The organism is Kitasatospora sp. NPDC089509, from assembly GCF_044749365.1.
GTDB lineage: Bacteria > Actinomycetota > Actinomycetes > Streptomycetales > Streptomycetaceae > Kitasatospora.
On the sequence record NZ_JBIVHS010000002.1, the window covers coordinates 228,985 to 333,851 of the forward strand.

Sequence of the window (104,867 nt, forward strand, 5' to 3'; positions counted from 1 at the left end):
ACCAGCAGCAGGGCGGCGCCCAGTCCGAACACGGCCGAGCCGAGCATGACGGTCCTGCGCGGGCCGATCCGGCCGATCAGCACCCCGCCCAGCACCGAGCCGCCCAGTGCCCCGACCGCCTCCACCGTCTCCAGTACGCCGAGGAACTGCGGAGAGCGGTGCAGCCCGTGCTGGATGAGCGAGAACAGCACCGGCTGCAGGAAGCTCAGCACGGTCGCGGTGAGGGTGGTGGCGATCAGCAGCGGCAGCAGCGAGGCCGTGGTGCGCAGGTGCTGGAAGCCCGCCAGCACCTCGGTGCGCCAGTGCCGGCCGGAGGGCTCCGGCTTGGGCTCGGGCACCCGCAGCGCCAGGAAGGCGAGCGCCGCCGCGACCAGGATGCCGATGTCGACCAGGGCGACGGCCCGGCCGCCGAGCCACCCGTACAGGCCGGAACCGATCAGCGGGGCGACGAGCGTGGTGCCCGCGCGCATGGTCTGGGTGAACCCGACGGCCGCGCCGAAGTCCTGACGCTCCGTCAGGATGCTGCGCAGCATGGCGCTCTGGGCCGGGGCCAGGACGGCCCCGGCCAGCCCGTAGAGCACCGCCGTGACGTAGATGATCCACAGGTGGCCGCGGCCGTCGACCAGCAGCAGCGGTGAAACCGCCAGCGCCAGCACCAGGTTGACCGCGACCAGCAGCGGCCGTCGGCGGACCCGGTCGGCGACCAGGCCGCCGAGCGGCAGCAGCAGCATCGGGACGGCGTAGCAGAACATCACCAGACCGGCCGCCGAACTGCTCCCCGTCAGCACCTTGGCCCAGATGCCGAGGGCGATGAAGAGGGCGCTGTCCCCGAGGACGGACAGCGTCTGTCCCGCGATGTAGAGCCGGAACTCCGGCCGCGCCAGAAGTGGGTGCATGTCCTGTCCTTCAGTTGCTGCGGTGTGGTGGATGGTGCGGACTAGCGGGGTGCGGTGACGGTTCCGGCGGCCCGGGTGAAGGCCTCGATCACGGCGTCGTTGGCGTCCTTTTCGCCGACGGCGATCCGGATGCCCCGGCCCGGGTAGAAGCGGACGGCCACCCCGAGCCGCTCCAGTTCCGCCCTGACCGGGCCCTCGTCACCGGGGGCCTCGACCCAGAGGAAGTTGGTCAGGCTCGGCGGCACCGATCGTCCCAGGGTGAGGAGTTCGGCCCGCACCCGGTCCCGCTCGGCGGCGATCTCGGCGATCCGCCGGGCCACCTCCTCGCGGGCCTCGACCGCGGCCCGCAGGCCCGCCTCCTGGAGCCGGTTGACCGCGTACGGGACCTGGACGGCCCGGACGCGCCGGGCCACCGACTCCTCGGCGATCGCGTAGCCGATCCGCAGCGCGGCCAGCCCGTGCGACTTGGAGAGGGTGCGCAGCACCACCAGGTTGGGCCACTCGGCGATCCGGGCCGACGGCTCCGGAGCCTCCCAGCCCTGCGCGAAGTCGACGTAGGCCTCGTCCAGCAGCACCAGCGCGGTGGCCGGGACCTGCCGGAGGAAGGCGGTCAGCTCCGCCCAGGAGTACACCGTGCCGGTCGGGTTGTGCGGGTTGCACAGCACGACGATCCGGGTGCGGCCGTCCAACTGCCGCGCCATCGCGGCCAGGTCGTGCCGGGCGTCCGGGCCCAGCGGGACGGCCCGGGCCTCGGCGCCGGCGATCCCGCAGAACAGCGGGTACGCGTCGAAGCAGGGGTCCGAGTGCACCACGTTGTCGCCGGGGCGCACGACCGAGTGGAAGAGGTCCAGGGCCACGCCCGCCGAGCCGTGGCCGACCACGACCTGCCCGGCCGGGACGCCCTGCCAGTCGGCGACGATCCCGGCGAACCGCTCCGGACGGAAGTCCGGGTAGCGGTTCAGGTCCGAGACCGCCCCGGCCAGGGCGGCCAGCACGGACGGCAGCGGCGGGTACGGGTGCTCGTTCTGGGCCAGCAGGTGTCCGGCCGCGGCGGCGCCCGCCATCAGTCGGCCTGCAGCACGTAGAGCCAGGAGTGCGGGGTGGCCAGCGCCTCGACCCGGTCGATCCGCAGCCCGGCGTCGGCGAACAGCTGCTCGTAGGTCTCCTTGGTGTGCAGCGGCACGCCCATCATCGCGTGGGCCAGTTCGAAGCCGACCGAGAAGACCGGCATCGCGCTCTGGGACTCGCCCGGGCCGCGCAGCATGGTGTCGCCGAGCACGAAGGTGCGGGCCTTCGGGAAGGCCTCGCGCATCCGGGTGAAGATCGAGGAGCGGGTGGTCGGGTCGGCCAGCAGGTCGTGCAGCAGGAAGAAGCTCATCACGGTGTCGACCTCGGCCACCTCGGCGGCCTCGGCGTCGTTGTCGATCTGGGTGCCCAGCAGGCCCAGCACGTCGGCCCGGACGGCGGTGACCCGGTCCTGCATCCCGGCCGCGGCGATGTCGGCGCGGGCGATGTCGGTGGCCGGACGGCTGATGTCGATGCCCAGACCGCGGCTGCCCTCGCGCTGGGAGACCACCCGGCGGACCCGGGCGGAGGTGCCGCTGCCCAGGTCGGCGATGGTGCGGAAGTCGATGGCGGAGAGCACGTCGGTGAGTTGCGCGGCGAACAGCGACTGGTCGCACTGGGCGGAGCCGAGGGCGACCATCGCCTCGTCGCGGAAGACGTCGCCGTTGTAGTGGTGCGAGCCGGTGCTCAGGTGGCCGGCCCGGCCGAACACGTCGTGGTAGCCGCCGACGGCCCAGGTGAAGTAGCCGCGGGCGGCGGCGATCTCGATGCCCGCCTCGGTGGGCAGGTAGCCGGCGCCGTCGGCCTTGAGGTAGCCGTAGTCGGTGGCGGCGCGCAGCACGGCCTCGGTGCGGGCGGTGTCACCGGACTCGGCGGTGATCTCGGTGGCGGAGAGCGCCTCGCCGCGGCCGAGCCGCTCCAGGACGCCGATCCGGTCGAGCGCGAAGATCACGTTGGCGGCGATGAAACCGTTGTAGGCGTCGGTCGACGAGATCGGCGCCGGGGTGATGCCGCGCCAGGTGTCGGGGATGACGGCAGACTGCATCGGTGGTGTCCATTCCTCGGGGTGGGCCGGGTCGCGGCCGCTGGGCGTGGTGGTGCGGGGGTGTCGCGGTGGTGCGGTCTCGCGGTGGTGCGGGGGGTCCGTGCGGCGGGGGGTCTCAGGGGTGGGGCGTGGGGTCCGGCGCCCGGCCGCGCAGCCGGTCGGCGAGCACCGGGCCGATGACCGCGAGCGCCTCCGCGCCGGTCATCGCGCCGTGGGTGCTCGGCACTTCGTGGATCTCCAGCCGGCCGCCCACGTGGGGCCGCCAGCTCTCCGGGTCGGGGGCGTCGGCCGGGCGGTCCTTGGCGGCGACGAAGACCAGCGCGTCGCCGTCGTAGCCGGCCGGTTGGGCGTCACCGGTCAGGGCCAGGTTGGCGAGGAAGACCTCGACCACCCGGGCCACCCCGGCGCCGCTCAGCCCGGCCAGCGGGCCGTCGCCGTGCCGGACCAGCTCGGCGAAGCCCGCCTCGTCGGCCGGCCAGGCGGTGATCTCGCCGGCCTGCTGGCCGAGCGAGGCGAGGATCGCGGCGAGCAGCGCCGGGTCCCGGTCGGGCCCGTCCCCGGCGTCCCCGGCGTACTCGTCCAGCTCCGGGTAGCCGTCCAGCACGGCGAGCAGTTCGACCCGCTCGCCCTGCTCGCGCAGCAGCGCCGCCATCGCGTGGGCGACCGGGCCGCCGAAGGACCAGCCGAGCAGGGCGTACGGGCCCTCGGGGCGCACCGAGCGCAGTTCCGCGAGGTAGCGGTGGGCCAGCTCCGCCAGGCCGGTCGGGTGGCGGTCCAGGTCGGCCAGCCCGGGGGCCTGGAGGCCGTAGACCGGCTGCTCGGCGTCCAGGTGGCGCAGCAGCCCGGTGTACACCCAGCTGATCCCGGCCGCCGGGTGCACGCAGAACAGCGGCGGGCGCGAGCCCCGGGTGCGCAGCGGCAGCAGCACCGGGAAGTCCTCCTCGGCGGCGGTGCCGCCCCGGGCCCCGGTCAGCAGGTCGGCCAGCCCGGCGACGGTCGGGGCCTGGAACAGCGCCCGGACGCCGAGCCGGTCCGTGCCGGTCAGCTCGCGCATCCCGGCGACCAGCCGCCCGGCCAGCAGCGAGTGGCCGCCCAGTTCGAAGAAGTTGTCGTCGATGCCGACCCGCTCCAGGCCGAGCAGATCGGCGAACAGCCCGCAGAGCACCTCCTCCAGCGGGGTGCGCGGCCCCCGGCCGCCGCCGGCCCGGCCCGGCTCGGGGGCGGGCAGCGCCCGCTCGTCGAGCTTGCCGTTGGGCGTCAGCGGCAGCCGCTCCAGCGGTACCAGGGCGGCGGGCAGCATGTAGTCCGGCAGTTCGGCGGCCAGCCGGGTGCGCAGCGCGTCCAGGTCCAGCGGGCCGGCGTCCGGGGCCGGGACGAGGTAGCCGACCAGGCGCTTGTCGCCCGGGGCGTCCTCGCGCACCACCACGGCGGCCGAGGCCACCTCCGGGCGGCGGCTGAGCACCGAGCCGATCTCGCCGAGCTCGATCCGGAAGCCGCGGATCTTCACCTGGGCGTCGATCCGGCCCAGGTACTCCAGTTCGCCGTCGGCCGTCCAGCGGGCCAGGTCGCCGGTGCGGTACATCCGGGTGCCGGGGGCGCCGTACGGGTCGGCGACGAAGCGCTCGGCGGTCAGCGCCGGGCGGCCCAGGTAGCCGCGGGCGAGCCCGGCGCCGGCCACGTACAGTTCGCCGGGCACCCCGGCGGGCACCGGGCGCAGTCGGGGGTCCAGCAGGTAGAGCCGCAGGTCCGGGATGCCCGCGCCGATCAGCGAGCGGGACTGCCCGGCGGCGGTGGCCCGCTCCAGCGGGCGGTAGGAGACGTGCACCGTGGTCTCGGTGATGCCGTACATGTTGACCAGGACCGGCGCGTCCTCGGCGTGCAGGGCGTACCAGGGGGCCAGCCGGGCCAGGTCGAGCGCCTCGCCGCCGAACACCACCCGGCGCAGCGCGAGTCGCCCGCCGAGCTCGGGGTCCTCCTGGTCGGCCTGCATCAACTGGTAGAAGGCGGACGGGGTCTGGTTGAGGAAGGTGACCCGCTCGCGGACCAGCAGCTCCAGGAACTCCCGGGGCGAGCGGCTGGTCTCGAAGGGCACCACGACCAGGCTGCCGCCGTGCAGCAGCGCGCCCCACAGCTCCCAGACCGAGAAGTCGAAGGCGTAGGAGTGGAACAGCGTCCAGACGTCCTGCGGGCCCGGGGCGAACCAGTGGTCGGTGGCGGCGAACAGCCGGGCGACGTTGGCGTGCGGGACCACCACGCCCTTCGGGCGGCCGGTCGAGCCCGAGGTGTAGATGACGTACGCCGGGTGGTCCGGGCCGAGGGCGGGAGAGGGGGCCTCGGCGGACGCGCGGTCCAGCCCGGCGGCCGTCTCCGGGGTGTCGAGCAGCAGCAACGGGAGCCCCGCGTCCGGCAGTCGGGCGGCGGTCGCGGTGGTGGTGAGCAGCAGCTCGGGGGCCGAGTCGCGCAGGGTGTAGGCGATCCGGTCGGCCGGGTAGTCCGGGTCGATCGGCAGGTAGGCGCCGCCGGCCTTGAGGACGGCGAGCACCGCGACCACCAGCTCCACCGAGCGCGGCAGCGCCAGCGCCACCAGCCGCTCGGGGCCGACGCCGTGGGCGGTGAGCAGGTGGGCCAGCCGGTTCGCCCGGGCGTCGAGCTCGGCGTAGCTGACCCGCTCGTCCCGGTGGACCACCGCGACGGCCTGCGGGGTGCGGGCCGCCTGGGCGGCGAACAGGGCGGGGACGGTGCGGAGTTCGGGGTGCCGGTCGGGGTTCCGGTCGGGTAGGTCCGGGAGCTGTTCGGGGCGGCTCCAGCGGTCCAGGATCAGGCTCCGCTCGGCCGGGTCGAGGATCTCCGCCTCGCCGACCGGGCGGGCCGGGTCGGCCACCAGGGCGGCGAGCAGCCGGGCGAAGCGCCCGCCGATCGCCGTCACCGTGCCGGGGTCGAACAGCTCCTCGGCGAACTCCACCACCACGCCGATCCCGGCCGGTGTGCCGTCCACGGCCAGCTGCTCGCTGAAGCCGAAGGCCAGGTCGAACTTGGCGAGTTCGGCGACCGCCGGCTCCACCCGGGCGGGCAGTCCGGCGAAGGTGAGGGCGGTCGCGGGGGTGGTCGCCGGTGCGGCTGTCGGGGCGGTCTCCGGCCCGGTCGGCGGTCCGGTCGGCGCCTCGGCGGCGCCGAAGGTCAGCAGCACCTGGAACAGCGGGTGCCGGGCCGTCGAGCGGGCCGGGTTGAGCACCTCGACCAGGCGCTCGAAGGGCACGTCCTGGTGCTCGAAGGCGTCCAGATTGGTCCGCCGCACCCGCTCCAGCAGCTCGTGGAAGCTCGGGTCGCCGGAGAGGTCGGCGCGCAGGACGAGGGTGTTGACGAAGAAGCCGATCAGGTCGTCCAGCGCCTCGTCGGTGCGGCCCGCGATCGGGGTGCCGAGCGGGATGTCGGTGCCCGCGCCCAGCCGGTTCAGGGTGGCGGCCAGTGCGGCCTGCACCACCATGAACACGCTGGACCGGCTGGCCCGGGCCAACTCGGCGACGGCGGCGTGCAGTTCGGCCGGGATCCGGAGCTCGACGGTGTCCCCGCGGTGGTTCGGCAGCAGCGGCCGCTTGCGGTCGTGGGGGAGCGTCAGCTCCTCCGGGAGCCCGGCCAGGGCCGTCCGCCAGTAGGAGAGTTGGGCGTGCTCGATGCCGTCGGGGTCGTCCTCGGCGCCGAGCAGTTCGCGCTGCCAGAGCGCGTAGTCGGCGTACTGGACGGGCAGCGGCTGCCACTGCGGTGCGCCGCCGGCGAGGCGGGCCCGGTAGGCGGTGTCCAGGTCGCGCAGCAGCGGTCCGACGGACCAGCCGTCGCTGACGATGTGGTGCATCAGCACCAGCAGCACGTGCTCGTCCGCGGGCAGGGAGAACAGCCGGGCGCGGATCGGCAGGTCCTCGGCCAGGTCGAAGGACTCCCGGCCCGCCTCCGCCAGGGCGGCCCGCAGGGCCTCCTCGTCGGCGACCTGGTGGGCGCGCAGCTCGATCCGGGCGCGGTCCGCGATCAGCTGGTGGGGACGGCCGTCGGCGACGGGGAAGGTGGTGCGCAGCACCTCGTGCCGGTCGACCAGGTCGGTCAGCGCCGCGGCCAGCGCGGCGGGGTCGACGGCGCCGGTCAGCCGGAGTGCGAAGGGGGTGTTGTAGAGCGCGCTCGGGCCCTCGAACTGGTCGATGAACCACAGCCGTTGCTGGGCGGCGGAGAGCGGGACCAGCGCCGGGCGCTCCCGGGGCAGCAGCCGGGCCCGCACCGGCCCGGCCTGCTCGCCGAGGTGCTCGGCCAGGGCGGCGACGGTGGGGTGGTCGAAGAGGGTGCGGATCGGGACCTCGGTGTCGAGGACGGTGCGGATCCGGCTGATCAGCTTGGTGGCGAGCAGCGAGTGGCCGCCGAGGTCGAAGAAGCCGTCGTCGATGCCGACGGCGGGCAGCCCGAGGGTCTCGGCGAAGAGCCCGCAGAGCGCCCGCTCGGTGCCGGTGCGGGGCGCCCGGCCCTCCGCCGCCCCGGAGTAGTCGGGGGCGGGCAGCGCGCGGCGGTCGACCTTGCCGTTGGCGGTGACCGGCAGCGCGTCCAGGGTGACGATCGCGGCCGGGAGCATGTAGGCCGGCAGCCGGTCGGTGAGGAAGGTGCGCAGCTCACCGGGGGTGGTGCCGTCGGTGAGGGTGACGTAGGCGACCAGGCGCTTGTCCCCGGGCCGGTCCTCGCGGACCAGGGCCACCGCGTGGCCCACCGTCGGGTGGGCGGCGAGCGCGGCCTCCACCTCGGCGGGCTCGATCCGGAAGCCGCGGATCTTGACCTGGTCGTCGGTGCGGCCGAGGAACTCCAGGACGCCGTCGGCGGTGCGGCGGACGATGTCGCCGGTGCGGTACATCCTTTCGCCCTTGCCGCCGAACGGGCAGGCCGTGAAGCGCTCGGCGGTCAGCGCCGGGCGGCCGACGTAGCCGCGGGCCAGGCCGTTGCCCGCGAGGTACAGCTCGCCGGGCACCCCCACCGGGACGGGCTGGAGCACGTCGTCCAGCACGTACGCCCGGGTGTTCGCCAGCGGGCGGCCGAGCGGCACCACGGCCGGGACCTCCCCGCCGGGCGACATGGTGAAGGTGGTCTTGATGGCGGTGGTCTCGGTCGGCGCGTAGACCGCGACCACGTCCGTCTCCGGGCAGGCCCGGAACAGCTGCCGGACCGCCTCCGGGGGCACCACGTCACCGCCGGTCCACACCTGCCGCACCGCGCGGAACGCCTCCGGGGCCTCCTCGGCCAGCAGCCGCAGCAGCCCGGAGGGCGCCTGCACCAGGGTGACGCCGTGCCGGGTGACGGTCGCGGCCAGCGCGGTCAGGTCGAGCTGCCCGGGCGCGGCCAGCACGATCCGTCCGCCGGTCACCAGCGGCGCCCACACCTCGGTGGTGGAGGCGTCGAAGGCGGTGGGCGAGTGCAGCAGCACGGCCTCGTGGTGGCCCTGGTGGAAGTGCCGGTTGGCCAGCAGGTCGACCACGTTGCGGTGGGTCACCGCGACGCCCTTGGGGATGCCGGTCGAGCCCGAGGTGTACATCACGTACAGCAGCTGGCCGGGGTGGGCGCGCCGGCCGGCCGGGGCCTCGGTGACGGCGCGGAGCCCGGTGGCCCCGCGGGCCTCGGTGACGTCCAGGGCGAGCAGGTCGGCGTCGTCGAGCGCCGGGTGCCCGCGGTGCGCCGGGTCGACCAGCACCAGCCGGGCCCGGGTGTCGGCGAGGATGTGCCGCATCCGGTCCAGCGGGTAGCGGGTGTCCAGCGGGACGTAGGTGCCGCCCGCCTTGGTGACCGCGAGGATCGCCGTCACCAGGTCGGCCGAGCGGTCCATCAGGATCGCGACCGGCTCCTCCATCGCCAGCCCGCGGGCCAGCAGGACGGCCGCCAGGGTGCCGGCCCGGGCGTCGAGTTCGGCGTAGCTGAGCCGTTCGGTGTCGGAGACCACGGCGACGGCCGCCGGGGTGGCCGCGGCCTGGGCCTCGAACAGCTCGGCCAGGGTGGTGTCGGCGACCGGGGCGGCGGTGTCGTTCCAGCCGGTGAGCAGCCGGGACCGCTCGGCCGGGTCGAGGATGTCGATCGCGCCGATGGGTGCGTCGGGGGCGGCGGCGGCCGCCACCAGGACGCGCAGCAGCCGCTCGGTGAGGGTGGTGACGGTGGCGTGGTCGAAGAGGTCCGCGGCGTACTCGACGGCCGCTGCCACGCCGAGCGGCGTGCCGTCCTCGCCGTGGCGTTCGGTGAAGTTGAAGTTCAGGTCGAAGTGCGCCTGGGACTCGCCGCCGCCCTCCAACACTCCGCTCGCCCCACTCTCCCCTCCGAGGGAGAGCACCGGCGCGGGGCCGCTGTTGACGGTGAGGACGGTCTGGAAGAGCGGGTGGCGGGCCGGGGTGCGGGTGGGGTTGAGCTGCTCGACCAGCCGCTCGAAGGGGACGCCCTGGTGCTCGAAGGCGTCCAGGTCGTGCCGGCGGACGCGGTCGAGGAGTTCGCGGAAGCCGGGGTTGCCGCTGGTGTCGGTGCGCAGGACCAGGGTGTTGACGAAGAAGCCGACCAGGTCGTCGAGGGCGCCGTCGGTGCGTCCGGCGACCGGGGTGCCGAGCGGCAGGTCGGTGCCGGCGCCGAGCCGGGTGTAGAGGGTGGCGACGGCGGCCTGCAGCACCATGAACAGGCTGGCCCGGTTGGTGGTGGCCAACTCGGTGAGCCGCTGGTGCAGTTGAGGATCCAGTCGGTACTCGACCGTACCGGCACGGTGGCTCGGGGTGGCCGGGCGCGGGCGGTCGTAGGGGAGCTCCAGCTCCTCCGGCGCTCCGGCCAAGGACTGCTGCCAGTGGGCGAGTTGCTCGGTCAGCAGCGCGCTGGGCCGGTCCTCGGCGCCGAGCAGCTCGCGCTGCCAGAGGGTGTAGTCGGCGTACTGGACGGGCAGCGGCTCCCACTGCGGCGCGCCGCCGTCGAGGCGGGCCCGGTAGGCGGTGGTGAGGTCGCGCAGCAGCGGGCCGACGGACCAGCCGTCGCTGGCGATGTGGTGCAGCAGCAGGACCAGGGCGTGCCGGTCGGCGCCGAGCGAGAACAGCGACACCCGGATCGGCAGGTCCTCGGCGAGCCGGAACACCTCGCCGGTGGCGGCGGCCACGGCGGCGGCCAACTCCTCCTCGTCGGCGACCTGGTGGGTGCGGAGCTCGACCCGGGCGCGGTCCGCGACCAGCTGGTGGGGGCGGCCGTCGGCGACGGGGAAGGTGGTGCGCAGCACCTCGTGCCGGTCGACCAGGTCGGTCAGGGCCGCGCTGAGTGCGGCGGGGTCGACGGAACCGGTGAGGTGGGCCACGAAGGGGGTGTTGTAGAGCGCGCTCGGGCCCTCGAACTGGTCGATGAACCACAGGCGTTGCTGGGCGGGGGAGAGCGGGACGCGCTCGGGCCGCTCGGCCGGGCGCAGGGCCGGGCGGGCCGGGCCGGGGGTGGGCAGGGCGGCGGCGAGGGCGGCGATGGTGGGGTGGTCGAAGAGGGTGCGGATCGGCAGTTCGGCGCCGAGGACGGTGCGGATCCGACTGGTCAGTTTGATGGCGAGCAGCGAGTGGCCGCCGAGGTCGAAGAAGTCGTCGTCGATGCCGACGGCGGGCAGGCCGAGGATCTCGGCGAAGAGTGCGCAGAGGGCCTGTTCGGTGTCGGTGCGGGGGGTGCGGCCCTCGGGGGCGCCGGTGTGGTCGGGGGCGGGGAGGGCGCGGCGGTCGATCTTGCCGTTGGGGGTGACGGGCAGGGCGTCGAGGATCACCACGGCGGCGGGGAGCATGTAGGCGGGGAGCCGGTCGGTGGCGAAGGTGCGCAGTTCGCCGGGGGTGGTGTCGTCGGCGGTGGTGAGGTAGGCGACGAGGCGCTTGTCGCCGGGTCGGTCCTCGCGGACCAGGGCGAGGGCCTGGCGGACGGCGGGGTGGGCGGTGAACGCGGCTTCGACTTCGCCGAGTTCGATCCGGAAGCCGCGGATCTTGACCTGGTCGTCGGCGCGGCCGAGGAACTCCAGGACGCCGTCGGTGGTGCGGCGGACGATGTCGCCGGTGCGGTACATCCTTTCGCCCTTGCCGCCGAAGGGGCAGGCTGTGAAGCGCTCGGCGGTGAGGGCCGGGCGGGCGAGGTAGCCGCGGGCGAGTCCGGCGCCGGCGATGTAGAGCTCGCCGGGCACCCCGGTCGGGACGGGTTGTAGCCCGTCGTCCAGGACGTAGGCCCGGGTGTTCGCCATCGGGCGGCCGATCGGGACGGCGTCCGGAACGGACTCGGCGTCGGGGAGGGGGAGTTGGGTGGCGCAGAGGGTGATCTCGGTGGGGCCGTAGAGCACCCGGACGGCGAGCTCCGGGACGGCCGACAGCACCCGTCGAACGGCCGGTGCGGAGACCAGGTCCCCGCCGGTCAGCACCTCGTGCAGGCCGGTGAAGACGGCGGGGTCCTCCTCGGCGATGACCCGGAACAGTCCGGCGGTGACGTGCACATGGGTGAGATGGTGGGCCCGGACCAGCGTGCCGATGGCGGCCGCGTCCAGGTCGCCCTGGGGTGCGACGACGACCTGGCCGCCGGAGAGCAGCGGGGCCCACAGTTCGTAGGTGGAGGCGTCGAAGGCGTGCGGGGCGTGCAGGAGGACGCGGAGCCCGTCGGGGTGGTGCCAGCTGGGGTCGGAGGCGAGTTGGACCACGTCCCGGTGGGTGATGGCGATGCCCTTGGGTTCTCCGGTGGAGCCGGAGGTGAACATCAGGTAGGCGAGCTGTTCCGGGTGGATCGTCGGCCGGTGGGTCTGTTGCCTGCGTGGTCCGTCGAAGGTCTCGGCGGTGATCGTCAGGACGGGGCAGGGGGCGTCGGTGGCCAGCGGGTGGTCCCGGTGGGCGGTGTCGGTCAGGACGAGGGCGGCCCCGGTGTCGGTGGTGATGTGGTGCAGTCGTTCGGCCGGGTGCCGGTCGTCCAGCGGGACGTAGGTGCCGCCTGCCTTGAGGACGGCCAGCAGGGCGACCACCAGTTCGGCGGAGCGGCTCATCAGCAGCACCACCGGGGTGTCGGTGCCGACCCCGGCGTCGGTGAGCTGGGCGGCCAGGTGTTCGGCGCGGTCGTCGAGTTCGGCGTAGCTCAGCGTTCCGGTCTCGGAGACCACGGCGACGGCGTCGGGGGTGGCGGCCGCCCGGGTCTCGAAGAGCTCGGGCACCGAGCCGGTCGGCAGCTCGGTGACCGGGCCGTGCCAGCTGGTCAGCAGCCGTTCGCGCTCCGCCGGGGCGAGGATCTCGATCGCGCCGATCGGTGCGTCGGGGTCGGCGGCGACGGCGGTCAGGACGCGCAGCAGTCGCTCGGCCAGGGTGGCGACGGTGGTGTGGTCGAAGAGGTCCGCCGCGTACTCGATCGCGCCGGACAGTCCGCCGGGCTCGCCGGTTCCGTTGGGCTCGTCGGTTCCGCCGGGTACACCGGTTCCGCCGGGCTCGGTGAACCCGAAGGACAGGTCGAACTTGGCGACGTTGAGCTCGAACTCCAGCTCATTGCAGTTCAGTTCGCCGAAGGTGCGCGGCGCCGTCGCCTGGTTCTGCAGGGCGATGAGGGTCTGGAAGAGCGGGTGGCGGGCCTGGGTGCGGGTGGGGTTGAGCTGCTCGACCAGGCGCTCGAAGGGGACGTCCTGGTGGTCGAAGGCGTCCAGGTCGGTGCGGCGGACCCGGTCGAGGAGGCGGCGGAAGCTGGGGTTGCCGCTGGTGTCGGTGCGCAGCAGCAGGGTGTTGACGAAGAAGCCGACCAGGTCGTCCAGCGCTTCGTCGGTGCGTCCGGCGACCGGGGTGCCGAGCGGCAGGTCGGTGCCGGCGCCGAGCCGGGTGTAGAGGACGGCGACGGCGGCCTGCAGCACCATGAACAGGCTGGCCTGCTGGGCGGTGGCCAACTCGGTGAGCCGCTGGTGCAGTTCGGCGTCCACGGTGAACTCGACCAGCTCGCCCCGGTGGCTGGGCGTGGCCGGTCGCGGGCGGTCGTACGGGAGCGCCAGCTCCTCCGGGGCGTCGCCCAAGGAGGCCTGCCAGAAGGCGAGTTGCCGCCCGATCAGGCTCGCCGGGTCGTCCTCGGCGCCGAGCAGCTCGCGCTGCCAGAGGGTGTAGTCGGCGTACTGGACGGGCAGTGGCTCCCACTGCGGCGCGGCTCCGGAGCAGCGGGCCCGGTAGGCCTCGCCCAGGTCGCGGAAGAGCGGGGCGACGGACCAGCCGTCGCTGGCGATGTGGTGCAGCAGTACCAGCAGCACGTGCTGCTCGTCGTCCAGCGAGAACAGCTCGGCCCGGAGCGGCAGTTCGGCGGACAGGTCGAAGGCGTGGGCGTTCGCCGAGGCCAGCAGGGCGGCGAGTTCGGTCTCGTCGGCGGCCCGGGTGACCGTCAGGGTGGGTACGACGGTGTCGGTGACCAGCTGGTGGGGCTGTCCGTCGCCGGTCGGGAACAGGGTGCGCAGCACCTCGTGCCGGTCGACCAGGTCGGCCAGGGCGGCGGTGAGTGCGGCGGGGTCGACGGCGCCGGTCAGCCGGAGCGCGAAGGGGGTGTTGTAGAGCGCGCTCGGGCCCTCGAACTGGTCGATGAACCACAGGCGTTGCTGGGCGTAGGAGAGCGGCACCGACGCCGGGCGCCCGCGCCGCGTCAGCCCGGCCCGGACCGGGGTGGTGTCGGAGCCGAAGTGTTGGGCCAGCGCGGCGATGGTGGGGGTGTCGAACAGGGTGCGGATGGGGAGCTCGGTGCCGAGGGCGGTGCGGATCCGGCTGACGAGTCTGGTGGCGAGCAGGGAGTGCCCGCCGAGGTCGAAGAAGTTGTCGTCGATGCTCACCGTCGCCAACCCGAGGACTTCGGCGAAGAGTTGGCACAGGCTGTGCTCGACGGCGGTGCGGGGCGCCCGGCCGGTGGCGGCGGTGTGGCCGGGGGCGGGCAGGGCGCGGCGGTCGACCTTGCCGTTGGAGGTGACCGGCAGGGCGTCGAGGGTGACGATCGCGGCGGGCACCATGTAGCCGGGCAGTCGTTCGGCGACGAAGGCGCGCAGTTCGTCCAGCGGGGCCGGGCCGGTGACGTAGGCGACCAGGCGCTTGTCACCGGCCTGGTCCTGGCGGACGGTCGCGAAGGCCTGGCGGACGGCCGGGTGGGCGGCGAACGCGGCCTCCACCTCGCCGAGTTCGATCCGGAAGCCGCGCAGCTTGACCTGGTCGTCCGTTCGACCGACGAACTCCAGTTCGCCCGTGGTGGTCCAGCGGACGAGGTCGCCGGTGCGGTACATCCGGCCGCCGGGCTCGCCGTAGGGGCAGGCCACGAAGCGTTCGGCGGTCAGGGTCGGGCGGCCGACGTAGCCGCGGGCCAGGCCGGGACCGGCGAGGTAGAGCTCGCCGCGGACGCCCGCCGGAACGGGGCGCAGGGCGCCGTCCAGCACGTACACCCGGCTGTTGGGCAGCGGACGGCCGATCGGCACCACGGCGGCCGGCACCTGCTCGGGGGAGCTCATCGGGCGGCGGGTGGCGAAGGTGGTGGCCTCCGTCGGCCCGTAGCCGTTGACCACCCGGAGGCCCGGGCAGGCCTGCAGCACCCGGCGGACGGCGGCCGGCGAGACGATGTCCCCGCCCGTCCACAGCTCCCGCATCCCGGCGAAGGACTCCGGGGCCTCGGAGGCCAGCACGTTGAAGAGCCCGGCGGTCATCCAGGCGGCGGTCACCCCGCCGGGTCCGATGGTCGCGGTGAGCTCGCCGATGCCCAGGCGTCCGGCGGGGGCCAGCACCAGGCGGCGGCCGGAGAGCAGCGGCGCCCACAGCTCGTAGGTGGAGGCGTCGAAGGCGGTCGGGGAGTGGACCAGCACGCGGTCGTGGCCGCCGGTGTCGAAGGCCCCGGCGAGGGCGAGGTCGACGATCGAGCGGTGGGTGATGCCGATGCCCTTGGGTACTCCGGTGGAGCCGGAGGTGTGCATCACATAGGCCAACTGGTCGACGGAGAAGCGGAGTCCGAGGTTGTCGGCGGTCTGCTCGCCGACCGCGAGCGTGGTCAGCCCGGCCAGGGCCGGGTGGTCCCGGTCGGTGACGGCGAGGCGCGCGCCGGCGTCGGCGAGGACGGCCCGCAGGCGCTCCTCGGGCTGGGCGTCGTCGAGCGGGACATAGGTTCCGCCGGCCTTGAGGACGGCCAGGACGGCCACCACCAGGGCGGGGGAGCGCTCCAGCAGCACCGCCACCGGGGTCTCGGTGCCGACGCCCGCCGCGACCAGGCGCAGCGCCAACCCGTTGGCCAAGGCGTTGAGTTCGGCGTAGCTCAGTGCGGTGTCGCCCGCGACCAGGGCGACGGCCTCGGGGGTGGCGGCCGCCCGGGCCTCGAACAGCTCGGGCACCGAGCCGGTCGGCAGGTCGGCGACCGGGCCGTTCCAGCCGGTCAGCAGCTGCTCGCGCTCGGCCGGGGCGAGGATCTCGATCGCGCCGATCGGTGCGTGGGGGTCGGCCGCGACCGACCGCAGCACCCGGGCGAGGCGCTCGCCGAGGGTGACGGCGGTGGTGTGGTCGAACAGGTCCGCCGCGTAATCCACCGAGCCGGTCAGGCCGTTGGCCGTGCCGTGGGCGTCGTGCTGCTCGACGAAGGCGAAGGAGAGGTCGAACTTGGCCAGGTGCTGTTCGAGGACGTACTCCCGGGCGGTGAGTCCGGCGAAGTCGGTGGGGAGGTCCTCGTCGCTGTCCAGGGTCAGCATGGTCTGGAACAGCGGGTGCCGGGCCGGGAGACGGGCCGGGTTGAGCTGTTCGACCAGGCGCTCGAAGGGGACGTCCTGGTGGTCGAAGGCGTCCAGGTCGGTGCGGCGGACCCGGGCCAGCAGCTCGCGGAAGCTCGGGTCGCCGGAGGTGTCGGTGCGCAGCACCAGGGTGTTGACGAAGAAGCCGACCAGCTCGTCCAGCGCCTCGTCGGTCCGCCCGGCCACGGCGGTGCCCAGCGGCAGGTCGGTGCCCGCCCCGAGCCGGGTGTACAGCGTGGCCACGGCGGCCTGCAGCACCATGAACAGGCTGGCGCGCTCCTGTGCGGCCAACTCGGCAAGAGCGGTGTGGAGTTCGGCGTCCAGGGTGAGGACGGCGGAGCCGCCGCGGTGGCCGGGCACGGCCGGGCGCGGGCGGTCGGCGGGGAGGTCGAGCTCCTCCGGGCAGTCGGCCAGGACGCCCTGCCAGTAACCGAGTTGGCCGGTCAGGACGCTCTCCGGGTCGTCCTCCTCGCCGAGCAGCTCGCGCTGCCAGAGGGTGTAGTCGGCGTACTGGACGGGCAGCGGCTCCCACTGCGGCGCCGCGGCGGTGAGGCGGGCCCGGTAGGCGGTGGCCAGGTCGCGGAAGAGCGGGGGGACGGACCAGGCGTCGCTGGCGATGTGGTGCATCAGCACCAGCAGCACGTGCTCCCCGGCGGAGAGCGAGAACAGCGTGCAGCGGACGGGCAGTTCGGCCGCCAAGTCGAAGACGTGCCGGATCGCGTCGTCCAGCCGGACGGCGAGTTCGGCCTCGTCGGCGACCGGGACGGCGGTGACCTCGACGGAGGTGACGGCGGGGCCGTCCGGCGCGGTGATCGACTGCTCCGGCCGGCCGTCGGTGCTGGGGAAGGTGGTGCGCAGCACCTCGTGCCGGCCGAGCACGTCGCGCAGGGCGAGGGAGAGCGCGGCCCGGTCGATCTCACCGGTCAGCCGAACGGCGAACGGGGTGTTGTAGAGCGCGCTCGGGCCCTCAAGCTGTTCGATGAACCACAGCCGCTGCTGCGCGAACGACAACGGGATCACGGTCTGCCTCCGACGGATGACGTGCTGAGTGGGGACGTGGCGGTCGGGCCACCGGGGACGGCCGGTGGCGTACCGCCTAGGAGGCGCTGCCGGGCCGGCGCATCGGCCTGAGGGCGGGCCGGGCCTTGCGGGCCGCGGGCAGCGCGGCGGAGAGTTCGCCGACCGTGGGGTGGTCGAAGAGGGTGCGGATCGACAGCTCGACGTTCAGGGCGGCGCGGATCCGGCTGACCAGCTTGGTGGCGAGCAGCGAGTGTCCGCCGAGGTCGAAGAAGCCGTCGTCGATGCTGACCGTAGCCAGCCCGAGCACCTGGGCGAACAGCTCGCACAGGCTCTGCTCCTGCGCCGTCCGGGGGGCGCGGCCCTCGGGGGCGCCGGTGTAGTCGGGGGCGGGCAGGGCGCGGCGGTCGACCTTGCCGTTGGGGGTGACGGGCAGCGCGTCCAGGGTGACGATCGCGGCCGGGAGCATGTAGGCGGGCAGCCGGTCGGTGGCGAAGGTGCGCAGTTCGCCGGGGGTGGTGTCACCGGTGAGGGTGAGGTAGGTGACCAGCCGCTTGTCGCCGGGTCGGTCCTCGCGGACCAGGGCGAGGGCCTGGCGGACGGCGGGGTGGGCGGTGAACGCGGCCTCGACCTCGCCGAGTTCGATCCGGAAGCCGCGGATCTTGACCTGGTCGTCGGCGCGGCCGAGGAACTCCAGGACGCCGTCGGTGGTGCGGCGGACGATGTCGCCGGTGCGGTACATCCTTTCGCCCTTGCCGCCGAAGGGGCAGGCCGTGAAGCGCTCGGCGGTGAGGGCCGGGCGGGCGAGGTAGCCGCGGGCGAGTCCGGCGCCGGCGATGTAGAGCTCCCCGGGCACCCCGGTCGGGACGGGTTGGAGCCCGTCGTCCAGGACGTAGGCCCGGGTGTTCGCCATCGGGCGGCCGATCGGGACGCTGTCCGGCACCGACTCGGCGGTGGCAAACGGCAGTTGGGTGGCGCAGAGGGTGATCTCGGTGGGGCCGTAGAGCACCCGCACCCCGAGCTCCGGGACGGCCGACAGCACCCGTCGCACGGCCGGCGCGGAGACCACGTCCCCGCCGGTCAGCACCTCGCGCACCCCGGCGAAGACACCGGGATCCTCCTCCGCGATGACCCGGAACAGCCCGGCGGTGACGTGCACATGGGTGAGCCGGTGGGCCCGGACCAGCGCGCCGATGGCGGCCGCGTCCAGGTCCCCCTGGGGCGCGACGACCACCCGGCCGCCGGACAGCAGCGGGGCCCACAGCTCGTAGGTCGAGGCGTCGAAGGCGTGCGGGGCGTGGAAGAGCACCCGCAGCCCGTCGGGGTGCTGCCAGCACGGGTCGGAGGCGAGCTGCACCACGTCCCGGTGGGTGATGGCGATGCCCTTGGGCTCCCCGGTGGAGCCGGAGGTGAACATCACATAGGCGAGCTGTTCCGGATGGATCGCGGGCCGCTGGGCGCGCCGCTCGCGCGGGCCCTCGAAGCGGTCCGGGGTGACCGTCAGCACGGGGCAGGGGGCGTCGGTGGCCAGCGGGTGGTCCCGGTGGGCGGCGTCCGTCAGGACGAGCGCCGCCCCGGTGTCGGCGGTGATCCGCCGTAGCCGCTCGGCCGGGTGCCGGTCGTCCAGCGGGACGTAGGTGCCGCCCGCCTTGAGGACGGCCAGCAGGGCGACCAGCAGCTCGGCGGAGCGGGCCATCAGCAGCACCACCGGGGTGTCGGCGCCGACCCCGGCGTCGGCGAGCCCGGCGGCCAGGTGCTCGGCCCGGGAGTCCAGTTCGGCGTAGCTCAGCGCCCCGGTCTCGGAGACCACCGCGACGGCGTCGGGGGTGGCGGCCGCCCGGGCCTCGAACAGTTCGGGCAGCGACGCGTCCGGGACGGGCACGGCGGTGTCGTTCCAGCCGGTGAGCAGCTGTGCGCGCTCGGCCGGGGCGAGGATCTCGATCGCGCCGATCGGGGCGTCGGGCTCGGCCGTGACGGCCCGCAGCACCCGCAGCAGCCGCTCGGCGAGAGCGGTCGCGGTGCCGTGGTCGAACAGGTCGGTGGCGTACTCGATCGCCACCGTCAGGCCGGCCCGGGGGCCCTGCTCGGTGAAGCGGAAGGACAGGTCGAACTTGGCCACGTCCAGGACGAAGGGGTGCTCGGCGCAGGCCAGTTCACCGAGGGCGGTGGGCACCGCCGCCGGGCTCTCCAGGGCCACCAGGGTCTGGAACAGCGGGTGGCGGGCCGGGGTGCGGGTCGGGTTGAGCTGCTCGACCAGCCGCTCGAAGGGCACATCCTGGTGGTCGAAGGCGTCCAGGTCGGCGCGGCGGACCCGGTCCAGCAGCTCGCGGAAGCCGGGGTTGCCGCTGGTGTCGGTGCGCAGCAGCAGGGTGTTGACGAAGAAGCCGACCAGGTCGTCCAGCGCTTCGTCGGTGCGTCCGGCGACCGGGGTGCCCAGCGGCAGGTCGGTGCCGGCGCCGAGCCGGGTGTAGAGGACGGCGACCGCGGCCTGCAGCACCATGAACAGGCTGGCCTGCTGGGCTGCGGCCAACTCGGCCAGTTCGGCGTGCAGTTCGGCGTCCACCACGGCCTCGGCCAGGCCGCCGCGGTGGCTCGGCGCGGCCGGTCGCGGCCGGTCGTACGGAAGCGCCAGCTCCTCCGGGGCGTCGGCCAGGGTCTGCTGCCAGTAGGCGAGTTGCCCGGTCAGCAGGGCGGTGGGCCGCTCCTGGTCGCCGAGCAGCTCGCGCTGCCAGAGCGCGTAGTCGGCGTACTGGACGGGCAGCGGCTCCCACTGCGGTGCGGCACCGGTCAGGCGGGCCCGGTAGGCGGTGGCCAGGTCGCGGAAGAGCGGGGCGACGGACCAGCCGTCGCCGGCGATGTGGTGCAGCAGCACCAGCAGCACGTGCTCGTCCTGCGGCAGGGAGAACAGCGAGCAGCGGAGCGGGAGTTCGGTCGCGAGGTCGAAGACCTCCCGGCCGGCCCCGGCCAGGGCGGCACGCAGTTCCGCCTCGTCGGCCACCGGGACGACCCGCAGCGGGAGTTCGGGGACCTCGGTGACCAACTGGTACGGCTGGCCGTCGGCGGTGGGGACCAGGGTGCGCAGCACCTCGTGCCGGGCCGCCACGTCCCGCAGGGCCCGTTCCAGGGCGGGGTGGTCGACGGCGCCGGTCAGCCGGAGCGCGAAGGGGGTGTTGTAGAGCGGGCTCGGGCCCTCGAACTGCTCGATGAACCAGAGGCGTTGCTGAGCGGGGGAGAGCGGGACGCGCTCGGGCCGCTCGGCCGGGCGCAGGGCCGGGCGGGCCGGGCCGGAGGCAGGGAGGGCGGTGGCCAGCGCGGCCACGGTGGGGTGGTCGAACAGGGTGCGGATGGGGAGTTCCGCGCCGAGGGCGGCGCGGATCCGGCTGACCAGTTTGGTGGCGAGCAGGGAGTGCCCGCCGAGGTCGAAGAAGTTGTCGTCGATGCTGACCGTCGCCAACCCGAGGACGTCGGCGAAGAGTTCGCCCAGGGACCGCTCGGCGTCGGTGCGCGGGGCCCGGCCCTCGATGCCGCGGTAGTCGGGGGCGGGCAGGGCGCGGCGGTCGACCTTGCCGTTGGAGTTGACCGGCAGGGTGTCGAGGGTGACGATCGCGGCGGGCACCATGTAGCCGGGCAGTCGTTCGGCGACGAAGGTGCGCAGCTCCTGCGGGGTGACCGGGCCGGTGACGTACGCGACCAGGCGCCGGTCGCCCGGCCGGTCCTCGCGGACCAGGGCGATGACCTGCCGGACGGCCGGGTGGGCGGCGAACGCGCTCTCCACCTCGCCGAGTTCGATCCGGAAGCCACGCAGCTTGATCTGGTCGTCCGCTCGACCGACGAACTCCAGTTCGCCTGTGCGGCTCCAGCGGGCGAGGTCGCCGGTGCGGTACATCCGGGCGCCGGGGGCGCCGTAGGGGTCGGCCACGAAGCGTTCGGCGGTCAGGGCCGGGCGGCCGACGTAGCCGCGGGCCAGGCCCGGTCCGGCGAGGTAGAGCTCGCCCTGGACACCCGCCGGCACCGGCCGGAGTCCGGCGTCCAGCACGTACGCCCGGGTGTTGGGCAGCGGGCGGCCGATCGGGACGCCGTCCGGCACCTCGGCCGCGGTGGCCATCGGGTAGCGGGCGGCGAAGGTGGTGGTCTCGGTGGGCCCGTAGACGTTGAGCACCCGGAGGCCCGGGCAGGCCTCCAGGACCCGGCGCATGGCGGTCGGCGAGGCGATGTCCCCGCCCGTCCACACCTCGCGCATCCCGGCGAAGGACTCCGGGGCCTCGGTGGCCAGCACGTTGAAGAGTCCGACCGTGATGAAGGCGCCGGAGACCCGCTGCCCGCCGAACAGCCGGGCGAGCTCGGCGATCCCGAGCCGGCCGGGCGGGGCGATCACCAGGCGGCCGCCGGAGAGCAGCGGGGCCCAGACCTCGTAGGTGGAGGCGTCGAAGGCGGTCGGGGAGTGGACCAGCACGCGGTCGTGGGCGTCCCGGTCGAAGGCTCCGCCGAGGGCGAGGTCGACGATCGAGCGGTGGGTGATGCCGATGCCCTTGGGTACTCCGGTGGAGCCGGAGGTGTGCATCACATAGGCCAACTGGGCTGCGGGGATGCGGAGTCCGAGGTTGTCGGCGGTCTCCTCGCCGACCGTGAGGGTGGTCAGCCCGGTCAGCGCGGGGTGGTCCCGGTCGGTGACGGCGAGGCGCGCGCCGGCGTCGGCGAGGACGGCCCGCAGGCGCTCCTCGGGCTGGGCGTCGTCGAGCGGGACGTAGGTTCCGCCGGCCTTGAGGACGGCCAGGACGGCCACCAGCAGGGCGGGGGAGCGCTCCAGCAGCAGGGCGACGGGGGTCTCGGTGCCGATGCCCGCCGCGACCAGGCGCAGTGCCAATCCATTGGCCCGGGCGTTGAGTTCGGCGTAGCTCAGCTCTCCGCTCTCGGAGACCAGGGCGACGGCGTCGGGGGTGGCGGCCGCCCGGGCCTCGAACAGCTCGGGCACCGACCCCTGCGGCAGCTCGGCGACCGGGCCGCGCCCGCCGGTCAGCAGCCGGTCGCGCTCCTCCGGGGTCAACACCTCGACCGTGCCCAGGAGTTCGGCCGGGTCGGCGACGATCCGGTCCAGCAGGGCGAGGAAGCGGTCCAGCAGGGTGCGCGCCTCGGCCGGGGTGAAGGCGTCCGGCTGGTGGTCAAGCCGCAGGTGGAGGCCGTCGCCGGGGGTGAGGGCGAGCACCAGCGGGTAGTGGGCGCTGTCCACGTCCTCGACCAGGGTGACCCGGGTGGCGCCGCTCGGGTCGGCCGCGTCCAGGGCGGACGGGTCCGGGTAGTTGCCGTACACCGTGACGGTGTCGAACAGGCTGCCCAGTCCGGCGAGTTGCTGGATCTCGGTGAGGCTGAGGTGCTGGTGGTCGAGCAGCGCGGACTGCTCGCGCTGGAGGCGCAGCAGCAGCTGCCCCCAGCTCTCGGCCGGGTCGAGGGCGACCCGCACCGGCACGGTGTTGATCAGCAGGCCCATCATCCGCTCGACGCCGGGCAGGTCGTGCGGTCGGCCGGACACGGTGGTGCCGAACAGCACGTCCTCCCGCCCGGTGAGCCGGGCCAGCAGCACGCCCCAGGCGGCCTGCACCAGGGTGTTGAGCGTCACGCCGTAGCGGCGGGCGGTGCGGCCGAGCGCCTCGGTGGCCTTCGGGGTGAGGCCGGTGTGCAGGCGCAGCGGCAGTCGGGGGACGGCGGCGGAGCGGCCGGGGGCGAGCAGGGTGGGCTCGTCGGTGCCGTCGAGGGCCCGGGCCCAGGCGGCGCGGGCGGCGGCGTCGTCGCGCCGGGTGATCCAGCGCAGGTACTCGCGGTACGGCGCGGCCGGGGGCAGCGGCTGCCCGAAGTACAGGGCCCAGAGTTCCTCGGCGAACAGCGGGGTGGACCAGCCGTCCAGCAGGATGTGGTGGGCGGAGGCGATCAGCCGGTGCCGGCCGGGGGCCAGGGTGAGCAGGGTGTAGCGCAGCAGGGGCGGCCGGGCGAGGTCGAAGCGGCGGCCGTACTCGGCGGCGGCGATCCGGTCGGCCTCGGCCTCCGGGTCGGCGTGGCCGGTCAGGTCGACGACGGTGAAGGGCAGGTCGACCCGGTCCGGGACGGCCTGCACGGGCGGGCCGTCGGGGCGTTGGTGGAAGCCGGCCTTGAGGTTGGGCTGGCGCCGCAGCAGGTCCTCGGCGGCGGTGCGCAGGCGGTCGGCGTCGACCGGGCCGGTGAGGTCGAAGGTGCAGACGGAGGTGTAGACGTCGGCGCCGTCGGTGTCGTAGGCGGCGTGGAAGGCCATGCCCTGCTGCAGCGGCGAGGTGGGCCAGACGTCCACCAGGGCGGCGGGGGCGTGGAGTTCGGCGAGCCGGTCCACCTCCGCCTGGTCCAGCGCGACCAGCGGGAAGTCGGAGGGGGTGTGGCCGCCGGCGTCGGGGCGCTCGGCGTGCCGGGCGAGTGCGTCCAGCGCGGTGAACCAGGCCTCGGCGAGCGCCCGGACCCGTTCCTCGGTGAGCAGTTCGCCGGCCCAGGACCACTGGGCGACCAGCAGCGGACCCTGCGGGGTGTCCACGGTGGTGGCGTCCAGACCGAGGACCCGGCCGAGCGCGAGCTCCGGGGCCGCGCCCTCGGTCATCGCCTCGGCCCCGGCGAGCACGTCCTCGGCGGTGACGCCCTCGGGCTGGAAGCGACCCAGGTAGTTGAACTCGACCTGCGGCTCGGCGTATCCGGCCAGCACCGGGGCGGTGGCCGGGTTGAGGTGGCGCAGCAGGCCGTAGCCGATGCCGTTGTCCGGGACGGCGCGCAGCTGCTCCTTCACCCGGCCGAGGGCGCGGCCGAGCAGGGGCCCGGCGGCGGTGACCTCGGACCAGCCGAGCGGCCCGGGGGCGAGCCGGACGGGGTAGACCGAGGTGAACCAGCCGGCCGTGCGGTGCAGGTCGACGCCCTCGACGACCTCCTCCCGGCCGTGGCCCTCGACGCTCAGCAGCACCGCGCCGTCCGGCCCGGCCGGTGCGTCGCCGCGCCAGTGGGCGAGGGCGAGCGCCAGCGCGGTCAGCAGCACGTCGTTGACCTGGGCGTGGTAGGCGGCCGTGACCCGGGTGAGCAGGGCCCGGGTGGTGTCGGCGGGGAGCACCAGGCGCAGGGTGCCCTCGGTGGCGTAGGTGTCCCGGGCGGGGTCCAGCGGCCGGGTGCCGAGCAGCGGGTCCGGGGTGGCCAGCGCGGCCTGCCAGAGCGGGAGTTCGGCGGCCCGGCGGTCGGTGCGGGCCTCGGCGGTGAGCCGCTGGGCCCAGCGGCGGAAGGAGGTGGGCACCGGGGGCAGTGCGGGCTCCTGGCCCGCGCGGACGGCGGCCAGCGCGGCGAGCAGGTCCTCCTCGACGATGCGCCAGGTGACGCCGTCCACCACCAGGTGGTGGATCACCAGCAGCAGCTGCCCGGGCAGCTCGGGGCCGGTCCCGAAGCGGACGGCCTGGACCATCCGGCCGTCCTCGGGGGAGAGCCGGTCGCGGGCGGTCCCGGTGGCGGCGCGCAGGCTCTCCGTGGTGGCCGGGCCGGGGACGACGCGCAGCACGGTGGCGGCCGGGACGGCGCCGGGCGCGGGGACGTGCAGCGTCCAGGGGCGCTCGGCGAGCGGGGAGGTGCGGGCGCGCAGCAGGTCGTGGTGGTCGAGCAGCGCCTGCAGGGCGGTCACCAGGTCGGGATCCGAGGTCCCGGCGGGCAGGGTGAGCAGGGTGGCCTGGTGGAAGCTCCGTACGGCGCCGTGCTGTTCGGAGAGCCAGTGCACGATCGGGGTCGGCGCCACCTCACCGAGGCCGGCCCCGGGGGGCTCGACCGCGACCGGTCCCTCCAGCGGGCGGGCGAGCGGGGCCAGCGCTTCGACGCTCGGCGCGTCGAAGACCGCGCGGGGGGTGAGCCGGAGCCCGGCCTGCCGGGCCCGGGAGACCAGTTGGATGGCCACGATGGAGTCGCCACCGAGCTCGAAGAAGGACTCGGTGACCCCGACCCGGGGGAGGCCGAGCACCTCGGCGAAGAGCCGGGCCAGGGTGTGCTCCACCTCCCCGGCGGGTGCCCGGCCGCCCTGCTCGGCGGCGCCGAGCACGGGGGCGGGCAGGGCGCGCTTGTCCACCTTGCCGTTGGGGGTGAGCGGCATCCGGTCGAGCACCACGACGACCGGCACCATGTGGTCGGGCAGCCGCTCGGCGCAGTGGGCGCGCAGCTCGGCCGGGTCGGCGCCGCCGACGGTGTAGCCGACGAGGCGGCGCTCGCCCGGGCGGTCCTCGCGGACCAGCACCGCGGCCTGGCGGACGTCGGGGTGGGCGGAGAGGGTCTGCTCGATCTCACCGAGCTCCACCCGGAAGCCGCGGATCTTCACCTGGTCGTCGGCCCGGCCGAGGAAGTCCAGCTGGCCGTCCGGCCGTCGGCGGCCGAGGTCGCCGGTGCGGTACATCCGGTCGCCGGGCCCGCCGAACGGGCAGGCCACGAAGCGGTCCGCGGTCAGGGCGGGGCGGCCCAGGTAGCCGCGGGCCAGGTGCGGGCCGGAGACGTACAGTTCGCCGACCGTGCCGGGCTCCACCGGGCGCAGCCGCTCGTCCAGCAGGTGGATCCGCACGTCCTGGCAGGGGTGGCCGATCGGGGGCTGCTCGGTGCCGGTGAGCGGCTCGCTCATGGTGACGATGACGGTGGTCTCGGTCGGCCCGTAGCTGTTCAGCATCAGCCGGTCGCGGCCGAGCCGGGCGGCCAGTTCGCGCGGGATGGCCTCGCCGCCGCCGATCAGGGTGCGCAGCGTGGGCAGCGGGACGTCCGGCAGGGTGGCGGCCATCGCGGTGGCGACGTCGGCGTGGGTGACGCCGTGCCGGTCGATCAGCGCGGCCAGCGACTCGCCGACTAACTCGCTCTGCTCGCGCGGGAGGACGAGCGCGGCGCCGGTGCTGAGCGCCACCGCCAGGTCGGAGACGGACACGTCGAAGCTGAGCGAGGCGGCCTGGAGCACCCGGCTGCCGGGGCCGACGCCGGTGGCCGCGACCTGGGTTCCGATCATGCTGGGCAGCCCGGAGTGGGTGACGGCCACGCCCTTGGGCAGGCCGGTGGAGCCGGAGGTGTAGATGACGTACGCGGTGTGGTCGGCGGTCAGCGGCCGGACCCGCTCGGCGGCGGTGAACGGGGTGCCGGTCCGCTCGGCCAGCTCGGCGAGGTGCCCGGGGGAGTCGAGCAGCAGCCGGGACGCGCCGGTGTCCGGCAGCCGCCCGGCGGTGTCGGCGGTGGTGAGCACCAGCGCGGCCCGGGAGTCGGTGAGCAGGTGGCGCAGCCGGTCGGCCGGGTAGGCCGGGTCGGCGGGCAGCCAGGCGGCGCCGGTCTTGGCCACGGCCAGGATCGCGGCGATCGCCTCGGGGGACTTGGGCAGGGCGAGCGCGACGACGTCCTCGGTGCCCAGCCCGCGGGCGGCCAGCACCCGGGCCAGCCGGTTGGCCCGGGCGTCCAGTTCGGCGTACGTGAGGACGGCGTCCCCGGCGTACAGCGCGGGGGCGTCCGGGGTGCGGGCGACCTGGGCGTCCACCAGCGCGCCGAGGGTCGGGCGCGGGTCGGCGTCCGGGTCGACGGCCGGGGCGGCGAGCCGGGTGGCCAGGGCGGCCGGGGTGGGGGCGTCCAGCAGCAGCGGCAGCGGCACCCGGAAGCCGAGCTCGGCGCGCACCCGGGCCGACAGCCGGACGGCGGCGGGCCGGTCGCCGCCCAACTCGAAGAAGCCCGCCGCGGGGTCGACCGACTCCCGGCCGAGCACCTCCGCGAACAGTCGACACAGCACCTCGGCCGCTGCCGGCCGTGGGTGGGCTCTGTGCGTCTGCTGGTCCCCGGACATGTGGCTCTCTCCCTCGTTGCTGCGCGACCGGTGGAGCGTGCGGTGGTGCGGTGCCGTGGTGCTGTGCCGTGGTGCGGTTTCCGTGCGGTGGGGTGCGGCGGGGTGGTGCGGTGCCGTCAGTGGCCGGACAGGTGGGCGACCAGGCTCTTCGGCCGCAGGTCCTGCCAGTGCTGCTCGACGTAGTCGACGCAGTCCTGCCGCCCGGCGGCGCCGAAGACCTGCTGCCAGCCGTCGGGCACCGGGCTGAAGACCGGCCACAGCGAGTGCTGGCCCTCGTCGTTGACCAGCACGAGGTACTGGGCGTCCGGGTCCTCGAACGGGTTCGCCATCGTCGGTTTCCTCTCTGTTCCGGGAATTACGGGGAGGGGGGAATTTCGTCGGCGTTCGGTGAACGGTCCGGGTCGACTTCGCGTGGTGCACGGAGTGCGTCGGCACACCCGGCCGGTGACTTCACCGTGGTGCGGTCACGGACCCCAGCCGGAGTCGTCCCCGTGCACCGTGTGGACCTTGGTGGGCCCGGCGGAGGCCACGGAGAGGTGCGCTCCGGAGTGGCCCTGGAGGACGACGAAGGAGATCAGCAGAAGGGCGAGAATCCCGAGCATCTCGTGAATGCGACCGGCATGATTCGTCATGGCGAATTCCTCTTCCTGAGGCGGGCGGTGTGTGCGCTCCTCGCTGTGAAAGAATCCTGCCGAGGCTCAAACTGAGGTGGAAGCTCTGGTCGTTGTCGGGATCACGCAATGCGGGAACCGGAAGCGTGAACAAAGTGTGTCAAAAACGGGCAGAACTGATGCAATGAGCACCTGGCACTGTCAGATCAGTGGTGGGGGCCGCGCTCAGTGCCGGGAACCCCGGCGCAGTTCCTCCCGGACGGCCGGCCAGTCCCCGCACCACGGCCGCCCGGCCCCGGACGGCGAGTCCAGCGCCAGCGTCGCCAGGTAGACCCGCTTGAGCGCGGCCCGTTCGTCCCGCACCCGCCCCGCGACCTGTTCGATCCGGCGCAGCCGGGCGTGCAGCCGCTCCAGCGCGCCCCCGCCGGCCAGCAGCCGGCGCGCCTCCGGGCCGAACCGGAAGCCGGGGGCGAGCAGCGGCCAGGCCGCCCGCCAGACCCGGAACACCTCGCGGTGGCTCGGCCCCCACTCCCGCTCGGCCCGGCCCAGCCGTTCCAGCGCCACGGCCTCGGTGGGCGCCGTGCAGATCTCGTGCAGGGTCCGGGCCAGCCCGCCCCAGTCCTCGCCCGGCGCGTGCCGCAGCGCGGCGTGCAGCAGCTGGGCCACCGAGGTGTGCACCACGGTGCGCGGCCAGCGCTCGGCCGCCGCCTCGGCCAGGCCCGGCGCGGCGTCGCCGACCAGCACCCAGACCTCCCGCACCCCGCGCTCGGCCAGCCCGGCCAGCACCTGCGGCCAGTTCTCCCCGTCCGCGGTCGGCCACAGGCCCAGCACCTGCCGCAGTCCGTCGGCCGAGATCCCCAGCGCCAGGTGCACCAGCGGGCCGCCCGAGCGGCCGCTGCGCACCGAGTCGAGGAAGACCACCGGATAGACCGGGTCCAGCGGGCAGCCGCGCCGCTCGGCCAACTCGTCCAGCACCTGGTCGGTGATCGTCGAGACGGTCTCCCGGCTGAGTTCCACCCCGTACACCTCGGCCAGATGGGCCACCAGCTCGCCGGAGCTGAGGCCGCGCGCGGTGAGCGAGACCACCAGCCGGTCCAGGCCGGGCAGTCGGCGGGCCCGGGGGCGGACCGTCCGGGGGGCGAAGCTGCCGTCGCGGTCGCGCGGCACCCGCACCTCGACCGGGCCGATCTCGGTGAGCAGCCGTCTGGCCCGGGCGCCGTTGGGGCCGTTGGTGCCACCGGGGCCGGCCGGGGCGTCGGCGCCGCCGGGACCGGCGGGGTCGGCGCCGGCGCCCGGCCCGTGCAGGTGCTCCTGGAGCTCCAGCTCCAGAGCGCGCTCGATCAACTGCTTGGCGAGCGCCTGCAGCAGCCCGCCGTCGCCGAGCAGCCGCACCGCGCCGGAACCGACCTGCGCGGCCGCCGCCTCCGCGAGCTGGCGCACCAGCCGCTGGTCCACCAACCCGGTCGGGTCCCCGGAGGCGGGAGGGGGGTCGGGATCAGTGCGCAACAATGGGGGTGCCTTCCGTCCGTCGGCCGGACCGTCCACCGGCCGTTCGCTCCGGCCGCCCTGACGGGGCGACACGTGCAATGCGACGGTCATCCGCCCGTCACCGCAGCCGGGTACGGTCGTGCTCGCGTCACCACCGTCGGACGCCGTTGCCGGGCAGGCCCGATAGCGCCGAGAACCGCTGATTTCCGCGCCTTCAGGGCGTACACTCGCGGCTGTCGTGGCCCGGGGGGGATGCGTCCGAACGGCAGGCTGTTCCATCCTGCCCCTTCGGATGCCTGGCTCCAGCCGGTGCGGGCATTCGTGAAAGCGCAATGCCGAAGCCGGAAGGACGCCCAGATGTGCGTATCCCAGGACAGCTGCACGGAAAAGGGGACACCCCAACTCTGTGACCGGGGGGTCGAGTTCTACCGCCTCGCGGTCGCCGAAGGCGGCGCCGACGCCGGACAGGCCCCCGAATGCCTGCTCGTCATGGGCCTGCTACGGGCCCTGCCCGGCGACGGACAGCGGCTGGCCGCCGTCCCGCCGGACCTCGCGGTCACCGGCCTGACCCGGCCGCTCGAACTCGCCGTACTCGCCCACCAGGAGCGGCTCGCCGAACTGCGCACCGCCTTCGCCGTCGCCGAACACGCCTACCGGGACGTGATGAGACAGGCCCAGCTCCCGATCCGCCTGCTGGCCGGCGAGGAGATCAACCCCGCGCTGGACAAGGCCGTCGCCGCCTGCGCCGAGGAACTGCGCACCGCCCAGCCCGGCGGCGGCCGCGGCGCCGACCACCTGGCCGACGCGCTCCCGCGCGACCTCGCCCTCGCTGAACGCGGCGTCCGCCAACGCACGCTGTACCAGCACACCGTGCGCTCGCACGGACCCACCCTCGCCTACATCGAGCAGGTCACCGCCCGGGGCGCCCAGGTGCGCACCCTGAACGAGGTCTTCGACCGGGTCATCATCTGCGACCGCTCCACCGCCTTCATCCCGGCCGGCGCCCAGCGCGAGGCCGCCGCGGTGCTCATCCAGTTCCCGCCGCTGGTGGAGTACCTGCTCAAGATCTACGAACTGATGTGGGAACGCGCCGAACCCGTCACCTACCAGGACGGCCACCACCGCCCCCGGCTGCTCACCGACCGCACCCGGCAGAACGTGCTGCGGCTGATGGTCAACGGCTACACCGACGAGGCCATCGCCTCCCGCCTCGGGATGAGCACCCGCACCGTCTCCAGCCACATCCAGAAGGCCAGCGAACTCCTCGGCAGCCGCAGCCGCGGGCACCTGGGCTACATCATCGCCAGCGAAGGCGTGTTGGCCGAAGCGCTCGACGAACTCTGACCGCACTTCCGGCACTTCCGGCAGTCCCGGCACTCCCGGCGCGAGGCTTCGGGCAGCGCAGCCTCACCAGGGAAGCCCTCGGAGAAAGAAGACCCCGTGCTCGACCCCGCGCTCCGGAGCGCACTCCGGGACCTTCGAACCGTGCGGTCCCGCAAGCCCGTTGACGACCACCGGGACGGCCTCGCCGACTGGCACGGGGCGATGGCCGACGCCCTGGAGGCGCTGGCCGCGCTGCTCCTCTTCGCCTCGGACCGACGGCAGGCCCGGACGGCGGCCGACCGGGCCCGGAGGACGGCGGCCGAAATCCGCTCGCGTCCGGCGGCCGGCGTGGGCGAGGCTGAGCGGATGCAGCGAGCGAACAGTCGGACCGTGACCGTCGATCTCACCCACGGGGACGCGTACTTCGGGCAGCTGGGCCCGTTCGAGACGGACCTCGGCTGGTGGTCCTCGGTGGACGGCGTGGTCGCCCGGGCGAGCGAACTCGCGGGAGTGCCGGTGCTGGTGACCCGCCTGCTCGACGGGCGGAGCGCGGACCCCGGCCACGGCGGCCGGGTGCGCTACCACGCCGAGGCGCTCCGGCGGCCGACCGGCCTCGACCCGCGCCCGCCGGACGCCGGGACGGCCGCCCTGCTGGCCCCCGCCGCCGGGCGCGCCGCCTGGGCCACCCCGGAGGGCCTGCGCGCGGCCCTGGCCTGGGCCGGGACGCGGCTCGCCGACCTCGGCCGCCCGGCCACCGGCGCCGCCCGGCAGATCCGGACCTGGAACCTGTCCGGCCTCTTCCGCGTCCCCACCGCCACCGGCACCGACGCCTGGCTGAAGACCACCAGCCCGCGGTTCAACGCCCCGGAGGGCCGGGTGATCGCCCTGCTCGGTGGCATCGACCCCGCCCTCGTCCCGACGGTGCTCGCCGACGACCCGGCCGACGGGCGGCTGCTGCTCGACCACGTCCCCGGTGAGGACTGCTGGCGCCCGACCCCCGGGACCGTCGCCGACGTCGTCCCCCGCTTCGTCGCCGCCCAGGCCGCCCTGGCCGAGCGCCCGACCGCCCTGGCGGGGCTGCGCGACCGCACGCCCGCCGCACTGCACGCCCGGTTCACGGACCTGCTGGAGCGGCTGCCCGCCGAGACCGACCTGACGGCCGAAGAACGCGACCGGCTGGGGCGGTTCGCCGCCGAACTGCCCGCACTGCTGCGCGAACTGGCGGCCTGCGGCCTCCCGGAGACCCTGCTGCACGGCGACTTCCACCCCGGCAACTGGCGTACCGGCGAGGCCGGTTCGGTGGTGGTCGACTACGCGGACGCCTGCCTCGGCCACCCCGCCGTGGACGGCCTGCGCCCCCGCGGCTACCTCGGCCCGGCGGCCTGGCGGCACCACGCCGGGGTCTGGGCGGAGGCCTGGCGCCGGCACCTCCCCGGCTCCGACCCCGAGCGCGCCCTCGAACTCGCCGAGCCGCTGCAGCACCTCTTCTACGCGCTGCGCTACCAGGAGTTCCTGGACCACATCGAGCCCAGCGAACGCCCGTACCACGAGGGCGACCCGGCCGCCGAACTGCGCGCCGTCCTGGCCTGCCCGCCCCTCCGGCCGGGGCGCGCCGATGCTTCCTGACCCGCCGGTGCCGCGTCAGGTCAAGGTCCTCGACACGGCCGCGCTGCTCCGGCTGGAGGAGCGCGCCCGGGAACTGCGCCTCAATCAGCGGCTGGACCCCGCCTGGGTGCGGGAGCACGCGGCGCCCGACGGGGCCCACCACCTGTGGCCGATCCTCTGGAACACCGTGTTCCATCGCCCGGAGCTGCCGCGCCAGCTGCGCTGCGAGCTCGTGCTCTCGCTCCGTACCGGCGGGACGGTGACCGGCCTGTTGGACGTGCTGCCCGAGGAGTTCGCCCCGCTGCCGAGGGTGACCTCGCGGGAGGAGGGACTGCGGGTGCGGCAGCTGCTCGACGCCGGTCCGACGGTCAGGGAGTGGCTGCTCCGGGAGGGCGACGGGAGTTCGGGGACGGGCCCCGGACCGGACCTTGCCTAGACTGCGAGGGTGGACCGTACGCCCTCGAACCCCGTGCCCGTGGCGCCGCCTGGGCACGTGCTGCCCGAACTGCCGCTGCAGGAGCTGGAGTGCTTCTCCGTCCTCGTGCACCAGCTGCACTTCGGGCGGACGGCCGGGCTGCTCGGCGTGTCCCAGGGGCGGGTCTCCCAGCTGATCAAGCGGCTGGAGAGCCGGGTCGGTGCGCCGGTGTTCGAACGGACCAGCCGGCGGGTGGAGTTGACCGAGCTGGGCCGCGGCCTGGCCGAGCAGGTGGTGCCCGCCTTCGCCCGGCTGCGGGCGGGCTACGACGAGGCCCGGGCCCGGGCCTCGGCCGCCGACGCGCCGCTGCGCCTGGGGTTCCAGTGCGCGGTGTACGAGCCGGTGGCGCGGGCCGTCTCCCGGCTGCCGGAGGGCGCCGCGGACCTGGTTGAACTGCCCTGGGGGGACCCGTTCTCGCAGCTCGACCGGGGTGAGGTCGACCTGGCGATCGCGCTCGCCCCGTGCCGGGAGCCGGGGTTGGAGGTGCTGCTGGAGTTCTCCCGGCGGCCGGTGTACGTGGCGGTGGCCGCCGCGCGCCGCCCGGCGGGCCCGGCCGTCGTGTCCGCCGAGGAGCTGGCGGCGCTTCCGCTGATCGAGCCGCGCGGCGCGGCGCCCGAGTACTGGCGGCTGGCCAACGCCCCGCGCCGGACGACGGACGGGCGGGAGCTGACCTATCCGACGGGCGCCGCCACCGTCCAGGAGGGGTTGTCGATGGTGGCCAGCACCGGGCGGGGCCTGCTGCTGTGCGAGGACAGCACGCGCTACGTCCCGCGGCCGGACATCCGCTACCTGCCGGTGCCGGAGCTGGAGCCGAGCGCGCTGCAGGTGGTGCAGAGCGTACGGCGGCCGCACCGCCTGGCCGGTCGTTTCGTGGACTTGCTGCTGGCCGAGGTCAGTTGACGGTGTCGGTGCCGCCGGTACGGGCGTCGGCGGCGCGCGGCCGGGTGACGGCGGCGAGCAGCAGCCCGGCGGCGGTCAGCCCGGCCGCGGTGTACAGCACGGCGTGGTTCCCGGACCGGTCGACGACCATCCCGCCGGCCAGCGAACCGAGCGCGATGCTCGCGTTGAACACGCCCGCCCAGACGGCCGCCGAGGCCTCGATCCGGCCAGGGTCGGCGGTGCGGATCCAGGTCTGGGTGGAGACCGACACCCCGCCGTACGCGGCGCCCCAGAGGATCAGGGCGAGCAGCACGGTGACCACGCCGCCGGTGGCGGAGGGCAGCAGGGCGGCGGCCAGGGTGACGCCGGAGAGGGCGAGGACGACGGCGAGCTTGGGGCGGCGGCCGGACAGCGGGCCGAGCGAGAAGTTCCCGGCGACGCCCGCCAGTCCGTACACCAGCAGGCAGGTCGCGATGGTGCCGCTGCTCAGACCCGCGTCGGTTTCGAGGACCGGGCGGACGTAGGTGTAGCCCGCGAAGTGCCCGAGTACGACGAACGCGGTGACGGCGGCGCCGGCCGCGACGCCCCGGTTGCGCAGCGCGTCGGTGAGGCCGCCGAGGCGCCCGCGCCCGGTGACTGGCAGGGCGGGCAGGGCGGGCAGGGTGGCGGCCAGTGCGGCGGCGGAGCCGGCCCCGAGCAGGGCGAGCGCCCAGAAGGCGGCGCGCCAGTCGAGCAGTGCGGCGAGGTAGGTGCCGAGCGGGACGCCGAGCACCGAGGCGATCGAGACCCCGGAGAAGATCAGGGTCATGGTCAGCGCGATCCGCGGACCGTCGGCCAGCCGGGGGCCGAGGCCGGCGGCGAGGCCCCAGACGATCCCCATCGCGCCGCCGAGCAGGATCCGGCCGAGCGCCAGCACCGGGAAGTTCGGCGCGAGCGCGCTGACCGCGTCGGCGAGGGCGAGCAGCAGCATGAAGGCGATCAGCACGGTCCTGCGGTCGCGCCGTCCGACCAGGACCGGGGTGAGCGGGGAGAGCAGGGCGGCGATCAGGCCGGTGATGGTGAGGGTGAGTCCGGTGGTGCCGTCGGAGACGCCGAGGCTGTCGGACATCGGGGTGAGCAGGCCGACCGGCATCATCTCGGAGGACACCACGGTGAAGGTGGCCAGGGCCACGGCGAGCACCGGGGACCAGCGGTGGCCGGCGGCCGGGGCCGGGGCTGTGGCCGGGGCAGTCGAAGGGGCGGGGGTGGTTTCCGCTTGCGTCATGCGGTCAGCTCACCAGCGGCCCCGACGGCCGAACAAGATCGAATACCTCATCGACCGATGAGCCCGGCTCATCGATCGGGACAAGATCACCGCCGGACCACCGGGACCCGGAACCGCAGGTGACAGCGCGACGGTCGGTGTGCGACCCTGCAGGTCGCGCGCCGTCGCGCGCAGGGGACCGGGGGGTTTCGGATGAGCGGTGGGTCGCCGTCGGGCGGGCACGGGCGGTGGGGTCGCCCGGCGGGCGTGCTGCTGGTCGTCCTCGGACTGATCGCGGCCGCTGCGGCGCTGCGCCCCGAGGGCGGGCTGCTCGGGACCCCGACGACCGGGCCGGTGGCGAACCTCGGCTACGTGGTACTGCTCGGGCTGGCCTTCGCCGGCCTGGTCGGCAGGTTCGCGGCGCGCTACCGCGAGGAGGTCCGCCATCTCGACGGGCCGACGCCCCGGGCCGAGCGCCTGCGGGCGGTGGCGATCCGCCTGCTCCCGCTGGCCGCCGGCGCGGTGCCGGTCCTGCTGCTGGTCCTGCACACCCGGGCCGGCAAGCCGTCCGTACGGTTCGAGCCGCCGGTGGTGACCCCCATGAGCGTCCCGCCCGGCCTCCCGCAGGCCCCGCCGGTCACCGTCCCGGAGGGCGGCGGGGTGGGGGTCGGCGCGGTGGTCGTCGGCCTGCTCGCGGTGGTGGCGGTGGTCGCCCTGCTGATCGGGCTCGTCCTCCTGTTCCGGAAACGCCGTGGGCGGGTGCCGCTGCTGCCCGCGGCGCCGCCCCTCGCCGTCGTGCCGGCGCGCCCCGAGGAGGCGCTCGCGGACGCCGTCGCCTCCGGCCGTCGGGCGCTGACGGGTGACGACGCCCGGGCCGCGGTGATCGCCTGCTACGCGGCGATGGAGGGCTCGCTGGCCGAGTCCGGCCTGCCCCGGCAGGCCTGGGAGAGTCCGACGGAACTGCTCCACCGGGTGCTGTCCGACGGGCGGGTCGACGCCGCCGCGGCACGGGAGCTCACCGCGCTGTTCCGCGAGGCCCGGTACTCCACCCACCCGATGGACGACGAGCAGGTGCGCCGGGCCCGTGCGGCACTGGACGCCATCGCCGCCCGGCTCGCGGAGGCCGGACCTCCGGCGGAGGACGGGCTTCCGGCGCAGGCCGGGGCGCGGGCCGAGGCGCGGGCCGGGGGAGGAGCGCGATGAGCGGCACCACGCGAGCGGACCGGGAATCGGACCGGGAACCGGACCGTGAACTCGCCCGCCCGGGCTCGGTGCGCCACAGCCTGATCGAACTCGCCGTGCCCGCCGTCCTCGCCGAGGTGCTGTTCGCCCTGGTCGGCGGCTGGCCCGGGGCGGGGTTCGGCGCGGCCCTGCTGGCCGTCACCGGCCTGTTGGTCGGCCGCCGGGTGGCCGGAGCGGGAGCCGACGCCTTCGCCCTGCGCAGCCGGCCGCGGCAGCAGGAGCTGTACGAACCGGGCCTCGGCGACTGGCGCTGGACGGTCCGCCAGGGCCTCGACCCCAAGGGCGACCCCGGACCGCTGCGCACCCGGATCCGCCGGCTGTACGCGGTACGGCTCGCCGAGGAGCACGGCCTGGACCTGTCGGCCGACCGCGACCGGGCCGCCGAACTCCTCGGGCCGCGGCTGTGGCCGTGGATCGACCCGCTGGCACCCCCGCCGGCCGCGGTCTTCCCGGCGGAGGTCGTGCGCGAGCTGGTCGACCGGCTCGACTCGCTGTGACCTCCCGCCACCGACCCGACCCCGGCACCGACCCCGGTACAGACCTTGGCACCGACTTCGGTACCGATCCCGGCACCGACCTCGGCACCGAGCCCAGAACCCAGCGACCGAATCGTTTCCGCAGGAGCGTCATGCCCGACCTTTCCAGCACCCTCCAGGACTCCGTCCGCCCCGTCGCCCCGCTGACCCCGCAGCAGGCCGGAGAGCGGGCCCGCGCGGTGATCGCGGAGATCGAACGGGCCGTGGTCGGCAAGCCCGAGGCGCTGCGCCTGGTCATGCTCGGAGCGCTGGCCGGCGGGCACGTCCTGGTCGAGGACCTCCCCGGCCTCGGGAAGACCCTGCTGGCCCGCTCGTTCGCGACCACCCTCGGCCTGGACTTCCGCCGGATCCAGTTCACCCCCGACCTGCTGCCCTCCGACGTCACCGGCGCCCCCTTCTACGAGCGCAGGACCGGCGAGATGGTGTTCCGGCCGGGGCCGCTGTTCACCCAGCTGCTGCTGGCCGACGAGATCAACCGGACCCCGCCCAAGACCCAGGCCGCCCTGCTGGAGGCGATGGCCGAGGGCCAGGTCTCCGTCGACGGCGCCACCCGCCGCCTGCCGGACCCCTTCCTGGTCATCGCCACCGCCAACCCGATCGAGTACGAGGGCACCTACTCCCTGCCCGAGGCCCAGCTCGACCGCTTCCTGCTGCGGGTGCGGATGGGCTACCTCCCCACCGCCACCGAGGCGGCGATGCTGCGCGCCCGGATCGACCGGGCGGCCCCCGAACCGGTACTGGAGACCGTCGCCGGCCCGGCGGAACTGCTCGCCATGCGGGCCGCGGTGGAGCGGGTCGAGGTCGACGACGACCTGGTCGACTACGTCATCGCCCTGGTCGACGCCACCCGCAACGACCAGCAGATCCAGGTGGGCGCCTCGCCCCGCGGCGGTCTGGCGCTGATCCAACTCGCCCGCGCCAACGCCATGGTGGAGGGCCGCGACTACCTCACCCCCGAGGACGTCAAGGCGCTGGCCGGCCCCGCCCTGGCCCACCGGATCACGCTCAAGCCGGAACTGTGGGTGCGGCAGATCGAGGCGGACGACGTGGTGGCACGGCTGGTCGCCTCCGTCCCGGTGCCGCAGACGCTGCCGCGGGCGGTGACGCCGTGAACCCCGGCCCGGCCGCCGAGCGGGACGGGACCGGCGAGGAGGCCGCCGACGACGACCGCCTCGCCCACCGGGCCCGGGCGCTGGCCGTCGCCCGCAGCGTCCGGGCCAGCGCCGCCGGCCTGCCCGACAGCCCGCCCGCACCGCACTGGCGGCCCGGCGAGCAGACCCTGCGCCTGCTCACGGTGGCCACCGTCGCGGCCGTCACCGCCGTGGTCACCGGCCAGGCCTGGCTGCTCGCCCCGGGCGCCTTCGCGGCCGTGCTGCTCGCGTTCGCCGCCCCCGGAACCGGCCGGCCCACTCGGCTGTCCGCCGAGAGCGCCGTCGGGCCGCGCCGCTGCTTCGAGGGCGAGCCCGTCACCGTCCGGGTCACCGTGGCGCACGACGGCCGGATCGGCCGCCCCGAGCCCGTGGTCTCGCTCGGCCCCGGCCTCGCCCTGGACGCCCTGACCGTCACCCCGACCGGCGTCGACCTCGTCCTGCACGCCGACAGCTGGGGCCGCCGGCACCTGGGCGTGGTCGACCTAGACGTGCCCGACGCCCACGGCCTGACCCTCCGCACCGTCCGCACCGACCTCGGCACCGTCGACGTCTTCCCCGTCCCCGACTCCGCCCGACTCACCCCGATCCCGGTCCGGCTGCCGGAGCGGATCGGCGAGCACACCACCGCCCACGAGGGCACCGGCGTCGAGGTGGTCGGCGTCCGCCCGCACGTGCCCGGTGAACGGCAGCGCCGGATCCACTGGCCGTCCACCACCCGCCGCGACGCCGTCCAGATCAACCAGTTCGCCGCCGAACGCGCCGCCGACGCGGTCGTCCTGCTCGACACCCTCGCCGACTACATCGACACCGCCACCGGCCGCCGCAGCCTGGACGAGACCCTGCGCGCCGCGGCCGGCCTGGCCCGCGCCTACCTGCGCCGACACGACCGGATCGGTCTGATCGCGGTCGGCGGACAGCTGCGCCAGCTCACCGCCGGCAGCGGCGACCGGCAGTTCTACCGGCTGGTGGAGAGCGTGCTGGAGGCCCGTCAGGACCGCCCCCGGCGCGGCCCGCTGCCGCCGCTGCCGCTCGCCGCCCTGCCCGGGCACGCCCTGGTCTACGCCTTCACCCCGCTCGCCGACCAGCGCATCCTGGACGTCCTCGGCCAGATCCGCGAGCGCGGCAACCCTCTCGTCGTGGTGGAGATCCCGGCCGGTGAGCCGACGCCCCGCCCCGGCGAGGAGATCGACGCCCTCGCCCTGCGCCTGTGGCGCGCCGAACGTGAGGCGATGCGCGCCACCCTGCGCGGCCGGGGGATCCCGGTGGTGGGTCACACGCCGGGCGAGACCCTGGACCTGGCCCTCGGGCCGCTGCTGCGCCGCCGCATCATGGGAGCCGCCCGATGACCGCCCCCTCGACATCCGGTACGTCCGGTACGTCTGGTACGACCGGCACGACGGGTTCCGCGCGGGCCACCGGGGCGGCCGGGGCCGCCGACCGGTCCGCGGGGCTCGAACGCGCCGCCCTGCGCGCGGTCGGCACCGCGCTCGCCCTGGCCGCCGCGGGCGTCGGGAGCGGCACGCTCACCGACCGGGTCGGGCCGTTGTTGCTGCTGCCGGTGGCCGCCTTCGCCCTGTGGGCGGCCGTCCCCGCTGCGGACGGGCCGACCCCGGCGCGCTGGCCGGCGCGGCTGTCCGCGGCCCGCACCACCCTGCTCGCCGCCGGAGCCGTGCCGCTCGCCGCCGTCGGTGCGCCGACCTGGTGGCGGGCGCTCGCCGTGACCGTCCTGCTGGCCGGTTACCTGGTGCTGCTCGACGCGTTCGGCCCCCGCCATCCGACCGTCCGCCCCGGTGCCGCGGCCGCCGCCCTCGGCGCCGCGCTGCTGGTCCTGCCGGCGGCGTTCGCCGCCGGCGCGGCGGGGGAGTGGTCCCGCCCGCTCGCCGTGCTCGGTCTGGCCGCGGCCGCCGTCGGCGTGGGCCTGGCCCTGCGGCCTACGGGCCGACCGGCGGAGGAGGACGGCCCGGGCCGCCCCTGAGCCCCCGTGGGGGCTGAGGACGGCCCGGGCCGGGACGCGGTCACTCCGGCGGGTCGATCCGGTGCCCGCCGAGGGCCGAGTGCAGGGTGAGCGCCTCGACCGGACAGTACTCCACGGCCTCGGCCAGCCCGTCCGTCAACTCCCCACCGCCGTCGGCGAATCCGGCCACCGGCAGGGCCTGGCCGTCGGGGCCGAGGGCCAGCGCCTCGGGCGCGCTGAGCACGCACATCCCGGAGCCGATGCAGCGGTCCCGGTCGACCCGGACCAGCACCGCCTCCTCCTCCGCTGCCGCCGCCCCCGCCACCGGATCGGCCTCCGTCGCCCCACCGGACCCCGTCACCAGCTGACCTGCAGGGTGCTGGGGCTGCGGGTGAGCAGACCGCGCCGCCAGTCGATGGCGTCGACCGGGTCGGCCAACCGCAGCGAGGGCAGTCGGCGGGCCAGTCGGTGCAGGGCGAGTTCGAGTTCCATCCGGGCCAGCCAAGCGCCCAGGCAGTGGTGCGGTCCGGCGCCGAAGGTGAGCATCGGCGCGGCCAGCGGGAAGAACAGCTCGGTGCCGAGGTCCCTGGTGAAGACCTCCGGGTCCTGGTTGGCGGTGGTGGTGTCGGCGGCGACCACGCTGCCGGCCGGGATCACCACCCCACCGATCTCCACGTCCTCGACCGTGCGGCGCAGCAGCCCGGGCAGGTGCTCCGAGGAGTCGCCGAGCGGTACGGCGCGCAGCAGTTGCTCGGTCGCGGCCGCCGCGCTGGCCTCGTCGGAGGCGAGCCGCTGCCAGGCGTCCCGGCCGTCCTGCAGCAGGTACACCAGGGCGTTGCCGAGGCTGGTCATGGTGGTCTCGTGCCCGGCCACCACCAGGCCGATCACCAGGGCGATCAGCTGCCCTTCGGTGATCGAGCCGTCCTCGGCGGCGGCCGCGAGCAGGCTGCTGACCAGGTCGTCGCCGGGGGCGGCGCGGCGGTCGGCGATCACCCCGGCGCCGAAGACGGCGAAGTCGCCCATCGCGGTGGCGACCGCCTCGGCGCTGTAGGCGGTGGTGGAGAGCGCGTGGTCGCTCCAGTGCTCCAGCCGCTTGGTGTCCAGGTTGTCCAGCCCCATCAGGCGGCTGATCACCGAGACCGGCAGCGGCCGGGTGTAGGAGGCGACGATGTCGGCGGGGGAGCCGTGGTCGATCAGTTCGTCGATCAGCGACTCGACCACCGAGGCCACCCAGGGCTTCCAGCGGGCGATCGCGCGCGGGGTGAACGCCCGCTGCACGGTGCGGCGCAGCCGCTGGTGCTCGGTGCCGTCGATGTTCAGCATGCTCTGCGGGTCGTCCAGGATGTTCGGCGTGACCGTGGTCGGCGGCGCGTCCGGCGCGTAGAGCGGGGCACGGCCCAGCCGGGGGTCGGTCAGCACCTGGCGGACGTCGGCGTGTCGGCTGACCAGCCAGACCGGGGTCCCGGTGGGCAGCGCGGCGAGTCGGGGCGGACCGGGTTCCAGGTGCCGCAGGCAGTGCAGCGGGGGGAGCGGGGCGGTGCCGGTGCCGGCACCGGTCGCACTGTTCTCGGTGGACATCCGTACTCCAGACTCCAGGGCAGGGACCGCGCGAGGGCGGCCCGACGGGGGGATGGATCCGGGGTTCGTGCGGGACGGGCGGTTCGGCCGGGGCGGCTCGACTCAGGGCCGGCGGTGCGGTGGTTCCGAGCTGTGACGGTTCCGAGGTGTGACGGTTCCGAGCTGTGATGGGTTCCCAGCTGCGGGGGATCCCGGGCTGTGGCGGTGCGCAGCGACGGGGTCGTTCCGGGGAGGCTGCCCGCGCGGGGGCGCGGGCCCGGGCGCGGGATGGCGCGAAACGTGCGGGGGCGTACGGTCGGTACGCCCCTGGCACGGGCGGCGCGGGGTGGCGTGCCGTCAGGTGGGGCGGGTGTGCTGAGCGTGGTCGCGTGGACCGTCTCTGCTACGACCGTACGTGGACGGCGGGGTGCCCGTCAGCGGCACTTCCAGCCAACGGTGGCGCTTTCCGGGCAGTCCGTAGCACGTTGACGGGCGCTCAGCGCCGCCCGCGCGCCCCTCGTGTCCGGCGGGCTCCGCCGACCCGCCGGGTCGGCGGTCGAACGGGTGGGCGCTACCCTTCGTAGGCGGTCTTTCGGCAGTGCTCCTAGAGTTCTCCCGCAGACCCTCTGCAGTCGTTTGTCGCAGGTCACGCCGGGGCAGAGCCGCACCGGCCGACGGAGGTGGAATCGGATGGCCCAGCAGGTCAAGGCAGTCATCGCGCGCGCCAAGGGCGCGCCCGTGGAGGTGACCACGATCGTGGTGCCGGACCCGGGCCCGGGCGAGGCGGTGGTGCGGATCCAGGCTTGCGGCGTCTGCCACACCGACCTCCACTACCGGGAGGGCGGTATCAACGACGAGTTCCCGTTCCTGCTCGGCCACGAGGCCGCGGGCATCGTGGAGTCGGTGGGCGAGGGCGTGACCGAGGTCGAGCCCGGTGACTTCGTCGTCCTCAACTGGCGCGCGGTGTGCGGCCAGTGCCGCGCCTGCAAGCGCGGCCGCGCGCAGTACTGCTTCAACACCCACAACGCCAAGCAGAAGATGACGCTGCTGGACGGCACCGAGCTGTCCCCGGCGCTGGGGATCGGCGCCTTCGCCGAGAAGACCCTGGTCGCGGCCGGGCAGTGCACCAAGGTCGACCCGGCCGCCGAGCCGGCCGTGGCTGGCCTGCTGGGCTGCGGCGTGATGGCGGGCCTGGGCGCCGCGATCAACACCGGCAACGTCGGCCGCGGCGACACCGTCGCGGTGATCGGCTGCGGCGGCGTCGGCGGGGCGGCCGTGATGGGCTCCCGGCTGGCGGGCGCGTCGAGGATCATCGCGGTGGACATCGACGACCGCAAGCTGGAGACGGCCCGCACCCTCGGCGCCACCCACACCGTCAACTCCCGCACCACCGACCCGGTCGAGGCGATCCGCGAGCTGACTGGCGGCAACGGCGCCGACGTCGTGGTGGAGGCCGTCGGCCGTCCGGAGACCTACAAGCAGGCCTTCTACGCCCGCGACCTCGCCGGCACCGTCGTCCTGGTCGGTGTGCCCACTCCGGAGATGACCCTCGAACTGCCGCTGCTGGACGTGTTCGGCCGCGGTGGTGCGCTGAAGTCCTCCTGGTACGGCGACTGCCTGCCGTCGCGGGACTTCCCGATGCTGATCGACCTCTACCTCCAGGGCCGCCTGGACCTCGGCGCCTTCGTCACCGAGACCATCGAACTGGACGCCGTCGAGCAGGCCTTCGAGCGCATGCACCACGGCGACGTGCTCCGCTCGGTGGTGGTCCTGTGACCGGCCGCGCCCGCATCGACCGGCTGGTGACCGCCGGGACCTTCGAACTCGACGGCGGCAGCTGGGAGGTGGAGAACAACGTCTGGATCGTCGGCGACGACGAGGAGGCGGTGGTGATCGACGCCGCCCACGACGCCGAGGCCATCGAGGCCGCGCTCGGCGGGCGCCGGCTGCTGGCGATCGTCTCCACCCACGCCCACAACGACCACATCGACGCCGCCCCGGCGCTGGCCGGGCGCACGGGTGCGCCGATCCTGCTGCACCCGGACGACCTCCCGCTGTGGAAGCTCACCCACCCCGAGCGGCTCCCGGACGGCGAGCTCGCCGACGGGCAGCGGATCGAGGTGGCCGGCACCGAGCTGACCGTGCTGCACACCCCCGGCCACGCGCCGGGCGCGGTCTGCCTGTACGCGCCCGAACTGGGCACCGTGTTCACCGGCGACACCCTGTTCCAGGGTGGCCCCGGCGCGACCGGCCGCTCGTTCTCGCACTTCCCGACCATCGTCGAGTCCATCCGCGAGCGGCTGCTGTCGCTCCCGGCGGACACGGTGGTGCGCACCGGCCACGGCGACCCGACCACCATCGGCGCCGAGGCCCCGGCCCTGCCGGAGTGGATCGCCCGCGGCCACTGAGGTCATCCGGCCGTACGGCCCCCGGGAGGTCGGTGACTCCCCGGGGGCCGTACGATCGCGATCATGGCCCACGACCCGCGCGACCTCGACGAAGCCTTCCTCGCCTTCTGGCGCGAGCGGCACATCGCCACCCTCACCACCACCCGGCCGGACGGCACGCCGCACGTGGTGCCGGTCGGCGTGACCTTCGAGCCGGCCACGGCCACCGCCCGGGTGATCACCAGCCGCACCAGCCGCAAGGCGCGCAACGTGGCGGCGGCCGGAGCCGACGGCCTGCGGGTCGCGGTGTGCCAGGTGGACCGGGCCCGCTGGTCCACCCTGGAGGGCGTCGCGGTGCTGCGCGAGCTGCCCGAGCAGGTCGCCGACGCGGAGCGGCGCTACGCCGAGCGCTACCGCCCGCCGCGGGAGAACCCGGACCGGGTGGTCATCGAGATCGCCGTCGAGCGGGTCCTCGGCCGGGCCTGAGCCCGGTCCCGTATTCCGCCGGCCCGGTCCTCACTCCGCCAGCGCGGGCGCGATCCGGCGCAGCACCGACGGCCAGCCCTGCGCCATGCCGTGGTGGGCCTGCCGTCCCATCGGGGTGTCCAGGTCGAACCCGGCGTGCTCCAGCAGCAGCCGGGTCCCGTGCCCCTCGGGCACCAGCCGCCAGGTGACGGTGGTGTCCAGCGTGCCGGCGGCGAAGCTGTACCGCAGCAGCTGCTCCACCTCCACCTCGACCACTTCGCAGGGCTGCTGCCCGAACGGCCCCATGTCCAGGGTGAACCGGTGTCCCACCACTGCCTTGACGTCCCCGGCGGCCCACCAGCGGGCGTGCAGCTCCGGGTCGGTCAGCGCCTCCCACACCCGCGCGGGCGGGTACGGCAGGAACTCGTCGCAGTGGATCGTGGCCTTCTCGGTCATGAACTCTCCTCGTCCAGGAGCTCGCGCAGCGTGCGCATCCGCGCCCGCCAGTAGTGCTCGAAGGGGTGCAGCCACTGCCCGACCTCGGCCAGTGGCGCGGCTTCCAGGTGGTAGTAGCGGTGGCGGCCGCGGGGCTCCTCGCGCACCAGCCGGGCGTTGCGCAGCACCGCGAGGTGCTCGGAGACGGCCGGTCGGCTGAGCTCGAACTCCCCGGCCAGCTCCCCGGCCGCCCGGGGTCCGGCCCGGAGGCTCTCCAGCAGTTTCCGTCGCACGGGGTTGGCCAGCGCGCTGAATACGTCGACATCCGCCATGCCTCAACCATGCGTCGGAGACTCCCGACATGTCAACTTCTTCCGACGCATCGCCCTGCGACGCCCGGCAGTGCCGCGCACGCCCGGCTCCCCTGACGGCCGGTCGCGCACGACGCCGCGCTCGCGGCCGGCGGCCGCGTCACAGGGCGATGCGGGGCTGTCCGCTGGAGGCGCCGAGGCCGCCGTCGACGGGGAGTTGGACGCCGGTCACGTACCGCGCGTCCGGGCCGGCCAGGAAGGCGACCACGGAGGCGATCTCTTCGGGAAGGGCGACCCGGCCGAGCGGGATGCGTTCGGCGAAGGCCCTGACCACGGGGGAGTCGGCGGTCAGGCCGGCCGTGATGCCGGTGTCCCGGGTGAAGCCCGGGTGGACGGCGTTGACGCGCACGTCCGGGGCGTGGTCCAGGGCCATGGCGCGGGTCAGGTTGACGACCGCGCCCTTGGCCGCGTTGTAGGCGGCCATGCCGTAGTCGCCGCCGAGTCCGCCCGTGGAGCCCACGTTGACGATGGAGCCGCGCGCGGCCCGCAGCAGTCCGAGCGCGGCCCGGCTGGTGAGGAAGACCGCGTCCAGGTTGAGCGCCATCGCGTCGCGCCAGGCCTTGGGGGTCATCGCGTCGACGGCTCCGAAGGCCGGCGCGCCCGCGTTGTTGACCAGCACGTCCAGCCGCCCGAGTTCGGCCTCGACGGCGGCGAACAGCGCGTCGACCTGCTCGGGTACGGTGAGGTCGGCGGTCATGACGAGGACCTTCGCGCCCGCGGGTGCCCCGGCGGCCGTGCGCTCCAGTTTCTCCCGCGTCCGCCCGACCACGACGACCGTCGCGCCCTCGGCGGCGAAGCGGTGGGCGATCGCCGCGCCGATCCCCGATCCGGCGCCGGTCACCACCACGACTCGTCCGGTGTCCGTGCTCACGAAGTCCTCCTCGGCTCGTCCTGCTTGCTGCACCCCGGTGCGGGGGAGGGCGGGAACCCGGCCTCCCCCGGCACCACCCACCCTAGGAAGGGCCAGGTTCCGTACGCTTGGACATGAGTGCCACATCGACGGGACTTCAGCGCCAGCCCTGGGAGGCAACGGGTGTCGGGGACGAGCGGACCGGGAAACGGCGGGAGCTTCTCGGCCGATGTGACCGCCCCGGGCGCTCCGGAGCACGGGTTCGACCGGTTCCGGCAGGGCTGGGAGGAACAGGTCGGCGAGGCCTACCCCGCGCCCGCCTTCACCCCCGGGGCGACAGGAGAGTTCAGGATCAGCGCCCGCGCCGTCCTGGTCCACGAGGCCGTGCTCGCCGACGTACACAGCCGATCGCTGGCCGGTACCAACAGCAGCGCCGTGGACCAGGGCGACGACACGGTGCTGTTCCACGCGGTGACCCGCAACGCCTGGGACTTCGCCCGGCACGGGGAGGGCCGGCTCACCGTGCCCGCCGGGGACTTCATGCTCCAGCGCAGCGGACCGCCGACCGTCGAGGCCGCCCGGCAGGCCAGGGCGACGGTACTGATCCTGCCCGCCCGAGGCCTCGGCCCGCTCATCGGCGACCGGCTGGTCACCGGCTCCGCGGCCACGGCCGAGGCGCGGTTGCTGCTGGGCCACGCAGAGCTCCTGTCCCGCAGCGCACCGGACCTCTCCCCGAGCGGGGCCGAGGCCGCCCAGCTGGCCCTGATCGAGTTGGTCCGGGGCGTGCTGCGGCAGCAGCCCGACGCCACCGAGCCCGCCCACGCTCCCGCCCTGGCCCAGGCCGCCCGGGAGCTCGCGGAGGCCCGCCTCGCGGATCCGCAGCTCTCACCCGCCCTGCTGGCCGGGGAACTCGCCGTCTCCGTCCGCACCCTGCACCGGGCCTTCGCCGGTGCGGAGGAGACCGTCGCCGGATACATCCGCCGTCGTAGGCTCGAACGGGCCAGGGCGGCGCTCCTGTCGGCGACCGGTCGGCCGAGCATCTCGGAACTCGCCGCCTACTGGCAGTTCGCCGACAGCAGCCACTTCGGCCGGGCGTTCAGGCGCCAGTACGGCCAGAGCCCGGCCGAGTTCGTCCGCGCGGCGACGAACCGCCGTAGTGGGAACGTCGGCTCAGGTGCGCGGCTCCCAGCGGAAGCGGCGGGCCGCGATCCAGGCGAAGAGGGCGGTCCAGGCCAGTGACAGCGCGATCCGGGCGAGGGTGTCGAGGGCCGTCAGTTCGGCGGACCATCCGGAGCGGACGAGGTCGACGGTGGCCGACAGCGGGGCGAGGAGCAGGAGGTCGCCGAGCGGGGCGGGCAGCACCTCGCGCGGCAGGTAGACCCCGGAGATCATCGGCAGCACGAACAGGGCGGGCAGGGTGGCCACCATCACGGACTCGGCGGTGCGGCAGAGCGCGGCGGTGGTCGCCGCCATGGCGGCCATCAGGGCGCAGCCGGTGAGCAGGCCCGCCAGCGCGGTGAGCGGTTGCCGGACGCCGGTGCCGGACATGACCGACACGGCGGCCGCCACGGCGGCGATCTGGGCGACGGTGACGACCACGTACATGGAGGCGCCGCCGGTCAGGATGGCGAGGTCGGAGACCTGCCCGGTCCTCAGCCGCTTGAGGACGAGTTCCTCCCGGCGGGCCACGTAGAGGCCGGTGACGGAGGAGTAGAGGGAGAAGATCAGCAGGATGCCGGTGGCCGTCGCCGCCATCACGGGTGCGGCGTTCAGGCCGTGCGCGGCGAGGTCGAGCTGGTCGTGGACGAACCGCATCGCGACGATGATCATGAGCGGCGCGAACACGACGAAGACGTAGTTCCCCTTGATGCGCCGGAACAGCTTCCACTCGATGCGGAAGAGGGTCTTCATGTGCGCGAGGTCGACGCTCTTCACGTCAGGTCAGCTCCCGGTCGTCGTCATCGTTCCCGTGGGCGGCGGCGATGCGGATGAAGGCCTCTTCGAGGGAGGCCGGCCGCGCGGTGAAGCGCTCCAGGGTCACCCGGCGGCTCTCGGCCCAGGTCAGCAGCCGGGTGGCGTCCCGTTGCAGGTGTCCGGTGGCGAGGGTGATCCTGCCGTCCGCCGTCCCGGTCGGCGCGGGGGCGGACAGGTCGGGCGGAAGTTCCTCCCGCAGCCCGGCCGGCAGGCCGAAGGAGAGGGTCGCCGGGTGGTCGGCGACGATCTGCCCGACGGTGCCCGCGGTGGCGATGCGGCCCCGGTGCATGATCGCGAGCCGGTCCGCGAGGGTCTCGGCCTCGTCCAGGTGGTGGGTGGTGAGCACGACGGTGGATCCCCGGTCCCGTAGCCGCCGGATCAGTCGCCAGGTGCCCTGCCGGCCCTCCGCGTCCATGCCGGTGGTCGGTTCGTCGAGGAAGAGCAGGTCCGGCTGGGCGAGGGTGGCGACGGCCAGGTCGAGGCGGCGGCGCTCGCCGCCGGAGAGGTTCTGCACCAGCACCTCCGCGCGTCGGCTGAGTCCGGTCAGCTCCATGGCTTCGGGGACGGCCCGGGAGCCGGCGGTGAGGTCGGCCCACATGCCGACGGTCTCGGCCACCGTCAGGTGGGAGATGAAGCCGCCCTGTTGCAGCATGGCCCCGGTGCGCGGACGGATGGCGGAGCGGTCGGCGACCGGGTCGAGTCCGCCGAACAGCCGGATAGCCCCCCGGTGCGGGCGGGCGAGCCCTTCGAGCAGTTCGACCGTCGAGGTCTTGCCCGCGCCGTTCGTGCCGAGCAGGGCGAACAGCTCGCCGCGCCGCACGGTGAAGCTGACGCCCCGCACGGCGTCGAACGCCCGTTTCCCGTGCCCGTAGCGACGCCACACGTCCTGGACCCGAATGCAGTCCTCCGGCTCGTTCCGGGTCATCGGGCCCCTCCTCTGGATCGGCCTCCGGCGGCGTACCCGTCGAAACTATTGCCTCCTCTTGGATTTGCCAACCCTTGGTAATGCAGTAGTAAAATGTTGCGCAGGTCACATTCCTTCAGGTCCATTTCCATGGGAAAGGGGCCTGCAATGTTCTTGCAGAAGATGAATTCCGCCCGCCGGGGTCAGTCGACGGTCGACAGGTGGATCCCCTCGTAGGCGAGCCACTGGGCGAAGGAGTGCAGCCCGTAGTCGAGGTCCACCTCGGGGCGCCAGTCCGCGGGGCCCTCCGGGGGGACCTCGGCGCGGCCGGGGGAGGCCGGGGGATCGGCGGGCGCCTCGACCGGCACCGGTCGGACGACCCGGTGGACGGTGTCGGCGAGCTCCCGGACGGTGATCGACTGCTTGTCGACGAGTGTCAACGGCCCGGTCTCGGCCGGGGACCGGAGCGCGGCGGAGAGCGCCCGCACCAGGTCCTTGACGTGCAGCGGGTGCAGCGGGGCGGTGGGGTCGCCGTCGAGCACGATCGGTTGGCTGCGCAGGGCGTCCCACACCATCCGCCCGATCGGGGAGGTCCGGGTGCAGCCGGGGCCGTAGAGGTCGCCCACCCGTACGGTGCGGACGCCGGGGGCGGGTTGCGGCTCGGGCCGGTCGAGGGGGGACAGCCGGAGGACGAGCGGCGGGCCGGTGAGGTCGACGCGGCGGTCGTCCGACTCGGGCAGGAGTCGGCCGAGGTCGACCAGCGCGCTCGGCCCGGCGAACCCGGCCTCCGCGTCGACGACGTGGTGTCCGTGGTCGCGCAGGCCGCGGACGATGTGCTCGCCCAGCGGTGAGGAGGCGCCGAGCACGCCGACCGGGGCGAGCGGCGGGCGGGGGGCGGCGGGGCCGCGCCGGGGTGCGCGGGCGTCCTCCTGGCCGGCCCGGAGGCCGTGCCGGGTGAGTGCGGCGAGGTCGGCCCGCAGGGCGTCGATCACCGCCGCGGTGCCGGTCTGGGAGACCCCGCCGGGGCCGAGGGTGTCCAGGGCCTCGGCGAGTACGGCCGGGTCGACGTCGACGTCGACAACTGTGGTGGAGGCGCCGAGGCCGTCCCGCTGCTGCACCAGTCCCATGGTGTAGGCCGTGAGCCAGGTGCCCCAGGCCACCTGGGGGTCGACCCCGGGGCCGGTCGCCGGGAGCCGGGACCGCAGTCGCCCGACCGGGACGCCCTCCCCCTCCAGGTACTGCTCGCACTCCAGGTGCAGCCAGCGCGGCCGGCCGGGGCCGGGCAGCCGGACGTCGCAGCGGGCGATGCCGTACTTGAAGAACGGGATCACCGACAGTCCGGTCAACTGCCGCCGTTCGTCGCCCGGTCGGTCCGAGGGCGGGAAGCACACGGACCGGCGGGGGCCGCGGAAGGCGTTGCCGGAGATGCTGCCCTGGTCGTCGTGCTCGGCGAGGTTGGGCACGGCGACGAAGCGCGGGACGTCGGTGGCCCGCAGGTAGCGGTCCATCAGGATGTCGTCGGGCCAGGCGAACAGGTGTCGGCTCGCGAACTCGACGTACCCGGCGGCGACTTCGCGCGGCAGGATGATGGCCACGCACGGGAAGTACTCGCCCACCGCGCCCACCCAGCGGGCGCCGGCCAGGGCGCCGAAGCGGACGGCCGCGCCGTTGCGGGAGTCCCAGAGCGCGAACAGCGCCAGGGCGGCGTCCGGCATCGCCTCGACGGCGCGGCGGGCGCGCTCGAAGAACGACTCGGACAGGATCATGTCGTCCTGGACGACCAGGTGGTGGGTGGCGCCCTCCTCGATCGCCGACCAGGCGGCCAGCGCGGTGCGCAGCACGGAGGGCTTTCCGGTCGGGTCCGGGTCGACGACCACGGAGAGGGCACCGGCCGGAGCGCCGGCGGCGAGCCTGCGCGCCGCGTCGAGCCGCTTCGGGTGGGTCATCACCGAGCCGCTCATCCGGTACGGCGTCCTGCTGGTCCCTGGCATCCCGGTGTCCCGTCCCTCCGCGGAGTCCCGGCTTCCGGGTGGTCGACGCGGAGGGTCCGGGTCCGCGCCGACCGCTGCGGAGGGTCCGGCTCCGATGCGTGCGTGCTCGGCCTCGCGGACGGTACCGGCGCTTCCGGGCGTGCGGCAAGTGCGCATTGACGGTCCGTCAGATGCGCCCCAATGCCACCTTGCCGTGTCCTGAGCCCGCCTGCATGCTTTCCGGGCCACCACTCCAACGCAGAACCGGAGGGGAACAGATGACCGCGTACAGCGTTCAGGCACCACACCCGGAGGCGGGAGCCCCGGGCACCGGATCCGCCGGTTCCGCCGGTTCCGCCGGTTTCGCCGGAACCGAGGAAGCCGCCGCATCCGAAGAATCGATTCTGCTCCGCCTGGCCGACCTGCGGGGCGCCCGGGTCGCGGTGACCGGCGGGGGAGGCCTGGTCGGCAGCCGCGTCGTGGCGCTGGCCCGCCGGGCGGGCGCCGCCGTCACGGTGCTCGACCGCTTCGACGCCTACCCGGAGGACGTCCGGGGGCTGTTCGGCCTCGACCGGCACGACGTCGACCTGGTGGTCGGGGACGTCGCCGACCGGGAGACCGTCCGGCGGCTGGTCAAGGGCGCGGACTACGTGATCCACGCCGCCGCCTACGCCGACGTCGCCGCCTGCACTCGGCACCCCGACGTGGCCTTCGAGGCGAACGTGCGCGGCACCCAGACCGTGCTGGAGGAGGTCGCGGCCGCCCCGGTGCGCCGGCTGGTGTTCATCTCCTCGGCCGCGGTCTACGGCAACGGCCGCCCGGGCGTCACCGGCCCCCAGGTGTTCCAGGAGGACCAACTCCTGGTCCCGGTCTCCGTCTACGCCAACACCAAGCTGTGGGCCGAGCACCAGGCCCGGCTGATGCTGGGCGGCCCGGGCCGGGCCGAGTGCACCGTGCTGCGGTACTTCTCGGTCTACGGCGACCCGCAGGTCCCCAAGCCCGGCAGCCACTCCTGGATGGTGGCCTGGATGGCCATGCACGCCCACCTCGGGCTGCCGATCCGGCTCAACGGCGGCGGCGTGCAGGTCAGGGACCTGGTCCACGTCGACGACATCGCCGCCGCGACCGTGCTGGCGCTGGTGGCCGAGCGCGCCGCCGGGCAGGTCGTCAACGTCGCTACGGGGAAACCGACTTCGGTGCGCGAGGTGGCCGACCGGATCGCCCCGCACTACCCGGGCTCGCGGCGGATCGTCACCCCGATGCCCGAGGGCGACCCGCTGGGCGGCTACGCGTCGACGGAACGGATGCGCGAGGTACTGGAGTTCACGCCGCGGATCGGTGTTCCCGAAGGCGTCGCCCGGTACGTACGCTGGCTCTCCGCCAACCCGCAGGCCGTCCCCGGCTGGCTGGCCGCCGAGGCCGCGGCAGCGCTGGACGGCCGGGCCGGGTGACCGCAGCGGGTCGAACGACGAGGGAGGGCACGTGAGTTACGTCGGGTCGTACGTGTGGAAGCTGCGGCAGAAGGTGGGCAGCCAACTGCTCCTGCTGCCCGGCGCCCAGGTGCTGGTGGTGGACGCCGCCGGGCGGGTCCTGCTCCAGCAGCGGCGGGAGAACGGTCTCTGGGAGCTGCCCGCCGGAGCGTGCGAGGAGGGCGGCACCTTCGCGGGGACGGCGGTGCGGGAACTGGCGGAGGAGACCGGCCTGCGGGTCGACGAGGCCGACCTGATCCCCTTCGCCTCGCTCTCCGACCCGGACGTCCACACCCTCACCTACCCCGGCGGCGACGTGGCCCAGTGCTTCGCGCTCTGCTTCGCCGCCCACCGCTGGTCCGGCGAGCTCTCGCCCGGGCCCGACGAGGTGCTCCGGGCCGGGTTCTTCGACCCGGGGAGCCTGCCCGAGCCGTTGTACCGGGCCACCGCCGTGGTGCTGGAGTTGTACGGGCACTTCCGCGCCACCGGAAGGTTCCAGGCCCGGTGAGCGCGGACGCCGAGGTGAGCGCGGACGCCGGGACACGCGCCGACGCCGGGACGCGCGCGGTGGTGCCCTGCCGGGCCTGCCTGTCCGGTGAGGACCTGGACTGGCTGGGCGGCCGCTCGGTGAGCGTGGCGCTCGACCTGCCGACGACGGTGGAGGTGCTCCCGGCGACCGCCGGCGGTACGGACCGTACGGACGCGGGCAGTTGGGCGGCCGAGGTGTGGGCCTTCCTGCGGGACCGGCTCCCCGCGCTGCCGGACGGGCCGCCGCCGGCCGTCCGGGTCGGCAGCGACGCCCCGGCCGCCAGCGGACTCTCCTCCTCCACCGCGTTGATCGTCGCGCTCTTCGAGGCCTACCTCGCCGCCCACCGGGCGGCCGGTGACGTCCCCGTCGGGACGGTCACCCGGTGGGCGTACGAGTTCGAGTTCGCGGTCTTCAACGGCGGCGGGATGGACCAGGTCGCCGTGGTCGAGGGGGGCGCGCTGCTGCTGGAGGGCCGGACCACCGGGCTGCCCGCGATCCTGGAGCGGACGGCCTTCCCGGCGGACTGGACGCTGCTGGTGGTGGACTCCGCCACGGCCAAGTCCACCGGCGACCACATCCGCACCGTGCGCGCCCAGGTCGCGGCCGACGACCCGGCGTTGGCGGAGTACATGGCCGGCACCGACGCGACCTCGGAGGAGGTCTGGAAGGCCCTGGTCGGGCGCGACCTCACCGGACTCGGGAACGCGATGAGCCTCGCCCACGTGGCGATGCGGGACCTCCAGCGGATGTCGACGCCGCTGCTGGAGGACCTCCGGGAGCTCGCCCTGACCCGGGTCGGCCTGCCGCTGAAACTCAGCGGGGCCGGTGGTGGCGGCGCCCTGGTCGGCGTCTGCCCGGCCGAGGAGGCCGAGGCGACCGCCGCTCGCTTGCGCGCGGCGCTGCACGGGCGCCACCCGGACGCGCGGGTGCTGCCGGCCCGGGCCGCGGGGCGTCGGACGCCGGGCGCGTGACGGATTCGGTCGGATGACAGCGGGCGGCGCCTCCGGAACCGGAGGCGCCGCCCGCTGCCGCCGCCGCCCCGCACGCGGGGGAGCGGCGGCGGCCGACGATCAGGCCATCAGATGAACGGGTCGTAGTCGGCGTCCAGGACCGGGGCCCCGTCGCCCTCGCCGATCCGCTCCAGCTCCAGATTGGAGGCGTGGCGCGCGCAGTGGAACCGGCAGTCCGAACTCGGGTTCACCAGCCCGCGGTCCGAGTCCCGCCAGATCTCGGCCAGGCTCTGGGTGACCGCGTCCCCGATCCGCGCCTTCTCGTTGCCGCGGTGGTAGGCACAGGTGTAGACCCCCGAGGGGGTCACCAGCGTCCGCAATTCGGCGATCCGGCAGCGTTCGTACTGCTTCGGCTGGACCGGTCCGCGGTGGTTCCGGAGCGAATGCAGCGTGGAGGAGTTGACGATCTGGAAGGTGTCGCACTCCAGCCGGGCGGCCCGGGCCAACTGTTCCTCGACGGAGGAGAGCAGGGAATCGGCGACCGGGATGATGTGGTGGTCGTCGTCGAACATGGCCTTTACCTCGAAGTAATCGCAACCGATGTCATATGCCAATTCGGCTGCGGTGTGCACTTCGTGATGGTTGCTCACGGATTTTCCATCGGCCTGCGGGCGGGACATCAACAGGAATGAGTAGCCGAGGGCTCCGCTTTTCGCCTTCGCCAGCAACCGCATGTTGGCGATCACCCGGTCGAAGACGCTGGCGCCCTTGCGGTCGGGCCGGAACACCCCGTAGGTGGCGCTGGTCCCGGCGTCCACCGAGACCCGGACCCAGGAGGCGTACGCGGCCAGCTCGTCCAGGTTCTGCCTGATCAGCGTCCCGTTGGTGACCACCCCGACGGCGAGGCCGGCCTCGCCGAGGACGCGCAGCACCCGCTTGGTGCCGGGGTGGGCGAGCGGTTCCCCGCCACCGATCAGGATCACCGCCCGGACGGACATCTCCACCAGTTCCCGGGCGAGTTCGGACAGTCGTTCCGCGGAGAAACGGCCCTGATTCAACAGTTTCCCGCTGATGCACTCGGGGCAGGCCAGGTCGCAGAAGGTGGTGGGGTCGAGATCGACCACGAGCGGGGCGGTGGAACGGGATCCGGCGGCCACCTCCAATATCCTCGGCCAGCCTGACGGCTGGTAAAGCTTGGAGACCAGGTCGAGACGATCGGCAGCCATGGTTCTCCTTCGTGGGGCACGGCGAATTGGCCTCTCCTACCCTGCCCCTAAAGGCCGGGATCAGTCGTCGAGTTCCGGACACCTTGGGCGCATTGACGATTCGGACGGCCAATTTCCGGTCGTTTTCCCCGGTTGTCCGCGAGCGGTCCGAGCGGCGTCTGCCACCATCGGTCCGCGCGCCCCGCCGCGCCCCGCCGTGCGACGTCACCGCGCCCCGACAGGCGACGCCGGACACGCCCCGCCACCCGACGAAGGAGCCCCCGAGATGACCGCCGCGCCCCGCATCAGCGCCTCCGTGATGACCCACCCGGTGCGCCGGGTCCAGGCCGAGGAACTGGCGGCCCACCTCGGCGTCGGCAACCTGGCCGTCGATCCCCGACCGGACGAAGGACCGTCGGCGCTGCGCACCGCGCTGGTGGCCTGGGGGCAGGCGGAGCCCGGCGCCACCCACCACCTGATGGTGCAGGACGACGTGGCCGCCCCCGCCGCGCTGCTCGACCTGGTGGCGGGGGCGGTGCGGCGCTTCCCGGAGGACGCCCTGGTCTTCTACACCAACTGGCACGCGCGCAACGGCGCGTTGTCCCGGCTGGCGGCGCTCGCCGGTGCGGGGTGGGTGCGCGGGGTGCCGCAGGAGTTCACCCCCACCCTGGCCGTCTGCCTCCCGGTCGACCTGGTGACGGGGTACCGCCGGTTCGCCGGCCGGAGCGGGGAGCGCCACGACGACGAGGTGCTCTCCGCCTTCCTCCGGCCGCGCGGGCGGATGGCGCTGCTGGCCGTCCCCGGCGTGGTCGAGCACATCGGCACCAGCAGCATCAACGGGCACGCCGCGCAGGGCGTCCGCCGGGCCGCCTGCCCGCTCGACGAGGCGGACGCCCGTCCGCTGCTCGCCGAGGGCTGGGTGCTGGAACGGCCGGACTGGCTGCCCTACATGCGCAACGGCGAGGGCTACCTCCAGGTCTCCTGGGAGCCCGAGCCGACCGGCCACCTCCCCTGGCGCGAGGCCCTGCCGCACACCGGCCTCACCGAGGCGGAGCTGGACGGGCTGGTCCGCGCCCACCGACCGGCCGAGGACGCGGCCCGGATCGGCCGCGCCTTCGGCCCCCGGTACGCCGACGAGCTGTGGCTGCACGCCCTGCTGCTCGGCGCCCAGGCGGAGGCCGCGGCCCGGCGGCGGGGCGGTGGCACGGCCGGACCGGAGCACGAGCGGCTGCGGTCCCGCGCCGTGTCCACCCTCGGCATGGCCAGCCTCCCGGCGGAGCGGCGCCCGGAGGTGACGCCGGAGCAGGCCGCGCTGCTCACCGGGTACGCCTGGAGCGCGATCCGGTGCGGGAGCCGGCTGCTCAGCGACCCCGGGCGTCGTGGGTGACCCAGACGCCGGGCTCCCAGTAGGTGCCGAGGTCGCGCTCCCGGTCGATGCGCACCGGGGCCAGGCCGGCGGGGAAGACGTAGTCGCCGTCCTCGGGGAACGCCAGGCCGGTCCAGGACTCCCACTCCGCGACCGTCCCGGTGATCCGCGAGGACCGCGGCACGCCGTGCGCGAGGACCCCGCCGACCCCGACCTGGGTGCGCACCCAGGGGTCGAAGGGGGCGCCGTCCGCGCGCGTCCACCGGGCGTAGCGCTCGATCGGGACCAGCGGGTAGCGGTCCTTGTGGGTGGGCCGGACGGGGACGACGACGGTGGCCAGGCCGGCCGTCCGGGCGAGCCCGGTCAGCTCCCGCAGCAGCACCTTGGACAGGCCCCGGCCCTGGTGGGCGGGGGAGACCTCGACGCCGAGGGCGCAGAGTGCGGTCGGCTCCGTCCCGGCGTCGCGGTCGCGGAAGGCCGCCGCGATGGAGTCGTCCAGTCCGGGGCCGAGCCCCTCGGCCGAGCCGTCCCAGCCCCGGGGGAGCGAGCGCCCGGTGCCCAGCACGGTGTCGGCCGCCTCGTCGTACAGCAGGAACTGGTACTCGGGGAACTCCGCGAACAGCCGGTCCCAGTAGTCGTCGGCGATGTCGCCGTGCAGGTTGTACTCCGGCACCACGCCGGCGAAGTCCGCCGGGATGCGGTCCCACAGTTCCGGCCGTTCGCTGTAGCGGGCCACCACCCAGGACGGCGCGGTCACTCCGGCACCACCGCCTCCCAGATCACCATCAGCGGCAGGCCGTCCCAGGCGGCGCGGGCCGCGTCGGCGACGAACTCCTCGTAGCCGCCGGGGGCGAGGCTGCCGTTGAACACCGGTTCGTGGCAGCTGCGGACCTGGAGCCCGGTGGCGGTGAAGGCGTTCAGGTAGGCGCTGGGCAGGTGGAGGTGGTTGCGGACGAAGCCGAGCCGGCCCGGGCCGCGGACGAAGATGCACTGGCCCTGCAGCGCGATCACGAAGGGGTGCAGGTCGGAGATCAGCACCCGCCCGCCCGGGCGCACCACCCGGGCCAACTCGGCCACCGCGCCGTCCACTTCGGGCTGGTGGGTGAGGGCCATGGTGCAGACGGCGAGGTCGACGGAGTCGTCGTCGAGCGGCAGCGCCTCCAGCCGGCCGGTGCGGAACTCGGCCTGCGGGGCGCGCTCGCGGGCCCGGGCGATCATCTCCGGCGACTGGTCCACCCCGATGGTGCGGTGGCCGCGGGCCAGTAGCGCGGCGGTCTGCCGGCCGGTGCCGCAGGCCGCGTCCAGCGCGACCCCGGCCGGGAGGCCGTCGAGCAGGCCGTGCAGCACCGGTTCCTCGACCTGGATGAAGGAGCTGGGCAGCGAGTCGTAGCGCTGGGCCCACTCGGCGTAGCCGCCCGCGAGTTCGAGCTCGTGGATCTCGGCCTCGGCGTCCGGCATGGGTTCGTCGTCCTGGGTGGCGAACCTGCGGATCTCCTCGACCCGGGCCTTGAGGAAGGCCTCGTCGCCCCCGACCGCGTTGCGCAGCAGGGCCATTCCCTCGATGCCCAGGATCAGTTCACGGACGCGGAGTCTGTTGTCCATTCGTTTTCCCCTCGACTTCCGTACGACAGGAGACATGGTGCCGCAACCCGTTCCCGGCTACCCCGTCCGACGGGACGGCAGACGTGCCCGGATCCGCATGTCCGGAAAGGCGTGCCGACTGGCCGAAGCACGGCCCGTGGAAAGGGCGGTGGCGGGCGCGCTAGCGTGACCGTCCGATCATTCGAGGAATGCTGGGGGCAGCATGATCGAGGGGTATTTCGGCCGGGAAAGCGTCGTCGCGGGAGACACCCTGGTGTGCCACGTCTCCACCGACGCGGCGGCCTTCCGGCTCTGTTTCTACCGGCTGGGGGAGCGGGTGGAGTTCATCGCCCGGACGGGGTGGCACCCGGGCGTCCACCGTCCGCCGCCGCCGCACCCGGACGGCGTGGCCGGCCACGCCTCCCCGGCCGAGGACTGGGGCTGGCCCCCGTACGCCTTCGCCGTCCCGGCGGACTGGGCGCCGGGGATCTACGTGGCACTGTTCGTCGAGCGCGGCACCGGCGCCGAACCGGCCGACCCGGTGCTGGACGGCGCGACCCTGGAGGGCCCCGAGCGGGAGTTCTTCGTGGTCAGGCCGGTGCACCCGGGCCGGCACTCCCGCATCCTGTACAAGAAGTCCAGCTACACCCGGCACGCCTACAACCGGGCCGACCACCCGGCGGCCGAGCGCGCCGCCAGCCTCTACGACAACCCGGTGTACCAGGACGGCGCCGACGGCCGGCCGCGCGGCCACAAGCTGAGCCTGCACCGGCCCGGCGGCATCATCGACCTGGCGTACTGGGACGCACCGTTCATCGCTTGGCTGGCACGCAACGGCTACCCCGTCGAATACTGCACCGACCTGGACCTGCACGAGAATTCCGCCCTGCTGGCCGACTACGACCTGCTGCTCAGCGTCGGGCACGACGAATACTGGAGCGCGGCGATGCGCGCCCGGGTGGAATCCTTCGTCGCGGGCGGCGGAAACGTGGCTTTCCTGAGTGCCAACACCTGCTGGTGGCGAATCCATCCGACCGACCGGAACACCGCTTTCGTCTCGGACACCGACCACCGGGTCGGTGACGCCTACCCCCACCTCCCGGCGACCGATCTGTGGTGGGCGGAAAAACCGGACGGCGTGGGCGAACCGGAGAATTCCCTGACCGGCGTGAGTTTCCGCAACGGCGGCATGTGGCCGGGCGAGTGGCCGGGCGACCGGCCGCTGGACGGCTACACCGTGCAGCACGCCGACCACTGGATCTACCGGGGGACCGGACTGCGCGACGGCTCGGACGGCGGCCCGGCCGACGCGCTGGGCGCCGGCACCCCGCTGGTCGGCTACGAGTGCGACGGCGCCGCGATCGCCTACGGCCCGGACGGCGTGGCCCGGGCGACCGGCGCGGACGGCACCCCCGCCTCCTTCCTGGTGCTCGGCGTCCACCTGCTGCGGCCGGTCCACGAGGACTTCCACACCCTGAAGTGGGGCCACTGGAACTGCCCCGAGCGCGAGCCGGGCGCCACCGGGCCGCGGGCCGCCACGATGGGGCTGTACACCCGGGGCGGCACGGTCTTCACGGCCGGCACCACCGACTGGCCGGCGGTGGTCGGCCGCGGGCAGGACGCGGCCGTCGAGCAGGTCACCCGCAACCTGCTCGACCGGCTGCGCCACCGCCTCGGCGTGGACCGGGCGGTGGAGGGGGCTGCGGACGGTCCGGTGGACCGGGCGGCGGATCCGTCACCAGCTCCGCCACCGCCGCCAGACCGGTGATCCGGACGGCCCCGCCGTGCACCGGCGGGGCCTCGCCGTCCACCGCGCGGTCCGGCCGCCACAGGTGGGCCGCCCGCATGCCCATGGCCAGCGGGCCCTCGACGTCCGGACCCCAGGCGTCCCCGACGAACAGGGCCTCCTCCGGCCGCAGGCCGCACCCGTCCAGCACCGTCCGGAAGATCCGGGGGTGCGGTTTGCGGGCGCCTGCCCGGGCGGAGGTGACCACCACGTCCAGCAGGTCGGCGAGCCCGACCCGGGCGACGGCCCGGTCCAGGTCCCAGTACCAGTTGGAGCAGAGCGCGACCACCAGCCCGCGCCGGCGCAGCCCGGCCAGGGTCTCCTGGACGTCGTCGAACAGCTCCAGGTGGATGGCCTTGATGGCGGTGTCCAACTCGGCGGCGAGTCCGTCCAGTTCCCCGGCGGGCACCCCGCAGGCCCGGGCCCTGGTCCTGAGTCGCTCCAACTCCCAGGCCAGATAGGACTGTTCGCTGACCGAGTGGGCCACGTGCTGCTCGCCGTCGGCCGGGCCGACCGACCACTGGTCGCCCCAGCGGGCCCCCGCCGCGCCCAGCCCGCGCCGCTCGAACACCGAGGCGTGGCTGGGCGGCAGCGGGTCGACCATCCGGACCAGGGTCCCGTAGAAGTCGAAGATCACGCCCCGGATGCGGGTCATCGGGGTCAGTACCTCCCGTACCGCCGGGGGAAGTAGTCCTCCAGCCCGCCCTCGCGCTCGATGTCCACGGTCGAGCAGTGCAGCCCGCCGCCGAACGGGCCGACCGCGCGGAACGGGACGGGGACGATCTCGAAGCCGTACCCGGAGAGCTGGTCGGCCAGTCGGACCTCGTTCTCCTCGATGCACAGCGTGTTGTGGTCCAGGTTCAGCATGTTGGCCGCCAGCCAGGGGCTGCAGAAGGACAGCTTCGGCGGGTGGTCCCAGCTGGCCGGCTGCACGGCCTCGACGATCTCCCAGTCGTTGAGCTTGAAGAACTCCATCAGCTCGGGGTCGGCGAGCCGCTCCCCGCAGTGCAGCACCAGGCCCGGGCGCAGCGGGACCCAGGTGGAGTCGATGTGCAGCGGGTGGGTGTTGGTGGACGTCACGGCGTGCACCCGGTGGTCGGGGAAGTGCCGCTTGAGCCAGTCGTAGCCGCTGCGGTTGGTGACGAAGGACAGCTGGACGAACAGGTCCTTGCCGAACCGGGCCACGTCGGCGGCGTCGAACAGCGGCTCGGCCTCGGTGAGCACCAGGTCGTAGTCGCGCACCCGGGCCAACTGCTCCTCGGTGGTCTGGGTGTTGAAGGTGTCCCAGAACCCGGCGTGGTAGGAGTCGTCGGTCAGCCGGGGCTTGGGCGCGGCCTCCCAGCGCATCCGCGGGTCGCCGTCGAACAGGCTCTGCAGCACCGGCCGGTAGCACAGGTACTCGAACCAGCGGCTGCGGTAGGACATGGTCGCTTCCAGCACCTCGTTGCCCACGGTGAGCAGCAGGTCCCGGGGCGGCATGCAGCCGAACATGGAGGGCTGGGTCCACTCGGGGGTGGTGACCGGCGCGCTGAAGTCGAGCGGGGTGGGGCGGTCCACCCGGATGCCGCGGCGGCGCAGCAGCTCGGCGAAGGCGTCAAGTTCCTCGTTGGCCGCGGCGGTCATGTCCTCGGGCATCGGCCCGTAGGTGCCCAGCGGGAAGCCGTCGTCCGGGTAGTCCCGGCGGACCGCGAGCTCCGGGGCCTGGACCATGGTGCCGTCGGCGCGGCCGACGATGACGTGCCGCAGGGGGTCCCAGCCGTTCCAGGCGTTGACGCGGAGGGGGCGGGTGTTCGGGTCCGTGGTCTGCGCGCCGAGCTCGGTCACGTGCGCATCCTTCGGTAGGGGGTGTGTGTGCTGCCAAGGTGCAACCGGGGGCCGTCACCGTCAAGAGTTGCCCGATTGCCGATGGTGACCTTTGCGTCATTGTTCGCGTTGACGGGACGGGGTGACCGTTTGTGCCTCCGGAGGGATCGCCCCATGTGTCGATAGCATCGATCTGACGTCGGGTCAGTTGATCGTCAGCACCGTGATGGCCGAAAGTCGGTTCCCCCGGCGTGAGTTGAGGCTCAGCGGGTAACTGCGCCCAGCAAGTCGGCGGAGGAGGAGGGGTCATGACAAGAACGGTGCGCGGGGTGGTCGCGACCGCGTCGGCCGTCGCGTTGCTGGCGGGCGCGGCGGCCTGCGAGAGCGGCGGAGGCGGATCGGCGAAGGGCTCCCAACGGCTCACCGTCTGGCTGACCGTCGACGCCCAGGAGAGCTGGCCGGACCTCGTGGCGGCCACCAACACCCGCTTCGCGCAGCAGCATCCGGGTGTGGACGTCGCCGTCGAATACCAGCAGTGGACCACCAAGAACCTCAAGCTGGACGCCGCCCTGGCCGGCCGCGACGTGCCGGACGTGGTGGAGATGGGCAACAGCGAGGTGGTGAACTACCTCGTCAACGACGCCTTCGCGGCCGTCGACCCGGCGAACTACGACCACTCGGCCGAGTGGCTCCCCGCGCTCAAGGAACCCTGCGAACTCAACGGCCGCACCTACTGCGTCCCCTACTACGTCGGCGCCCGGGTCGGCATCTACCGCACCGACCTGTTCCAGCAGGCCGGACTGACGAAGGCCCCCGACACCTACCCCGAGCTGATCACGGACCTCGACGCGCTGAAGGCCAGGTTCGGTGCCCAGGACCACGCCTTCTCCGCGCTCTACATGCCCGGCCGCTACTGGTACGCCGCGCTGGCGTTCCTGAAGGACGCCGGCGGCGACATCGCGGTGAAGACCGGCGACCAGTGGAAGAGCGCGCTGTCCACACCCAAGTCGGTGGCCGGGCTGAAGGCCTGGAAGGACCTGCTGGACGCCTACTACGTCGGGGACCGCTCCAAGGACAACGGGGACGAACCCGCCGTGGTCGGCCAGGGCAAGGTCGCGATGTTCTACGGCAACACCTGGGAGGCCGAGGCCGCCGCCGACCCGCAGTCCGGCGGGGACCCGGCACTGAAGGGCAAGTTCGCGACCTTCCCCTTCCCCGGCCCCTCCGGCGGACCGCTGCCGCCCTTCCTGGGCGGCTCCGAACTGGCCGTCCCGACCAAGTCGAAGAACCAGCAGCTCGCCCAGGACTGGATCAAGCTGTTCACCGACCGGACCTCCCAGCAGCGCCTGATCAAGGCCAACACCCTGCCCAACAACACCGCCCAGCTCGCCGACGTGGACCCGGCCGGCGTCAACGGCTCCGCGGCCAAGGCCGCCGCCCGCGGCTGGGTGACCCCGCCGGCCCCGGGCTGGGTGGCGGTCGAGAAGGCCAACATCCTCCAGGAGATGCTGGAGGACATCGCCACCGGCAAGCACACGGTCGAGGACGCGACGAAGACGGCGGACGGCCGGATCGACGCCGTCATCAACAAGAACTGAGGTGGCACGATCCCCCCGGGACCCGCGATCAGGAGCGCCGAACCCGTCGCACCCGCCGACCCCGCCGTGCCCGCGCGCCGACCGGGCGGCGCCCGCCGGGCGCGCCGGGCCACCCCGTACCTGCTGATCGCGCCGATGGTCGGCACCCTGCTGCTGGTGCTCGGCTACCCGCTGGTCGACATGGTCCTGCTCTCCTTCAAGGACATGACCCGCAAGCAGCTGTTCGCCGGCACCGCGCCGCCCTGGGTCGGGCTGGACCAGTACCGGACGGTCCTGTCGGACGGCTTCTTCTGGGCCGTGGTCGCGCGCACGGTGGCCTTCGCCCTCGTCTGCGCGGGGCTCACCATGCTGTGCGGGCTGGCGTTCGCGCTGCTGCTGCGCGCGGTCTCGTCCTGGGTGCGGGTGGTGCTGGTCGGGGTCCAGGTCGCGGTGTGGGCGATGCCGTTCATGGTCGCCGCCTCGGTGTTCCGCTGGCTCTCCGACGCGGACTACGGCGTGGTCAACTGGCTGCTCGGCCGGGTCACCGGGGCGGACTTCCGCGGGCACAACTGGTTCAGCAACCCCTGGCAGGGCTTCGCCGTCATCGTCGCCGTCGTGGTGTGGGGGGCGATCCCGTTCGCGGCCATCACACTGCACGCGGCGCTCACCCAGGTGCCCGCCGAACTGGAGGAGGCCGCCCGGGTCGACGGCGCGCGCGGCGTGGCCCTCTTCCGCCACGTCACCTTCCCGATGATCAGGCCGCTGTTCACGGTGGTCGCGGCACTGTCGGCGATCTGGGACTTCGGGGCGTTCAGCCAGATCTGGCTGATGCGCGGTGGCCAGCCGGAGCGGGACTACTACCTGCTCGGCGTCTACTCCTTCATCGAGTCCTTCGCGGTCAACCGCTACAGCGCGGGCGCGGCGATCGCCCTGGTCACCGTCGTCCTGCTGCTCGGCGGATCCGCGGTCTACCTGCGCCAGGTGCTGCGGACGGGAGAGGTCGAATGACGAGCCGGGACCGCAGACGGCGGCGCAACCGCCGGATCGCCGACGCCGTCGGGCTGCTCGCCGCCGCCGTGATGGCCTTCCCGGTGTACTGGATGGTGCTGACCGCGTTCCGGCCCGCCAGCCAGATCCTCCACCTGCCGCCGCAGTTCTGGCCCAGCTCGGTCACCCTGGACAACTTCCGCCGGGCAGTGAGCTCGGACGGCTTCTGGTCCAACGTCCGCTCCAGCGTGGTGATCGGCGTGGGCACGGTGCTGATCTCCCTGGTCATCGGCACCCTCGCGGCCTTCGCGGTCGCCCGGTTCGCCTTCGCCGGCCGGCGGGCCCTGGTGCTGGCGCTGCTCTGCGTCCAGACCATCCCGCTGATCGCCCTGGTCATCCCCGTCTACCTGCTGCTCAACGACCTCGCCCTGACCGACACCCTGACCGGCGTGATCCTCACCTACCTCGCCTTCGCCCTCCCCTTCACGGTCTGGATGCTGCGCGGCTTCATCGTCGCCATCCCCCCGGAACTGGAGGAGGCCGCCATGGTCGACGGCTGCGGCCGGCTGGGCGCCTTCTGCCGGGTCACCCTGCCGCTGCTCGCCCCCGGCCTGGTGGCCACCTCGATCTTCGCCCTGGTGCAGGCCTGGAACGAGTACGTGCTGGCGTACGTCCTGCTGTCCAGCAACTCCAAGCGGACGCTGCCGATCTGGCTGGTCTCCTTCCAGACCAGCTTCGGCACGGACTACGGCGGCCTGATGGCGGGGGCGACCCTCACCGCGCTGCCGGTGGTGGTCGCCTTCCTGCTCGTCCAGCGCCGGATCGCCGCCGGCCTCGCCACCGGCGCGATCCGGGGCTGACGGCCCGGCGGCCCGTCAGCCCCGGCGCCCGGCCGGGGGAGGGGACAGCGGGCCTCAGCCCGGGAGCCCGACCGAGAGGGCGTGCCGGAACACGTCGCGCGGGTCCCAGCGGGCCTTGACCCGCTGGAGGCGCGGGTAGTCGTCCTTGTAGTAGAGGGTGTGCCAGGGGACGCCGGAGGTGTTCCAGGCCGGATCGGCGAGGTCGACGTCCGGGTAGTTGATGTACGAGCCGTCGCTCACCTCACCCGGCACGGGCACGCCGCCGGTGTCGGCGTAGACGTCCCGGTAGAGCTCGCGCACCCAGGAGAGGTTGGCCGCGTCGTCCCCCGGGTCGGCCCAGACGCTGTGGTAGACCGCCTTCATCACGACGTCGCGCTGGGCCACCGCGGTGGCGCCGGGCTCCACGGCGCGGACCTGCCCGCCGTAGCCGACCACCAGCAGGCCGCACTCGGGGTTGCCCCCGGCATTGGTCAAGTGGCGGTAGACCGCCGCCAGTTGGTCCTCGGTGAAGGAGCGTCGGAGGTAGCCGGCCTTGCCCTTGTAGCGGCGGGTGATGATGTCGCCGGCCTCGCCGTTGCCCGGCCAGGTCATCGGGTAGAGCCAGGGGACGGTCGCGCTGCCGCCGCCCGCGTCGAGGCCGGTGCCGGTGTTCACCCGGTCGACGAAGTCCTGCACCAGCGCGGCCGCACCGGGGAGGTCGGCGTCGATCTGGACCACCATCGAGAAGCCGGTCGCCGACCAGTGGTTGAGCCGCAGAACGGCGTACAGACCGGCGCCGGGCGAGCCGGGGTCGCTGTTGCGCTCGTGCCACTCGCAGAAGTTGCGCAGCAGGGTGGTGAGCGCCCGCTCGGTCGTCCTCGCCCGGTCCCAGGGCCACTCCACCAGCCGCTCCAGCATGTGGGCGGGCGACGGCGGCAGCAGCCGGCCCGGGTCCGGTGCGGCCGACCGGGCCTCGGCGTCGGCCTGCGGCGAGCGCAGCCAGTACCTGGTCACCACGCCGAAGTTCCCGCCGCCACCGCCGGTGTGCGCCCACCACAACTCCCGTGCGGGGTCGTCCGGTTCACGGGTGGCGACGACCGCGCGGGCGGTGCCGTCGCGGTCGACCACCACCACCTCGACGCCGTACAGGTGGTCCACCACCGAGCCGTAGCGCCGCGACAGCGGGCCGTACCCGCCGCCGACCAGGTGGCCGCCGGCGCCCACCTCGGGGCAGCCGCCGGCCGGCAGGGTGACGCCCCAGCCCTTGAACAGCGTCCGGTACACCCGGCCGAGGGTGGCACCCGGCTGGACCTCGAAGGCGCGCCGCACCGGGTCGTAGCCCACCGCGTCCAACGGCGAGAGGTCCAGCAGCAGCCGGATCGCCGGGTCGGCGGTGAGGCCCTCGAAGCAGTGGCCGCCGCTGCGCACGCCGATCCGCCGCCCGGAGCGGACCGCGGCCTGGACCGCCCGGACCACCTGCTCGGTGCTGCCGGCCACCAGGATCTCCTCCGGGCGGCCGACGAAGCGCTGGTTGTCGCCCAGCAGCAGGGCGTCGTAGCGCGGGTCGCCGGGGCGTACGGCGGCCGGGCCGAACGGCGCCGGGTCGCCCGGCCCGCCCGCCGGGGCGGGGTCCGCCACCGCGGGGGCGGCGGCGGACCCGGCCAGCCCGGCGGCCAGGCCCCCCGCGGCGGCGAGCAGGGTGTGGCGGCCCGGGCGGGCGGCCGGTCGGTCGGGATGACTCATCATCAACTCCCGGATGGTGGCGGGCGGTCGTCCCCGTAGCATGCCCGCGCCGGCGGGGGCCTGCCCAGGGGGCGGGCGGACGTGTCGCCGACCCACCCGACACGGCGAAGCACCCGACACGCCGGCCCACCCGACACGCCGACGCACCGCGCGGCGCGATGCCGACGCGCGGTGCGTTGGTCGGCCGTCAGGCGCCGCGCAGGTCGAGGACGAGCTCGCGCGGCAGGCCGTGGGTGTCGTGGAGGTAGTGCAGGTCGTCCTCGCTCAGTGGGCCGCGGAACCGGGGGCGGGAGAGCACCCGGCGGCCGCGCTCCAGCAGCAGGTCGAACCGTCGCTCCTCCTCCAGCAGCACCCGGCGGACCACCTCCGGGGGCAGCTCCTGGCGGAAGTGGTCGAGGGTGTGCCGCAGCAACTCCTCCGGCAGGTCGCCGAGTCCGCGCCCCGGGTCGTCCCGGCGCAGCACGGTGAGCACCCGGCGGAGCAGTCGGCGCAGCACGTAGCCGCGGCCGGTGTTGGACGGGCGGACGCCGTCGCCGATCACCAGCACGGCCGAGCGCAGATGGTCGCCGACCAGGCGCAGCGAGGGCTCGTCCAGCGGCCACAGCGGCGGGAGCAGCTGGCGCCAGGGGTCGAACACGTCGCACTCGAAGACCGAGGAACGGCCCTGCAGCAGCGAGGAGAGCCGCTCCAGGCCGAGCCCGGTGTCCACGTTGCGCTGGGGGAGCGGGACGAGCGAGCCGTCGTCGAGCCGCCGGTGGCGCATCATCACGTGGTTCCACACCTCGACCCAGCGGTCGTCCCCGGTGGGGGTCGATTCCGGCGGGGTGTCGCCGGTCCACAGGAAGATCTCCGAGTCGGGGCCGCAGGGGCCGGTCGGCCCGTTGGACCACCAGTTGTCCTCGACGGTGAGCTCGACCGGGACCCCGAGGCCCTCCCACAGCTCCAGCGAGCCGGTGTCCGGGCCGACCTGCTCGTCCCCGCCGAAGACGGTGACGTGCAGCCGGCCCGGATCGACGCCGAAGCCGTCGGTGAGCAGCCGGTAGCCCCAGTCGAGGCTCTGCGGGCCCTCGTAGTCGCCGAGCGACCAGCTGCCGAGCATCTCGAAGACGGTCAGGTGGGTGAGGTCGCCGACCTCGTCCAGGTCGGTGGTGCGCAGGCAGCGCTGCACGTTCACCAGCCGGCGGCCGAGCGGGTGCGGGCGGCCCTCCAGGTAGGGGGTGAGGGGGTGCATCCCGGAGGTGGTGAACAGCACCGGGTCGCCGGGCGGGGGGATCAGGGTCGAGCCGGTGATCCGGTGGTGGCCGTGTTCCTCGTAGTACTCCAGGAACGTGCGGACGAGCTGGTCGGTGTTCATGGCGGTGGCTCCTTCGCGGGGAGGGAGGCGCCGGAGAACGGACCGCGCGAGCACCGGGACCGAGGCGGGAACGCCTCGAAGCCACCACCGGCGGACCGTTTCCGGTCGCCGGGGGGAGGGGGTACGTCAGGCGGCGGCGGCCGGCGAGCTGGTCGCTCGCGCGGCTGCGGTGAGGCTTCGATCCATGACGTCCATGCCGACGAGGGTAACGTGCCGCCTACCCGGAGCGCGAACGGTTTACGGGCGTCCCGCGCCGACCGGACCGACGGAGCCGACGGAGGTGATGGAGCTGACGGAGCCGACCGGGCCCGCCGCCCGGCGCGACGCGGAGCCGAGCTCGCCCGCCCGGCGGAGCAGGGCGAGGGCCTGCTCGGTGGGGGAGCCGGCCGGCGCGGTGTGGACGACGAGTGCCTGCTCCGGTGCGGCGGCGATCGACAGCAACTGCTGGGTCACCAGCAGCTCGCCCACCACCGGGTGGTGCAGCCGGTGGGCGTCGGTGTCGCACGGCGCGACCCGGTGGTCGGCCCACAGGGCGACGAACTCCGGGCTGTTCATGGTCAGTTCGCCGATCAGCTCGGCGAGCAGCCGGTCCTCCGGATGCCGGCCGACGGCGGCGCGCAGGTTCCCGACCACGGTCCGGGCCTTGCGCGGCCAGTCCGCGTACAGCTCCCGGGTGTGGGCGTCCAGGAACAGCATCCGGTTGAGGTTCGGACGCCGCGCCGGGTCGTCCGGGCTGTCCCGGTCCAGGTGTCCGGCCAGCAGGGCGTGGCCGAGGGCGTTCCAGGCCAGCACGTCGGTACGGCGGCCGAGCACCACCGTCGGGACACCGTCGAGGGCGCGCAGCAGGTCGCGGGTGCCGTCCGTCAGCCGCTCCGGCCGGGGGCGGCGCACCCGGGGCGCGTGCCGGGCCGCGTCGGCGAGCCGGTCGAGGTGCTCCCGCTCGTGGTCGCCGAGCAGCAGGGCCCGGGCGATCGCGTCCAGCACCTCGGCCGACGCCCCCCGGGACAGCCCCTGTTCCAGCCGGGTGTAGTACGAGACGCTGACGCCCGCCAGCTGGGCCACCTCCTCCCGCCGCAGCCCGGCCACCCGCCTGCGCGGTCCGAGCTGGCGCAGGCCGACGTCGGCGGGCCGCAGCCGCGTCCGGCGGGCCCGGAGGAAGTCACCGAGGGGTCCTGGTCCGTTCATCCCCCCAGTATTCGGTGGGCGGCCCGGCCCCAGCCACACCCTGCGGGTGGTAGGAAAGGGCGGGTCTGGCCCCCGCCGGCCGGAACGCCGAGGCTCGGTTCGAGTTGGCCGCCCGCCCCGGGGCGGCCCAGGACCGGAGGACGGACCCGTGCACCACCACCCGGAACACGACCACTCGGAACAGCGCCACCCGGAACAGCTCATCCTCGGCGACGTCACCGTCACCCGGGTCAAGGAGTTCTACGGCCCGGTCGGGCTGACCCCCGGGGAGTTCTTCCCGGACAGCCCCGACGGCGCGTGGCAGCGCCACCGGGACTGGCTGGCCCCCGACTTCTGGGACCCGGCGACCGACCAGTGCCGCTCGGCCGTCCAGACCTGGCTGCTGCGCAGCGGGGGCCGCACCATCCTGGTCGACACCGGGGTGGGCAACCACAAGGAGCGGCCGCACGCTCCGGTGTGGCACCGGCTGGAGACGGACTTCCTGGCCGGCCTGGCCGCCGCCGGAGTGCGGCCCGAGGACGTCGACCTGGTGGTCAACACCCATCTGCACGTCGACCACGTGGGCTGGAACACCCGTCTCGACGGCGGGAGTTGGGTCCCGACGTTCCCCAACGCCCGCTATCTGATGCCGCGCCGCGACTTCGAGTTCTGGGACCCGGCCAACGGCCACCGCAGCGTGCTCGGCGAGGGGAACGGGAACGTCTTCGAGGACAGCGTCGCGCCGGTCCACCGGGCCGGACTGGTGGAGCTGTGGGACGGCGGCCACCGGATCGACCGGGACCTGCGGCTGGACCTGGCGCCCGGGCACACCCCCGGAACGTCCGTGCTCACCCTGGACTCCGGCGGCGAACGGGCCCTGTTCGTCGGGGACATCCTGCACACCGCCCTCCAGATCGCCGAACCGGACGTCAACTCCCGCTTCTGCGAGGACCCGGCGCGATCCCGCGCCACCCGGCGCCGGCTGCTCGGCGAGGCCGCCGACCGGCACGCACTGGTCTTCCCGGCGCACTTCGGCGGCAGCGGCGCGGTCCGGGTCGAGCGCCGGGGAGCGGGCTTCGCGGTCAAGGACTGGGCGGCCCTCCCGCGCATCGCCTGACCCCATTCGATCACCAGAGAGGAACCAAGTCCCATGTCCCGACCGTCAGACCCGCTCGTCACGACCCCGGCCGGAGTCGTCCGCGGCGCCCGCGTCCGCCCCGGCGAGCGCTACCGCGCCGTCCCCTACGCGGCGGCCCCCACCGGCGCCGGCCGCTTCGCCCCGCCCGCACCGCACCCCGGCTGGTTCGGCGTCCGCGACGCCACCCGGCCCTCGCCCACGGCCCCGCAGCCGCCCCGCGTCTTCGACGGGCTCGATGTGAGCCCCTACTTCGGGCCGGGCTGGGTGCCCGGCGCGGAGTACCTCACCGTCGACGTCCACACGCCCGCCGCCGACGGCGGACGCCGCCCGGTGATGGTCTTCGTGCACGGCGGCGGCTTCATCGCCGGCTCCAACCGGGCTGCCCTGTACGACGGTTCGGCCTTCGCCCGGGACGGCGTCGTCCTGGTGACGGTCAACTACCGCCTCGGCATCCCCGGCTTCCTCGACCTGCCGGGCGCCCCGCCCAACCGGGGCGTGCTGGACGTGCTCGCCGCGCTGCGCTGGGTGCGCGACACGATCGCGGCCTTCGGCGGCGACCCGGGGAACGTCACCGTCTTCGGGGAGTCCGCGGGTGCCACGCTCATCTGCGCGCTGCTGGCGCTGCCGGAGGCCCGGGGACTGTTCCGGCGGGCGATCGTCCAGAGCGGCAGCGGCACCGGCGCGTTCACCCCGGAGCAGGCCCGGCGGGTCACCGCCGCCGCGGCCGCCCTCCTGGGGGTGGAACCGTCCGCCGAGGCGTTCGCGGCCGTCCCGGACGAGCGGCTGGTGGCCGTCCTGCCCGCCCTCGTCGGCCTGGACCTGCGCACCGACACCGCCGTGGACCCGCTGGCCGGACTCAGCCCGCTCGGCCTGGTGCTGCCCGTCCAGCCCGCCGACGCGCTGGCGGCCGGCCCGGCCCGGGACGTCGACCTGCTGATCGGCACCAACGCGGAGGAGGCCAACCTCTACCTGGTGTCGCAGGGCGCCTTGGAGTCCACCACGGCGGCGGAGCTGGAGGCCGCCGCCGCCCGCCTGCTGGCGGACCCTGGCACCGTCCTCACCGCCCTCCGCACGGCCCGGCCGCACGCCACGCCGGGCGAACTGCGCTCCGCCGTGCTCGCCCACGCCCTGTTCGAGGCCGGTACGGAGCGCATCGCCCGGGCCCACGCCGCGATCACGGGCGGCGGCCGCACCCACCGCTACACCTTCGGCTACCGCTCCACGGCCCTGGACGGCCGGCTCGGCGCCGCCCACACCATCGAGCTGCCCTTCGTCTTCGACCTGGCCGACGAGCCCTGGCTGCACGGCCCCGACGGCCTGCTCGGCCCCGACCCCGCCCCGGCCGGGTTGGCCGCCCGGGTGCACGGCGCCTGGACCGCCTTCGCCCGCACCGGCGATCCGGGCTGGCCGCCTTACGACCCCGACCACCCGGCGGCGGAGCCCCTCGGCGGCTGACCGCCGCTGCTGGTTCAGTCCTACCCTGGAGGGCATGGACGCGCTCGGGATGCCCTCTGCCGACCCGGTGGCCGATACGGCCGGGCTGGCGGTGCTGGTGCGGCGGCTGGCCGGGCGCGGGGTGGTGGTGCTCAGCGGGGCGGGGCTGTCCACGGAGTCGGGGATCCCGGACTACCGCGGCGAGACCGGCAGCCGGCGGCGCGCGGCGCCGATGACGTACCAGGAGTTCACCGGGAGTGCGGCGGCCCGGCAGCGGTACTGGGCCCGCAGCCACGTCGGCTGGCGCTCGATCGCGGGGGCCGAGCCGAACGCCGGGCACCGGGCGGTGGAGCAGCTGCGCCGGTCCGGGCACGTCGCTGCGGTGATCACCCAGAACGTGGACGGCCTGCACCGCGCGGCCGGTACCCGCACCGCCGTGGAGCTGCACGGCGGGCTGCACCGGGTGGTGTGCCTGGCCTGCCGCCGGACCAGCCCGCGCACGGAGCTGGACCGGCGGCTGGAGGAGCTGAACGGCGGCTTCCGGGACGGCCCGGCGCTGGTCAACCCGGATGGCGACGCCGAGTTGACCCAGCCGCTGGTGGACGACTTCCAGGTCGCGGACTGTGCGGTCTGCGGGGGAGTGCTCAAGCCGGACGTGGTGTTCTTCGGCGAGAGCGTGCCCAGGCCGAGGGTCCAGCGCTGCTTCGAACTCGTCGACGCGGCCCAGGCGTTGGTGGTACTGGGCTCTTCGCTGACGGTGATGTCGGGGCTGCGCTTCGTGCGCCGGGCCGCCCGCGCGGGCACGCCGGTGGTGATCGTCAACCAGGGCGCGACCCGCGGGGACGAGCTGGCCGAGGCCCGGGTCGGCCTGCCGCTGGGGGCGGTGCTGACCGAGGCGGCCCGGCGGGTCAGGGCCGGCGCCGGCCCGGCGAACCTCAGGGCCTGCCGGTGAGGGCGTGCAGAGCGGCCGTGAGAGCACGGAAGAAGCGGTCCCGGGTGGCCTCGTCGACCAGGTCGAGGGAGAGGTACGGGTTGAGGTCCTCCAGCTCGATCAGGAGGAGGTCGCCCTCGGGGGTGCGGCAGGCGTCGACCCGCTGGATGCCGTGCTCGACGGTGTTCCAGGCAATGAAGCGCCGGGCGAACTCCAGGTCGGCGGCGCTGGGTTCGTACGCTTCGAGGTGCCAGCGCCGCTCGGGGTCGGGGGCGTGCAGGGCGTACTGGAAGGCGTCGTCGACGAAGTAGAACGAGACCTCGTAGCGGAACGGGATCAGCGGCTGGACCAGCACGTCCTCCTGGAACGGGACGGTGTCGAGCTGCTCGCGGGGGAGGATCCGCAGGCCGATGGAGTCGGCGCCGAGCTTGGGCTTGACGACGTACTCGGGCACCACGGGCAGCCGGTCGAGGTCGGCGGCCCGGTCGACGGTGGGGATGACGGGGTACCCGGCGGCGGTGAGGTCGAGCAGGTACTGCTTGCCCGCCATGTCGGCGCGCCCGGTCAGCTGGGTGTACACCCGGGTGCCGCGCTCCAGTGCCTGCCGGCGGAAGTCCTCGTACGCGCCCGGGTGGTTGAGCACCGGGCCGCTGTTGCGGACGAGCACCACGTCGAAGGAGTCCATCAGCCGGGCGGCGTCCAGCGGGTGGCAGAGGGCGACGTCGAAGTCCTCGCGCAGCCGGGTGGAGAGCCGGATGTCCTCGTCGCAGTAGCGGCGGCCCCGGGCCTGGTAGCCGAGGTCGGTGACGAGGAGCACGCGGGGCTTGACGGTGGTCATGGCTCTCCTGAAGATCATCTGATCCGTTCAGCCTAACGTGCCGGGCCCCGAGCAGTCGCTGCTACGGCGGGGCGCCCGGCCCCGGCCCGGGGCCGCGGGGATCGGCCCGGTCGTCCCGGGGCCGCGCGGGCGCCTCCGCGACCGGGATCCGCGGCAGCGCGTACGGGTGCCGGTCGCGCAGGTAGCCGATGAGGTGCTCGCGCAGCCGGCAGCGCAGCTCGAAGGCGTCGCTGCCGTCGGCCGCCGTGGCCAGCACCCGGACGACGATGGTGGTCGGCGTGGTGTCGACCACCTGGAGGGCGCTGCCCCGGCCGTCCCAGAGCTCGCTCTTCGCCAGGTAGTCCTCGAACTCCTCGCGCAGCAGCCCGATCGGGGCGTGGTGGTCGAGGTGGAGCAGCGCGGTGCCGGTGATCCGGCTGGAGCGGCGGGACCAGTTCTCGAACGGCCGCCCGACGAAGTACGACATCGGCATCATCAGCCGCCGCTGGTCCCAGGTCTCGATCACCACGGTGGTCAGGGTGATCTCCTCCACCGTCCCCCACTCGCCCGCCACCACCACGACGTCCCCGATCCGGGCCAGGTCACCGAAGGCCAGCTGCACCCCGGCGAACACATTGGCCAGCGTGCTCTGGGCGGCGACGCCCGCCACCACGCCGACCAGTCCGGCGGAGGCCAGCAGGCTGGTGCCGACGCCGCGCACCGCCGGGAAGGTCATCAGCACGGCGCCCAGCGTCACCACGGCGACCACCGCCTGGCCGATCCGGCCGAGCAGGCTGGCCTGGGTCCGGGCGCGGCCCGCCCAGGCCGGGTCGCGGCGGTGGAGGGCGAGCCGGGCGGCGCCGTCCACCAGGATCGCCACCAGGCGGCCGCACAGCCAGCCGCCGGAGGTGATCGACAGGATCACCGCCAGGTGCCGCAGCCCCTCGCGGGCGGCGGGCGGAGCGGCGACCCACGGCAGCGCGGCGGAGAGCAGCAGAGAGGCCGTCAGGGCCAGCACCGGGTGACGGCACCGGCGTAGCACCTCCGGGACGCCGCCGACGCCCCACGGGACGGACAGCCGGCCGGTGACCGTCCGGACGGTCCGGTCGAGGCCGTAGGTGAGCAGGGCGGCCGCGAGGCCGACCACCGCGAGGCGGAGCAGGCTCCACCACATCCGCTGCGCTCCTTTCCGCTCCCGGCGGGGGAGTTGAGGTCGACGACGGTGGTGATGTCGGCGATGACGTCGGAGTCGCCGACGGGCCCCGGCGCGGGCGCGGGGGCGGCCCCCGTACCCGCGCCGGGCGTCGCTTCAGGCGGTCAACAGGTCCTGGAGACCGCGGTCCCAGTCGATCCGGTCGTGTTCCTGCCCCGGCGGGACGAGCCGGACGGTCTCGGCCAGGAAGCCGGCCACGGCCGCCGAGGGCGCCGCGAGCAGGGCGACGCCCTCGGCGCCGGCCAGCGCGATCAGCACGCGGGCGTCGTCGAACGGCGAGACGTGCACGTCCCCCTCGCCGACGGGCGCGTGCAGGCCGGCCAGCAGCAGGTCGCGGGAGAGCGACCACACCGCGTCCGGCTGGTAGGAGGTGAAGTCCAGCTCCGCCGCGTGGGGTTCGGTGTCCCGGTAGGACCAGTCGACGTCCAGGTCCCGGCTGCGTTCGTCGCCGGTCAGCAGTCGCATGGTGATCCGGGTGGTGAGACGTTCCATCGAAGGGTTCCCCTTTCCCGGGTGGTTCCGGACGGGGCGGCCGCGGGCCGTCCCGGTCCGTTCGTCGGTGGTTGGCGGTCGGCCCGGCGGGGCCGGTCGTCCGGCGCGTCGCTGTCCTCCGGCTGCCCGGTCAGAGGATCCGGCCGCCGTAGTACGGGTCCCAGTAGGGCCCGAAGCGGCCACGGGTGTCGGCCTCCTGGCCGGGCCCGCCGTCGTCGAGGTCGGGGCTGTTCCTGATCTCGTCCTTGGTGCGGTCGACGTAGACCTTCTGCTCCCCGACCTCGATGCGGGTCACGGTGCCGGCCGGGAGCAGTACGCGCCGGCCGAGGATCCACGGCCCGGTGTCGACGACCAGGTACTGCTCGTCGACCTCCTCGGACAGCTTGTCGACCTTGCCGATCGCTCCGTCGGTGGCTTCGACGTGGAAGCCGATGAGGTCGGTGCCGGCGGTGTGCCCGGCGGAGGTGCGGAACTCCCAGATGGTGCGGCGTGCGGTCATGACTGCCTCCGTTCGTCTCGTCTCGTCCTGTTCGGTCCGGTACCGGTTCGGCTGCCCCCGATGCGGGCGTTCATGCCCCCGGATCGGCGTCCTGCCCGCCGTCGTGCGCGCCGTCGTGCCCGCTGTCGTGCCCGCCGTCCTGCTCGACGTGCCGCTTGAAGTCCCGGAGGTCGTCGATGACCCGGCGGTCGACGAAGCCGAGCGCCTCGGCGAGGTGCGCCCAGAGGCCGTGCGGTTCGACCTCCAGTTGGAGCATGACCCGGGTGGTGCGGTCGTCCACGCGGTGGAAGGTCACCACGCCGCTGTGGCGCACCGGGCCGTTCCCGCCGTCCCAGGCCACCCGCTGACCTGCCACCACCTCCGTCGTCACGGCCTCGAACTCCCGGCGGCCGCCGGCGGTTTCGACCACCCAGGTGCTGCCGTCGGCGCCGCCGGAGACGTCCACAGCGACGACGCCGCGCATGAAGTGCGGGAAGTCCTCGCAGTGGACCCACTGCCGGTAGACGTCGTCGACCGGGGCCGCCACCTCGACCGATTCCTCGATCCGTCCCATCGTCCGGTCCTCCTGCTCCTCCTCGGTCCGTGGTCCTGCACCCGGTCCGGGTGCCCCGATCCCGGCCGGGCATGCGCGGACGGCGTCCGGCGGCACCGTTTCCGGGGTCCGCCTCGGCCTCCGGTCGGCGTCCGGCTCGGGGCCCGGAGCGGGGTCCGGCCCGGCGTCCGGGTCGTTCGTTCACGCAATCCTCACAACGGCAACCGGCATGGAACCGGTCACGGCGGGTACCCGGGGACGGACCGTACGCCGAGGGGAAAGGACCGACATGGCCACGACCAGTGACGAACTCCTCCACTGCGTGACAGCCCCGAGCCCGGACGAGGCCGCGACGGTCGACGTGCCGGCCGCCCACCGCGCAGCCCGTGCCGCCCACCGCACCGCCGTCCCGGAGCCCGCCGCCCACCCGGACCTGCCCGAACTCGCCGGCGTCGAGGACCCGCGCCGGGTCGCGCCGGAGGACGCGCGCGAGCTGACCCGGACGCTGCTGGCCCGGCTGGCGACCCTGGAGGAGGGCACCCGGGCGTACTCCTACGTACGGGCCACGCTGATCGAACTCAACCTGTCGCTGGTGCGGTTCGCGATCCGCCGGGTCGGCAACCGCCGGGAGCCCGAGGAGGACCTGATCCAGGTCGGCTCGGTCGGCCTGATCAAGGCGATCGACCGCTACGACCCCGACCACGGCGCGGAGTTCGTCACCTTCGCGCTGCCGACCATCCTCGGCGAGATCCGCCGCCACTTCCGGGACGCCACCTGGGCCGTGCACGTGCCGCGCCGCCTCCAGGAACTGCGCATCACCCTGGCCAAGGCCCGGGACGTGCTGTTCCAACGGCTCGGCCGGGCGCCGACGGTGGCCGAACTGGCCGCGCACCTCGACCTCTCGCAGGAGGAGGTGATCGAGGGGCTCGCCGCCGCCAACGGCCACACCGCCGGCTCCCTGGACGCCCCGGTGACCGAGAGCGAGGAGGACCCGGGCCCGCTCGCCCAGCGGCTCGGCGCGGAGGATCCGCGCTACGACACGATCGAGAACCTGATCGTCCTCAAGCCGCTGGTCGCCGCCCTGCCGGAACGCGACCGGCAGATCCTGTCGATGCGCTTCGGCGAGGAGCTCACCCAGTCGCAGATCGGCGCCCGCCTCGGGCTGTCCCAGATGCACGTCTCCCGTCTCCTCAGTCGCACCCTGAAGCACCTGCGCGCGGACCTCACCGCCACCTGAGCGCCGCCCGGCCACCGGGAGCCCCCGCACCGCCGCGCACGCCACCCGCCACCCTGCCGCCGGGCCGCCCCCGGCCTGGTCCCGCGCCGGGTGGCGTGCGTACGCTCGTGGAGCACACCCGTGGAGGGAACACGACGACGATGCCAGCCGAGAAGACGATGCCCGCAGAGAACGAGTCCGTGACCGTGCCGCCGACCACCGCACCCTCCGACCCCTCCTGGACGGGCGTTCCGTCCGGGCCCGACCTGGCCGTGCACACCTACACCGACAGCCGGGCGGCCGTCTGCGCCCTGGCGGGCGACCTCGACATCGAGACCCTGGCCCCGGCCCGGAGCACGCTCGACCGACTGCTGGCGGAGCGCCCGCCGCTGCTCGTCGTCGACCTCGCCCAGGTCGGCTTCTGCGACTCCTCCGGCCTCAACCTGCTGCTGCAGACCCGGATGGCGGCCGCCGCGGCGGACGTGGGCTTCCGGCTCGCCGCGCCGTCCGTCACGGTGCAGCGGCTGCTGGAACTGACCTGCACGGACAGCGTCTTCTCGCTGCACCCGACCGTCGAAGCCGCGTCCGCCGCACCCCGGTGAGCGCCGCGACCGGGCGACGGCACGCATAATTCGGCAGTGGTCGGGAAACCGAGCAGACGACAGCGGAACGAAGCCGAACCAAGCCGAACGAAGCCGAACGAAGCGGAACGCAGTGCCGGAAGCGCACCGGAACCGCACCGAAACCGAGGGGAACCCGCACATGACGACCAGCCGGGCCACCCTGGACGGCGATCGGCCGGGCACCGGCCCCACCCTGCCGCCCGGCGGGCAGCGCCGGCGGCTGCACCTGGCCGGGCTGCCGAAGCCGGTCGCCCGCGCCCGGGCGTACACCACGCAGGCCGTCGCCGACTGGTCCTGGCCGACTGGCCCGGACGGCGGCCAGGACGACATCGTGCTGCTGGTCGCCGAGCTCGTCGCCAACGCGCTGCTGCACGCGGGCGGCCCGCTGGACCTCGTCCTCGACGCCTCCGAGACCCGGCTGCGGATCGAGGTCGGCGACCGTTCGACCGTGCTGCCCGAGCCGCGCCGACCGCACCGCCCCGGCCTGCCCGGCGGGCACGGGCTGTTCATCGTGCAGCGGGCCGCCAGCCGCTGGGGCGCGGTGCCGCACGACGACGGCAAGACGGTCTGGGCCGAGATCGACGCCCCGCGCCCGCCGTCCGGCGGCTGACCCACCCGGTCCGCTGTCCGCCGATCGGCGGCCGACACCCCCGAACACCGGCGTGTCGGGTTGACGGCGCATCGAATGGCGCACGGTCACCGGCCGACCGTTCGCCCGCGATGGGACTCTCGCCGAGGATGGGGAGGCCGACGGGCCTCCCGCTGTGCCGGGACGTCAGACCCGGAGGCACCCACCCGACGAATGAGGAGAGCCTCCGTGGTCGTGTTCGCAGGCCCGCCGAGATGGCGGCGCGGTGCCCGGTTCGCCCTGCTGGTCCCCGGGGTCGCGACAGCGCTCCTGGTCCCGTTCGCCGCGCCGAGCAGCGCCGCCGACGGCGAGGGCGGCGCCGCCGCCGCGGACGGCACGCCGCCGAAGCTGCCGGTGGCCCAGGCCTTCGACGGGGACGAACCGCTGGCCTCCGTCCAGGAGGTGACCGCCCTGTGTGCCAAGTCCGCCACGGCGTGCAGCTTCCGGATGTACGACCGGGCGCCGCGCGAGTTCGCCAGCGCCGTGCTCTCCGTCGGCAACGCGGCGATCAACTGCACGGACTCCGACATGGAGATCGACCGCACCGTCACCTTCGTGACCAGCAGCACCGACAACATCAGCGGCGAGATCTCCGGCACGGCCACCCTGGAGGGTGGGGTGGACACCACGGTGACGGCCGCGGTCGCCGCCAACGTGAAGCCGAGCATGAACAACAGCGTGAACCAGATCGGGCCGAACAAGGACAAGGGCCCGTACACCGAGGACAAGACCGGGAACACCGTCGAGTTCCCGGTCACCGTCGGCGGCTCCAATGCGCTGCACCTGGGTGCCAAGGCGACCTACGCCGCGGCCTTCAAGGCCTCCTTCTCGCGCGAGTGGCAGGTCCAGAGCACCGAGACCACCCAGGTGACCTTCACCGTCAGCCCGGGTGACGAGCTGCAGTTCGGGGTGCTGAACGCGGCGGCCCGGACGGTCGGGGAGTTGAAGGTGAACGACAGCGGCAAGCTGATCAAGAACGTGACCGTGGACAGCCCCTCCACCGTCAACGTCAGCTCGGTGGTCGCGCAGACCTTCGCCCGGCCGGACAAGTGCCTCTCGCTGCGCCCGGCTCCGAACCCGGGGCCGGGCAACCGCGCCCTCGGTGGCGGGCTGGTCGAGACCGCGCCGGAGCGCCCCGGCCGGGTGCCGGACGCCGTCTACGTCCGGACCGCGCACGGCACTTGGGAGCGGCGATGAAGCGCCGGACTGGGTACACCGTGCCGCGCCGGTCGCTGGTCCTGTCGGCGGCGCTGGCCGCCCTGCTGACGTCCGTCGGGCCCGTGGCCCTCGCCGACGACGGAGCCGACGCCCAGGGCGTGGCCCAGGCCTTCGACGGGGACACCTCGCTGCCGGACGCGCCCGGTGTGGCGCGCGGCTGTGGGAGGGACTACGGCTGCTCGTTCCGGATCCTCCCGGGGCTGACCAAGGAGCGCACCACGGCGGTGGTCTCGGCTGGGAACGCGGTGATCAACTGCACCAACAAGCCGATGACGGTCCAGCGCACGGTGGCGCTGGAGTCCAGCACCACCGACAACATCGCGGGCGAGATCTCCGGCAGCGCGACGCTGGAGGGCACCGTGGACAACACCACCAAGGTCGAGGGCAGCGCCGGCGTCAGCAACACCACCGACGTCACCCACACCGACCACGGCCCGCAGGCGGACAAGGGCCCCACCACGGACACCGTCAACGGTGCCGCGGTGAACGTCGGCGGCACGGTCTCCGGCTCCGCCGAGCTCAAGCTCAGCGCGCGGGCCAGCTTCGAGCTGGCCTTCAAGGCCGCGTACTCGCACACCTGGAAGCGGAGCGTCAGCGAGACCACCCAGGTGAAGTTCACCGTGAAGTCCGGCGACGAGCTGCAGTTCGGGGTGCTGAACGCGATGACCCGCACGGTGGGCGAGTTGAGCGTCGACGGCACCGGCAAGCTGGTCAAGAACATCGTGGTGGACAGTCCGTCGACGGTGAACGTCAGCACGGTCGTGGCGCAGACCTTCAGCGCCCTGAACTACTGCCTCACGGTGCGCCCGGGCTTCACCCCCGCTCCGTCGCCCACACCGGGCCCCGGGAACCGTGCGGCGGCAGGCGGTGCCGAAGGCGGCCTGGTCGAGGTGCCGCCGGGCCATGGCGGCGACCGGCCCACCGCCCGGTACCGGCTGACGCCCGAGCGGACCTGGGCGCCGCTGACCTGACCCCGCCGTCGCCCCCTGCCCGTCGACTTACGGGCGGGGGCGACGTGGGTCACCGCAGGTAGGCGGCGCGGACGTGCTCCAGGTAGCCGTTGGGGTCCTGGTACGGCCGGTCCTGGGCCCCGGGCCGGTGCAGGTCGATCCGGCCGTCCGGGTGCAGCCTCAGGGTGGTGGTGGCCGCCCGGGGCGGGCTGTCGGGCTCGGAGGTGGTGCCGAGGACGGGCACGGCCGCCGGGAACCTCGCGACCGCCTCGGCCGCCGTCGCCGCGGGCGGCCGGCCGGTGCGGTTGGCGCTGCTCACGTACAGCACCGGGTGGTCCGCGAGCAGCGGCAGCAGCGGCGTCCAGCGGGCGCCGAAGAGCAGGGTCCAGCCGTCCCGGGTGGCCGGGGTCAGCCAGTCGGGCGGTGCGGCGCCGGGGCGCAGCGGGAGCAGCAGGGTCACCCGCTCCTCGGTGAGCAGCCGGTGGGCGGCGGCCGTCAGGGCGGGGGAGAGGTCGAGGGCGGCGTCGAGGTCGGTGAGGGTGTCGGGGTGGTGGGCCCAGAGGGCGACGGCCTGGTCGGCGGGGCGGCCCTTGGCGGTGTTGACGGCGCGCGGGTCGGGGCCGGCGACCACATGGGTGAGCGGCGCCGGGTTGGGCAGCACCACAGCGGTGCCGCGCCGCAGGGCGGCCCTCGCCCCTTCGAGATCGGTGATCACGCGGAGACCTCGGCCGGGAGGGTGCGCAGCCCGGTGAGGTAGCCGGCGAAGGCAGCCTCGTCGACCACCGCCCGCCCGGTGCGGTAGGCCCTCGTCTTCACCCAGGCCAGCGCGGCCCGGGCCTGCCGCTCGTCCAGCTGGTGGCCGAGCCGGGCGGCGACGGCCCGGACCACCCGGACGCTGGCGAGGTGGGTGAGCACCACGCTCGGGGCGATGCCGAGCAGTTCCTCGGGGTCGAAGGGCTGGAACAGCTGCGGGTGGACGAACGGGGTGCCGGTGGAGATGGTGCCGACTCCGGTGCCCACCACGGGAGTCGTGACGGTCAGCGGGACGCCGGTCTCCTCGGCGACCAGCCGGGCCAGCCGAGGCAGCGCGGTGAGGTCCGGGGCGGTCCACCAGGCGGGGGTGTCGGCGGCCAGCAGCCGGCTCGCCCGGGCCGGGTCGTGGGCGAGCAGGAACAGCAGTTGCTCGGTCGCGGCCATGCCGCTGCGTTCGGCGATGCCCAGCCAGGAGGCGGCCACCACCCGGACGCCGGCCCGCAGCGCCTCCAGGGTGTTGGCCAGGCCGAGGCCGAGGTCGTTGTGCAGGTGGGAGGCCAGCACCACCCCGGGGTCGGCCGTCGCCCGTATTCGTCCGAACAACGCGGCCGCCTCGGAGGGGAGTTGGCAGCCGACCGTGTCGGCCAGCACGATCGTGCCGGCCCCGGCGGCGGTGAGGGCGCTCGCGCCGTCGGCCAGCAGGCCGTGGTCGGCGCGGGAGGCGTCGGCCAGGCAGATGTCGACGGCGATCCGGTCGTCCAGCCCGCGGGCCTCCCGGATCAGGGCCGCCGCCGACTCCAGGGCTTCGCGGGCCGGACGGTGGGTCATGGTCCGGGCCATCGGCTCGGAGCCGGGGACCACCACCATGACCCGGGCGTGCGCGGTGCCCCGGACGGCGTCGACCGCCTGTCGGACGTCCTCCGCCCGGCCCCGGCAGACGGCGGCGACGCTGACCGCACCCTCGGCCTCCACGGCGACCCGGCGCACCGCCTCGAACTCCTCGGCGCAGACGGCCGGGAAGCCCGCCGCGAACACCACGTGCCGGGGCCCGTCGGCGCCGAACATCCGCCCCTGTCCGCGCGCCAGCCGGACCCGGAACCCGGCCGACATCAGGGTCTTGGCCTGGGCGCCGTCCCGGGCCGACTCCTCCCAGAGCACCACCCGGCCCGCCCGCGCGGACTCCCGTACGACGTCCTGCTCCACCGCGACCCCCGAAACCGCCCGGGCCCTCCACCGGCGGAGGGCCGTCCGGTCCGGACTCTAGGGGCCGCGAGGCGGAACCGTGCGATCCGGAGCGGAATTCGCGGTCCCGCTTGCCAGGGCGGGCTACTCGGAGGTAAGGGCCCCTCCGGCTCTAGGGGTTGAGCGGCACCGTCCTGGTCGGCACCCCGGCGGGCGGGGCGTCGACGGCCAGCAGGCGCTTGTCCGGGCCGGCGCCGTTGTCGGGGGTGCCGGCGGTCGGTCGGGCGGAGCCGCAGCGCTGGAGCTCGACGTCGGTGAGCGGGCCGGTGCGCTGGTACCAGCGGTCCGGCAGGGAGACCGCCGGGACGTCGAAGGTCGCGTCCAGCCGGTACGTGTTGCGGGCGTTGCTGAAGCTGCCCGCCACCCGCTCCCGGGCCGGCTGCACCTCCAGCCAACTCACCTCGCCGGGCTGGATGGTGGGATTGATCCCCTTGGTGGCGGTGCGGCTCCAGGTGAGCGGGTTGCTGGTGGAGACGGCCGCGGTGTTGCCGCCCGCCGCGCTGAACCCGGCGGCGGCCTGGGCGGCCAGGTTGGGGCGGCTCTGCGAGAGGTCGGAGCGGCTGGGGGTGAGCGGGGTGCCCTTGAGCGCGTAGTACTGGGTGAGGTTGTCGTACGGGGGCTCGGTGACCTCCAGCTTGCGGTCGTCGACCACCGCGTTGCGGCTGCAGTTGATGTAGACCTCGCCGACGATCCGGGTCTGGCCGTAGTACTGGTAGGAGGAGTCCTTGTCCACGGTGAAGGTGCAGTTGGTCGCGGAGCCCTCGCAGTCGTCCACCGCGATGCCCGGCTCCAGCGGCTCGTTGCCCTTGTAGGCCTTGGGGCCGGGCAGTTGCTCCTTGCGGACCTTCTGGTCCACCGGCGCCGGGGTCTGCTTGGCGGTCACGTTGGTGATCAGCGGGCCGCAGGAGAGCGAGTCGCGCTTCTCGGCGGAGTCGAAGGAGACCATCGGGTTGTCCTCGGGGGCGTCGAAGCCGAAGGTCCGTCCGGTGGTCCAGTTGGCGGTGCCGACGGTGTCGCTGCCCTTGGTGGTGATCTGTGGGTCGGGCGGGTTGCCCGGGGCGATCAGCGAGAGGTTGTAGGTCTGGCCGTCCTTGAGCTGCTCCGGGGTGCAGCGCTTGTCCACGCCTGGGCTGTCGTCCCAGGCCAGGGTGACGTGGGAGCCGGCCTTCACGCCCCACAGCCGGGTGCGCAGGGCGAGCGCGGCGCCGTTCCAGTTGAGCGAGGCGGCCTGGTAGCCGGCCGGGTGCTGGGCGAGGGCCTTGCCGAAGACCACCGCGTTGTTCTCCGGCGACCAGCCGGCGTGCCCGGCGGCGGTGCCGTTGTCGGGGGCCTTGGGATCGGCGAAGGTGCCGTTGGCGACCGGGACGTCCACGGTGTCGGCGGCCTGCGCGGGCGGGGCGGCGGCCAGGGCCAGGCCCGCTGCCAGCAGGGGGCATCCGGCGCGGAGCAGGAGGGCCCGCCGCATCAGCAGAGCCACCAGTCGTGCGGCGGGACGACCGTGTCGCCGGGTTTGACCCCGTCGGTCAGCGCGTTGGGCAGGGTACAGAGGTCGGAGGAGGCCTTGTTCGGGTCCTCGTCGCGGGGGACCTTGTTGAAGTCCTCCATCGCCTGGGTCTCCTTGGCGATGCCGTCGTTCTGGGCCTTGCCGTCACCGGCGACGCTCGCCAGGCAGTCCTTGTTGCTGGGAGGGCACTTGTCGATCTGGTTCTTGTTGTCGGCGACGTCTTTGCAGGAGGGGCTGCTCGCGGCGTCACCGGCGCAGGGGTCGTTGTCCTTGGCGGGCTGCGGCGGGCCCAGCGGCGGGGCGGTCTGCAGGGCGGCGACATTGGTGATCAGCGGGCCGCAGTTCGGGTTGTTGGTGGTGGTCGAGGTGAAGGTGATCTGCGGGGCGTCCTCGGCGGCGGTGAAGGAGTACGTCCGGCCGAGGAACCAGTTCGGCTTTCCGGTGGGAGCGTTGGTGCTGTAGCTGCCGGGCTTGTTGCTGTCACCGGCGACAGTCACGGTGTAGGTGCGCGTGGGGTCGCCCTGCTTCGCGCAGATGTCGGGGTTGTCGTCCCAGCTCAGGGTCACGGTGGCGCCGGCCCGGACGCCGCGCACCTTGGTGCTGAGCGGGAACGGTTCGTTCTTCTTGGCGGTGATGGCCGCCTGGAAGCCCTTCGGGTGACCGGCGCGGTCGGCGGAGGCGATGCCGCCGCCGTCCCAGTTGTCGATCTGCCCGGCGTAGGTCTGACCGGCGGGCACGGTGGGCGAGGAGAACGTCCCGTTCGGGACCACCGCCGGCTGGGTGTCCTCGGCCCCCGCCGGGGTCGGGGTCGCCAGGGCGATGGTGCCACTGAGGGTGACGGCTAGAAGTCTGGCTCGTTGCGCTCGCAGCACGGTCTCTCCCACTGAATTCGGCGGACGTGGCGGGTGGTTGCGATCGGCGGCCCTCGGTGATCACCGGCCCCGGCGGTCCATGCTTCGGGGCTCGGTCACGGTCCGCAACAACTGACGGTCCGATAGGGCGAAGGCGAACGATCCGGCTGGGCCAACAAGGTGGAAGGGTGTTCGACAGCGCACGAGCGTGCTGATCATGGGGCAGCTATGCAGATGATCCTATTTTTATGACCCGTCAGGGCTGTGCGGTCATGCTGCCGTACGGCCCGCACGCACGAGGGGCACCATGTCATCCCACTCCGGATCGGCCCGCGCCCTGCGGGCCGCCGTCCTGCTGCTGGCCCTGCCGCTGCTCGCCACCTGCTCGGCCGCCGTGGCCGCACCCGTCGGCCCGCGCCCGGTGGCACCCTGCGCCGACGGCGCCGATGGTATCCAGCACGCCCACCACCGGCCGCTGCCGCCGCCCGCCCAGGTCGTGGGCGGACCGGTCCGTCGCAGCCCGGCGCGGCCCTGCCTCTGACGCATCGCCATTCCCCGAACAGCGGCACCGGCCTGCCGCTGCCGGGCATTCCCATGCCCCTCCCCACCCGAACGTGAGGAAGAGATGCTCCCGCTGCCCCGCAAGCTCCGCCGTGTGCCCGTGACCGCCGTCCCCGCCCTGGTCGCCAGCCTGACCCTGCTCGGCTCCGTCGCCCTGCCCACCTCCGCCGCCTCCGCCTACGACCTGCGGCTGCGCTCCTGGGGGCTGAACACCAGCGGCCAGCTGGGCGACGGCACCAAGACCCAGCGGCTCACCCCGACCTCCGTCGTCGGGCTCTCGGGGGCCGAGCTCACCGCCGTCGCGGCCGGGGGCACCGGCGGCTCCACCGGCTCCGGCTTCGGCCTCGCGCTGCTCGCCAACGGCACCGTCGAGTCCTGGGGCAAGAACGACAAGGGCCAGCTCGGCAACGGGGTCAACAGCGCCACCGACGAGTGGGCGGTGCCCAGTCTGGTCGCCGGGCTGGGCGGGGTGGACGCGGTCGCCGCGGGCGGCTCGCACGCCCTCGCGCTGCTCAAGGACGGCACGGTGATGTCCTGGGGCCTCAACGACAAGGGCCAGCTGGGCGACGGGACCACCACCAACGCCAACCTCCCGGTGGTCGTCGCCGGGCTCGCCGACGTCAAGGCGATCGCCGCCGGTGACGCCTTCAGCATGGCGCTGCTGAAGGACGGCACGGTGAAGACCTGGGGCAACAACGACAAGGGCCAGCTCGGCATCACCGCCAAGCCGGCCAGCTCGACCACCGCCCCGCCCGCCCCGACCCCGGCCACGCGCACCACCGCCATCACGGTGCCCGAACTGACCACCGTCAAGGGCGTCACCGCCGGCGCCTCGCACGCCCTGGCGCTGCTCGCAGACGGCACCGTGATGTCCTGGGGCCTCAACGACAAGGGGCAGCTCGGCGACGACAGCGTGGTCAACAAGCCCTACCCGGTACCGGTGTTGGAGCTCAAGAACGTCACCGGCCTGTCCGCGGGCGCCTCGCACAGCATCGCCCTGCTCCAGGACCGCACCCTGCGCGGCTGGGGCAACAACGCCAACGGCCAGGTCGGCGACGGCACCCTGACCCAGCGCAACACCAGCGTGCCGATCCCGGGTGTGACGGCGGCGATCGGCGTCGCCTCCGGTGCCAACCACAACCTCGCGGTGCTCTCCGACGGCACCGTCCAGTCCTGGGGCCTCAACGACAAGGGCCAGCTGGGCGACGGCACCACCACCCAGCGCCCCACCCCGGTGCAGGTGCTGGCCAAGTCCGGCAGCGTCTCCATGGTCGCGGCGCCCTCCAACGGCAGCTTCAGCCTGGCGCGCTGACCTCCCATCCCTCCAGCAGGAAGGCAGCACATGACGAACTCCCGTACCGCGCGCCGCAGTCGGCTGCGCCCGGCGCTCGCCGCGACTGTCGCCGCGCTGACCGCGCTCGGCCTGGCGGCGATGCCGGCCGGCACCGCGCACGCCCAGGAGAAGCGGCTCAAGTCCTGGGGCAACAACCGCTCCGGCCAACTCGGTGACGGCACCTGGACCGACTTCCGTACCACCGCCACCTCGGTCCTCGGGCTGACCAGCGCCGAGGTGGTGAAGATCGCCGCCGGCGGGGCCAGCCCCACCAACGGCCACGGGCTGGCGCTGCTGACCGACCGTACGGTCCAGTCCTGGGGCGCCAACAACTCCGGCCAGCTCGGCGACGGCACGGTGTTCAGCCACAACGCGCCCGGCCAGGTGGTCAACCTCAACAACGCCACCGACGTCGCGGCCGGCGGCCAGCACAGCCTGGCCCTGCTGGCCGACCAGACCGTGGTCGCCTGGGGCCGGAACAACTACGGCCAGCTCGGCAACGGCACCAACATGGACAGCAGCGTGCCGGTCCGGGTCGAAGGCCTCAACAAGGTGATCGCGATCGCGGCGGGCCTCAACCACAGCATCGCGCTGCGCGAGGACGGCACCGTCTGGGCCTGGGGCTACAACATCAACGGCCAGCTGGGCGACGGCACTTCGGCCAGCCGTAACGTGCCGTCCCAGGTCGGCAACCTGACCGGCGTGACCCGGATCGCGGCCGGCTGCAACCACAACCTGGCGCTGGTCGGCCCGCCGAGCGGCCCGTCCAAGCCGACCAGCGGCAACGCCGTGAAGGCTTGGGGCTACAACGCCACCGGTCAGCTCGGCGACAACAGCACCATCAACCGCTACACCCCGGTCGACACCCAGGGCATCTGGCTCGGCGGGGTCTCCCAGATCGCGGCCGGCTGCAACCACAGCCTGGCGGTCACCGACAGCGACAACAAGCTGAAGGCCTGGGGGCAGAACACCTCCGGCCAGATCGGCGACGGCACGACCGACTACCGGATCACCCCGGTGCCCGTCCCGGGCATCACCGGCGTCCAGCTGGTGGCCGGCGGGCGCGAGCACACCATCGCGCTGCTCGGCGACAACACCGTGCGGTCCTGGGGCAACAACGGCTCCGGCCAGCTCGGCAACGGCACCACGACGGACAGCAGCACTCCGGTGACCTCGCTCACCGCGCTGACCGGCGTGGACAAGATCGCCGCCCCGGTGGGCGGGGACTTCAGCCTGGCCAACTAGCTCGTCGGCGCTCCCGATTGCCTCTCCGGCCCCGACGGGAACTCCGTCGGGGCCGGATCGGGTGCGGAGCAGTCCTCCCCGGACCGTCCTCCGTCCGCGCCGTACCCGGACCCACCAACGGCCCGCACGGAAACGACCTGCTCGAACGTCAGGTTCCTTGTAACATCTGCGCGTTCGGACTCGGCCGTGCGGGCCGGGCGTACGGGGACAGGGGTGCGGGGCCGTGGCGGGAACCATCACGTTGTGGGTGTTCGGGCTGCTCTGCTTCGTCGTGGCCTTCGCGAAGGAGGCCGCGAGCGGGGCGGGGATCAGTCTGCCCGGTCCGAAGAGCGGGGGAGCCCGGGTCGGGGTGGTCGCGGTCGGGGTGCTGGCGCTGATCCTGGGGACGGCCATCAAGCCGAGCGGGGGCGAGCCCTCGACCCCGGCGGCGGGCACGGTGGCGTCCGGGTCGACCGTCGGCGGGTCGAACCAGCCGGTGTCCGTACCGGCCACTCAGAACCCGGCCACCCAGAACCCGCCGCCCGCGAACCCGGCCACGCCGAGCTCGACCGAGCCGGCGGTGGCCTGGAGCGGCCAGGTCGCCATCACGATGGAGGGCGGGGCGGACTTCGACCTCACCCCGCCGGGGCGTCACCCGGGCTTCCCCCAGGGCATCTACGCGACCGGGTTCACCGACACCACGGCCGTGCTGCGGGAGGAGATCCAGCCGGAGCACGACAGCTTCGGCATCTGGACCGGCCAGGCGCCGCCCTCCGGCGCGGCCTGCGCGGACTGGGCGGCCAGCCATCCGGGTGACTCGGCGCACGTCAACGTCGGCACGACGGTCTGCCTGAAGACGCCCGGCGGGCGCACCGCGCTGATCAAGATCGACTCCATCGCCCCGGCGGACTACCAGCTGGAGGCCACGGTGACGGTCTGGGCGACCGGAAAGGCGTCCTGAGTCCGAATGCCCTGAAGTGCCGGTCCCGGGCCCGAGGGTCATGAATCGGCAATGTCCTGCGGGGCGCGCGGTGTGCTTTCCGGGCGCCCCTGGCGAGCTGATCTAGATTGCCCGACCATGACCGAAAATGTCGGAATCAGTCGTCGATCGATGCTCAAGGTGCTCCCCGCCGCCGTCCTGGTGGCGACGGCCGACGGGATCCGCTCCCCGCAGCACGCCGCGGCGGCGCCCACGGCCTTCCCGCAGCCGGCCGTCCACACCGCCCGGCGGTCGCTGCTGGAGCAGACGCTCGACGTGCGGTTCACGGACACCGTCGTCCCCGGCTACGGGACGGCCACCACCCGGACCTACAACGGCACCGTCCCCGGCCCGACCCTGCGGCTGCGCGGCGGGGACACCCTACGGCTGACCCAGGTCAACGGCCTGCCGCCGAACGCCCCGCACGACGGGGACCACAACCGGCCGCACGGCTTCAACAGCTTCAACCTGCACACCCACGGCCTGCACGTCGACCCCTCCGGGGACGCCGACAACGTGCTCCGGGTGTTCGCCCCGCGCACCGCCGAGGAGGTCGACGCGGGCGCGCCCGAGCCGCGGTACCTGACCGTCATCGACGTCCCGGACGACCACCCGGCCGGCACCCACTGGTACCACCCGCACCTGCACGGGGCCACCTCGGTGCAGATCGTCGGCGGGATGGCCGGGGTCCTGATCGTCGAGGGCGACGTCGACGAGGTGCCCGAGATCGCGGCCGCCGCCGACCTGGTGGTCTGCGTCAACGAACTGCGGCTCAAGGACGGCAGGGTCCCCGACTTCGCCTCCGGCGGCGCCCTGGCCGCCGTCCCGCCCACCCTGACCGTGAACGGCGCGGTCAACCCCACCCTGACGCTGCGCCCGGGCGAGGTGCAGCGCTGGCGGCTGGTCTGCGCGACGGCGTTCACCGCGCTGCCGCTGCGGCTCACCGGGGACGGGTCGGACCTCACCTTCCACCAGATCGCCCAGGACGGCGTGACCTTCCCGGCCGTGGTCGCCACCGACACCGTCCGGCTGGCCATGGGCAACCGGGCCGACGTGCTGGTCCGGGGCGGCGAGCCCGGCCGCTACCGGCTGCGCGCCGAGGGCGTCGCCGGGCCGCTGATGACGGTCGAGGTGACGGGCGAGCCGGTCGAACCGCCGATGGACCTGCCGAGCGCACTGCCGGCCGGCAAGCCCTTCCTGGATGAGGACGACCTCACCGACCCGGACGCCGACCGCGAGGTGGTCTTCCACGTCGACCCCGGGGTGTTCACCGGGCCGTTCCCCAACGCCTTCCGGATGCTGGGCACCCAGGCGACGCCGGCGGCCGACCCGGACGGCGACCCCGCCCGGGACCCGGCCCACGGCCTGTTCGACCCCGGCTTCGTCAACCACGTCCTGGAGCTGGATACCGTCGAACGCTGGACGCTGCGCACCGACGAGACCAAGACGGCCTTCCACCACCCCTTCCACCTGCACACCAACCACGTGCTGGTGACCCACCGCAACGGCGAGCCGCTCGACCCACCGGTCTGGCAGGACACCGTCGACCTGGCCGGCGGCAAGCCCGGTGACACCGTCACCTTCCTGGTGCGGTACGAGGACTTCACCGGCCGGGCCGTCGCCCATTGCCACCAGCTCCAGCACGAGGACCTCGGCATGATGCAGCTCGTCGACTACGTCGAGTCCCGCCGCCCGGCGCCGTAGCGCCCGGCGGCGGGACTCGACGAGGGAACAGCCGTACTACCTCCCGGCGTGGGCCGGGGCGCGGAGGGCCGGCTCGGTCGGGGCCGGGACGGTGGCCTTGCGGGCGTGCAGGACGGCGGCGCCCAGCGGGAGCGGGGAGTGGTCCAGCAGGTGCAGCCCGGCGTCGGCGAGCAGGCGGGCGTAGTGCTCGGCGGTGCGTTCGCGGCCGCCGGTGTTGCACCTCATGTGCAGGTCCCACGCGGTGGCCAGCGAGGTCGAGCCGTCGGCGGGCAGCAGCCGTTCGACGATCAGCAGGTCGGCGTGGGCGGGCATGGCGCGGGCGATGTGGCGCAGGATCTCCCGGCAGCGCTCGTCCTCCCAGTCGTGCAGCACCCGGGACAGCAGGTAGACGTCCGCGTCCGCCGGGACGTCCGCGAAGTCGCCCGCCACGTAGCCGCAGCGCGCGCCCAGACCGGCGGCGTCCAGCTGGCGGCGCGCCGCCTCGACGGCGTGCGGGCGCTCCAGCAGGAGCCCGTGCAGCCGCGGGTGGGCGGTCAGCAGCCGGCCGAGCAGTTCGCCGTTGCCGCCGGCGATGTCGACGACCGTCCCGGAGCCGGCCGAGGCCACGACCGGGTGGTCCGGCAGCGGGTCGAACATCCGGGCGCTGGCGGCCATGGACAGGTCGAAGAGCTCGGCGAGCTCCGGGTCCTTGGCGAAGTGGTCGAAGTGGTTCTCGCCGAAGAGGTGGTCGAAGGCGGCCTGCCCGGTGCGGACGGTGTGCTCCAGCTCCCCGAAGGAGCGGTAGAACGGGCCGCCGTACATCAGCGCCAGCGGCCGCATCGAGCCCGGGGCGTCGGCGCGCAGCAGGGCGCCGGTCGCGGTGAGCCGGTAGCCGTCCGGGTGTTGGGCGACGGCGCCCAGCATGGTGAGGTAGCGCAGCAGGGTGGCGAGGCTCTGCGGGTCGGCGCCGAGGTCGCGGGCCAGCACGTCCGGGGCCGTCGAGGTCCGGGTGTCCAGGGCGTCGGGCAGGCCCAACCGGGCGGCGACGGCCAGGGCCTGGGTGGTCCAGGCGCCGGTGAGCTGGGTCAGCAGGGCTTCGGCGGGCTGCCGGGCCGGGTCCTGTCCGAGGTGGTCGGCGAGCACCGCGCGGTGGTCGCCGTGGGCGAACAGCTCGACCCGACGGTAGCCGGTGCGGGATCCGGCCGGGGCGGTGAAGTAGAGGACGGTGGAGTCCTCGTGGGGGTTGTACCCGCCGCCGTCGGGGGCGGCGCCGTGCCGGGTGAGCAGGGCGCACAGGCCGCGCAGTGCCAGCGGTTCGGGGCGGGTGAGCTCGAAGGCGAGGTGCGCCTCGTGCTGGTGGGCGCGTTCGTGGGCGGCGAGGGCCTCCAGGTCGGAGCCGGGCGGCACGATCAGGGCGAACACCTCGACGGTGCGCCCGCCCTGCGGTCCGGGCACCGTCGGACGCAGGATGGTGACGTCGAGTTCGGCCTCGGCGCGGCCGTGCCGGCGGGCGAGTCGGCCGCGGACCACCACGCTGGGCTGCGGTTCCGCGTCGAAGTGCAGTCCGGCGGCGTCGAGTTGGGCGTGCAGGGTGGCGCGGTCCGGGGGTAGCACGAGCAGGGCGGCGTGCGAGAAGCGGCAGCTGTCGGCGAGGGCCCGGCGGTCCGGGCCGTCGAGGCCGGGCAGCAGGAGCGGGAGCAGGCTCGCGGTGTCGTGCTCCCTGACGAAGTCGGCCGTCGCGCGCAGGCGGGCGGTGTCGTCGAGGGGGGTCGTGGTCATGGGGAGGGAGTCCTCGTTCCGGTGGGCAGGGCGGTCAGATGCCGACGTAGTTCTCGGCGAACCAGTCCTGGTGGGTGCGCGAGGTGCGCAGGGATTCGACGCGGGCGCGCCGCATGGATTCGTGGAAGAACGATTCCTCTGCCGGTCCGGCAGTGGGGTTCAGCAGCGGGGAGTGCAGGAGTTGGATCATCCAGTGGGCGAACTCCTGGGCCCGCCAGATGTGCTGGAGGCAGCGCTCGGAGTAGCGGTCCAGGGCCCGGGAGTCGTCGTGGGAGAGCTCGTCGACCAGTGCTTCGGCGAGGAGCTCGGCCTCCAGGACGGCGAGGTTGGCGCCCTTGGCGGCGGCGGGCGCGGGCAGGCTGGCGGCGTCCCCGGCGAGCAGCAGCGAGCCGTGCCGCAGCGGCTCGACCACATCGGACTCCAGGTCTATGACGGAGCGTTGGAGGATCCGGCCGTGGCGCAGCGGCCCGTGTTCGGCGGCGCCCATCCGGCGGTCGAGGGCCGCCCAGATCCGGTCCTCGGACCAGGCGTCGGCGGGGGTGCCGCGCTCGCACTGGAGGTAGTAGCGGGTGATGTCGGCGGTGCGGGCCATGTGGCCGGCGAAGCCGTCGGGGTGCATCGCGTAGCCGACGGCGTCCAGGCTCGGGGGCGCTTCGGCGATCAGGCCGAGCCAGCTGACGCCGTGGTCGCGCTGGTGCCGCAGGGTGCCGGCCGGGAGGGAGCGCCGGGCGGCGCCGTGGCGGCCGTCGCAGCCGGCCACGTACCGGGCCCGCCACCGGCCGGGGCGGCCCTCGGCGTCCCGCACGTCGACGGTGGGGTTCGGGCCGGCGGCGTCCCGCACGGACTGCGCCTCCGTCCCGAAGGCGATCCGGCCACCGGCCTCCAGGTAGTGGGTCAGGAGGTCGTCGACCAGGTCCTGTTGGGGGTAGACGGTGTGCAGCTCGCGGCGGCCGAGGGCGCCGTAGTCGAGTCTGAAGCTGCCGTTCTCGGTGCGGAACTCGCAGGTGCCGTGCGGCTGTCCGCGCCGGTGCAGGCCTGCGGCCAGGCCGTGGCGGTCGAGCACCCGGACGGTGTTGGCGGCCAGGAACCCGGCCCGGGCCCTGGTCTGCACGTGGGCGCGGTCGGCGCGTTCGAGGACGACGCAGTCGATCCCGGCGGCGTGCAGGAGGTTCCCGAGGGTGAGTCCGGCCGGGCCGGCGCCGAGGATGACGACATCGGCGGTTTCCTCGACTGTTCGGTTTGTCTGACGTTCAGTCACAGTACGGGGAGCTTAGCTTTTGCTGGATACACGGCAAGGCCGGAATAGCTCGGACTAGTGAATAGCGTGATGATCTTCACCACTCCTTTGCCTGACCGGGAAGTTCGCCGTCCGGCCGCAGGTGACGGGCGGTACGGCGGGATGGGCGGGCCGGGTGTCGGGGAAGCGATGAGGGAGTGATGGGCTGCTCGAAGCTGATCGAATCTGCGCACTCTTGTGCAATCTGCGAAGGCTCAACTATAAATCGATCAGCGCCACGCATGTTCGTGCAGTCCCGCGCAGGAGGACCTGATGGCCCACGTCGACGAAGAGATCGCCAGCCAGCCCGAATGCTGGCAGCGCGCACTGGAACTGTCCCCGCGTCACCTGCCCGAGCCCGACGAACGGATCGCCGTGATCGGCTGCGGCACCTCGTTCTACATCGCCCAGGCCTACGCGGCCCTGCGCGAATCCCTCGGACTCGGCGAGACGGACGCCTACCCGGCCTCGGAGTTCCCGGCCGCCCGCCGCTACGACCGGGTGGTCGCGCTCTCCCGCTCCGGCACCACCACCGAGGTGCTGGACGCCCTCGCCCGGACCAGGGCCGCCGAGACGGTGGCGATCACCGCCGACCCGCGCACCCCGATCGGCGCCGCCGCCCGCCACCTGGTGGCGCTGGAGTTCGCCGACGAGCGGTCCGTCGTCCAGACCAGGTTCGCCACCACCGCCCTCGCCCTGCTCCGCGCCCACCTGGGCGGCGCGCCGGCCGACCTGCCCGACCAGGCCCGGGCCGCGCTCGACGCGCCGCTGCCCGACGCAGGGCTGGAGGCCCGGCAGTTCACCTTCCTCGGGACGGGCTGGAGCTGCGGGGTGGCGAACGAGGCCGCGCTCAAGGTCCGGGAGGCCTCCGGCTCCTGGACCGAGGCCTACCCGGCCATGGAGTACCGGCACGGCCCGATCAGCGTCAGCGGCCCGGACGGGCTGGTCTGGTTCCTCGGCGAGCCGCCGGTCGGACTGGTCCGACAGGCCGAGGCGACCGGCGCCGCGGTCAGCGTGCCGCGGCTCGACCCGCTGGCCGAACTGATCCGGGTCCAGCGGCTGGCCGTCGGCCTCGCCGTGCGGCGCGGCCTCGACCCGGACCGGCCCCGCCACCTCACCCGCTCGATCGTGCTGGACCGGCCCTGACCCGCCCCGGCGGGCGTCCGTCGACCGGCCGATCGTCGATCCGGGCTGAACTACACTCCGTCCATGCTCAAAGCTGATCGCGCCGCCAGGATCGTGTCGCACATCGCCGAGGCGGGGAGCGCGGACGTGCACACGCTCTCCGACCTGCTCGGGGTGTCGGACGCGACCGTGCGCCGGGACCTGCAGGAACTGCAGGACCAGGGGCTGCTCCAGCGCACCCGCGGCGGCGCGGTGACCGGCGCGATCAACCTGGAGATCCCGCTGCGGCACCGCGGCGACCAGCAGCAGGAGGAGAAGCGCCGGATCGCCCGGGCCGCCGCCGAACTGGTGCCGGACGGCGCCGTGGTGGGCCTCACCGGCGGCACCACCACCACCGAACTGGCCCGGGTGCTGGCCGAGCGCGGCAACCTCACCGTGGTCACCAACGCCGTCAACATCGCCGCCGAGCTGATCGTGCGCCCCGAGGTCCGGCTGGTGGTGATCGGCGGCCTCGCCCGCTCGGCCAGCTACGAACTGGTCGGCCCGGCCGCCGACCGGATGCTGGAGCAGTACCACCTCGACCTGGCCTTCATCGGGGTGGACGGCCTGACCGTGCAGCAGGGCTGCACCACCCACGACGAGATGGAGGCGCAGACCGACCGGGCCTTCCTGCGCAGCAGCGCCCACTCCGTCGTGCTCGCCGACCGGACCAAGGTCGGCCGGGTCACCTTCGCCTCGATCTGCCCGCTCTCCGAGGTCCACGACCTGGTGACGGACGCCGGACTGCCGGACGCCCAGGAGCAGGCGATCGCCGAGAGCGGCGTCCGGGTGCGCCGGGCCTGACCCCCGGCCCCGGGCCCGTACCGCCGTCCCGGGACGGGTGGTGGGACGCGGCGGGGACGGCGAAGCGTGGTGGAGGGCGGGACCGGGCTCCTAGCGTGGCGAACGCCCGGTCCGGCGGCTCCGGACCGGGCGTCCGCCCGCAAGTCGCGCACCCCTGCCGGCCCCTGCCCCCGCGCCGTCAACCCGCCCGGGGGCAGGGGCCGGTCCGTTCCCTCCCGGCCCCTAAGGACCAGGTGATCCCGTATGAACGCCGTTGACCCCGCCGCCGCCCCCGTCGGCCCCGGCCGCCGCACCTTCCTGGCCGGCGCCCTCGCCGTCGGCACCGGTGCCCTGTTCGGCTCCGCGCTGACCACCGGGGTGGCCAGCGCCGCCACCGGCCCGGTGATCGCCGACACCGGCGCCTGGGGCGCCCGGCCCGCGAGCAGCCCGCTCAACTTCGTGGCGGGCGCGCCGGACAAGGTGATCGTGCACCACACCGCGACGCCCAATGTGACGGACTACTCGCAGGCCGCCGCCTTCTCGCTGGCCCGGTCGATGCAGGCCTACCAGATGGACAGCGAGCACTGGATCGACACCGGCCAGCACTTCACCGTCAGCCGCGGCGCCTACATCACGGAGGGCCGGCACAGCAGCCTGGCCACCCTGCGCGGCGGCACCCAGCACGTCGAGTCGGCCCACTGCACCGCGCAGAACACGGTGGCGATCGGCATCGAGAACGAGGGCACCTACACCACCGTCGACCCGCGCAGCGAGCAGTACGCGGCGCTGATCGACCTGATCACCTACATCTGCCAGCAGTACGGGCTGCGCGCCTACCAGGTCTACGGCCACCGGGACTTCAACACCACCGAGTGCCCCGGCGACCGCCTCTACGCGCTGATCCCGCAGATCCGCCGGGACGTCGCGGCCCGGATCGGCGGGGACCCGACCGGCCCGGTCTGGCCGGTGCTCAGCAGCGGCGCCTCGGGCGAGAACGTGAAGACCCTGCAGTACCTGCTGGTCCAGCGCGGCCAGTCGCTGACCGTGGACGGGGCGTACGGGCCCGCCACCCAGGCCGCCGTCACGGCCTTCCAGAACACCACCCACGCCTCGGCCGACGGCGTCGCTGGCAACCAGACCTGGAGCCAGGCGGTGGCGCCGCTGTCCCGCGGGGCATCCGGCAGCGCGGTGCAGGGCGTGCAGAGCCAGCTGGTGGCGCACGGCATCCAGGTGAGCGTGGACGGCGCCTTCGGCCCGGGCACCCAGGCCGGGGTGACGAGCTTCCAGTCCTCGGCCGGGCTGCCCGCCGACGGCGTGGTGGACGCCCGCACCTGGAGCCGGCTGCTCGGCTGAACCACCGCGCCGGTGACCGGCCCGTCCCACGGGGGCGGGCCGGTCACCGGCCGTTCCGCACCGTCCTCCCGCGGTCCTCCTGCCGTCCTTCCCGCCGTCCTCCGCCCGGTCCTCCGACGGCCTGCCGGGGGCGGCCCGCCAAGCCCGTCCCACGGCGTCCCCGGACGTCCCCGCTGCCGCCGAACCCCCTGTGGGACGGCCGGACGGCCCCGAGAGTGGGCGGCACCGCCTGATCACCCGACAGGCATCTGAGGGGATGGGATGACCGTGAAGAAAACCTCGGCCCTGCGCGGACTCGCCGCGGCCGCGCTCGCCTTCGTCGCACTGGCCCTGCTGCCGGCCCAGGCCCAGGCGACCGACAGCACGACCTGGGTCCAGCGCAACCTGGTGGGCATCGGCTACCTGGCCGCCAGCGGCGTCGACGGCTCGTACGGCCCGCAGACCACCGCCGCCGTCCGCAGCTTCCAGCACGACAACGGTCTCGACGAGGACGGCGTCTACGGCGCCCGCACCGAACTCGCCCTGCACAACAAGGTCGCCGAGGTCCAGCGGGCGGCCGGCACGGGCGCGGACGGCGCCTACGGCTCCGGCACCACGAGCTCGGTCGGCGACTGGCAGCGCAACCACAACCTGAGCGCCGACGGCATCGCCGGCCCGGCCACCATGGACGCGATGCACGTCGCCCGTACCGTGCAGATCACCGCCCAGTGGAAGTTCCCCGCCCACGGCTGGAGCGTCAGCGGCCAGTTCGGCTGCCTGGACCAGATCTACGTGCACGAGAGCGGCTGGAAGGTCTACGCCACCAACCCCTCCTCCGGTGCGTACGGCATCCCGCAGTCGCTGCCCGGCGACAAGATGGCCAGTGCCGGCTCCGACTGGCAGACCAACCCGGCCACCCAGCTCCAGTGGGGCCTGGACTACATCAAGGGCCGTTACGGCGACCCGTGCTCGGCCTGGAGCTTCTGGCAGGCCCACAACTGGTACTGACGGGCCCCGTGCGGGGCCGTGACCGGTGCTGGTCCCCGGACCGGTGACCTGCACCGTGTCGTGGCCGCACACGGACGGGCACCGCGCCCTCCCCACGGGGCGCGGTGCCTTTTTTCCGTCCCTCCTCGTCCTTCCGATCGGATTCCCGCCGGATCCCGCCGGGAGTTCCGGTACGACCGGTCAGATCTCCCGGCGCAGGGTCCGCCGCCCGGCGGCGGCCAGCACCCCGCCCGCCCCGACGGCCAGCGTGAACAGGACCAGCCCCCGCAGCCGGACGGCCTCCCGGCGGTGCGGACAGTCGGCGTGCGCCCCGTCGGATCCCTCCGGGTGGCCCGGTGCGCCGTCGGACGGCTGCCCGTCGTCCGGGGCGGCGCAGGCCACGCCGACACCGGGCGTGGGGGCGCCCGGCAGGGTGAGCACGATGCGGCGGCTCTCGGCGAGTTGCCACAGTTCCAACAGCTGTTCGGCATCGCCCCCGCAGACCGACGCGATGCTCTGCACCGCGTCGCGCGGAGGGAACTGCTTGCCGTTGACCCAGCGCTCCCACGAGGACTTCGCGTAGTGGGTGCGCTCACTGAGCCGGGCGTAGGTGAGGCCCGATCCGGACTTCAGTGACTGGAGTTCGCCGGCCAGGCGGTCGGCGGGTGACGGCGTTGTGATCTCGGACGCGTGGTGGCGGCCCATGAGGTATTTCCCCGAACTTCCTCTGAGATGACCGTTGTGGTGCTCCGTGGTGCACCGGGCGCCCTCGGTTGCTCCCACCCCGTGGAGGTCTTTACCCGGACCTGAACCGGTGTTGACCTCGGGGCTACCCGGCGCGCCCAACTCTGCGCGAACGTGCACGGATCTTCGACCACCTACGCGGGATCTGAGACGACCCGCCCCGTCCCAGGGCCGCTGAGCTGCGACTTGGGACGACGGGCGGGCCACGGTTGAGACGGTGGACCCGGGCGGCGGGGGACGGAACGGGGGCCGGCGCGGGACGCGATTAAACTGATCAGCCGAAAGATGATCGGTCCATGTCTGCCGTTGACCCCCAGAGGTGCCCCCCACGATGAGTCAGTCCTGGAAGCCGCTTCCCGGGGACCTTTCGGACCCCGCGCGGCGGCTCGCCGAAGAACTGCGCGCGGTCAAGGACGCGCACGGGATCTCGCTCGCCGAACTCGGCAAGCGGACCTACCTCAGCAAGGCCTCCTGGGAGCGCTGGCTGAACGGAAAGCGCCTGATCACCGCCCAGGCGCTGGCCGGCCTGACCGCCGCGTTCGACTGCGACGCGGAGCTGCTGACCTCCCTGCTGCGGGAGGCCGAGGCGGCCGCCCGCGAGGCGGGCGGGGCACCGGAAGCCGCGGCTCCGCCCGCGGTCGAGGGCCCCGCGGTCGAGGCCCCCGCCGAGCCCGAGTCCGAGCCCGAGCCCGTTGCCGTCCCCACCGCCGTCCCTGTCCCGCAGGCCGTCCCGGAGGCCGTCCCACAGGCCGTCCCACGGGCCGACCTCCCGGCCGCCCTCGCCCGCGCCGCCGGGTGGCGCCGGCCGCAGGCCCTGCTCGCCGTCGCGGTCGTCGCCGTGTTCGTCCTGACCGTGAGCCTCTACCTGCACGGCCTGAACATCGGGGGCAGCGCCGAGGCGGCGACCGGCAAACCCCCGGCCCCGACCGCGGTACCGACCGTGGAGACCATGGAGGTCCTGCCCGCCCCGCTCTGCCGGGATGTCGGTTGCCTCGGCAAGGACCCGACGGCCATGGGCTGCGAGGCCGACGACCGCACCCTGCTGACCGGCAACATCGGCAAGGTCGTCCTGTACGTCCACTACAGCCCGCGCTGCCGGGCCGCCTGGGCGAGCATCACCGACGGCGCCCCCGGGGACACCGCCACCATCACCACCAGCACCGGCCGGCAGGAGGGCACGCGGATCAACTGGGGCTACGACAACTACTCGAAGATGGTCGACGCCGGCGCACCGGGCATCGCCCTGCGGGTGTGCGGCCACCAGCAGGACGGCGACGGCTGCACCGGTCTGGTCACCAACCCCGCCGCCTGGGGCGCCTCGGCGACCGCCGCCGCCCCGAGCACGGCGACCTCCGCCGCCCCGAGCACGGCGACCTCCGCCGCCCCGAGCACGGCGACCGAGACCCCGACCCGCTGAGCGGACCCGGGTGGTCGGGCCGTCGCCCGGCCACCCGGTCATCCGGTCGTCGTCCGCTCGTCCCACGGGCCCGCCTCAGACGAAGTTCTTGTCGACGAGCATCTGCAGCACGTTCACGTGGAAGTCCGGGAAGTCCATCGGGACGATCCCGAACCGGGCCCGCTGCCCGGTCCGGGCGCTCAGATACGGGTAGACGGCACGGTCCATCAGGGTCTGCGAGCTGGTCTTCGGCCAGTAACCGCCCGCATAGCTGAGGAAGTTCACGAACATCTTCGGGTAGCCCGGGTTGAGGTAGGCCTTGTCGAACTGGGCGACGATGTCCCGGCCCTTCTCGTTCAGCGCGTCCAGACCGCCGATCTGCCAGACGTCCTGGGTGTCGAACCAGTCGTTCTGCCCGCTGGACCAGTCGATCAGGCCCCACGGGTTGGCGAAGTCGGCGAGCAGGACGACCTTGCCGCGGGCCGCGCCCAGGGTGGGCCAGCCGTAGAAGTGGAACAGGTCGCGGTAGCCGAGGCCGTCCAGGTAGTGGTTCACCCGTCGCTGGAACTCCGCGTCGTCCAGGGCCTGTCCGCCGGCGTGCTCGTTCTTCAGCCGCATCAGGACCGTTTCGCCGGGCTGCGCCCGCAGGAAGGACCGGCACTGGTCGAGCACGTCCTGGAGCCGGATGTGCTGGTAGGCGTCGGAGTGGTAGATCCCGAGCTCGTCGGGCGCCCCCTCCAGGCCGTTGCAGCGGATGTCGAGGAAGCGGACGCCCTCCTGCAACTGCTGGGGGATGCCCCAGTTCTGGGTGTGCGACCACTCGGTGCCGTACCAGGGGTTCTGGCAGCAGGAGTCGTGCGTTCCCGGCACGGTGAGGTCGAGCAGGGAGAGGCCGCCGTCCAGCCGGCCCATCCAGCTCTCGGTGGCCTGCCCGCCCGGGGTGGTCGAGCGGCCCGCGGCCCGGGCGGAGGCCGTCCCGAGCAGGCCCCCGGCGGCGGCCGCACCGACGGCTCCGGCACTCCATCTGAGAAGATCACGACGTGCGACGCCCATGGTCCGGCTCCCTCTGCCCCGCGCGCGGCTGGTGACGATCGACGGTTGTCAGCCCCGACACTCCTCGAACGGGCCCGCCGCGTCAACGGGTTCAGCGCCGGCCTTGCTCAGCCCCGTCCCGGCCGACCGCCAACCACCGGGCCGGCAGCTCGATCCGCTCGCCCCCGGGGGCGAACTCGGTGAGCGAGAGCGGACGTTCGCCGGTGGCGAGGACGGTGAGGCCGACCGTGCGGAACAGCCGGTCGAAGGCCGCGTCGGCCACCTGGGCGGGCGCGAGACCGTGGGCGAAGACCGGGCGCAGCTTCGGCGGCGGCCCGGCCGGGTCCTGGACCAGTTCCTTCAGGACGTCCTTGGCCGACTCGGTCGGCTCGACCACGAAGGCCCGGCCGCGCGCCCCGACCAGGACGGCGACGGCCTCGGCGACCGGGCCGCGGTCGGCCGGATCGCTCTGGTGGATCAGGCCGCGGACGTAGACGTTGGCGTCGCCCAGTCGCTCGTGCAGGGCGCGGACGGCGTCCGCGTCGGTGGCGTCCAGCTGGGCGAACTCGGCCCGCTGCGCCGGGTCCTGGCGCCGGGCGAGCTCGACGGCGGTCTCCGACAGGTCGACACCGAGGACCCGGCCGAAGTGCTCGGCGAGGTAGCGGGTCTGCCGGCCGTTGCCGCAGCCCAGGTCGACCAGGGGCAGCCGGGGGTCGGCCAGGTGGGGCCGGAAGAGCGTGAGGTGGGGCTCCGCGGTGATGGCCGGTTCGGCGTCCCAGACCACTTCGCCGGGCGCTTCGGGTGCCTCGCGCCAGAAGCCCTCCCAGGCTTCCCGGTACCGACTCGTCACGCTCATGGCGGGGAACCTCCCTGTTCCGCACCGTGCCGTCACGCACGGTGTCGGGACCGTGTCTACCGGTCCCCGGTCGGGGAGGGCAAGGACCCCGGGCCCGGCCTGTCGCGTGGCGACGGCGGGCCCGGGGTGCCCCGGACGGCCTTCGGCGGTACGGCCGTTGGGCTTCCCGGCCCGGGCTCCCTGGCTCAGCGGCCGGGGTGCCAGTCCGCTTCGAGCGCGGTGCTGCCGTCCTCGCGGGTGACGGTGTGCCAGTGGGCGTGCAGCCCGGTCGGCCGGTCGGTCGAGCGGGGCGCGCCCATCGCCCCGAGCACGGAGCTGTCCAGCGGGCTGGCGGCCAGCCGCTCCAGCACCTGGGAGAAGGCGGCGCGCAGCCCGTGGCCCCGGTGGCGCGCATCGGGCACGACGGAATGGAACGCGGCGACTACGGACATGCGACTCACCTCCGGAAGGACCTGCGGACCTGCAGGTACGGCCCTCAGCTTGCGCCGTTCCGGGCGGCTCCGGCGGGGCATTGACGGGCTGCTGACGCCTTGCTGACGGGGCCCTGACGGCCGGGCGCCGCCCCGGTCGTCCGTGCGGCCTCCGCCGGGCCGGGGCCGCTTCCCCGGGAATTGACCCGACCGGTATTCCTGCGGTGGCGGGAAATGGCCGGGGCGGGGTGCGGCGGGAAGGCATTGTCAGGCGCCGGTCGGAACCGTACGATGCGGCCGCCCGGAAGGCGGTCCAGAGGGTGAACTGCCTGGTGGTGGCCGTCTGATCATGCTTTCATCAAATGCCGTTCACGCCACGTCCATTGAGGGGGAGTCGGCCGCGGAACGGGCTTTCACCAGTAATTCCCCAGCCCTTGGTAAATCTTGTTCCCAGGCGGCTGCGCGGGCCGATCCGGCCGGGCATTATCGGCTCCCATGAGTCGACTCACCGCAATACCGCAGGGGGCTTTCGCGTGAAGGCCTTCCGCTTCCTCCCCGTCGTCGCGCTGGCCGTCGCCACCGCGGTGATCGGGTTGGCCACCGTCGTGCCGGCCTCGGCCACCAGCTCGCGGGTGGACCTGAACGTCCTGGTGGTCACCGACGGCAACCCCTGGGTCGAGGGGATCCGGCAGCAGCTCTCCGCCGAGGGCGTGCCGACCACCGTCATCGACCTGACCAACAGCAGCCGGGCCACCATCACCGCCGCCTTCCTGGCCGACACCCTCGCCGACGGCACCCCGCACGGGCACTTCGAGGGCGTCGTCCTGCCCAACGACGCGCCGACGCAGCTCTCCGCGACCGAGCTGAGCACCCTGGCGGGGTACGAGCAGACCTACCAGGTCCGCCAGGTGGACTCCTACGTCTGGCCCGGCGCCAACACCGGCCTGACCGCGCCGACCTGGTCCGGCTCCGTCGACGCCACCACCGCCACCGCGACCGCCTCCGCCCGGGGCGACGCCTTCCACTACCTGAACGGCCCGGTGGCCTTCGAGGGCACCGCCGGCGGCAGCGGCTCGTACGGCTACCTGCCCACCCCGCTGCCCGACAACCCGGCCACCGGCTCGCACTTCGAGCCGTTCCTGACCGAGACGATCCCCGGCACCACCACCCAGGGCACCCTCGCCGGGGTCTACACCTCGGGCGGCCGCCAGCAGTTGGTGATGACCTTCGCCTACAACTACTACCAGCAGCAGTTCCGGCTGCTGGCGCACGGCATCGTGGACTGGGTCACCAAGGGCGTCCACCTCGGCTACTGGCGCAACTACTTCTCCGCCCACATCGACGACCTGTTCAACGCCAACTCCCGGTGGAGCCAGAGCGGCCACTGCACCCCCGGCGAGGGCGACTGCGTCGGCACCGTCCCGGCGACCCAGGCGATCCGGATGACGCCCGCGGACGTCACCGCGACCGTCGCCTGGGAGCAGCAGAACAACTACACGCTGGACTTCCTGTTCAACGGCGGCCCGAGCCTGGACTACGCGCAGGCCAACGGCGGCACCGACCCGCTGACCACGGCCCTGCTGGCGAACAAGAGCAGCTTCATGTGGCTCAACCACACCTACCAGCACCCGTTCCTGGGCTGCGTGCAGAACTTCACCGTGATCCCGTGGAAGTGCCAGACCGACTCGACCGGTGCGATCCAGTACGTCGACCAGGCCACGGTCAGCAGCCAGATCCAGCAGAACATCCAGTTCGGCCAGGCCAACGGGCTGCCGTTCCGGCCGGGCGAGCTGGTCGCCGGTGAGCACTCCGGCACCGTGATGCTGCCGCAGCAGCCCAGCGACAGCCCGAACTTCCTCGCCGCGCTCAGCCAGAACAACATCCAGTGGCTCGGTGTGGACGCCTCCCGGGAGACCGGCCAGCGGCAGATCGCCTCGGCGCTCGGCGTGCCGCGGCACCCGATCAATGTCTTCTACAACGTCTCCACCCAGTCCGACGAGGTGAGCGAGTACAACTGGCTCTACACCTCCAAGGCCAACGGCGGCAGCGGCAACTGCGAGGCCAATCCCGCCACCACCACCTGCATCTCGCCGCTGGACCTCAACGCCGGCTGGGCGTCGTACGTGCTGCCGATGCAGGAGAAGATCACCCTCGGGTACGTGCTCAGCAACGACCCGCGGCCGTTCTTCATGCACCAGTCGAACCTGACGGACGACCGGCTCGCCCTGCAGACGCTGACCGGCATCCTGTCGACGTACCGCGGCTGGTACACGGCCGACACCCCGATGGTGAACCAGACGCTCACCGACGCGGGCACCACCCTGAAGCAGCAGACCGCCTGGCAGCAGACCGAGAACTCCGGCGGGGTCAGCGGCTACGTCCAGGGCGGCGTGGTCACCGTGCAGGGCCCGTCCGGCACCACCGTCCCGGTCACCGTGCCCACCGGCACCACCGTGACCGGCGGCGCCGCCTTCGGCACCACGTACGGCGGTGAGCAGTCCGCCTACACCACGCTGGGCGGCGCGCCGACCAGCCTCACCGTGGCCAGCGCCCTGTTCGGCACCGCCACCAGCAGCGCCAGCCCGACCCCGAGCACCGGGCTCGCGCTGGCCTCGTACGCGGTCGGCTCGCCGCACGAGGTGAAGCGCAGCGGCACCACGGTGACCGTGACCGACCCGTTCGGCACCCACGTGCTGCCCAGGCTCGCCGGCAAGCCGGACGAGGAGCTGCACGTCGGCGGCACCCACCACCACCCGTTCCAGACCCCGGTGGCGCAGACCGGGAAGTAGCCCGCACCACGACCGGCGGGCGGGCGGGGGGGCCCCCCCCCCCCCCGGCCCCCCGGGGGGGGGGGGGGGGGGGGGGGGGGGGGCCGGGGGGGGGCGGGGGGGGGGGGGGGGCCGGTTAACGGCCCCCCGGCCGCCCC

At 74.2% G+C, this 104,867-nt stretch carries 79 protein-coding genes and 1 pseudogene (1 of these 80 running past the window's edge); 40 read left to right on the plus strand and 40 right to left on the minus strand.

The genetic code is table 11. The features are described from left to right. The 8 genes from ACIP4P_RS04595 to ACIP4P_RS04630 all read right to left on the minus strand — a co-directional run. Positions 1-896, minus strand: the 5' portion of a protein-coding gene (locus ACIP4P_RS04595) for an MFS transporter (protein WP_400914719.1). 442 nt of this gene lie to the left of the window's left edge; only the first 896 of its 1,338 coding nucleotides appear in the window; its start codon is at positions 894-896; its stop codon lies beyond the left edge, outside the window. A 41-nt stretch (positions 897-937) separates the two neighbouring features. Continuing rightward, complete coding sequence (locus ACIP4P_RS04600; protein ID WP_350515742.1) at positions 938-1,960, minus strand: aminotransferase class I/II-fold pyridoxal phosphate-dependent enzyme; 1,023 nt, start codon at positions 1,958-1,960, stop codon at positions 938-940. Beyond that, positions 1,960-3,006: an SAM-dependent methyltransferase gene (locus ACIP4P_RS04605; RefSeq protein ID WP_400914721.1), complete on the minus strand. Its 1,047-nt coding sequence runs from the start codon at positions 3,004-3,006 to the stop codon at positions 1,960-1,962. Before ACIP4P_RS04605 ends, ACIP4P_RS04600 begins: the two co-directional genes overlap by 1 nt. Positions 3,007-3,121: 115 nt before the next feature. Further along, a complete protein-coding gene (locus tag ACIP4P_RS04610) occupies positions 3,122-16,762 on the minus strand; it encodes an amino acid adenylation domain-containing protein (RefSeq protein WP_400914723.1) in 13,641 nt (4,546 codons plus the stop codon). Between the two features lie 76 nt (positions 16,763-16,838). Continuing rightward, entirely contained in the window at positions 16,839-26,588 is a 9,750-nt protein-coding gene (locus ACIP4P_RS04615) for an amino acid adenylation domain-containing protein (protein WP_400914726.1), read from the minus strand. 116 nt (positions 26,589-26,704) lie between these two features. Beyond that, the gene (locus ACIP4P_RS04620) at positions 26,705-26,917 is read right to left on the minus strand and encodes an MbtH family protein (RefSeq protein ID WP_350515746.1); all 213 of its coding nucleotides are present in this window, start codon (positions 26,915-26,917) and stop codon (positions 26,705-26,707) included. 135 nt (positions 26,918-27,052) lie between these two features. After that, positions 27,053-27,220 (minus strand): hypothetical protein, encoded by a 168-nt coding sequence (locus tag ACIP4P_RS04625; RefSeq protein ID WP_400914728.1) that lies wholly within the window; start codon positions 27,218-27,220, stop codon positions 27,053-27,055. 204 nt (positions 27,221-27,424) lie between these two features. Then, positions 27,425-28,705: an IS256 family transposase gene (locus tag ACIP4P_RS04630; RefSeq protein WP_400914729.1), complete on the minus strand. Its 1,281-nt coding sequence runs from the start codon at positions 28,703-28,705 to the stop codon at positions 27,425-27,427. Between the two features lie 339 nt (positions 28,706-29,044). Between ACIP4P_RS04630 and ACIP4P_RS04635 the strand changes: the two genes are divergently transcribed. The 4 genes from ACIP4P_RS04635 to ACIP4P_RS04650 all read left to right on the plus strand — a co-directional run bounded on the left by ACIP4P_RS04635 (position 29,045) and on the right by ACIP4P_RS04650 (position 32,990). Beyond that, positions 29,045-30,031 carry a LuxR C-terminal-related transcriptional regulator gene (locus ACIP4P_RS04635; RefSeq protein WP_400914731.1) on the plus strand — a complete coding sequence of 329 codons (987 nt, stop codon included), beginning with the start codon at positions 29,045-29,047 and terminating at the stop codon, positions 30,029-30,031. A 141-nt stretch (positions 30,032-30,172) separates the two neighbouring features. Next, positions 30,173-31,636, plus strand: coding sequence for a phosphotransferase family protein (locus ACIP4P_RS04640; protein ID WP_400914733.1), 1,464 nt, complete (start codon positions 30,173-30,175; stop codon positions 31,634-31,636). Then, on the plus strand, positions 31,626-32,051 hold the full coding sequence (locus ACIP4P_RS04645) for a hypothetical protein (protein ID WP_400914735.1): 426 nt from the start codon (positions 31,626-31,628) through the stop codon (positions 32,049-32,051). The genes ACIP4P_RS04640 and ACIP4P_RS04645 overlap by 11 nt, the downstream gene beginning before the upstream one ends. Before the next feature lie 9 nt (positions 32,052-32,060). Next, positions 32,061-32,990 carry a LysR family transcriptional regulator gene (locus ACIP4P_RS04650; RefSeq protein WP_400914737.1) on the plus strand — a complete coding sequence of 310 codons (930 nt, stop codon included), beginning with the start codon at positions 32,061-32,063 and terminating at the stop codon, positions 32,988-32,990. Here the strand turns inward: ACIP4P_RS04650 and ACIP4P_RS04655 are convergent. Continuing rightward, the gene (locus ACIP4P_RS04655; protein WP_400914740.1) at positions 32,983-34,233 is read right to left on the minus strand and encodes an MFS transporter; all 1,251 of its coding nucleotides are present in this window, start codon (positions 34,231-34,233) and stop codon (positions 32,983-32,985) included. The genes ACIP4P_RS04650 and ACIP4P_RS04655 overlap by 8 nt on opposite strands. Positions 34,234-34,425: 192 nt before the next feature. Between ACIP4P_RS04655 and ACIP4P_RS04660 the strand changes: the two genes are divergently transcribed. The 5 genes from ACIP4P_RS04660 (at position 34,426) to ACIP4P_RS04680 (ending at position 39,116) form a co-directional block, all read left to right on the plus strand. Beyond that, a complete protein-coding gene (locus ACIP4P_RS04660; RefSeq protein ID WP_400914743.1) occupies positions 34,426-35,415 on the plus strand; it encodes a DUF4129 domain-containing protein in 990 nt (329 codons plus the stop codon). Further along, on the plus strand, positions 35,412-35,951 hold the full coding sequence (locus ACIP4P_RS04665; protein WP_400914745.1) for a hypothetical protein: 540 nt from the start codon (positions 35,412-35,414) through the stop codon (positions 35,949-35,951). Before ACIP4P_RS04660 ends, ACIP4P_RS04665 begins: the two co-directional genes overlap by 4 nt. A gap of 131 nt (positions 35,952-36,082) precedes the next feature. Beyond that, positions 36,083-37,102 carry an AAA family ATPase gene (locus ACIP4P_RS04670; RefSeq protein WP_400914747.1) on the plus strand — a complete coding sequence of 340 codons (1,020 nt, stop codon included), beginning with the start codon at positions 36,083-36,085 and terminating at the stop codon, positions 37,100-37,102. Continuing rightward, entirely contained in the window at positions 37,099-38,487 is a 1,389-nt protein-coding gene (locus ACIP4P_RS04675; protein WP_400914749.1) for a DUF58 domain-containing protein, read from the plus strand. Before ACIP4P_RS04670 ends, ACIP4P_RS04675 begins: the two co-directional genes overlap by 4 nt. Beyond that, positions 38,484-39,116, plus strand: a complete 633-nt coding sequence (locus ACIP4P_RS04680; protein WP_400914751.1) for a hypothetical protein — start codon at positions 38,484-38,486, stop codon at positions 39,114-39,116. Before ACIP4P_RS04675 ends, ACIP4P_RS04680 begins: the two co-directional genes overlap by 4 nt. A 40-nt stretch (positions 39,117-39,156) precedes the next feature. On the opposite strand, the gene ACIP4P_RS04685 is transcribed toward ACIP4P_RS04680, so the two are convergent. Next, complete coding sequence (locus ACIP4P_RS04685) at positions 39,157-39,456, minus strand: ferredoxin (RefSeq protein ID WP_400914752.1); 300 nt, start codon at positions 39,454-39,456, stop codon at positions 39,157-39,159. Then, on the minus strand, positions 39,453-40,673 hold the full coding sequence (locus ACIP4P_RS04690) for a cytochrome P450 (protein ID WP_400914754.1): 1,221 nt from the start codon (positions 40,671-40,673) through the stop codon (positions 39,453-39,455). Before ACIP4P_RS04690 ends, ACIP4P_RS04685 begins: the two co-directional genes overlap by 4 nt. Before the next feature lie 669 nt (positions 40,674-41,342). Here ACIP4P_RS04690 and ACIP4P_RS04695 point away from each other — a divergent pair. The 3 genes from ACIP4P_RS04695 to ACIP4P_RS04705 all read left to right on the plus strand — a co-directional run bounded on the left by ACIP4P_RS04695 (position 41,343) and on the right by ACIP4P_RS04705 (position 43,525). Next, a complete protein-coding gene (locus ACIP4P_RS04695) occupies positions 41,343-42,428 on the plus strand; it encodes an S-(hydroxymethyl)mycothiol dehydrogenase (RefSeq protein WP_400914756.1) in 1,086 nt (361 codons plus the stop codon). After that, a complete protein-coding gene (locus ACIP4P_RS04700) occupies positions 42,425-43,060 on the plus strand; it encodes an MBL fold metallo-hydrolase (protein ID WP_400914759.1) in 636 nt (211 codons plus the stop codon). The genes ACIP4P_RS04695 and ACIP4P_RS04700 overlap by 4 nt, the downstream gene beginning before the upstream one ends. A 63-nt stretch (positions 43,061-43,123) precedes the next feature. Next, the gene (locus tag ACIP4P_RS04705) at positions 43,124-43,525 is read left to right on the plus strand and encodes a TIGR03618 family F420-dependent PPOX class oxidoreductase (protein WP_350515762.1); all 402 of its coding nucleotides are present in this window, start codon (positions 43,124-43,126) and stop codon (positions 43,523-43,525) included. A gap of 30 nt (positions 43,526-43,555) precedes the next feature. Here ACIP4P_RS04705 and ACIP4P_RS04710 read toward each other — a convergent pair whose 3' ends face one another. The 3 genes from ACIP4P_RS04710 to ACIP4P_RS04720 form a co-directional block, all read right to left on the minus strand. After that, complete coding sequence (locus ACIP4P_RS04710) at positions 43,556-43,960, minus strand: SRPBCC domain-containing protein (protein WP_400914762.1); 405 nt, start codon at positions 43,958-43,960, stop codon at positions 43,556-43,558. Further along, the gene (locus tag ACIP4P_RS04715) at positions 43,957-44,271 is read right to left on the minus strand and encodes a metalloregulator ArsR/SmtB family transcription factor (protein WP_350515764.1); all 315 of its coding nucleotides are present in this window, start codon (positions 44,269-44,271) and stop codon (positions 43,957-43,959) included. The genes ACIP4P_RS04710 and ACIP4P_RS04715 overlap by 4 nt, the downstream gene beginning before the upstream one ends. A 139-nt stretch (positions 44,272-44,410) precedes the next feature. Further along, complete coding sequence (locus ACIP4P_RS04720; RefSeq protein ID WP_400914764.1) at positions 44,411-45,181, minus strand: SDR family NAD(P)-dependent oxidoreductase; 771 nt, start codon at positions 45,179-45,181, stop codon at positions 44,411-44,413. Positions 45,182-45,391: 210 nt separating this feature from the next. On the opposite strand from ACIP4P_RS04720, the gene ACIP4P_RS04725 reads away from it, so the two are divergent. Further along, positions 45,392-46,399: a helix-turn-helix domain-containing protein gene (locus ACIP4P_RS04725; RefSeq protein WP_400914766.1), complete on the plus strand. Its 1,008-nt coding sequence runs from the start codon at positions 45,392-45,394 to the stop codon at positions 46,397-46,399. Here ACIP4P_RS04725 and ACIP4P_RS04730 read toward each other — a convergent pair. The 3 genes from ACIP4P_RS04730 to ACIP4P_RS04740 form a co-directional block, all read right to left on the minus strand. Next, positions 46,331-47,095: an ABC transporter permease gene (locus ACIP4P_RS04730; protein ID WP_400914769.1), complete on the minus strand. Its 765-nt coding sequence runs from the start codon at positions 47,093-47,095 to the stop codon at positions 46,331-46,333. The genes ACIP4P_RS04725 and ACIP4P_RS04730 overlap by 69 nt on opposite strands. A 1-nt stretch (position 47,096) precedes the next feature. Beyond that, positions 47,097-48,059 carry an ABC transporter ATP-binding protein gene (locus ACIP4P_RS04735; RefSeq protein ID WP_400914770.1) on the minus strand — a complete coding sequence of 321 codons (963 nt, stop codon included), beginning with the start codon at positions 48,057-48,059 and terminating at the stop codon, positions 47,097-47,099. Positions 48,060-48,241: 182 nt separating this feature from the next. After that, entirely contained in the window at positions 48,242-50,029 is a 1,788-nt protein-coding gene (locus ACIP4P_RS04740; protein ID WP_400914772.1) for an NAD-dependent epimerase/dehydratase family protein, read from the minus strand. 257 nt (positions 50,030-50,286) lie between these two features. On the opposite strand from ACIP4P_RS04740, the gene ACIP4P_RS04745 reads away from it, so the two are divergent. From ACIP4P_RS04745 to ACIP4P_RS04755, 3 genes are read left to right on the plus strand one after another with little or no spacing between them, the layout of a single operon-like run. Next, positions 50,287-51,459: an NAD-dependent epimerase/dehydratase family protein gene (locus ACIP4P_RS04745; RefSeq protein ID WP_400914774.1), complete on the plus strand. Its 1,173-nt coding sequence runs from the start codon at positions 50,287-50,289 to the stop codon at positions 51,457-51,459. Between the two features lie 31 nt (positions 51,460-51,490). Next, positions 51,491-51,985 (plus strand): NUDIX domain-containing protein, encoded by a 495-nt coding sequence (locus ACIP4P_RS04750; RefSeq protein ID WP_350515770.1) that lies wholly within the window; start codon positions 51,491-51,493, stop codon positions 51,983-51,985. Then, on the plus strand, positions 51,982-52,977 hold the full coding sequence (locus ACIP4P_RS04755) for a galactokinase (protein ID WP_400914776.1): 996 nt from the start codon (positions 51,982-51,984) through the stop codon (positions 52,975-52,977). Before ACIP4P_RS04750 ends, ACIP4P_RS04755 begins: the two co-directional genes overlap by 4 nt. 107 nt (positions 52,978-53,084) lie before the next feature. Here ACIP4P_RS04755 and ACIP4P_RS04760 read toward each other — a convergent pair whose 3' ends face one another. Beyond that, positions 53,085-54,182 (minus strand): radical SAM protein, encoded by a 1,098-nt coding sequence (locus ACIP4P_RS04760; RefSeq protein WP_400914777.1) that lies wholly within the window; start codon positions 54,180-54,182, stop codon positions 53,085-53,087. Positions 54,183-54,447: 265 nt separating this feature from the next. Between ACIP4P_RS04760 and ACIP4P_RS04765 the strand changes: the two genes are divergently transcribed. Beyond that, positions 54,448-55,548 carry a hypothetical protein gene (locus ACIP4P_RS04765; protein WP_400914779.1) on the plus strand — a complete coding sequence of 367 codons (1,101 nt, stop codon included), beginning with the start codon at positions 54,448-54,450 and terminating at the stop codon, positions 55,546-55,548. On the opposite strand, the gene ACIP4P_RS04770 is transcribed toward ACIP4P_RS04765, so the two are convergent. Further along, positions 55,523-56,284 carry a GNAT family N-acetyltransferase gene (locus ACIP4P_RS04770; RefSeq protein WP_400914781.1) on the minus strand — a complete coding sequence of 254 codons (762 nt, stop codon included), beginning with the start codon at positions 56,282-56,284 and terminating at the stop codon, positions 55,523-55,525. The two genes, ACIP4P_RS04765 and ACIP4P_RS04770, sit on opposite strands and share 26 nt — an antisense overlap. Continuing rightward, positions 56,281-57,129, minus strand: a complete 849-nt coding sequence (locus ACIP4P_RS04775; RefSeq protein ID WP_400914782.1) for a class I SAM-dependent methyltransferase — start codon at positions 57,127-57,129, stop codon at positions 56,281-56,283. Before ACIP4P_RS04775 ends, ACIP4P_RS04770 begins: the two co-directional genes overlap by 4 nt. Positions 57,130-57,331: 202 nt before the next feature. Between ACIP4P_RS04775 and ACIP4P_RS04780 the strand changes: the two genes are divergently transcribed. Further along, a complete protein-coding gene (locus ACIP4P_RS04780; RefSeq protein WP_400914784.1) occupies positions 57,332-58,876 on the plus strand; it encodes a N,N-dimethylformamidase beta subunit family domain-containing protein in 1,545 nt (514 codons plus the stop codon). Positions 58,877-58,955: 79 nt separating this feature from the next. Here the strand turns inward: ACIP4P_RS04780 and ACIP4P_RS04785 are convergent. Then, positions 58,956-59,549, minus strand: a pseudogene (locus ACIP4P_RS04785) (HAD family hydrolase); the annotation flags it as partial. Positions 59,550-59,554: 5 nt separating this feature from the next. Further along, on the minus strand, positions 59,555-60,718 hold the full coding sequence (locus ACIP4P_RS04790) for a serine/threonine protein kinase (RefSeq protein WP_400914786.1): 1,164 nt from the start codon (positions 60,716-60,718) through the stop codon (positions 59,555-59,557). Positions 60,719-61,005: 287 nt separating this feature from the next. Here ACIP4P_RS04790 and ACIP4P_RS04795 point away from each other — a divergent pair, with 287 nt between their 5' ends. The 3 genes from ACIP4P_RS04795 (at position 61,006) to ACIP4P_RS04805 (ending at position 64,121) form a co-directional block, all read left to right on the plus strand. Then, the gene (locus ACIP4P_RS04795) at positions 61,006-62,295 is read left to right on the plus strand and encodes an extracellular solute-binding protein (RefSeq protein ID WP_400914788.1); all 1,290 of its coding nucleotides are present in this window, start codon (positions 61,006-61,008) and stop codon (positions 62,293-62,295) included. Positions 62,296-62,361: 66 nt separating this feature from the next. Continuing rightward, positions 62,362-63,282 carry a carbohydrate ABC transporter permease gene (locus ACIP4P_RS04800; protein ID WP_400914790.1) on the plus strand — a complete coding sequence of 307 codons (921 nt, stop codon included), beginning with the start codon at positions 62,362-62,364 and terminating at the stop codon, positions 63,280-63,282. Further along, positions 63,279-64,121, plus strand: a complete 843-nt coding sequence (locus tag ACIP4P_RS04805; protein WP_400914792.1) for a carbohydrate ABC transporter permease — start codon at positions 63,279-63,281, stop codon at positions 64,119-64,121. Before ACIP4P_RS04800 ends, ACIP4P_RS04805 begins: the two co-directional genes overlap by 4 nt. Positions 64,122-64,175: 54 nt before the next feature. Here ACIP4P_RS04805 and ACIP4P_RS04810 read toward each other — a convergent pair whose 3' ends face one another. The 3 genes from ACIP4P_RS04810 to ACIP4P_RS04820 all read right to left on the minus strand — a co-directional run bounded on the left by ACIP4P_RS04810 (position 64,176) and on the right by ACIP4P_RS04820 (position 68,382). Continuing rightward, complete coding sequence (locus tag ACIP4P_RS04810) at positions 64,176-65,843, minus strand: FAD-binding oxidoreductase (protein ID WP_400914794.1); 1,668 nt, start codon at positions 65,841-65,843, stop codon at positions 64,176-64,178. A 187-nt stretch (positions 65,844-66,030) separates the two neighbouring features. Then, positions 66,031-67,197 carry an alanine--tRNA ligase-related protein gene (locus ACIP4P_RS04815; protein ID WP_400914796.1) on the minus strand — a complete coding sequence of 389 codons (1,167 nt, stop codon included), beginning with the start codon at positions 67,195-67,197 and terminating at the stop codon, positions 66,031-66,033. 237 nt (positions 67,198-67,434) lie between these two features. Further along, positions 67,435-68,382, minus strand: a complete 948-nt coding sequence (locus tag ACIP4P_RS04820) for a helix-turn-helix domain-containing protein (protein WP_400914798.1) — start codon at positions 68,380-68,382, stop codon at positions 67,435-67,437. A 148-nt stretch (positions 68,383-68,530) separates the two neighbouring features. Between ACIP4P_RS04820 and ACIP4P_RS04825 the strand changes: the two genes are divergently transcribed. From ACIP4P_RS04825 to ACIP4P_RS04835, 3 genes are read left to right on the plus strand one after another with little or no spacing between them, the layout of a single operon-like run. Then, the gene (locus tag ACIP4P_RS04825; RefSeq protein WP_400914800.1) at positions 68,531-69,478 is read left to right on the plus strand and encodes an MBL fold metallo-hydrolase; all 948 of its coding nucleotides are present in this window, start codon (positions 68,531-68,533) and stop codon (positions 69,476-69,478) included. 33 nt (positions 69,479-69,511) lie between these two features. Next, the gene (locus tag ACIP4P_RS04830) at positions 69,512-70,954 is read left to right on the plus strand and encodes a carboxylesterase/lipase family protein (RefSeq protein ID WP_400914802.1); all 1,443 of its coding nucleotides are present in this window, start codon (positions 69,512-69,514) and stop codon (positions 70,952-70,954) included. A 34-nt stretch (positions 70,955-70,988) separates the two neighbouring features. Continuing rightward, complete coding sequence (locus ACIP4P_RS04835; RefSeq protein ID WP_400914804.1) at positions 70,989-71,885, plus strand: NAD-dependent protein deacetylase; 897 nt, start codon at positions 70,989-70,991, stop codon at positions 71,883-71,885. On the opposite strand, the gene ACIP4P_RS04840 is transcribed toward ACIP4P_RS04835, so the two are convergent. The 5 genes from ACIP4P_RS04840 to ACIP4P_RS04860 form a co-directional block, all read right to left on the minus strand. Further along, positions 71,869-72,702, minus strand: coding sequence for a hypothetical protein (locus ACIP4P_RS04840; RefSeq protein WP_400914806.1), 834 nt, complete (start codon positions 72,700-72,702; stop codon positions 71,869-71,871). The two genes, ACIP4P_RS04835 and ACIP4P_RS04840, sit on opposite strands and share 17 nt — an antisense overlap. Before the next feature lie 61 nt (positions 72,703-72,763). Beyond that, the gene (locus ACIP4P_RS04845) at positions 72,764-73,855 is read right to left on the minus strand and encodes a mechanosensitive ion channel family protein (RefSeq protein ID WP_400914807.1); all 1,092 of its coding nucleotides are present in this window, start codon (positions 73,853-73,855) and stop codon (positions 72,764-72,766) included. 135 nt (positions 73,856-73,990) lie between these two features. Beyond that, positions 73,991-74,386 (minus strand): SsgA family sporulation/cell division regulator, encoded by a 396-nt coding sequence (locus ACIP4P_RS04850; RefSeq protein WP_400914809.1) that lies wholly within the window; start codon positions 74,384-74,386, stop codon positions 73,991-73,993. A gap of 130 nt (positions 74,387-74,516) precedes the next feature. Continuing rightward, positions 74,517-74,885 (minus strand): PRC-barrel domain-containing protein, encoded by a 369-nt coding sequence (locus ACIP4P_RS04855; RefSeq protein WP_400914812.1) that lies wholly within the window; start codon positions 74,883-74,885, stop codon positions 74,517-74,519. A 70-nt stretch (positions 74,886-74,955) separates the two neighbouring features. Then, on the minus strand, positions 74,956-75,438 hold the full coding sequence (locus ACIP4P_RS04860) for an SRPBCC family protein (protein ID WP_400914814.1): 483 nt from the start codon (positions 75,436-75,438) through the stop codon (positions 74,956-74,958). 268 nt (positions 75,439-75,706) lie between these two features. Here ACIP4P_RS04860 and ACIP4P_RS04865 point away from each other — a divergent pair, with 268 nt between their 5' ends. The 5 genes from ACIP4P_RS04865 (at position 75,707) to ACIP4P_RS04885 (ending at position 80,073) form a co-directional block, all read left to right on the plus strand. Further along, positions 75,707-76,654 (plus strand): RNA polymerase sigma factor SigF, encoded by a 948-nt coding sequence (locus ACIP4P_RS04865; RefSeq protein WP_400914817.1) that lies wholly within the window; start codon positions 75,707-75,709, stop codon positions 76,652-76,654. A 140-nt stretch (positions 76,655-76,794) separates the two neighbouring features. After that, entirely contained in the window at positions 76,795-77,235 is a 441-nt protein-coding gene (locus tag ACIP4P_RS04870; RefSeq protein WP_400914819.1) for an STAS domain-containing protein, read from the plus strand. Between the two features lie 160 nt (positions 77,236-77,395). After that, positions 77,396-77,866, plus strand: a complete 471-nt coding sequence (locus tag ACIP4P_RS04875) for an ATP-binding protein (RefSeq protein ID WP_400914822.1) — start codon at positions 77,396-77,398, stop codon at positions 77,864-77,866. Positions 77,867-78,073: 207 nt separating this feature from the next. Beyond that, positions 78,074-79,081, plus strand: coding sequence for a hypothetical protein (locus ACIP4P_RS04880; protein ID WP_400914825.1), 1,008 nt, complete (start codon positions 78,074-78,076; stop codon positions 79,079-79,081). Next, the gene (locus ACIP4P_RS04885) at positions 79,078-80,073 is read left to right on the plus strand and encodes a hypothetical protein (RefSeq protein WP_400914827.1); all 996 of its coding nucleotides are present in this window, start codon (positions 79,078-79,080) and stop codon (positions 80,071-80,073) included. Before ACIP4P_RS04880 ends, ACIP4P_RS04885 begins: the two co-directional genes overlap by 4 nt. Before the next feature lie 49 nt (positions 80,074-80,122). Here the strand turns inward: ACIP4P_RS04885 and ACIP4P_RS04890 are convergent, their stop codons facing one another. The 4 genes from ACIP4P_RS04890 to ACIP4P_RS04905 form a co-directional block, all read right to left on the minus strand. Beyond that, the gene (locus ACIP4P_RS04890; protein WP_400914830.1) at positions 80,123-80,767 is read right to left on the minus strand and encodes a hypothetical protein; all 645 of its coding nucleotides are present in this window, start codon (positions 80,765-80,767) and stop codon (positions 80,123-80,125) included. Next, positions 80,764-82,008 carry a 2-isopropylmalate synthase gene (locus tag ACIP4P_RS04895; protein WP_400914832.1) on the minus strand — a complete coding sequence of 415 codons (1,245 nt, stop codon included), beginning with the start codon at positions 82,006-82,008 and terminating at the stop codon, positions 80,764-80,766. Before ACIP4P_RS04895 ends, ACIP4P_RS04890 begins: the two co-directional genes overlap by 4 nt. A 151-nt stretch (positions 82,009-82,159) precedes the next feature. Continuing rightward, a complete protein-coding gene (locus tag ACIP4P_RS04900; protein ID WP_400914834.1) occupies positions 82,160-83,512 on the minus strand; it encodes a hypothetical protein in 1,353 nt (450 codons plus the stop codon). Further along, positions 83,512-84,423 carry a hypothetical protein gene (locus tag ACIP4P_RS04905; RefSeq protein ID WP_400914837.1) on the minus strand — a complete coding sequence of 304 codons (912 nt, stop codon included), beginning with the start codon at positions 84,421-84,423 and terminating at the stop codon, positions 83,512-83,514. The genes ACIP4P_RS04900 and ACIP4P_RS04905 overlap by 1 nt, the downstream gene beginning before the upstream one ends. Before the next feature lie 286 nt (positions 84,424-84,709). On the opposite strand from ACIP4P_RS04905, the gene ACIP4P_RS04910 reads away from it, so the two are divergent. The 5 genes from ACIP4P_RS04910 (at position 84,710) to ACIP4P_RS04930 (ending at position 90,203) form a co-directional block, all read left to right on the plus strand. After that, positions 84,710-84,943 carry a hypothetical protein gene (locus ACIP4P_RS04910; RefSeq protein ID WP_400914839.1) on the plus strand — a complete coding sequence of 78 codons (234 nt, stop codon included), beginning with the start codon at positions 84,710-84,712 and terminating at the stop codon, positions 84,941-84,943. Between the two features lie 114 nt (positions 84,944-85,057). Continuing rightward, positions 85,058-86,275, plus strand: coding sequence for an RCC1 domain-containing protein (locus tag ACIP4P_RS04915; RefSeq protein WP_400914840.1), 1,218 nt, complete (start codon positions 85,058-85,060; stop codon positions 86,273-86,275). 30 nt (positions 86,276-86,305) lie between these two features. Beyond that, a complete protein-coding gene (locus ACIP4P_RS04920; protein ID WP_400914841.1) occupies positions 86,306-87,541 on the plus strand; it encodes an RCC1 domain-containing protein in 1,236 nt (411 codons plus the stop codon). Between the two features lie 223 nt (positions 87,542-87,764). Next, positions 87,765-88,481, plus strand: coding sequence for a hypothetical protein (locus tag ACIP4P_RS04925; RefSeq protein WP_400914843.1), 717 nt, complete (start codon positions 87,765-87,767; stop codon positions 88,479-88,481). Positions 88,482-88,598: 117 nt separating this feature from the next. Then, the gene (locus tag ACIP4P_RS04930; RefSeq protein WP_400914845.1) at positions 88,599-90,203 is read left to right on the plus strand and encodes a multicopper oxidase family protein; all 1,605 of its coding nucleotides are present in this window, start codon (positions 88,599-88,601) and stop codon (positions 90,201-90,203) included. Between the two features lie 36 nt (positions 90,204-90,239). Here the strand turns inward: ACIP4P_RS04930 and ACIP4P_RS04935 are convergent, their stop codons facing one another. After that, entirely contained in the window at positions 90,240-91,961 is a 1,722-nt protein-coding gene (locus ACIP4P_RS04935) for a methyltransferase (RefSeq protein ID WP_400914847.1), read from the minus strand. Between the two features lie 34 nt (positions 91,962-91,995). After that, positions 91,996-93,219 (minus strand): 4-hydroxybenzoate 3-monooxygenase, encoded by a 1,224-nt coding sequence (locus ACIP4P_RS04940; RefSeq protein WP_400914850.1) that lies wholly within the window; start codon positions 93,217-93,219, stop codon positions 91,996-91,998. A 291-nt stretch (positions 93,220-93,510) separates the two neighbouring features. Between ACIP4P_RS04940 and ACIP4P_RS04945 the strand changes: the two genes are divergently transcribed. From ACIP4P_RS04945 to ACIP4P_RS04960, 4 genes are all read left to right on the plus strand, one after another. Then, positions 93,511-94,383: an SIS domain-containing protein gene (locus tag ACIP4P_RS04945; RefSeq protein WP_400914852.1), complete on the plus strand. Its 873-nt coding sequence runs from the start codon at positions 93,511-93,513 to the stop codon at positions 94,381-94,383. Between the two features lie 63 nt (positions 94,384-94,446). Beyond that, a complete protein-coding gene (locus ACIP4P_RS04950) occupies positions 94,447-95,205 on the plus strand; it encodes a DeoR/GlpR family DNA-binding transcription regulator (RefSeq protein WP_350514147.1) in 759 nt (252 codons plus the stop codon). A 243-nt stretch (positions 95,206-95,448) separates the two neighbouring features. Then, positions 95,449-96,537 carry a peptidoglycan-binding protein gene (locus ACIP4P_RS04955; protein ID WP_400914856.1) on the plus strand — a complete coding sequence of 363 codons (1,089 nt, stop codon included), beginning with the start codon at positions 95,449-95,451 and terminating at the stop codon, positions 96,535-96,537. A gap of 261 nt (positions 96,538-96,798) precedes the next feature. After that, a complete protein-coding gene (locus ACIP4P_RS04960; protein WP_400914858.1) occupies positions 96,799-97,524 on the plus strand; it encodes a peptidoglycan-binding protein in 726 nt (241 codons plus the stop codon). Between the two features lie 180 nt (positions 97,525-97,704). On the opposite strand, the gene ACIP4P_RS04965 is transcribed toward ACIP4P_RS04960, so the two are convergent. Then, a complete protein-coding gene (locus ACIP4P_RS04965; protein WP_400914860.1) occupies positions 97,705-98,208 on the minus strand; it encodes a helix-turn-helix domain-containing protein in 504 nt (167 codons plus the stop codon). 370 nt (positions 98,209-98,578) lie between these two features. Between ACIP4P_RS04965 and ACIP4P_RS04970 the strand changes: the two genes are divergently transcribed. Beyond that, entirely contained in the window at positions 98,579-99,664 is a 1,086-nt protein-coding gene (locus ACIP4P_RS04970) for a DUF2690 domain-containing protein (RefSeq protein WP_400914862.1), read from the plus strand. Positions 99,665-99,739: 75 nt separating this feature from the next. Here the strand turns inward: ACIP4P_RS04970 and ACIP4P_RS04975 are convergent, their stop codons facing one another. The 3 genes from ACIP4P_RS04975 to ACIP4P_RS04985 form a co-directional block, all read right to left on the minus strand. Continuing rightward, positions 99,740-100,696 carry a phosphatidylinositol-specific phospholipase C gene (locus ACIP4P_RS04975; protein ID WP_400914864.1) on the minus strand — a complete coding sequence of 319 codons (957 nt, stop codon included), beginning with the start codon at positions 100,694-100,696 and terminating at the stop codon, positions 99,740-99,742. 91 nt (positions 100,697-100,787) lie between these two features. After that, positions 100,788-101,531 carry a class I SAM-dependent methyltransferase gene (locus ACIP4P_RS04980; protein WP_400914866.1) on the minus strand — a complete coding sequence of 248 codons (744 nt, stop codon included), beginning with the start codon at positions 101,529-101,531 and terminating at the stop codon, positions 100,788-100,790. 185 nt (positions 101,532-101,716) lie between these two features. After that, positions 101,717-101,932: a hypothetical protein gene (locus ACIP4P_RS04985; RefSeq protein ID WP_400914868.1), complete on the minus strand. Its 216-nt coding sequence runs from the start codon at positions 101,930-101,932 to the stop codon at positions 101,717-101,719. Positions 101,933-102,474: 542 nt separating this feature from the next. Between ACIP4P_RS04985 and ACIP4P_RS04990 the strand changes: the two genes are divergently transcribed. Further along, entirely contained in the window at positions 102,475-104,730 is a 2,256-nt protein-coding gene (locus ACIP4P_RS04990; RefSeq protein ID WP_400914870.1) for a hypothetical protein, read from the plus strand. The last annotated feature ends 137 nt before the right edge of the window (positions 104,731-104,867 follow it).

Excerpts from the sequence above, each read along its gene's own strand:
- ACIP4P_RS04705 (WP_350515762.1), top strand. The coding sequence starts at position 43,124 with ATGGCCCACGACCCGCGCGACCTCGACGAAGCCTTCCTCGCCTTCTGG.
- ACIP4P_RS04970 (WP_400914862.1), top strand. The coding sequence starts at position 98,579 with ATGAGTCAGTCCTGGAAGCCGCTTCCCGGGGACCTTTCGGACCCCGCG.
- ACIP4P_RS04745 (WP_400914774.1), top strand. The coding sequence starts at position 50,287 with ATGACCGCGTACAGCGTTCAGGCACCACACCCGGAGGCGGGAGCCCCG.
- ACIP4P_RS04620 (WP_350515746.1), bottom strand. The coding sequence starts at position 26,917 with ATGGCGAACCCGTTCGAGGACCCGGACGCCCAGTACCTCGTGCTGGTC.
- ACIP4P_RS04710 (WP_400914762.1), bottom strand. The coding sequence starts at position 43,960 with ATGACCGAGAAGGCCACGATCCACTGCGACGAGTTCCTGCCGTACCCG.
- ACIP4P_RS04975 (WP_400914864.1), bottom strand. The coding sequence starts at position 100,696 with ATGGGCGTCGCACGTCGTGATCTTCTCAGATGGAGTGCCGGAGCCGTC.
- ACIP4P_RS04680 (WP_400914751.1), top strand. The coding sequence starts at position 38,484 with ATGACCGCCCCCTCGACATCCGGTACGTCCGGTACGTCTGGTACGACC.
- ACIP4P_RS04920 (WP_400914841.1), top strand. The coding sequence starts at position 86,306 with ATGACGAACTCCCGTACCGCGCGCCGCAGTCGGCTGCGCCCGGCGCTC.
- ACIP4P_RS04860 (WP_400914814.1), bottom strand. The coding sequence starts at position 75,438 with ATGGGACGGATCGAGGAATCGGTCGAGGTGGCGGCCCCGGTCGACGAC.
- ACIP4P_RS04635 (WP_400914731.1), top strand. The coding sequence starts at position 29,045 with ATGTGCGTATCCCAGGACAGCTGCACGGAAAAGGGGACACCCCAACTC.
- ACIP4P_RS04845 (WP_400914807.1), bottom strand. The coding sequence starts at position 73,855 with ATGTGGTGGAGCCTGCTCCGCCTCGCGGTGGTCGGCCTCGCGGCCGCC.
- ACIP4P_RS04840 (WP_400914806.1), bottom strand. The coding sequence starts at position 72,702 with ATGACCACCGTCAAGCCCCGCGTGCTCCTCGTCACCGACCTCGGCTAC.
- ACIP4P_RS04655 (WP_400914740.1), bottom strand. The coding sequence starts at position 34,233 with ATGACGCAAGCGGAAACCACCCCCGCCCCTTCGACTGCCCCGGCCACA.
- ACIP4P_RS04910 (WP_400914839.1), top strand. The coding sequence starts at position 84,710 with ATGTCATCCCACTCCGGATCGGCCCGCGCCCTGCGGGCCGCCGTCCTG.
- ACIP4P_RS04760 (WP_400914777.1), bottom strand. The coding sequence starts at position 54,182 with ATGGCTGCCGATCGTCTCGACCTGGTCTCCAAGCTTTACCAGCCGTCA.
- ACIP4P_RS04625 (WP_400914728.1), bottom strand. The coding sequence starts at position 27,220 with ATGACGAATCATGCCGGTCGCATTCACGAGATGCTCGGGATTCTCGCC.
- ACIP4P_RS04950 (WP_350514147.1), top strand. The coding sequence starts at position 94,447 with ATGCTCAAAGCTGATCGCGCCGCCAGGATCGTGTCGCACATCGCCGAG.
- ACIP4P_RS04930 (WP_400914845.1), top strand. The coding sequence starts at position 88,599 with ATGACCGAAAATGTCGGAATCAGTCGTCGATCGATGCTCAAGGTGCTC.
- ACIP4P_RS04805 (WP_400914792.1), top strand. The coding sequence starts at position 63,279 with ATGACGAGCCGGGACCGCAGACGGCGGCGCAACCGCCGGATCGCCGAC.
- ACIP4P_RS04815 (WP_400914796.1), bottom strand. The coding sequence starts at position 67,197 with ATGAACACCGACCAGCTCGTCCGCACGTTCCTGGAGTACTACGAGGAA.
- ACIP4P_RS04765 (WP_400914779.1), top strand. The coding sequence starts at position 54,448 with ATGACCGCCGCGCCCCGCATCAGCGCCTCCGTGATGACCCACCCGGTG.
- ACIP4P_RS04690 (WP_400914754.1), bottom strand. The coding sequence starts at position 40,673 with ATGTCCACCGAGAACAGTGCGACCGGTGCCGGCACCGGCACCGCCCCG.
- ACIP4P_RS04605 (WP_400914721.1), bottom strand. The coding sequence starts at position 3,006 with ATGCAGTCTGCCGTCATCCCCGACACCTGGCGCGGCATCACCCCGGCG.
- ACIP4P_RS04935 (WP_400914847.1), bottom strand. The coding sequence starts at position 91,961 with ATGACCACGACCCCCCTCGACGACACCGCCCGCCTGCGCGCGACGGCC.
- ACIP4P_RS04850 (WP_400914809.1), bottom strand. The coding sequence starts at position 74,386 with ATGGAACGTCTCACCACCCGGATCACCATGCGACTGCTGACCGGCGAC.
- ACIP4P_RS04855 (WP_400914812.1), bottom strand. The coding sequence starts at position 74,885 with ATGACCGCACGCCGCACCATCTGGGAGTTCCGCACCTCCGCCGGGCAC.
- ACIP4P_RS04980 (WP_400914866.1), bottom strand. The coding sequence starts at position 101,531 with ATGAGCGTGACGAGTCGGTACCGGGAAGCCTGGGAGGGCTTCTGGCGC.
- ACIP4P_RS04885 (WP_400914827.1), top strand. The coding sequence starts at position 79,078 with ATGAAGCGCCGGACTGGGTACACCGTGCCGCGCCGGTCGCTGGTCCTG.
- ACIP4P_RS04660 (WP_400914743.1), top strand. The coding sequence starts at position 34,426 with ATGAGCGGTGGGTCGCCGTCGGGCGGGCACGGGCGGTGGGGTCGCCCG.
- ACIP4P_RS04795 (WP_400914788.1), top strand. The coding sequence starts at position 61,006 with ATGACAAGAACGGTGCGCGGGGTGGTCGCGACCGCGTCGGCCGTCGCG.
- ACIP4P_RS04715 (WP_350515764.1), bottom strand. The coding sequence starts at position 44,271 with ATGGCGGATGTCGACGTATTCAGCGCGCTGGCCAACCCCGTGCGACGG.
- ACIP4P_RS04695 (WP_400914756.1), top strand. The coding sequence starts at position 41,343 with ATGGCCCAGCAGGTCAAGGCAGTCATCGCGCGCGCCAAGGGCGCGCCC.
- ACIP4P_RS04865 (WP_400914817.1), top strand. The coding sequence starts at position 75,707 with ATGGCCACGACCAGTGACGAACTCCTCCACTGCGTGACAGCCCCGAGC.
- ACIP4P_RS04775 (WP_400914782.1), bottom strand. The coding sequence starts at position 57,129 with ATGGACAACAGACTCCGCGTCCGTGAACTGATCCTGGGCATCGAGGGA.
- ACIP4P_RS04835 (WP_400914804.1), top strand. The coding sequence starts at position 70,989 with ATGGACGCGCTCGGGATGCCCTCTGCCGACCCGGTGGCCGATACGGCC.
- ACIP4P_RS04960 (WP_400914858.1), top strand. The coding sequence starts at position 96,799 with ATGACCGTGAAGAAAACCTCGGCCCTGCGCGGACTCGCCGCGGCCGCG.
- ACIP4P_RS04965 (WP_400914860.1), bottom strand. The coding sequence starts at position 98,208 with ATGGGCCGCCACCACGCGTCCGAGATCACAACGCCGTCACCCGCCGAC.
- ACIP4P_RS04955 (WP_400914856.1), top strand. The coding sequence starts at position 95,449 with ATGAACGCCGTTGACCCCGCCGCCGCCCCCGTCGGCCCCGGCCGCCGC.
- ACIP4P_RS04870 (WP_400914819.1), top strand. The coding sequence starts at position 76,795 with ATGCCAGCCGAGAAGACGATGCCCGCAGAGAACGAGTCCGTGACCGTG.
- ACIP4P_RS04900 (WP_400914834.1), bottom strand. The coding sequence starts at position 83,512 with ATGCGGCGGGCCCTCCTGCTCCGCGCCGGATGCCCCCTGCTGGCAGCG.
- ACIP4P_RS04810 (WP_400914794.1), bottom strand. The coding sequence starts at position 65,843 with ATGAGTCATCCCGACCGACCGGCCGCCCGCCCGGGCCGCCACACCCTG.
- ACIP4P_RS04875 (WP_400914822.1), top strand. The coding sequence starts at position 77,396 with ATGACGACCAGCCGGGCCACCCTGGACGGCGATCGGCCGGGCACCGGC.
- ACIP4P_RS04615 (WP_400914726.1), bottom strand. The coding sequence starts at position 26,588 with ATGTCCGGGGACCAGCAGACGCACAGAGCCCACCCACGGCCGGCAGCG.
- ACIP4P_RS04830 (WP_400914802.1), top strand. The coding sequence starts at position 69,512 with ATGTCCCGACCGTCAGACCCGCTCGTCACGACCCCGGCCGGAGTCGTC.
- ACIP4P_RS04945 (WP_400914852.1), top strand. The coding sequence starts at position 93,511 with ATGGCCCACGTCGACGAAGAGATCGCCAGCCAGCCCGAATGCTGGCAG.
- ACIP4P_RS04670 (WP_400914747.1), top strand. The coding sequence starts at position 36,083 with ATGCCCGACCTTTCCAGCACCCTCCAGGACTCCGTCCGCCCCGTCGCC.
- ACIP4P_RS04665 (WP_400914745.1), top strand. The coding sequence starts at position 35,412 with ATGAGCGGCACCACGCGAGCGGACCGGGAATCGGACCGGGAACCGGAC.
- ACIP4P_RS04820 (WP_400914798.1), bottom strand. The coding sequence starts at position 68,382 with ATGAACGGACCAGGACCCCTCGGTGACTTCCTCCGGGCCCGCCGGACG.
- ACIP4P_RS04740 (WP_400914772.1), bottom strand. The coding sequence starts at position 50,029 with ATGCCAGGGACCAGCAGGACGCCGTACCGGATGAGCGGCTCGGTGATG.
- ACIP4P_RS04780 (WP_400914784.1), top strand. The coding sequence starts at position 57,332 with ATGATCGAGGGGTATTTCGGCCGGGAAAGCGTCGTCGCGGGAGACACC.
- ACIP4P_RS04600 (WP_350515742.1), bottom strand. The coding sequence starts at position 1,960 with ATGGCGGGCGCCGCCGCGGCCGGACACCTGCTGGCCCAGAACGAGCAC.
- ACIP4P_RS04735 (WP_400914770.1), bottom strand. The coding sequence starts at position 48,059 with ATGACCCGGAACGAGCCGGAGGACTGCATTCGGGTCCAGGACGTGTGG.
- ACIP4P_RS04645 (WP_400914735.1), top strand. The coding sequence starts at position 31,626 with ATGCTTCCTGACCCGCCGGTGCCGCGTCAGGTCAAGGTCCTCGACACG.